80 protein-coding genes, 1 rRNA gene, 3 pseudogenes and 2 riboswitches are annotated in these 95,483 nt (G+C 73.9%); of the genes and pseudogenes, 49 read left to right on the top strand and 35 right to left on the bottom strand.

Annotation, left to right across the window (positions count from 1 at the left end; all coding sequences use genetic code 11):
• The 12 genes from rrf to ACFVYI_RS11625 form a co-directional block, all read left to right on the top strand.
• Positions 1-92: ribosomal RNA gene (gene rrf / locus ACFVYI_RS11680) — 5S ribosomal RNA — on the top strand; the annotation flags it as partial.
• Positions 93-190: 98 nt separating this feature from the next.
• Entirely contained in the window at positions 191-811 is a 621-nt protein-coding gene (locus ACFVYI_RS11675; RefSeq protein WP_360638766.1) for a CDP-alcohol phosphatidyltransferase family protein, read from the top strand.
• 124 nt (positions 812-935) lie between these two features.
• Positions 936-3,431 (top strand): sugar phosphate nucleotidyltransferase, encoded by a 2,496-nt coding sequence (locus ACFVYI_RS11670; protein WP_387883684.1) that lies wholly within the window; start codon positions 936-938, stop codon positions 3,429-3,431.
• A gap of 171 nt (positions 3,432-3,602) precedes the next feature.
• Entirely contained in the window at positions 3,603-4,712 is a 1,110-nt protein-coding gene (locus ACFVYI_RS11665; RefSeq protein WP_387883682.1) for a DUF881 domain-containing protein, read from the top strand.
• Positions 4,709-5,041: a small basic family protein gene (locus ACFVYI_RS11660; protein ID WP_030062488.1), complete on the top strand. Its 333-nt coding sequence runs from the start codon at positions 4,709-4,711 to the stop codon at positions 5,039-5,041. The genes ACFVYI_RS11665 and ACFVYI_RS11660 overlap by 4 nt, the downstream gene beginning before the upstream one ends.
• Before the next feature lie 292 nt (positions 5,042-5,333).
• Entirely contained in the window at positions 5,334-6,266 is a 933-nt protein-coding gene (locus tag ACFVYI_RS11655; protein WP_387883696.1) for a DUF881 domain-containing protein, read from the top strand.
• Positions 6,267-6,480: 214 nt separating this feature from the next.
• Entirely contained in the window at positions 6,481-7,362 is an 882-nt protein-coding gene (locus ACFVYI_RS11650) for an FHA domain-containing protein (protein ID WP_387883678.1), read from the top strand.
• A 104-nt stretch (positions 7,363-7,466) separates the two neighbouring features.
• A complete protein-coding gene (locus ACFVYI_RS11645) occupies positions 7,467-8,237 on the top strand; it encodes a MerR family transcriptional regulator (RefSeq protein ID WP_387883693.1) in 771 nt (256 codons plus the stop codon).
• Between the two features lie 74 nt (positions 8,238-8,311).
• On the top strand, positions 8,312-8,788 hold the full coding sequence (locus ACFVYI_RS11640) for a bifunctional nuclease family protein (protein ID WP_360185161.1): 477 nt from the start codon (positions 8,312-8,314) through the stop codon (positions 8,786-8,788).
• A 255-nt stretch (positions 8,789-9,043) separates the two neighbouring features.
• A complete protein-coding gene (locus tag ACFVYI_RS11635; protein ID WP_387883674.1) occupies positions 9,044-9,703 on the top strand; it encodes a MerR family transcriptional regulator in 660 nt (219 codons plus the stop codon).
• A gap of 90 nt (positions 9,704-9,793) precedes the next feature.
• Positions 9,794-10,522 carry a vancomycin high temperature exclusion protein gene (locus ACFVYI_RS11630; RefSeq protein ID WP_387883671.1) on the top strand — a complete coding sequence of 243 codons (729 nt, stop codon included), beginning with the start codon at positions 9,794-9,796 and terminating at the stop codon, positions 10,520-10,522.
• Between the two features lie 52 nt (positions 10,523-10,574).
• Positions 10,575-11,990 carry a DNA polymerase IV gene (locus ACFVYI_RS11625; protein WP_387883669.1) on the top strand — a complete coding sequence of 472 codons (1,416 nt, stop codon included), beginning with the start codon at positions 10,575-10,577 and terminating at the stop codon, positions 11,988-11,990.
• Between the two features lie 142 nt (positions 11,991-12,132).
• Here ACFVYI_RS11625 and ACFVYI_RS11620 read toward each other — a convergent pair whose 3' ends face one another.
• Entirely contained in the window at positions 12,133-13,623 is a 1,491-nt protein-coding gene (locus ACFVYI_RS11620; protein WP_387883667.1) for an MFS transporter, read from the bottom strand.
• Positions 13,624-13,765: 142 nt separating this feature from the next.
• Positions 13,766-15,055 (bottom strand): PRC and DUF2382 domain-containing protein, encoded by a 1,290-nt coding sequence (locus ACFVYI_RS11615; protein WP_387883664.1) that lies wholly within the window; start codon positions 15,053-15,055, stop codon positions 13,766-13,768.
• A 223-nt stretch (positions 15,056-15,278) separates the two neighbouring features.
• Positions 15,279-15,382, top strand: a riboswitch (glycine riboswitch).
• A 239-nt stretch (positions 15,383-15,621) separates the two neighbouring features.
• On the opposite strand from ACFVYI_RS11615, the gene gcvP reads away from it, so the two are divergent.
• Entirely contained in the window at positions 15,622-18,522 is a 2,901-nt protein-coding gene (gene gcvP / locus ACFVYI_RS11610) for an aminomethyl-transferring glycine dehydrogenase (protein WP_387883662.1), read from the top strand.
• 123 nt (positions 18,523-18,645) lie between these two features.
• Here the strand turns inward: gcvP and ACFVYI_RS11605 are convergent, their stop codons facing one another.
• Both ACFVYI_RS11605 and ACFVYI_RS11600 read right to left on the bottom strand, forming a co-directional pair.
• The gene (locus tag ACFVYI_RS11605; RefSeq protein WP_329490880.1) at positions 18,646-18,837 is read right to left on the bottom strand and encodes a DUF5999 family protein; all 192 of its coding nucleotides are present in this window, start codon (positions 18,835-18,837) and stop codon (positions 18,646-18,648) included.
• 351 nt (positions 18,838-19,188) lie between these two features.
• Positions 19,189-19,761: a hypothetical protein gene (locus tag ACFVYI_RS11600; RefSeq protein ID WP_387883659.1), complete on the bottom strand. Its 573-nt coding sequence runs from the start codon at positions 19,759-19,761 to the stop codon at positions 19,189-19,191.
• 368 nt (positions 19,762-20,129) lie between these two features.
• Between ACFVYI_RS11600 and ACFVYI_RS11595 the strand changes: the two genes are divergently transcribed.
• Both ACFVYI_RS11595 and ACFVYI_RS11590 read left to right on the top strand, forming a co-directional pair.
• Entirely contained in the window at positions 20,130-21,635 is a 1,506-nt protein-coding gene (locus ACFVYI_RS11595; RefSeq protein ID WP_387883657.1) for a glutamate--cysteine ligase, read from the top strand.
• 133 nt (positions 21,636-21,768) lie between these two features.
• On the top strand, positions 21,769-22,557 hold the full coding sequence (locus ACFVYI_RS11590) for a CPBP family intramembrane glutamic endopeptidase (protein ID WP_387883655.1): 789 nt from the start codon (positions 21,769-21,771) through the stop codon (positions 22,555-22,557).
• On the opposite strand, the gene ACFVYI_RS11585 is transcribed toward ACFVYI_RS11590, so the two are convergent.
• From ACFVYI_RS11585 to ACFVYI_RS11560, 6 genes are all read right to left on the bottom strand, one after another.
• Positions 22,535-23,068 (bottom strand): HAD domain-containing protein, encoded by a 534-nt coding sequence (locus ACFVYI_RS11585; protein ID WP_387883653.1) that lies wholly within the window; start codon positions 23,066-23,068, stop codon positions 22,535-22,537. The two genes, ACFVYI_RS11590 and ACFVYI_RS11585, sit on opposite strands and share 23 nt — an antisense overlap.
• A 100-nt stretch (positions 23,069-23,168) precedes the next feature.
• The gene (locus ACFVYI_RS11580) at positions 23,169-24,446 is read right to left on the bottom strand and encodes an MFS transporter (RefSeq protein WP_387883650.1); all 1,278 of its coding nucleotides are present in this window, start codon (positions 24,444-24,446) and stop codon (positions 23,169-23,171) included.
• A gap of 134 nt (positions 24,447-24,580) precedes the next feature.
• Positions 24,581-25,282: a dienelactone hydrolase family protein gene (locus tag ACFVYI_RS11575; RefSeq protein ID WP_387883648.1), complete on the bottom strand. Its 702-nt coding sequence runs from the start codon at positions 25,280-25,282 to the stop codon at positions 24,581-24,583.
• A 171-nt stretch (positions 25,283-25,453) separates the two neighbouring features.
• Complete coding sequence (locus ACFVYI_RS11570) at positions 25,454-26,866, bottom strand: sugar porter family MFS transporter (protein WP_387883646.1); 1,413 nt, start codon at positions 26,864-26,866, stop codon at positions 25,454-25,456.
• Between the two features lie 125 nt (positions 26,867-26,991).
• Positions 26,992-27,615: an FMN-binding negative transcriptional regulator gene (locus tag ACFVYI_RS11565; RefSeq protein WP_387883643.1), complete on the bottom strand. Its 624-nt coding sequence runs from the start codon at positions 27,613-27,615 to the stop codon at positions 26,992-26,994.
• Positions 27,616-27,627: 12 nt separating this feature from the next.
• Positions 27,628-28,290, bottom strand: a complete 663-nt coding sequence (locus ACFVYI_RS11560) for a pyridoxamine 5'-phosphate oxidase family protein (protein ID WP_387883640.1) — start codon at positions 28,288-28,290, stop codon at positions 27,628-27,630.
• A gap of 34 nt (positions 28,291-28,324) precedes the next feature.
• Between ACFVYI_RS11560 and ACFVYI_RS11555 the strand changes: the two genes are divergently transcribed.
• Together ACFVYI_RS11555 and ACFVYI_RS11550 are read left to right on the top strand one after the other, a co-directional pair.
• Positions 28,325-29,662, top strand: a complete 1,338-nt coding sequence (locus ACFVYI_RS11555) for an aminotransferase class I/II-fold pyridoxal phosphate-dependent enzyme (RefSeq protein ID WP_387883637.1) — start codon at positions 28,325-28,327, stop codon at positions 29,660-29,662.
• A 156-nt stretch (positions 29,663-29,818) separates the two neighbouring features.
• Positions 29,819-31,015, top strand: a complete 1,197-nt coding sequence (locus tag ACFVYI_RS11550) for a GDSL-type esterase/lipase family protein (RefSeq protein WP_387883636.1) — start codon at positions 29,819-29,821, stop codon at positions 31,013-31,015.
• 56 nt (positions 31,016-31,071) lie between these two features.
• On the opposite strand, the gene ACFVYI_RS11545 is transcribed toward ACFVYI_RS11550, so the two are convergent.
• Positions 31,072-32,430, bottom strand: a complete 1,359-nt coding sequence (locus tag ACFVYI_RS11545) for an NAD(P)/FAD-dependent oxidoreductase (RefSeq protein ID WP_387883634.1) — start codon at positions 32,428-32,430, stop codon at positions 31,072-31,074.
• Positions 32,431-32,600: 170 nt separating this feature from the next.
• On the opposite strand from ACFVYI_RS11545, the gene ACFVYI_RS11540 reads away from it, so the two are divergent.
• The 4 genes from ACFVYI_RS11540 (at position 32,601) to purB (ending at position 35,851) form a co-directional block, all read left to right on the top strand.
• Positions 32,601-33,356 carry a HipA family kinase gene (locus ACFVYI_RS11540; protein ID WP_387883632.1) on the top strand — a complete coding sequence of 252 codons (756 nt, stop codon included), beginning with the start codon at positions 32,601-32,603 and terminating at the stop codon, positions 33,354-33,356.
• Positions 33,353-33,760, top strand: a complete 408-nt coding sequence (locus ACFVYI_RS11535) for a DUF3037 domain-containing protein (protein WP_387883630.1) — start codon at positions 33,353-33,355, stop codon at positions 33,758-33,760. The genes ACFVYI_RS11540 and ACFVYI_RS11535 overlap by 4 nt, the downstream gene beginning before the upstream one ends.
• A 91-nt stretch (positions 33,761-33,851) precedes the next feature.
• The gene (locus ACFVYI_RS11530; RefSeq protein ID WP_387883627.1) at positions 33,852-34,307 is read left to right on the top strand and encodes a MarR family winged helix-turn-helix transcriptional regulator; all 456 of its coding nucleotides are present in this window, start codon (positions 33,852-33,854) and stop codon (positions 34,305-34,307) included.
• Between the two features lie 113 nt (positions 34,308-34,420).
• Positions 34,421-35,851, top strand: a complete 1,431-nt coding sequence (purB, locus tag ACFVYI_RS11525) for an adenylosuccinate lyase (RefSeq protein WP_387883625.1) — start codon at positions 34,421-34,423, stop codon at positions 35,849-35,851.
• A gap of 7 nt (positions 35,852-35,858) precedes the next feature.
• On the opposite strand, the gene ACFVYI_RS11520 is transcribed toward purB, so the two are convergent.
• Entirely contained in the window at positions 35,859-37,400 is a 1,542-nt protein-coding gene (locus ACFVYI_RS11520; protein ID WP_387883622.1) for an MFS transporter, read from the bottom strand.
• Positions 37,401-37,710: 310 nt separating this feature from the next.
• Positions 37,711-37,871, top strand: a riboswitch (cyclic di-AMP (ydaO/yuaA leader).
• Positions 37,872-37,875: 4 nt separating this feature from the next.
• Between ACFVYI_RS11520 and ACFVYI_RS11515 the strand changes: the two genes are divergently transcribed.
• Entirely contained in the window at positions 37,876-38,910 is a 1,035-nt protein-coding gene (locus tag ACFVYI_RS11515) for a peptidoglycan DD-metalloendopeptidase family protein (RefSeq protein ID WP_387883619.1), read from the top strand.
• Between the two features lie 462 nt (positions 38,911-39,372).
• Here ACFVYI_RS11515 and ACFVYI_RS11510 read toward each other — a convergent pair whose 3' ends face one another.
• On the bottom strand, positions 39,373-40,092 hold the full coding sequence (locus ACFVYI_RS11510; protein ID WP_387883617.1) for a DUF2470 domain-containing protein: 720 nt from the start codon (positions 40,090-40,092) through the stop codon (positions 39,373-39,375).
• A gap of 215 nt (positions 40,093-40,307) precedes the next feature.
• Between ACFVYI_RS11510 and ACFVYI_RS11505 the strand changes: the two genes are divergently transcribed.
• Complete coding sequence (locus ACFVYI_RS11505; RefSeq protein WP_387883615.1) at positions 40,308-41,522, top strand: MFS transporter; 1,215 nt, start codon at positions 40,308-40,310, stop codon at positions 41,520-41,522.
• 63 nt (positions 41,523-41,585) lie between these two features.
• Here ACFVYI_RS11505 and ACFVYI_RS11500 read toward each other — a convergent pair whose 3' ends face one another.
• The 3 genes from ACFVYI_RS11500 to ACFVYI_RS11490 form a co-directional block, all read right to left on the bottom strand.
• On the bottom strand, positions 41,586-41,993 hold the full coding sequence (locus ACFVYI_RS11500) for a RidA family protein (RefSeq protein ID WP_380578178.1): 408 nt from the start codon (positions 41,991-41,993) through the stop codon (positions 41,586-41,588).
• Positions 41,994-42,097: 104 nt separating this feature from the next.
• Positions 42,098-42,841: an IclR family transcriptional regulator gene (locus tag ACFVYI_RS11495; protein WP_387883611.1), complete on the bottom strand. Its 744-nt coding sequence runs from the start codon at positions 42,839-42,841 to the stop codon at positions 42,098-42,100.
• The gene (locus tag ACFVYI_RS11490; protein WP_387883608.1) at positions 42,838-44,052 is read right to left on the bottom strand and encodes a sugar kinase; all 1,215 of its coding nucleotides are present in this window, start codon (positions 44,050-44,052) and stop codon (positions 42,838-42,840) included. Before ACFVYI_RS11490 ends, ACFVYI_RS11495 begins: the two co-directional genes overlap by 4 nt.
• Before the next feature lie 240 nt (positions 44,053-44,292).
• Here ACFVYI_RS11490 and ACFVYI_RS11485 point away from each other — a divergent pair, with 240 nt between their 5' ends.
• The 5 genes from ACFVYI_RS11485 to ACFVYI_RS11465 all read left to right on the top strand — a co-directional run bounded on the left by ACFVYI_RS11485 (position 44,293) and on the right by ACFVYI_RS11465 (position 50,878).
• Positions 44,293-45,597, top strand: a complete 1,305-nt coding sequence (locus ACFVYI_RS11485) for an alanine racemase (protein WP_387883606.1) — start codon at positions 44,293-44,295, stop codon at positions 45,595-45,597.
• Positions 45,597-47,219, top strand: a complete 1,623-nt coding sequence (locus ACFVYI_RS11480; RefSeq protein ID WP_387883603.1) for an amidohydrolase family protein — start codon at positions 45,597-45,599, stop codon at positions 47,217-47,219. The genes ACFVYI_RS11485 and ACFVYI_RS11480 overlap by 1 nt, the downstream gene beginning before the upstream one ends.
• Positions 47,216-47,866 (top strand): bifunctional 4-hydroxy-2-oxoglutarate aldolase/2-dehydro-3-deoxy-phosphogluconate aldolase, encoded by a 651-nt coding sequence (locus tag ACFVYI_RS11475; protein ID WP_387883601.1) that lies wholly within the window; start codon positions 47,216-47,218, stop codon positions 47,864-47,866. The genes ACFVYI_RS11480 and ACFVYI_RS11475 overlap by 4 nt, the downstream gene beginning before the upstream one ends.
• 195 nt (positions 47,867-48,061) lie before the next feature.
• Positions 48,062-49,675 (top strand): alpha-amylase family glycosyl hydrolase, encoded by a 1,614-nt coding sequence (locus ACFVYI_RS11470; RefSeq protein WP_387883598.1) that lies wholly within the window; start codon positions 48,062-48,064, stop codon positions 49,673-49,675.
• A gap of 138 nt (positions 49,676-49,813) precedes the next feature.
• Positions 49,814-50,878 carry a hypothetical protein gene (locus tag ACFVYI_RS11465; RefSeq protein WP_387883596.1) on the top strand — a complete coding sequence of 355 codons (1,065 nt, stop codon included), beginning with the start codon at positions 49,814-49,816 and terminating at the stop codon, positions 50,876-50,878.
• A 109-nt stretch (positions 50,879-50,987) separates the two neighbouring features.
• Here ACFVYI_RS11465 and ACFVYI_RS11460 read toward each other — a convergent pair whose 3' ends face one another.
• Positions 50,988-51,710 carry a (2Fe-2S)-binding protein gene (locus tag ACFVYI_RS11460; RefSeq protein WP_387883595.1) on the bottom strand — a complete coding sequence of 241 codons (723 nt, stop codon included), beginning with the start codon at positions 51,708-51,710 and terminating at the stop codon, positions 50,988-50,990.
• Positions 51,711-53,098: 1,388 nt separating this feature from the next.
• Complete coding sequence (locus tag ACFVYI_RS11455; RefSeq protein ID WP_387883594.1) at positions 53,099-53,455, bottom strand: hypothetical protein; 357 nt, start codon at positions 53,453-53,455, stop codon at positions 53,099-53,101.
• Positions 53,456-53,545: 90 nt separating this feature from the next.
• Between ACFVYI_RS11455 and ACFVYI_RS11450 the strand changes: the two are divergent.
• Positions 53,546-54,336: pseudogene (locus tag ACFVYI_RS11450) on the top strand (ISAzo13 family transposase); the annotation flags it as partial.
• Here the strand turns inward: ACFVYI_RS11450 and ACFVYI_RS11445 are convergent.
• The 3 genes and pseudogenes from ACFVYI_RS11445 to polX all read right to left on the bottom strand — a co-directional run.
• Positions 54,219-54,541, bottom strand: a pseudogene (locus ACFVYI_RS11445) (transposase); the annotation flags it as partial. The pseudogenes ACFVYI_RS11450 and ACFVYI_RS11445 sit on opposite strands and share 118 nt — an antisense overlap.
• A gap of 192 nt (positions 54,542-54,733) precedes the next feature.
• On the bottom strand, positions 54,734-55,063 hold the full coding sequence (locus ACFVYI_RS11440; protein WP_387883593.1) for a hypothetical protein: 330 nt from the start codon (positions 55,061-55,063) through the stop codon (positions 54,734-54,736).
• Positions 55,064-55,802: 739 nt separating this feature from the next.
• Entirely contained in the window at positions 55,803-57,530 is a 1,728-nt protein-coding gene (gene polX, locus ACFVYI_RS11435) for a DNA polymerase/3'-5' exonuclease PolX (protein WP_387883591.1), read from the bottom strand.
• A gap of 288 nt (positions 57,531-57,818) precedes the next feature.
• On the opposite strand from polX, the gene ACFVYI_RS11430 reads away from it, so the two are divergent.
• The 7 genes from ACFVYI_RS11430 (at position 57,819) to ACFVYI_RS11400 (ending at position 64,259) form a co-directional block, all read left to right on the top strand.
• Positions 57,819-58,586, top strand: a complete 768-nt coding sequence (locus tag ACFVYI_RS11430) for a hypothetical protein (protein WP_387883589.1) — start codon at positions 57,819-57,821, stop codon at positions 58,584-58,586.
• Positions 58,587-58,738: 152 nt separating this feature from the next.
• Positions 58,739-59,449 (top strand): ArsR/SmtB family transcription factor, encoded by a 711-nt coding sequence (locus tag ACFVYI_RS11425; RefSeq protein WP_387883586.1) that lies wholly within the window; start codon positions 58,739-58,741, stop codon positions 59,447-59,449.
• Positions 59,446-60,876 carry an MFS transporter gene (locus ACFVYI_RS11420; RefSeq protein WP_387883584.1) on the top strand — a complete coding sequence of 477 codons (1,431 nt, stop codon included), beginning with the start codon at positions 59,446-59,448 and terminating at the stop codon, positions 60,874-60,876. Before ACFVYI_RS11425 ends, ACFVYI_RS11420 begins: the two co-directional genes overlap by 4 nt.
• Positions 60,863-61,411: an Imm21 family immunity protein gene (locus ACFVYI_RS11415; RefSeq protein WP_387883581.1), complete on the top strand. Its 549-nt coding sequence runs from the start codon at positions 60,863-60,865 to the stop codon at positions 61,409-61,411. Before ACFVYI_RS11420 ends, ACFVYI_RS11415 begins: the two co-directional genes overlap by 14 nt.
• A gap of 155 nt (positions 61,412-61,566) precedes the next feature.
• Entirely contained in the window at positions 61,567-62,553 is a 987-nt protein-coding gene (locus ACFVYI_RS11410; protein WP_387883579.1) for a hypothetical protein, read from the top strand.
• Between the two features lie 19 nt (positions 62,554-62,572).
• A complete protein-coding gene (locus ACFVYI_RS11405; RefSeq protein WP_387883576.1) occupies positions 62,573-63,397 on the top strand; it encodes a hypothetical protein in 825 nt (274 codons plus the stop codon).
• Positions 63,375-64,259, top strand: coding sequence for an inositol monophosphatase family protein (locus tag ACFVYI_RS11400; RefSeq protein WP_387883573.1), 885 nt, complete (start codon positions 63,375-63,377; stop codon positions 64,257-64,259). The genes ACFVYI_RS11405 and ACFVYI_RS11400 overlap by 23 nt, the downstream gene beginning before the upstream one ends.
• A 30-nt stretch (positions 64,260-64,289) precedes the next feature.
• Here ACFVYI_RS11400 and ACFVYI_RS11395 read toward each other — a convergent pair whose 3' ends face one another.
• On the bottom strand, positions 64,290-65,582 hold the full coding sequence (locus ACFVYI_RS11395) for an SLC13 family permease (RefSeq protein WP_387883571.1): 1,293 nt from the start codon (positions 65,580-65,582) through the stop codon (positions 64,290-64,292).
• Between ACFVYI_RS11395 and ACFVYI_RS11390 the strand changes: the two genes are divergently transcribed.
• Entirely contained in the window at positions 65,581-71,484 is a 5,904-nt protein-coding gene (locus ACFVYI_RS11390; RefSeq protein ID WP_387883569.1) for a TIR domain-containing protein, read from the top strand. The genes ACFVYI_RS11395 and ACFVYI_RS11390 overlap by 2 nt on opposite strands.
• A 49-nt stretch (positions 71,485-71,533) precedes the next feature.
• On the opposite strand, the pseudogene ACFVYI_RS11385 reads toward ACFVYI_RS11390, so the two are convergent.
• From ACFVYI_RS11385 to ACFVYI_RS11375, 3 genes and pseudogenes are all read right to left on the bottom strand, one after another.
• Positions 71,534-72,057, bottom strand: a pseudogene (locus ACFVYI_RS11385) (DUF6629 family protein).
• Positions 72,057-72,206: a DUF6629 family protein gene (locus ACFVYI_RS11380; RefSeq protein ID WP_387883567.1), complete on the bottom strand. Its 150-nt coding sequence runs from the start codon at positions 72,204-72,206 to the stop codon at positions 72,057-72,059. Before ACFVYI_RS11380 ends, ACFVYI_RS11385 begins: the two are co-directional and overlap by 1 nt.
• A 30-nt stretch (positions 72,207-72,236) precedes the next feature.
• On the bottom strand, positions 72,237-73,256 hold the full coding sequence (locus tag ACFVYI_RS11375; protein WP_387883564.1) for a DMT family transporter: 1,020 nt from the start codon (positions 73,254-73,256) through the stop codon (positions 72,237-72,239).
• Positions 73,257-73,628: 372 nt separating this feature from the next.
• Here ACFVYI_RS11375 and ACFVYI_RS11370 point away from each other — a divergent pair, with 372 nt between their 5' ends.
• Positions 73,629-73,892: a dsRBD fold-containing protein gene (locus ACFVYI_RS11370; protein ID WP_387883562.1), complete on the top strand. Its 264-nt coding sequence runs from the start codon at positions 73,629-73,631 to the stop codon at positions 73,890-73,892.
• A 66-nt stretch (positions 73,893-73,958) separates the two neighbouring features.
• Here ACFVYI_RS11370 and ACFVYI_RS11365 read toward each other — a convergent pair whose 3' ends face one another.
• A complete protein-coding gene (locus ACFVYI_RS11365; protein WP_387883559.1) occupies positions 73,959-74,870 on the bottom strand; it encodes an alpha/beta fold hydrolase in 912 nt (303 codons plus the stop codon).
• 119 nt (positions 74,871-74,989) lie between these two features.
• On the opposite strand from ACFVYI_RS11365, the gene ACFVYI_RS11360 reads away from it, so the two are divergent.
• Positions 74,990-75,424, top strand: a complete 435-nt coding sequence (locus tag ACFVYI_RS11360) for a MarR family winged helix-turn-helix transcriptional regulator (protein ID WP_387883691.1) — start codon at positions 74,990-74,992, stop codon at positions 75,422-75,424.
• 83 nt (positions 75,425-75,507) lie between these two features.
• Here ACFVYI_RS11360 and ACFVYI_RS11355 read toward each other — a convergent pair whose 3' ends face one another.
• Together ACFVYI_RS11355 and ACFVYI_RS11350 are read right to left on the bottom strand one after the other, a co-directional pair.
• A complete protein-coding gene (locus ACFVYI_RS11355; protein WP_387883557.1) occupies positions 75,508-75,831 on the bottom strand; it encodes a hypothetical protein in 324 nt (107 codons plus the stop codon).
• Between the two features lie 168 nt (positions 75,832-75,999).
• A complete protein-coding gene (locus tag ACFVYI_RS11350) occupies positions 76,000-76,926 on the bottom strand; it encodes an AEC family transporter (RefSeq protein WP_387883556.1) in 927 nt (308 codons plus the stop codon).
• A gap of 136 nt (positions 76,927-77,062) precedes the next feature.
• On the opposite strand from ACFVYI_RS11350, the gene ACFVYI_RS11345 reads away from it, so the two are divergent.
• Complete coding sequence (locus ACFVYI_RS11345) at positions 77,063-77,521, top strand: HD domain-containing protein (RefSeq protein ID WP_387883554.1); 459 nt, start codon at positions 77,063-77,065, stop codon at positions 77,519-77,521.
• 281 nt (positions 77,522-77,802) lie between these two features.
• On the opposite strand, the gene ACFVYI_RS11340 is transcribed toward ACFVYI_RS11345, so the two are convergent.
• Positions 77,803-78,177 carry a transglycosylase SLT domain-containing protein gene (locus tag ACFVYI_RS11340; RefSeq protein ID WP_360638928.1) on the bottom strand — a complete coding sequence of 125 codons (375 nt, stop codon included), beginning with the start codon at positions 78,175-78,177 and terminating at the stop codon, positions 77,803-77,805.
• A gap of 495 nt (positions 78,178-78,672) precedes the next feature.
• Positions 78,673-79,467: an NAD(P)H-dependent oxidoreductase gene (locus ACFVYI_RS11335; protein WP_387883552.1), complete on the bottom strand. Its 795-nt coding sequence runs from the start codon at positions 79,465-79,467 to the stop codon at positions 78,673-78,675.
• A 99-nt stretch (positions 79,468-79,566) separates the two neighbouring features.
• On the opposite strand from ACFVYI_RS11335, the gene ACFVYI_RS11330 reads away from it, so the two are divergent.
• From ACFVYI_RS11330 to ACFVYI_RS11320, 3 genes are all read left to right on the top strand, one after another.
• A complete protein-coding gene (locus tag ACFVYI_RS11330) occupies positions 79,567-80,559 on the top strand; it encodes a helix-turn-helix domain-containing protein (protein WP_387883550.1) in 993 nt (330 codons plus the stop codon).
• Between the two features lie 241 nt (positions 80,560-80,800).
• Entirely contained in the window at positions 80,801-81,334 is a 534-nt protein-coding gene (locus tag ACFVYI_RS11325) for a SigE family RNA polymerase sigma factor (RefSeq protein WP_387883547.1), read from the top strand.
• A gap of 2 nt (positions 81,335-81,336) precedes the next feature.
• Positions 81,337-82,299 (top strand): hypothetical protein, encoded by a 963-nt coding sequence (locus tag ACFVYI_RS11320; protein WP_387883545.1) that lies wholly within the window; start codon positions 81,337-81,339, stop codon positions 82,297-82,299.
• Between the two features lie 22 nt (positions 82,300-82,321).
• On the opposite strand, the gene ACFVYI_RS11315 is transcribed toward ACFVYI_RS11320, so the two are convergent.
• From ACFVYI_RS11315 to ACFVYI_RS11305, 3 genes are all read right to left on the bottom strand, one after another.
• Positions 82,322-83,884 (bottom strand): carboxyl transferase domain-containing protein, encoded by a 1,563-nt coding sequence (locus ACFVYI_RS11315; RefSeq protein ID WP_387883542.1) that lies wholly within the window; start codon positions 83,882-83,884, stop codon positions 82,322-82,324.
• 320 nt (positions 83,885-84,204) lie between these two features.
• Positions 84,205-85,047: a sirohydrochlorin chelatase gene (locus ACFVYI_RS11310; RefSeq protein WP_387883539.1), complete on the bottom strand. Its 843-nt coding sequence runs from the start codon at positions 85,045-85,047 to the stop codon at positions 84,205-84,207.
• 26 nt (positions 85,048-85,073) lie between these two features.
• Positions 85,074-86,222, bottom strand: a complete 1,149-nt coding sequence (locus tag ACFVYI_RS11305) for a uroporphyrinogen-III synthase (RefSeq protein ID WP_387883537.1) — start codon at positions 86,220-86,222, stop codon at positions 85,074-85,076.
• Positions 86,223-86,544: 322 nt separating this feature from the next.
• On the opposite strand from ACFVYI_RS11305, the gene nirB reads away from it, so the two are divergent.
• From nirB to ACFVYI_RS11290, 3 genes are read left to right on the top strand one after another with little or no spacing between them, the layout of a single operon-like run.
• The gene (gene nirB, locus ACFVYI_RS11300) at positions 86,545-89,139 is read left to right on the top strand and encodes a nitrite reductase large subunit NirB (protein WP_387883534.1); all 2,595 of its coding nucleotides are present in this window, start codon (positions 86,545-86,547) and stop codon (positions 89,137-89,139) included.
• Positions 89,136-89,564, top strand: a complete 429-nt coding sequence (nirD, locus tag ACFVYI_RS11295; RefSeq protein ID WP_387883531.1) for a nitrite reductase small subunit NirD — start codon at positions 89,136-89,138, stop codon at positions 89,562-89,564. The genes nirB and nirD overlap by 4 nt, the downstream gene beginning before the upstream one ends.
• Positions 89,561-90,919 carry a nitrate/nitrite transporter gene (locus tag ACFVYI_RS11290; protein WP_387883528.1) on the top strand — a complete coding sequence of 453 codons (1,359 nt, stop codon included), beginning with the start codon at positions 89,561-89,563 and terminating at the stop codon, positions 90,917-90,919. The genes nirD and ACFVYI_RS11290 overlap by 4 nt, the downstream gene beginning before the upstream one ends.
• Before the next feature lie 49 nt (positions 90,920-90,968).
• Here ACFVYI_RS11290 and ACFVYI_RS11285 read toward each other — a convergent pair whose 3' ends face one another.
• Positions 90,969-92,075 carry a hypothetical protein gene (locus ACFVYI_RS11285; protein WP_387883527.1) on the bottom strand — a complete coding sequence of 369 codons (1,107 nt, stop codon included), beginning with the start codon at positions 92,073-92,075 and terminating at the stop codon, positions 90,969-90,971.
• A gap of 317 nt (positions 92,076-92,392) precedes the next feature.
• Between ACFVYI_RS11285 and ACFVYI_RS11280 the strand changes: the two genes are divergently transcribed.
• From ACFVYI_RS11280 to ACFVYI_RS11270, 3 genes are all read left to right on the top strand, one after another.
• Positions 92,393-93,064 carry a TetR/AcrR family transcriptional regulator gene (locus tag ACFVYI_RS11280; protein WP_387883525.1) on the top strand — a complete coding sequence of 224 codons (672 nt, stop codon included), beginning with the start codon at positions 92,393-92,395 and terminating at the stop codon, positions 93,062-93,064.
• A gap of 197 nt (positions 93,065-93,261) precedes the next feature.
• Positions 93,262-93,861 carry a universal stress protein gene (locus ACFVYI_RS11275; RefSeq protein WP_387883522.1) on the top strand — a complete coding sequence of 200 codons (600 nt, stop codon included), beginning with the start codon at positions 93,262-93,264 and terminating at the stop codon, positions 93,859-93,861.
• Between the two features lie 4 nt (positions 93,862-93,865).
• Entirely contained in the window at positions 93,866-94,255 is a 390-nt protein-coding gene (locus ACFVYI_RS11270; RefSeq protein WP_387883519.1) for a hypothetical protein, read from the top strand.
• A gap of 36 nt (positions 94,256-94,291) precedes the next feature.
• On the opposite strand, the gene ACFVYI_RS11265 is transcribed toward ACFVYI_RS11270, so the two are convergent.
• On the bottom strand, positions 94,292-95,068 hold the full coding sequence (locus ACFVYI_RS11265) for an alpha/beta hydrolase (RefSeq protein ID WP_387883517.1): 777 nt from the start codon (positions 95,066-95,068) through the stop codon (positions 94,292-94,294).
• Between the last annotated feature and the right edge of the window lie 415 nt (positions 95,069-95,483).

Genomic DNA, 95,483 nt, shown 5'->3' with positions numbered 1-95,483 from the left:
CGCCCGGTTACATTCCGAACCCGGAAGCTAAGCCTCACAGCGCCGATGGTACTGCAGGGGGGACCCTGTGGGAGAGTAGGACGCCGCCGAACAATTCTTCTAGAGAAGCCCCCGCCGGGGAACCGGACGGGGGCTTTTCTGTTGTAGGGTCAACATGCAAAAGTCGTCACACGGTACAGGAGGCCCCCGGGTGGAGGTCCAGGAGACGCGGGTCCAGACCGATCGCGTCCTCACCATCCCCAACCTGCTGAGCATGGGCCGGCTGGTCGGCGTTCCGCTCTTCCTCTGGCTGATCCTCTGGCCGGTGTTCGACGGGCCGAACAACGACGGCTGGGCGCTGCTGATTCTGATGCTGAGTGGCATCAGCGACTATCTCGACGGAAAGCTCGCTCGCAGGTGGGGGCAGATCAGCCGGGTCGGCCAGCTGCTCGACCCGCTGGCGGACCGCCTCTATGTGCTCTCCACCCTGCTGGGTCTGACCTGGCGTGAGATCCTGCCGTGGTGGCTCACGGCGATCCTGATCGCGCGTGAGCTCTTTATCGCGGGGCTCCTTCCGATTCTGAACCGGCACGGCTACGGCCCGTTGCAGGTGAGTTTCCTGGGGAAGGCCGCGACATTCAATCTGATGTACGCGTTTCCGCTTCTGCTGCTCGGCACCGGGGACACCTGGATCGCGCGGCCGGCCGAGGTCGTCAGCTGGGCCTTCATCTGGTGGGGGACCACGCTGTACTGGTGGGCCGGCATTCTCTACGCGGTCCAGGCGCGCCAGATCATCCGGGCGGGCTCGGCCTCCTCCGCGTCCGCAGTCTGAGACGTGATCTGAGAGAAGTCCCACGCCACCACGGTGCGTCGGACGATATCTTCCGGGTAGAGAACCTCTGGAACGGTTTGATGGACCTGCAGGGTCCACCACCGCGAAGGAGGACGCACCCGTAATGAAAGCCGTTGTAATGGCAGGGGGCGAAGGCACCCGACTCCGCCCGATGACCTCCAGCATGCCGAAGCCGCTGCTTCCGGTCGCCAATAGGCCGATCATGGAGCACGTGCTTCGGCTGCTGAAGCGGCACGGCCTCTCCGACACCGTCGTGACCGTCCAGTTCCTCGCCTCACTGGTCAAGAACTACTTCGGTGACGGCGAAGAGCTGGGTATGCATCTGACCTACGCGAACGAGGAGACGCCGCTGGGCACTGCGGGGAGTGTCAAGAACGCCGAGGACGCGCTGAAGGACGACTCCTTTCTGGTGATCTCCGGTGACGCGCTGACCGACTTCAATCTCTCGGAATTGATCGAGTTCCACCGCAGCAAGAACGCTCTGGTCACCGTCTGTCTCACCCGTGTGCCGAATCCGCTGGAGTTCGGCATCACGATCACCGATGACGAGGGCCGGGTCGAGCGCTTCCTGGAGAAGCCGACCTGGGGCCAGGTCTTCTCCGACACGGTCAACACCGGCATCTACGTCATGGAGCCCGAGGTCTTCGACTACGTGGCGGCGGGTGAGTCCGTCGACTGGTCGAGCGACGTGTTCCCGCAGCTGCTGAAGGAGGGCAAGCGGGTCTACGGCTACGTGGCCGAGGGCTACTGGGAGGACGTGGGCACCCACGAGAGCTACGGCAAGGCCCAGGCGGACGTCCTGGAGGGCAAGGTCGACGTCGAACTCGACGGGTTCGAGATCTCGCCCGGTGTCTGGGTGGCCGAAGGGGCCGAGGTGGACCCGGAGGCGATCCTCCGCGGCCCGCTGTACATCGGGGACTACGCCAAGGTCGAGGCCGGCGTGGAGATCCGCGAGCACACCGTGCTCGGCAGCAACGTGGTCGTCAAACGCGGGGCCTTCCTGCACAAGGCGGTCATCCACGACAACGTCTACATCGGGCCGCAGAGCAATCTGCGGGGTTGCGTGGTCGGCAAGAACACCGATGTGATGCGGGCCGCGCGGATCGAGGACGGGGCGGTGATCGGCGACGAGTGCCTGGTCGGCGAGGAGTCGATCATCGGCGCCAACGTCCGGGTCTACCCGTTCAAGACCATCGAAGCCGGCGCGGTCGTCAACACCTCGGTGATCTGGGAGTCCCGCGGTCAGGAGCACCTCTTCGGGCTGCGCGGCGTGTCGGGCATCCTCAACGTCGAGATCACCCCGGAGCTGGCCGTCCGGCTGGCGGGGGCGTACGCGACGACGCTGAAGAAGGGGGCCACCGTCACCATCGCGCGTGACCACTCGCGTGGTGCGCGTGCGCTCAAACGGGCGATGATCTCGGGGCTGCAGACCAGCGCGATCGACGTCCGCGACCTGGAGAACGTGCCGATGCCGGTGGCGCGGCAGCACACGGCCCGCGGGAGCGCGGGCGGGATCTTCCTGCGGACCACCCCCGGTGTGCCGGACTCGCTCGACATCCTCTTCTTCGACGAACGCGGAGCCGACCTCTCCCAGGCCGGGCAGCGCAAGCTCGACCGGGTGTACGCCCGGCAGGAGTACCGGCGCGCGTTCCCGGGTGAGATCGGCGACCTGACCTTCCCGTCCAGCGTCTTCGACTCCTACGCCGGCAACCTGCTGCGGGCGGTGGACACCACGGGTGTCCGCGAGGCGGGGCTGAAGGTCGTGGTGGACACGGCGCACGGCAGTGCCGGGCTCGTTCTGCCGAGCATCCTGGGCCGGCTCGGCGTGGAGGCGCTCACCGTCTCCAGCGGGCTGGACGAGGCGCGGCCGACCGAGGACGCCGAGGAGCGGCGAGCGGGGCTGGCCAGGCTCGGCGAGTTGGTCGCCTCCTCCCGGGCGGCCTTCGGCGTCCGGTTCGACCCGGTCGGCGAGCGGGTGGCCTTCGTGGACGAGCTGGGCCGGGTGATCGACGACGACCGCGCACTGCTGGTGCTGCTCGACCTGGTCGCGGCCGAGCGCCGGAGCGGTCAGGTGGCGCTGCCCGTGACGACCACCAGGATCGCCGAGCAGGTCGCCGCGTACCACGGCACGCAGGTCGTCTGGACCACGACCACGCCGGACGACCTGGCCAAGGCGGCCGCGGCCGAGGGCACCGTGTTCGGCGGCGACGGGCGCGGCGGTTTCGTCGTGCCCGAGTTCAGCGGGGTGCTGGACGGTGCGGCGGCGTTCGTCCGCCTGGTCGGACTGGTGGCCCGGACCCAGCTCACGCTGAGCCAGATCGACGCGCGGATCCCGCAGGCGCACATCCGCCGGCGCGACATCGCGACACCGTGGGCGGCGAAGGGCATGGTCATGCGCTCGGTGGTGGAGGCGGCCGGCAACCGGCAGCTCGACACCACGGACGGCGTCCGGGTCGTCGAGGCGGACGGCCGCTGGACGCTGGTCCTGCCCGACCCCGCCGAGGCGGTCACCCACCTCTGGGCGGAGGGTCCGGACGACGAGGCGACCGAGGCGCTGCTGGACGAGTGGGCGGCGGTGGTCGACGGCGCCGGGCGGTGACCACTGGGCCGCGGTGGCGCGGTGACGCGGACCGGGCAGCGGAGCGTGCGGTACTCGCCGCATGCTCCGCTGCCCGGTTTCGCATGCTTGGTCACGATCCGTCGCCTTTGGTGACTCCGCAGGTCAGGGGGTGTGCGCCGACCCCTCCGCCGACATGGGACGATGGTCCGCATGCCAGCGACGCCGACGCCGAGTGCCAGTAACGGACGGTACAACCGTCCGGACGCCTCGATGTCCCTGCTGACCGGCGTGATGGACCACAGTCTGGACGAGGGCTACGCGGAGGCGGCCGCGGCGCGGGGCGGTGACCGCGACAGTCGGATACCCGGCACGGCCCGGGGCCTGCTCACGCTGGGCCTCGGGCTGGCCCTGGTCGGGGCGGTGGTGACGGTGGGCGCGGTGAACGCGCACAAGGCCGAGCCCACGCTCGCCAAGGAGCGCGACGCGCTGATCCACCGGATCAACGACAGCAACGGCTCGGCGGACCGACTCCAGCAGCAGGTCCAGGAGCTGCGGCGGAAGGTCGACACGACCCAGCAGCAGGCGCTGTCGCCGGGCGACGGCGACCCGGCCGCGCTGGCCGGAGCGGTGGGCCTGGCCGAGGTCAGCGGGCCGGGGGTCAAGCTGGTCCTGGAGGACGCCTCCGGCACCGGCGCCGGCGGGAACGTCGACCCGCGCGCCGGTCAGGGCTTCTCCAACAGCGGCCGGTTGCGCGACCGCGATCTGCAGCTGGTGGTGAACGGGCTCTGGGAGTCCGGGGCCGAGGCGGTCTCGATCAACGGGCAGCGGCTCACCGCGCTCTCCGCGATCCGTGCCGCGGGCGAGGCGGTGCTGGTCGACAACCGGCCGCTGGTACCCCCGTACAGCGTGCAGGCGTTGGGGGACGGGTCGAAGCTGGTCGCCACCTTCGAGAGCAACATGGCGGGTCAGTACCTCCGACTGCTGCAGGAGAAGTACGGCATCAAGTCGACGATCTCCGCGCAGAAGAAGCTGACACTGCCCGCCGCCGTCGGCATCACGCTGCGGACCGCCCAGCCGGCCACGCCGGAGCCCTCGTCGACGGCGAGCCCGTCGGCCCCCGCCCCGAACCCCCCGAGCCCCACGGCGTCCACCACGGGCTCGCCGAGTCCGTCCCCCGGAGCGTCGCGGTCGGCCACGCCGAGCACCTCGCCCGCGGGGAAGCGCACGCCGAGCGGCTCCGCCAAGACCACGACAGCCCACTCGCCCACGGCGCCCGCGACCGGGTCGCCCCCCGCAGGGACAGGAGCAGCTAGACCGTGATTGCCGTACTGGGTCTCGTGATCGGGGTGGTCGTCGGGCTCTTCGTCCAGCCCGAGGTGCCCGACGCCGTCGTGCCGTATCTGCCCATCGCGGTGGTGGCGGCCCTGGACGCGGTGTTCGGCGGTGTCCGGGCGATGCTCGACGGCATCTTCAACGACAAGGTGTTCATCGTCTCGTTCCTGTCCAACGTGGTGGTGGCGGCGCTGATCGTCTTCCTCGGGGACCAGCTCGGTGTCGGCTCCCAGCTGTCCACCGGTGTGGTCGTCGTCCTCGGCATCCGCATCTTCTCCAACGCCGCTGCGATCAGGCGCCATGTCTTCCGCGCCTGAGCCCGGCCGGGAGCCGGCGGACGAGAAGGCGGACGGACGGGCAGGAGAAGGCGTGCGCGAGGACGGGAACGGGGAGCGGGGGGCGGCCGCGGCGGCGGAGAACGCGCCGCGAGAGCCCGCCGAACAGGTGAAGTCGGCCGTGCCGGTGAAGCCGGTCGCGCCGGCGCCCGTACGACCGGCCGAGTCGAGGGAGTCGGCAGAGCCGGCGGAGTCGGTGGAGTCGGTGGAAGTCGGCGAGGAGGCGGTCGATCCGGAGCCTGAGGAGACGGCCGTACGACCGGCCGAGCCCACCGTGGAGGCCGTGGACGCCGGGGACGACGAGGTGGAGGCTGCGGCCGTGGAGCCGAGGCCGACCCCCGTGCCGCCGCGCACCTCCGAGCCGGCGGCCGAGCCGACGTCCGCACCCGAGCCCGCCGCTGTGGCCGAGGCGGCACCCGCGCCGGAGGTGCCGGCAGAGCCCGAGGCGGTAGCCACGCCCGAGCCGGCGGTCGACGATCGCGGTGCGGGCCGGCAGCGGCTCAAGGCGGCCCTCTGGCCACCGCGGCTCTCGCGCGGGCAACTGGTGGTCGCGGTGCTGCTGTTCTCGCTCGGCCTGGCCCTGGCGATCCAGGTCCGCTCCACCAACGACCACCACAGCCAGCTGCGCGGTGCGCGCCAGGAGGACCTCGTCCGGATCCTCGACGAACTGGACGGCCGCCAGCAGCGTCTCCAACAGGAGAAGGCGGAGTTGGAGCAGTCCCTGGCCAAGTTGGAGAACAGCTCCAACCAGGCCAAGGAAGCCCAGGAGCAGACCAGGAAGAAGGTGACGGAGCTCGGCGTGCTCGCCGGGACCGTCAAAGCCACTGGTCCGGGCATCGTACTGACGGTCGATGATCCCCAAGGGCAGGTGAAGGCGGATATGCTGCTGGACACCCTGCAGGAACTCCGAGCGGCGGGGGCGGAGGCGATTCAGATCAACGATGTGCGCGTGGTGGTCGACACCTACTTCACGGACGCGTCCGGCGGCGGTGTGCAGATCGACGGGAAGAAGGTCTCGCAGCCCTATCGCTTCACCGTGGTGGGGAACCCGCAGGACCTCACACCCGCGCTGAACATTCCGGGAGGCGTGGTCCGTACTCTTGAGAGTCATCAGGCCCGCGCGACCATCTCCCCGCAGCAGAAGGTGCTCGTCGACGCCCTCGTCGACCTGAAGACGCCGCAGTACGCCAAGCCGGCTCCGAAGTGACGAGGCACCTGCCGAACGGTCCGTCATCTGCGGGTGCCCCCCGGTGCGGGGTGCCGCCGTCAGGTGGGCGAGACTGGTCCGCACCAGCACAAGCCGGAACACCACACGTCGGAGTACCACTCCAGCAGGCCCGATCCGCGACCGGGCCCGCAGCCTGTCCGAGGTTCCCACCCTGCCCCGCGGGCGGGTCTGTCACACGCAAGGGGATTCGCCCGTGAGTTTCTTCTCGAAGTTGTTCGGTCGTAACAAGGGCCGTGACGCGGCTGCCGTGGAGGCACCCACCGCGCGTCACCGCCGGGCCGACGAAGAGCCCGCCGTGCCGGGCATGCGTCCCGCCCCCGAGGGCGTCGAGTACGCCGAGCGCCCGATGTTCCGGGACGGTGCCGGCGCACAGTACGCGGGCAATCCGGCGGGCTACGGCGCGTCGGTTGACCCCTCCGGCGCCCCGCGCATAGGTTTCCCGTCAGGACCCTCAACCTCTGGTGGAGGGTTTGCCCCGGACCCGTACGCCGGGCACAACCCGTCGGGTGTGCCGCGCCAGGAGGCTGTGAACATGGCTGGCCCCACTCCGTGCCCCAGGTGCGGCAACCAGAACCCGGCCGCGGCCCGCTTCTGTTCCAACTGCGGTACGGCGCTGCGCGGTGGCGCGCTGCCCGAGGGGGCGGCGGAGACCACGTCGACCATCTCGATCTCCGGCCTGGAGTCCTACGACCCCAACACCACCACCGGCACCGGTACGCCGGCCCTGTCGGCCGAGGTGCTGTCGGCGATCGACGCGCTGCCGCCGGGCTCGGCCCTGCTGATCGTCCAGCGCGGCCCGAACTCGGGCAGCCGGTTCCTGCTGGACTCGGACAGGACCACGGCCGGGCGTCACCCGCAGGGCGACATCTTCCTGGACGACGTCACCGTCTCGCGCAAGCACGTGGAGTTCCGCCGGACGCCCGGTGGCGGCTTCACCGTCGCCGACGTCGGCAGCCTGAACGGGACGTACGTCAACCGTGAGCGGATCGACGAGGTGCCGCTGAACAACGGCGACGAGGTGCAGATCGGGAAGTACCGGCTGGTGTTCTTCGCCAGCCACCACCGGGGGTACTGAAACCAACGTCGGCAGGAGCCCGAGTGAGCGCGAACACTCCTTCATCTCTCGGGGCGGTCACCCCCGCGTCGCCCGGTCCGCTGTCGGACCAGGGCGCGCGGGGAGTGGTCGCGGCCCCCAGGCAGCCGGTCCGTCCGGACCGGCCCGCCGGGGGCGGCCGACGGCGTGGCGGCGACGAGCTGCTGAGCATCGGCGCGGTGCTGACCTTCCTGCGGGACGACTTCCCCGAGGTCACCATCTCGAAGATCAGGTTCCTGGAGGCGGAGGGCTTGGTCGAGCCCCAGCGCACGCCGTCGGGGTATCGCAAGTTCAGCCCGGCCGACGTCGAGCGGCTGGCCTACGTGCTGCGGATGCAGCGTGACCACTATCTTCCGCTGCGGGTGATCCGCGAGCACCTGGACGCGATCGAGCGCGGCGAGACCCCACCCGCGCTGCCCGCCGCCGACGCGCGCCCCGGGCCGCTGGAGGAGGCGGACCGCGAGCTGGTGGCGGCCGCCGAGGCCTCGACGGGGGTCCGGCTGGGCCGGGCCGAGCTGCTGGCCGCCGCAGAGGCGGGCGAGGGCGAGCTGGTCGAGTGGGAGTCGTACGGGCTGGTCGCGGCCGGGTCCGACGGCGGCTACGACGGCGAGGCGCTCCAGGTGGCCCGTCTGGTCGCGGAGCTCGGCCGGTACGGGCTGGAGCCGCGCCACCTACGGGCCATGAAGGCCGCCGCCGACCGCGAGATCGCACTGGTGGAGCAGGTGGTGGCGCCCCTGCGCCGGCACCGCAACCCGCAGACCCGGGCGCACGCCGAGGCCACGGCTCGGGAGCTGGCCACGCTCTCCGTCCGGCTGCACGCCGCCATGGTGCAGGCCGGTCTGCGGCCCCGCTCGTGACGCGCCGACCCCGCTGACCAGCACCGTCGGCTCTGCGCTTTCATATCCGGGGCGAGGGCCATAGGGTTGCGTGTGTGAATGAGCTCGACGTCGTGGGTGTCCGGGTGGAGATGCCTTCCAACCAGCCGATCGTGCTGCTTCGGGAGGTCGGGGGCGATCGGTACCTGCCGATCTGGATCGGCCCCGGCGAGGCGACCGCGATCGCCTTCGCCCAGCAGGGCATGACGCCGGTGCGTCCGCTGACGCACGACCTCTTCAAGGACGTCCTGGAGGCGCTCGGCCAGCAGCTCACCGAGGTGCGGATCACCGACCTGCGCGAGGGCGTCTTCTACGCCGAGCTGGTCTTCGCGGGCGGGGTCGAGGTGAGCGCCCGGCCGTCCGACGCGATAGCACTGGCGCTGCGGACCGGTACGCCGATCTACGGGAGCGAGGAGGTGCTCGCCGAGGCGGGCATCGCGATCCCGGACGAGCAGGAGGACGAGGTCGAGAAGTTCCGCGAGTTCCTCGACCAGGTCTCGCCGGAGGACTTCGGCGGCGGTACGCCGCAGTAGCGCTGGCCCGGTACGGACGGCGGGTGGGGCCGGTGGCCGCCATCTTGCCGAATTCGTTCGTCCGTTTTGCCAAATAGCGTCCACTTACCCACACTAGGGGCACGAAAAACCACTCTCCTGAGTGACGCGGTTTGTCCTGCCCGGCGTGGCGATCGTTGACGGGTCATAGGGGACTGCCTACCGTCAGGAGTGGCTGCCCGGGTGCCTGTCGCCCGCAGTCTGGGTTGCCCGCAGGACGAGTGGACGGAGGTAGGCATGACCGGCACCGGCGATGAAGCGGCCGTGGGAGGCCTGTGCACCGTGCACATGCCCCGCGCCGCCCGCAGCGTGGCTGAACTGCCCCGGACGGAGCTCCCCCGGGTGGGCCGGTTCCCGGCCGTCCAGCCGGGCCAGCCGGCCATCGAGCGGCTCGCGCCCACCTCCGAGCTGATCGGCTACCGGGGCCCGACGGCCTGTGCGGCGGCCGGGATCACCTACCGCCAGCTGGACTACTGGGCGCGGACGGGGCTGCTGGAGCCCAGCGTCCGCTCGGTCTACCAGGCGAGCAGCCAGCGGCTGTACAGCTTCCGCGACATCCTCCTGCTGAAGATCGTCAAGCGGCTGCTGGACGCGGGAGTGTCCTTGCAGAACATCCGGGTGGCGGTCGCCCATCTGCAGTCCGCCGAGGGCGGCGACCTGACCGGGCTGACGCTGATGAGCGACGGCGCGACCGTGTACGAGTGCACCACGCCGCAGCAGGTGGTCGATCTGCTGAAGGGCGGTCAGGGGGTCTTCGGCATCGCCGTCGGCGCGGTCTGGCAGGAGCTGGAGCTGGCCCTCGGGCGGCTGCACGCGGAGCGGACCGACACCGGTGAGACCGTGATCGGGCACGACCCGGGGGACGAGCTGGCGCAGCGCCGCAACCGGGCGGTCTGAGTCACGGACTGACGAGGCCGCGGGCCCGGACGGGGAACCGTCCGGGCCCGCGGCCTCGTCGTGCCTGGTGGATCGATCAAGGGAGGGCACGTGCGGTTCGGCTCCGGAATACCCGGCCTGTTGCGGCGGCGGGCGCTGGGTCTCGTCGTCCGGTTGCGGCGCCGGCGCACCCAGCGCAGGATCTTCCAACTCGTCACCGTGGCCTGTTCGCTGGCGCTGGCGCCGAGCGCATGGCTGTGGATCTCGGCGGGGGACCGGGTCGGCACCGTGGAGAGTGCGCCGAAGGCGCCGGTGGCCGTGGTGTTCGGTGCCGGGCTCTTCGAGGGCAAGCCGTCGCCGTACCTGGCGCACCGGCTGGACGCGGCGGCCGACCTGTACCGGGCGCAGAAGGTCCAGGCGGTCCTGGTCACCGGCGACAACGGGCGGGACAGTTACGACGAGACCGACGCGATGCGCCAGTACCTGATCGAGCACGGGGTGCCAGCGGTGCGCGTGGTGGGCGACTACGCGGGCTTCGACACCTGGGACTCCTGCACCCGGGCGCACCGGGTGTTCGGGGTGGACCGGGCGGTGCTGGTCAGCCAGGACTTCCACGTCCGGCGGGCGCTGGCGCTCTGCGAGGCGGCCGGCATCGACGCGTACGCGGTCGGCGTGCCGGAACTGCGCGACGCGACCTGGCTGTACGGCGGGCTGCGGGAGATCCCGGGCGCGGGCAAGGCGGTGCTGAACGCCTGGCTGCGGCCGGACCCGTTCTTCCTCGGGCCCCGGGAGGACGGCATCCCGAAGGCGCTCGCCGACGCGGGTGCGGCCGCGGGCTGAGGCGGCGGCGGGGTTCGGCCACACTGTCGGACCCGTGCGGCATGATCGGCGGGTGCGGTCACTGCCGAGCATCATCCACCTCGACATGGACGCTTTCTTCGCGGCGGTGGAGCAGGCGGCCAAGCCCAGCCTGCGCGGGAAGCCGGTGATCGTCGGCGGTCTGGGCGGGCGCGGGGTGGTCTCCACCGCCTCGTACGAGGCGCGGAAGTTCGGGGTGCACTCGGCGATGCCGATGGCGCAGGCGCGTCGGCTCTGCCCGAACGCGGCCTTCCTGACCGGGCGCTTCGAGGCCTACCGGGCGGTGAGCGAGCTGGTGATGGGCCTGCTGCGCGAGCTGTCGCCGCTGGTGCAGCCGCTCAGCCTGGACGAGGCCTTCGTCGACCTGGAGGCGGGCCCGTACGGCCCGGCGCTGGCGCAGGCGGACCACGGGACGGGGGAACGGCTGGTGCTGGCCCTCGCGGAGGACCTCCGGGCGGACATCCACCGGCGCACCGGGTTGACCGCCTCGGTCGGGGCGGCCGGGTCCAAGCTGATGGCCAAGATCGCCTCGGAGCAGGCCAAGCCGGACGGGCTGGTGCTGGTCGAGCCGGGTCAGGAGCGGGCGGTGCTGGGGCCGATGCCGGTGCGGGCGCTGCCGGGCGTCGGACCGGCCACCGAGCAGGTGCTGCGCCGGGCCGGGCTGAACACGGTGGCCGATCTCGCCGAGGCGGGGGAGTCCGAGCTGGTGCAGCTGCTGGGGAAGGCGCACGGCGCCGGCGTCCACCAGATGTCGACGGGGCAGGACGACCGGCCGGTGGTGGCCGACCAGGACGCCAAGTCGGTGTCGGTGGAGGACACCTTCGAGGTGGACCTCGCGGACCGGGACCGGGTGCTGCGCGAGGTGGACGTCCTGGCCGCGCGGTGCGTGCGGCGGCTGCGTGCCGCCGGGCGGTCGGGGCGCACGGTGGTGCTGAAGGTACGGCGGTTCGACTTCTCCACGCTGACCCGCTCGGAGACCTTGCGCGGTCCGACGGACGAGGAGGCGGTGATCGTCGAGACGGCCCGCAGGCTGGCCTCCCAGGTGGACATCACCGGAGGTGTGCGGCTGCTGGGTGTCGGGGTCTCGCAACTGGCCGACTACACCCAGGAGGACCTCTTCGCGCAGGCCGTCCGGGAGGAGGCGGGGGAGCCGGAGGCGACCGAGGGCGAGGCCGAGGAGGACGAGGGTCCGGGGACCGGTGCGCCCGCGGTGCGGCACTGGATGCCCGGGCAGGACGTGCGGCACGCCGAGTTCGGACCGGGCTGGGTGCAGGGCAGCGGCGTCGGCCGGGTGACGGTGCGGTTCGAGACGCCGTGGAGCGGGCCGGGCCGGGTACGGACCTTCGCGGTGGAGGACCCGGCGCTGGAGCCGGCCCGTCCGCTGCCGCTGCGCGGGGACGGGGCCGCGGACGGGGACGGGCCCGCGGACGGCGCTTCGGCGGCGGGCTGAACGCACGAAGCGGCCCCACCCGGCAGGGGGGCCGGGTGGGGCCGCGTGCAGTGCCGGGCCTCTGGCGGTCGCGATGCCCTCGTCGACCGTTCGGGGACCGGTCCCCCGCGCCCTGTCCCTGGGCGCGGGGGCGGACGCCTCGTCAGGCGTCGGTCTTGGCCAGCTCGGGGCTGGAGCCGAGGTCCGCGGCCTCGTTGCCGTCGGTGACGGTGACGGCGGGCTTGATGCTGCGGATCAGGAACGGGACGGCGCCGGCGACGGCGCAGACCGCGGCGGCGACCCAGAACGCGTGCTTGTAGGCGTCCAGGGTGGGCAGCGCGATCGGGATCGGCAGCTTCATGGTGTCGCCGGTCAGGATCGCGGCCATCACGGCGGTGCCGATCGCGCCACCGACGGTGCGCAGCACGGCGTTCATGCCGTTGGCGATGCCGCTCTGCTCGACCGGGACGGCGCCGTTGATGTAGGCCGGCATCGCGGAGAAGGCGAGGCCGATGCCGAGACCGAAGATCGCCGAGGCGGTGTAGATGTCGGCCTCGTGGCTGTGGCGCACGGCCAGGTAGGCCATCGCGACGGCGCCGAGGACGCCACCGAGGACCAGCGGCAGGCGCGGGCCGCGGCGGGCGATCAGCAGGGCGCCGACCGGGGCGGCGACCATCGAGCCGAGCGCGGACGGCAGCAGCATGACGCCGGCGTGCAGCACGGTCGCGGTGAACCCGTAGTGGGCGAACTTCTCCGGGGTCTGGGCGAAGTTGCTGATCACCATGAACGAGCCGTACATGCCGAAGCCGATCAGCAGGCCGGCGAGGTTGGTGAAGGCGACGGCCGGGCGGGACATCATCTTCATGTCGACCAGCGGGTGCTTGACCTTGACCTCGATGACGCCCCAGATCAGGGCGACCACGGCGGCGACGGCGAACAGGCCGAGCGTCTTGGTCGAGGTCCAGCCCCAGGTGTTGCCCTGGCTGACCGCGACCAGCAGGGCGGAGAGCCAGCCGGCCAGCGTGATCGCGCCGAGCGGGTCGGCGCCGCCCTCCTTGTCGGTCACCGGGTCGCTGGGCACCCGGACGGCGACCAGTGCGACCGCGAGCAGGCCGAAGACGAGGCCCATCCAGAAGATCGACTTGTAGCTCCAGTGCTCCAGCAGCAGGCCGGTGGCGACCAGGCCGAGGCCGCTGCCGACACCCATCGAGGCGCTGATGGCGGCGACGCCGCCGGTGACCTTCTGCTTCGGCAGCTCGTCGCGGACGATGCTGATGGCCAGCGGCAGCACACCACCGCCGGCGCCCTGGAGGACGCGGGCGACGACCAGCCAGGTGAAGGAGTGGGTGCTGACGGCGAGCGCCGAGCCCGCGACGAGACCGGCCAGCGAGATCAGCAGCATCGGCTTACGGCCGCGCAGGTCGCCGAAGCGGCCCAGCAGGGGGGTGAGCACGGCGGCCGACAGCAGGTTGGCCGTCATCAGCCAGGTGATGCTGGAGCCCGAGACGCTGAGCTCCTTGGCCAGCGAAGGCAGGATCGGAACGACCGCGGTCTGCACCACGCTGAACGACAGCATCGCCAGGATGAGGGCCGGCAGGACCCGGGCGCTGCTCTGCTTCTCGGCCGCGGTGGTGGGCTGTGGTGCCTCACTCACGGTTGCTTCCTCCCGTACATAGTGAATGAACTGAAGCAACCATGCAGGGAAATACTTCAGTGTGTCAAATATCGATTGGTGAAGCTTTGGCAAAGTCGAAGGACCCCGGACCGTGGAGGTCCGGGGTCCCTGTGTTCCGCCGTCAGGCGAGCGGCCTCAGCGGGGCGGGTCGGGACGGTTCGCCGGCACCCGAATGCCCACCGGCGCCGGTATGTCCGCCGGTGCCCGAGTGCTCGTCGGCGCCCGGGCGGGAGGGGCTCCCGCCCGGGCGGGAGGGGGCCGGGGTGTGCGCGGACGAGGGGGTCGGGGTCGAGGCGGCCGCGGTGTTGTCGTGGACCTCGACGTGCTCGCGCCGCAGTTCGTCCCGGATCACCTCCTCGGCGGTGTAGCGCTCCACCACCAGGCGGACCCGCTCGATCGGGGCCAGGTACTTGCGGACGACCGGACGCTCCTCGCGCAGCGTGACCTCCTCCACCGCCTCGGCGATGTCCTTGTCGCTCAGCGAGGCCCGCTCCGCCTCGCCGACCGGCATCCGCTCCACCCGGACCCGCTCGCGGACCACCGGCACCCGGCGCTCCACCGCCTCGCTGGTCACGTACTTGCGCAGCTTCGCGGTGCCCAGCACGTGCCACTCGGTGGTGATGTCCAGCCGCTCCTCGCGGCAGGTGATCTCCACCGGCCCGCTGGGGGCCGACGAGGCCGGGCCCGTGGTGCCGGGCGTCGAGGCCTCGGGCGCCGACGCGACGGCGGCGCCGTCGTGACCGGCGACGAGCGGAGCGGCCGACGGGCGCTGCTCCGGCGCGGTGGGCGCCGAGGGGGCGGCGGGGGCGACGGGTGCGGTGGGGCTGAGGGTCCGCACGTTGGCCTCCGTGGCGGGTTCGGACGGCTTGCCGAGATCGGCGGCCGGGGCGACGGCGGGGGACGGGGGTGTGTTGTCGGCCGTGTGGAAGGCCAGCGGCTTGACCGGGGCCGCGGCGGCCGGCTGGTCCGCGGGCTTCGGTGCGGCGACGGCCGCCGCGGTGCCCGCCGCTGCCGCCGGGGCGGCGGCCGGTACGGCGCCGAAGTCCAGGTCGGCCGGTTCGGAGCCGGAGCCGTCACCGGCCGACGGCTGACCGTCGAGCCGGGTGTCCAGCCCGTAGTAGCGGTAGAGCTGGAGTTCCTGGGCGGGTGACAGGTGCTGTCCCACGCCGAAGTCCGGTGACTCCTTCACCAGTGACTTGTCGTACGGCACCCGCAGTTCGTCGCCGGAGAACTCGCTCGTGGTCAGCGGGACGAAGGCGTCCCGGCCGAAGATGCCGGTCCGGACGGCAGCCCACTCGGGCTGTCCGGTGGCGTCGTCGAGGTACACCTCGTCGACCGTGCCGATCTTGTCTCCGTTGCGGTCGACCGCCTTGTGGCCGATGAGGTCTCGGGGGTCGATATCGGTCTGCACTCTTTCCTCCAGTGCGCTGCGCCTGCGGAACGCCCGCAGGCCGGCGGCCGGCCCGCCCGTCCCATCCGCCACTTCACACCAAAAGCCATGAAGCGGACACGCGCGACCGGGGCGGGGCCGGACGGGCCCGGGGCTGCGCCGTACGGGTCACGGGCCGGTCGCCCCCGTGACCGGACGCACCCGTGATCGAAGGCCTTCCCGCTGGTACCCTGGGCGCGACCGCCGAGCCCGCTCGGGAGAGTCCCCGAGAGCGGAAACCGCTGGTCGGGGCGCCGAAGGAGCAACTCCTCCCCGGAATCTCTCAGGCATCCGTACCGTGTGGGATAGGTCACTCTGGAAAGCAGGGCAGGACTGCCGGCGAGGGAGCCGGCGGGCACCACCCTCACCGACGGTGCAAGCCGGCGGGGCGCCACAGCGCTCCGCGCGGGTGAAGCTCTCAGGTCCCGATGACAGAGGGGGAGGCCTGTCGGGTCCGTCCGCCCAGGTCTGTCCGCTGTCGTCCGCAGCGGCCGTGCCGTCCGGCGTGCGTACCCCCGCCGGTCCGTGACCAGGAGGCCTCGACCACCATGAACGCCCAGCCGAACGCGGGACGCCCCACCACCCCCGCGACCCTCACCGAGCTCGAGCAGGCCAGCCCCTTCGAGAACCGCCACATCGGCCCCGACGCCGCCGCGCAGGAGAAGATGCTGGCCCAGGTCGGCTACGCCTCGCTGGACGAGCTCGCCGCCACCGCCGTACCCGAGGCGATCCGCTCCATCACCGGCCTGGACCTGCCCGCCGGCCGCAGCGAGGCCCAGGTCCTCGCCGAGCTGCGCGAGCTCGCCGGTCGCAACACCGTCCTCCAGCCGATGATCGGCCTGGGCTACTACGGCACCTTCACCCCGCCGGTGATCCTGCGCAACGTCATGGAGAACCCGGCCTGGTACACCGCGTACACGCCGTACCAGCCGGAGATCTCGCAGGGCCGCCTGGAGGCGCTGCTCAACTTCCAGACCCTGGTCTCCGACCTGACCGGCCTGCCCACCTCCGGCTCCTCACTGCTGGACGAGGGCACGGCGGCCGCCGAGGCGATGGCCCTGGCCCGCCGCGTCACCAAGGTCAAGGGCGGCGTCTTCCTGGTCGACGTCGAGACCCTGCCGCAGACCGTCGCGGTGATCCAGACCCGCGCCGAGCCGACCGGTGTCGAGGTCGTCGTCGCCGACCTCTCGGCCGGCATCCCGGCCGAGATCGCCGAGCGCGGTGTCTTCGGCGTGCTGCTCCAGTACCCGGGCGCCACCGGTGTGGTCCGCGACCTCACCGCGGTGATCGAGCAGGCCCACGGCCTCGGCGCGATCGTCGCCGTCGCCGCCGACCTGCTGGCGCTGACCCTGCTGAAGTCCCCGGGCTCGCTCGGCGCCGACATCGCCTGCGGCACCTCGCAGCGCTTCGGTGTGCCGATGGGCTTCGGCGGCCCGCACGCCGGCTACCTGTCGGTGCGCGCCGAGTACGCCCGCTCGCTGCCCGGCCGCCTGGTCGGCGTCTCCGTCGACGCCGACGGCAACCGCGCCTACCGGCTGGCGCTGCAGACCCGCGAGCAGCACATCCGCCGTGAGAAGGCGACCAGCAACATCTGCACCGCCCAGGTGCTGCTCGCCGTGATGGCCTCGATGTACGCCGTCTACCACGGCCCGGACGGCCTGGCCGACATCGCCCGCCGCACCCACCGCTACGCCGCCGCCCTCGCCGAGGGCCTGCGCGCCGGCGGCGTCGAGCTGCTGCACGGCGAGTTCTTCGACACCGTCACCGCGGTCGTCCCCGGTCGCGCCGCCGCGATCGCCGAGGCCGCCCGCGAGCACGGCATCAACGTGTACCAGGACGGCGAGGACCGGATCTCGGTCTCCACCGACGAGACCACCACCCGCGAGCACCTGGCGGGCGTCTGGGCCGCGTTCGGCGTCGAGGGCGTCGAGACCGCCGAGAGCGCCGAGGCGCTGCCGGCCGCGCTGCTGCGCGAGGACGAGTACCTGACCCACCCGGTCTTCCACAGCCACCGCTCCGAGACCGCCATGCTGCGCTACCTGCGCCGCCTGTCGGACCGCGACTACGCGCTGGACCGCGGCATGATCCCGCTGGGCTCCTGCACCATGAAGCTCAACGCGACCACCGAGATGGAGCCGGTGACCTGGCCGGAGTTCGGCCAGCTGCACCCGTTCGCGCCGATCGAGCAGGCCCAGGGCTACCTCACCCTGATCCGCCAGCTGGAGCAGCAGCTGGTCGAGGTGACCGGCTACGACGCCGTCTCGATCCAGCCGAACGCCGGCTCGCAGGGCGAGCTGGCCGGTCTGCTGGCGGTCCGCGCCTACCACCACGCCAACGGCGACACCCAGCGCGACGTCTGCCTGATCCCGTCCTCCGCGCACGGCACCAACGCGGCCTCCGCCGTGATGGCCGGCATGCGCGTGGTCGTGGTCAAGACCCTGGTCGACGGCGACGTGGACGTGGCCGACCTCAAGGCCAAGATCGCGCAGCACCGCGACCAGCTGTCGGTGCTGATGGTCACCTACCCGTCCACCCACGGCGTGTACGAGACCGAGATCACCGACATCTGTGCGGCCGTGCACGAGGCCGGCGGCCAGGTGTACGTGGACGGCGCCAACCTGAACGCCCTGGTCGGCCTGGCCAAGCCGGGCAAGTTCGGCGCGGACGTCTCGCACCTGAACCTGCACAAGACCTTCTGCATCCCGCACGGCGGCGGCGGCCCGGGCGTCGGCCCGGTGGCGGTGCGCGCGCACCTCGCGCCGTACCTGCCGAACCACCCGCTGCAGGCGGAGGCCGGCCCGGCCACCGGCGTCGGCCCGATCTCGGCCGCGCCGTGGGGCTCGGCGGCCATCCTGCCGATCTCCTGGGCGTACGTGCGGCTGATGGGCGGCGAGGGCCTCAAGCACGCCACCCAGGTGGCCGTGCTGAGCGCCAACTACATCGCCAAGCGTCTGGCCCCGCACTTCCCGGTGCTCTACACCGGCCCCGGCGGCCTGGTCGCGCACGAGTGCATCATCGACCTGCGCCCGCTCACCAAGGAGACCGGCGTGACGGTGGACGACATCGCCAAGCGCCTGATCGACTACGGGTTCCACGCGCCGACGATGTCCTTCCCGGTGGCCGGCACCCTGATGATCGAGCCGACCGAGTCCGAGGACCTGTACGAGATCGACCGGTTCTGCGACGCGATGATCGAGATCCGCGCCGAGATCGAGAAGGTCGGCTCGGGCGCGTGGCCGGCCGAGGACAACCCGCTGCGCAACGCCCCGCACACCGCTGGCGCGCTGGCCGGCGACTGGGCGCACGGCTACTCGCGGCAGGAGGCGGTCTTCCCGGCGGGCGTGAACCCGGCGGACAAGTACTGGCCGCCGGTCAGCCGGATCGACGGCGCCTACGGTGACCGCAACCTGGTCTGCTCCTGCCCGCCGCTGGAGGAGTACGGCGTCTGAGCGAGGAGAGGTACGGCAGGGCCCCGGCGAATCACCCCCAGCCTTCGGCTGGAAGGTGCCCCCATCGCCGGGGCCCTGCCCGTTGTCCTGCGTCGCTCGGCGGCCGCCCCCGCCGGTGGCCGGTCAGGCGGCGTGCGCGACGGGGCGGCGCGGGGCGATCACCCGGCCGTCGGGCAGCAGTTCGCCGGTGTCCTCGAACACCAGGACGCCGTTGCAGAGCAGGCTCCAGCCCTGCTCCGGGTGGCAGGCCACCGGTACGGCCGCCTCGCGGTCCTCGGACTCCGCCGACGGGCACTCAGGACGGTGCTGGCACATACGCGTACCCTCGCTTCGCTTGGCGATCCTCCCCGTGGTGCGGCGCCGCCGGATGACCGGCGGGAGCCGCCGCGGTAGTCGGATCCTGTCCGGCGCCGGGCCAGGTGTGGGCCGGCGCTCAAGTGGGTAGGACAGGTGGTCCTTCCACGCTGGTTCCCAGTGTCGGCATCCGGGGGCGCTCGCGCAGCAATTTCGTGACATGCGCCACAACCACCGGGCAGAGATCACCCGTTCAGGTGGCGGCAGGCGGAAATGGCCACCGGACGGGTCATTGGCAGGCTGACTCGAATCGGCCATGCCCGATGGCCCGTCCGGGTGGGTACGGGTGCGCGGGGGTGACGGGGGGAGCGTTCAGGAGGAGCCGAGCAGCAGCGGCCTCGCGAGCGGGGCCCGGGCGAGCACGGGCAGCAGGTCGGCGGCGGGGTAGGCGCGGTGCGCCGTGACGCCGAGCGGGGCCGGGGCCAACGGGATCAGCTGGTCCGTCTCCGGGCCGGTGTCCGGGCTGTGCAGCCAGAGCGCGGTGGCGTACTGGCCCGGAAAGGTGAGCAGCCGGGGCTGCTGGCGGGCCCGTGAGGTCTGGGCGAGCTGCCAGGCCTGGCGCAGTGCCCGGACGGTGGAGTCCAGGTACGGCCCGGCGGTGAAGTGGGAGAAGGCGTGGCCCTCGTCGCCCTGGACCACCTCGGCCGCGGCGGCCACCTCGGCGCCGTCCTTGATCAGGAAGCGCCAGCCCGTCCGCCGGGCGGCGGTGAGCTCGGGGCGCGGCCCGTCCAGGACGTGGACCGCGAGCGGATGCGCGGGCAGCAGCGGGCCGGTCGGATGACGCAGCGCGGCGGCGGCGGGCTGGCGCAGCGCGGTCTCCGAGTCGAGCGCGGCGAGGACCGCGCGCAGGGCGCTGGGCGGGGGCTGGGGGGTCTGCAGAGTCATGGCGGGGTCGCCTCTCCGTGCGAGATCGGCGTGCGAGTGCGGCATACCGGCATGGCGCGGTGTGTCGTCGGTGACGGGACCTGGCCGTGTCCGGTTGTGCATGATCGCGGTGCGGGCACCGCCGCTGCCGTCGACGAGGGTGTGCGGAGCGGCAGCGGGCCGGCCTTGGGCGCAGTGCGAATTCTATCGAACAGGTGCACAGGGTGACCTGTTTATCACAGGCGGTGGCGCCGGGCAAGTCGACGGATGTGCTGAAAGACCATCAGTTCCCTTGCATTGCAAGCCGTTCGAAGCAATCGGGTATCGATCTTCGGGGTGGGCATGATGCTTGCACGGTCGGTCGGCCGGCCGCTCAGGAGGAGGGGATCATGGGCGAGAAGGTCGTGGCGACGCGGGCGGACCTGTCGGACCGGCAGCTGTACCGCCGTAAGCTCCAGTCCTGCCAGGACGCGCTGGGGCGGATGCTGCGCGAGGACCGTTTCGACCGGCCGCGGGCCGTGATGGGGCTGGAGATCGAGCTCAACCTGGCCGACGAGCACGGCCTGCCGGTGATGCGCAACGCGCAGGTGCTCAGCGCCATCGGCTCCAGCGACTTCCAGACCGAGCTGGGCCAGTTCAACATCGAGGTCAACATCGCCCCGCACCGGCTCTGCGGCCACGTCTTCGAGGAGCTGCGCGAGGAGATCGACACCGGGCTGCGCTACGCCGACCGGCGGGCCGCCGAGGCCGGTGCGCGGATCGTGATGGTCGGCATCCTGCCGACCCTGGAGCACGACCACACCGGGCTCGACGCGATGTCCCACAACCAGCGGTACAGCCTGCTCAGCGACCAGATCCTGGCCGCCCGGGGCGAGGACATCACACTGGACATCGAGGGCGTCGAACACCTCCAGCTGGAGTCGATCACCATGGTCGCCGAGGCCGCCGCGACCTCGCTGCAACTGCACCTCCAGGTGACCCCCGAGCGGTTCTCCTCGGTCTGGAACGCCGCCCAGGCGATCTGCGGAGCGCAGCTCGCGCTCGGCGCCAACTCGCCGTTCCTGTTCGGCCGGGAGCTGTGGCGGGAGACCAGGCCGGTGCTGTTCCAGCAGGCCTGCGACACCCGTTCGGCGGAGCTCAAGGCGCAGGGGGTGCGCCCGATCACCTGGTTCGGCGAGCGCTGGGTGGACTCCGCCTACGACCTGTTCGAGGAGAACCTGCGGTACTTCCCCGCGCTGCTGCCGATCTGCGACGACGAGGACCCGGCCAAGGTGCTCGCCTCCGGTGGCACCCCTAGGCTCGCCGAGATGCGGCTGCACAACGGCACCATCTACCGCTGGAACCGGCCGGTCTACGACGTCAGCGGCGGGGTGCCGCACCTGAGGGTGGAGAACCGGGCGCTGCCGGCCGGTCCGACCGTCGCGGACACCCTCGCCAACGCCGCCTTCTACTACGGGCTGGTCCGGGTGCTCGCCGAGCAGTCGAAGCCGATCTGGACCAGGCTGCCGTTCGAGCGGGCCGAGGAGAACTTCCAGCAGGCCGCCCGGTACGGGATCGACGCCGTCTTCCAGTGGCCGCGGCACGGCCGGGCCGGGCGCGGCGGCGGCCCGGCCACGATCTCCGCCGTCGACCTGGTGCTGAACGAACTGCTGCCGATGGCCTACCAGGGCCTGGACGAGTGGGGTGTCGAACCCGCCGACCGGGACCGCTACCTCGGCATCATCGAGCAGCGCTGCCTGCGCCGGGTCAACGGCGCCTCCTGGCAGAGCGCCACCTTCCACCGGTTGCGCGAGCAGTTCGGGATGGACCGCTCGGCCGCGCTGGCCGCGATGACCCGGCGCTACGTCGAGTACATGCGGGCCGGGGAGCCGGTGCACACCTGGCCGGTCGGCTGACGCCCGGGCCGGCCCTCGCGGCGGCGCCGCGGTGACGGCACCGCCCGGCCCGGCCGGGAGGCGTGCTGTGGAAGGATGACCGCTCCGGCGGTCGGCCGACGGCCGGAGCGACGCCGGACCGCTGGAGCACCCCGTGACCACCGCCCCGACCGAACCGGAGACCGCGCGGCCCACGCGCCGGCTGCTCGGCGTGGAACTGCTGATCGTCCTCGGTCTCTCGCTCGGGGCCAGCGGCATCGGCGCGCTGATCAGCTTCACCGGCTCGCTCACCGAGGCGCTCAAGCTCGGCCAGCAGGTGGCCACGCTCAACTCCTCGCGGGCGCCGGGTCGGCCCTGGCTGGACCTCGCCTGGCAGCTCTACTACATCGCGCGCGGGCTGATGCCGGTGGTGCTGGTCGGCTACCTGCTGGTGCGCGAGGGCGTGACGCTGCGGGTGCTCGGCTTCGACCTCGGGCAGAAGCTGCGCGACCTCGGCCGGGGCGCCGCCGTCGCGGCGGCGATCGGCGGCACCGGCCTGGCGCTCTACCTGGCCTCGCAGGCGGCCGGCTACAACCTGACCGTGGCGCCGTCCGGGCTGCCGGACGTCTGGTGGCGGATCCCGGTGCTGGTCGCCTCCGCCTGGCAGAACGCCATCCTGGAGGAGGTCGTCGTCCTCGGCTACCTGCTGCGCCGGCTCGGCCAGCTGGGTTGGTCGTGGCCGGCGGCGCTGGTGGCCAGCTCGGTGCTGCGGGGTTCGTACCACCTGTACCAGGGGGTGGGCGGGCTGGTCGGCAACATGGTGATGGGTGCGGTGTTCTGCCTGCTGTACCGGCGCTGGGGGCGGGTGATGCCCCTGGTGGTGGCGCACGCGCTGATCGACACGGTGGCCTTCGTCGGGTACGCGCTGCTGGCCGGTCACGTCAGCTGGCTGCCCACCGGCTGACGGGCGGCCGGACGGCGGGGGCGCGCGGCGGGCGGGCGAGCAGGCGGTCCACGTGGCGGCGCTCCAGGCCCTGGCCCGGGTCGACGGGCAGCAGGACGCGGTCGCGGCGCCAGAGCGCGTTGCGGACCAGCCGGGCCGGGATGACGTCGTCGATCCAGGCGAACGGCCGGCCGGCGGCGTACCGCAGCAGCGGGGCCCACTTGTGGGCGGAGAACAGCTCCATCAGCGGCACCCGGGGGTCGCCGGGCTGCGGGACGTAGCCGGCGAAGCGGACCACCGGCAGCCGGGGCAGCCCGATCGCCGGGGCGACGTGGGTGTTGGCCTCCTCCTCCCAGGTGGTGGCCCAGACCAGTTCGTAGGTGCCGGCCAGCTCGCGCAGCCACTCGCCGTGCCGGGCGGACAGCAGGACGCTGTAGCCGAGCAGGGTGTGCACGTCGAACCCGGCCTCGGGTCTCGGACAGACCGGGTTGAGCACTCCGTCGACATCCAGGAACAGCAGTGGCTTCGGCACCGGGCGCCCCCCAGCTAAGACGTCGTTGTCACCTGGTCGGACGAGCAGCGCCCGCCGGTGGTTGCCCACCGGAGGGCGCACGCAGGGGCGCACGGGGCGCTCAGTGGACGGCGACGGGCTCGTCGAGCTGCGGCGCGGGGGCGGCGGCGGAGCACCGGGAGAGCCGGCGGACCTGCGGCTCCAGCAGGACGACGGCACTGAGCAGCAGGCAGAGCGCCGCGCAGGCCCAGAGCGCGCCGGAGAGGCCCAGCGCACCCGCGGCCGGGCCGGCCAGCGCGGTGCCGACCGGGGCCAGCGAGAGCGAGCCGAGGTGGTCGTAGGCGGAGACCCGGGAGAACATCTCGACGGGGATCTCCTGCTGCAGGGCGACCATCCAGTTGACGCCGAAGACGGTGACCCCGGCACCGGACAGGAACATCGCCGCGACCAGCACCGGCAGCGGTGCCGCCAGCGCGAGGGCCAGCGCCGGCACACCGAAGAGGAAGACGCCCCAGTTGCCGACCAGCAGGATCCGGCGGGGCTGCCAGCGGACCATCACCAGCCCGGTCGCCACCAGGCCGATGCCGTGCGCGGCGAGCGCCAGGCCCCAGTCCCGCGCGCCGCCCAGCCGCTGCTCGGCGACGATCGGCCCGTACACGGCGTCCACGGCGGTGATGCAGGCCATCAGCACGGCGAACTGGAGCACGATCACCCAGAGCCAGCGGCGGGAGGCGAACTCCTGCCAGCCCTCGCGCAGGTCGCGCAGCATGCCGCCGCCGGCCTCGGCGGGGGCGGCGGCCTCGGCCTCCAGGAAGAAGCGCAGCGCGGCGGCGGTCAGGAAGCACGCGGCGTCCACCGCGAGCACCCAGCCCGGGCCGACGGCGGCGGTGAGGGCGCCGCCGAGGGCCATGCCGCCGATCTGGGCGGAGTTGAGCGCCAGCCGGAAGACCGAGAAGGCCCGGCCGGCGTGTTCGGCCGCCACGCTCTGCATGATCATGCCCTCGGACGCGGGGGCGTAGAAGGCGTGACCGGCGCCACCGGCCGCGGAGAGCAGCATCAGCTGCCAGAGCTGCGCCTGGCCGGCCAGGACCAGTGCCGCCAGCACGGCCTGGGAGACGGCACTGAACAGATTGGCGGCGACCATGACGTGGTGGCGCGGCAGACGGTCGGCGAGCGCGCCGCCGATCATCAGCAGCAGGACGACCGGCACCAGCCGGGCCGCGGTGACGTAGCCGACCTCGGCGGTGGAGCCGCCGCTCGCCATGACCGCGAAGGCGGTGGCGATCGGGGCGCCGGCGTTGCCGAGGCCGCTGACGACGGTGGCGGCGGTCTGGATGCGGAAGTTGCGGCCGGCCCAGGGGAAGCGGGGTCCGTGCGGGGGTGGGGGTTGGCTCTGCACCCGGCGACTATGCCGGGGGACGTGTCAGCTGTCCAGCGGCTTTTCACGCCTTACGGCGGGGGTCGGGGGCACGGCCTCGCCGAGGCGGCCCCGGGCAGCCGGGTGGCCGCGTCAGCCGAGGTGGCACGGCCCCGTCAGCCGAGGTGGCCCCAGAGGAAGCTGAGGGTGCGCCGCCAGGCCGTCCGGGCCTGGAGCCGGTCGTAGGTGCCGAGCAGGTTCTCGTCGTTCATGAAGGCGTGCCCGGCCGGGTAGAAGTGGATCTCGGGCCGGACGTCGGTGGCCTCGCCGATCCGGATCGCCGCCTCGTCGACGGCGGCCATCGGGATCGAGCGGTCGTGCTCGGCGTAGTGCCCCAGGACGTGCGCGGTCAGGCCCCGGTAGTCGAAGTCCGGGTCGGACGGCAGCCCGTAGAACGGGACCACGGCGGCCACCCGGTCGCCCTCGGCGGCCGCCAGCAGCAGTGCGAAGCCGCCGCCCATGCAGAACCCGACCACGCCGACCGCGTCACCGACCACGCCGTCCAGGCCGAGCAGGTACCCGACCGCGCCGCGCAGGTCCACCACGGCCTGCTCGACCGGGAGTTCGCGCTTCAGCCGGGCCGCCTCGGCGCTGTCGTGGGTGGTCGCGCCGCCGAAGAGGTCCGGGGCGAGGACGGTGAAGCCCTCGGTGGCGAAGCGGTCCGCCATCGCGGCCACGTGGGAGGTGAGCCCCCACCACTCCTGGACCACCACCAGACCGGGGCCGACGCCCTGCGGAGGGCGGGCCAGGTAGCCGTGGGCCTCGCGGCCGTTGCTCGGGAAGGTGACGTTCTGCCGGGAGCCGCCCTGCTCAGGCATGGCTTCCTCTCGGTGGGGACGGGCCGCGCGCGGCGCGGCGGGGCTGCGGGGAGGTGCGGTGCCGGCTGCTTCCCGGGGTCGGCCCGCCGTGGCGCCGGCCCGGCCCCGGCCCGCCGCGTCGGCCCGGTGCGGTGTGGTGTGGAGCGGTGTGGTGCGGTGTCGTGCGGGGGATCAGCCCATCTCCTCCAGCGCACGGCCCTTGGTCTCCTTGATGCAGAAGACCACGAAGGGGATCGAGAGCAGCGCGAAGCAGGCGTAGATGACGTACGTCGCCGACAGGTTCCAGTCGGCGAGGTCGGGGAAGCTGACGGTGATCGCCCAGTTGGCGAGCCACTGGGCCGAGGCGGCGACGGACAGGGCGAGCGCCCGGATCCGGTTGGGGAACATCTCGCCGAGCAGGACCCAGACCACCACGCCCCAGGAGAAGGCGAAGCAGAACACGAAGACGTGCGCGGCGACCAGTGCGACGGTGGCGTAGGTGTCGTCCAGGGTGGCGGTGTCGCCGGTGCCCTGCCGGTAGGAGAACGCCCAGGCGGCGGTGGCCAGGGCCACCGCCATGCCGGCCGAGCCGGCCAGGGCGAGCGGCTTGCGGCCGATCCGGTCGACCAGCGCCATGGCGACCACCGTGCCGACCACGTTGACGATCGAGGTGGAGAGGCTGATCAGCAGCGAGTTGGACTCGTTGATGCCGACGGACTGCCAGAGGAAGGACGAGTAGTAGAAGATCACGTTGATGCCGACGAACTGCTGGAACACCGAGGCGCCGATGCCGACCCAGACGATCGGCAGCAGCCCGAAGCGGCCGCCCAGCAGGTCCTTCGCCCGGGGCTTGTGGGCGGACTCCAGCACCGCGCGGATCTCGGCGACCCGGGCGTCGAGGTCCACCCCCTCACCCTCCACCTCCAGCAGCACCTTGCGGGCCTGCTCCTCGCGGTGGTCGGCGATCAGGTAGCGGGGCGACTCCGGGATGGCCAGGGCCATCAGCCCGTAGACGAGGGCCGGGACGGTCTCGACGCCGAGCATCCACTGCCAGGCCTGGATGCCGCCGAGGTGGCCGGTGGAGTCGCCGCCGGCGGCCTGGTTGAGCGCCCAGTTGGCGAGTTGGGAGACAGTGATGCCGAGCACGATGGCCATCTGCTGGAAGGACGCCAGCCGGCCGCGGTACGCGGTGGGCGCGACCTCGGCGATGTAGGTCGGGGCGATCACCGAGGCGATGCCGATCGCGACACCGCCCACCACGCGCCAGGTGGCCAGCACCTGGATGCTCGGCGGGAACATCGAGCCGATGCCGCTGATCGCGAAGAGCGTGGCGGCCAGCAGCATGGTGCGCACCCGGCCGAGGTGGTCGGCGAGCCGGCCGGCGGCCACCGCGCCAGCCGCCGAGCCGAGCAGGGCGATGGCCACCACGAAGGCGGTCTCGCCGTTGCCCACCGCGAAGTGCTTCTGGATGCCGGTCACCGCGCCGTTGATCACCGCGCTGTCGTAGCCGAACAGGAAGCCGCCCATCGCGGCCGCCGCCGAGATGAAGACGACGTGTCCGAGGTGCGCCTCGCCGGAGGTCGGACGGGATGTGGCTGTGGACACGCGCGCTCCCCGAGTGGACGGGCCCGTCGGCACGGCCGAGTGGGCAGGATTCGTCACACATTCGATCAGCAGCGTCCCGGCTTCGCCCGAAATCGAGCCGATCGGGTGACTTGGCGTCAGCGCGGCTACCCCGTGCGGCGCGCGTTACGCCGGAGGAGCTGGGTGCGGACGGCGGCGTCCAGGCCCTGGCCGCGCTCGGCCAGCCGGTCGGCGACGGCCTGCTGCTCCGCGACGGTCTTCTTGTCGTCGTACTTGAACTTGGCCCGCACCGTGCGGACCGTGAGCCGCAGCCCGCGCACCCCCGACAGGAGCCGGCCGAACGGCTCCTCGCCGGGGGTGACCCGGGTGGACGGGGTCTCCGGCTGGAAGTGCGCCAGTTGGCGGTTGAGGATCGCCGCCTTGCCGGCCGCGTCCTCGACGATCTCGGCCGTGCAGGCGAACTGGACGGAGGCGTAGTAGCTGGTGGGCGTACCCGGCTCGCCGCGCCAGTGGCCGGGGGCGAAGGCGTAGTCGTCGGTGACCGCGAGGGTGACCTCGGGGTCGGCCCGGACGGCGGCGAACAGCGGATTGGGCTTGGCGAGGTGCAGCAGCACCTCGCCCCGCTCGACGTCCAGCAGGAAGTGGGTGGGGACCAGGACGGGCCCCTGGCCGGGTGGGCCGTTGGCGGCGAGCAGGCCGAAGTCGCGGCCCTGCGCGAGCCAGGCGCGCCACTCGGCCTCGTCGCCCCGGTCCCAGGACCTGATCAGCATCGGCGGGCCCCGTCAGCCGGTGAAGTCGCGCAGGTGCGCGGGGAGCGGCACGGTCGTGGAGGCGTCCGGCACCGGGGCGCCGTACACCGTGGCCACCGGCACCAGGCCGGCCCAGTACGGGAGGTCGAGGTCCGCCTCGTCGTCGTCGGCGCCGTCGGCACGGGTCTTGGCGGAGACCTCGTCCAGGTCGAGCCGGACGACGGCGGTGGCGGCCAGCTCCTTGGCGTTGGCCGGGCGGACCTCGGCGGAGCGGCCGGGGACGGTCTGGTCGACCAGCGCGTCCAGCGCGACGGACAGCTCCGCGGGGTCGGTGACCTGGTGGGCCGTGCCGTGGGCGACCACCGAACGGAAGTTGATCGAGTGGTTGAACGCGGACTTGGTCAGCACCAGGGCGTCGACCAGGGTGACGGTGACGCAGACCGGCAGGCCCTGGTCGCCCTTGGCGCCGCGCAGCGGCCGGCTGCCGGTGGAGCCGTGGATGTAGAGGCGGTCGCCGACCCGGGCGAAGATGGTCGGCAGGACGACGGGGGCGCCGTCGGCGACGAAGCCGAGGTGGCAGAGGTAGGTGCTGTCGAGGATCGCGTGGATCGCGTCCTGCTCCCAGGTCGCGCGGTCCTTGTAGCGGGTCGGGGTGGTACGCGGGGTGCGGGCGTAGGACACGGCGCCGTCTGACATGACAACCTCTATGTACTAGTGCATAATCTCTTTTGTGCTAGGAGACTATCCGATCAAGGGTCGGCGCGCCAGCGAAATCGCGGCCGACGTCGAGCAGGGCGTCAGCAGCGGACAGCTCCCGCCGGGCACCGCGCTGCCCCCGCTGCGCGACCTGGCCGCCGAACTCGGCGTCAACCCCAACACCGTCGCCGCCGCCTACCGCCTGCTCCGCGACCGGGGGGTGATCGAGACCGCCGGCCGCAAGGGCAGCCGCGTCCGTCCGCGACCGGCGCTCACCCCGCGCGACGAGATCCGGGTGCCCGTCCCGCCGCAGGCCCGCGACCTCGCCAACGGCAACCCCGACCCGGCGCTGCTCCCCGACCTCACCCCGGCCCTGGCCGCCGCGGCCGAGGCCGCCCGCCGCGCCCCGGTGCTCTACGGACGCCCGTCGGCCGACCCCGGGCTGCTGGCCCTCGCCGGCGCGGGCTTCCGCGCCGACGGCCTGCCCGACGCGCCGATCGCCATCGCCTCCGGCTCGCTCGACACCATCGAGCGGATCCTCGCCACCCGGCTGCGCCCCGGTGACGCCGTCGCCGTCGAGGATCCGGGGTGGGGCAGCCTGATGGACCTGCTGCCGGCCCTCGGTCTGCGGGCCGCCCCCGTCCCGCTGGACGACGAGGGCCCGCTGCCGGACGCGCTCGCCGAGGTGCTCGCGGCCGGCGCCCGCGCGGTGGTCGTCACCAGCCGCGCGCAGAACCCGACCGGTGCGGTGGTCACCGCCGGCCGGGCGGCCGCGCTGCGCGCGGTGCTGGCCGGCCACCCCGGGGTGCTGCTGATCGAGGACGACCACGGCCACGGCATGGTCGACCAGCCGTTCCACTCGCTGGTCGGAGCCGGGTCCGACCACTGGGTGGTGGTCCGCTCGGCGGCCAAGGCGTACGGGCCGGACCTGCGGCTCTCGTTCGCGGTCGGGGATCCGGACACGATCGGGCGGGTGCAGGGGCGTCAGCGGCTCGGGGCCGGCTGGGTCAGCCACCTGCTCCAGTGCGCCGTCGCCGAGCTGTGGCGCACCGACGCGGCGCCGGTCGCGCGGGTGGCGGCGGCCTACCGGGTGCGGCGGGACGCCCTGCTCGGGGAGTTGGCCGCCCGCGGGATCGAGGCGCACGGCGCGAGCGGACTGAACGTCTGGGTGCCCGTCCCGGACGAGACGACCGTGCTCGCCGCGCTGGTGCAGCGCGGCTGGGTCGTCGCGCCGGGTGCGCGGTTCCGCCTGCAATCGGCCCCCGGCCTGCGGATCACCGTCGCCCGGCTGGACCCGGCCGACGCGCGGCGGCTGGCCGACGATCTGGCGGCCGTGCTGGGAACGGGCGGTTCCGTGTCCCGACTGATCTGAACCGATCGGTAACAGAGCGAGAAACCTGGTGCAGATACCTAGCGGTAACAAGCGCGAGCATGTCATCTTCATCGCGCCACCGGCCGGCGGCCTACCCTCACCTCCGCGTCTCCCCGCCCCCACACAGCGGGCGAGACCGACCGCAGGAGTTCCGCCGTGCCCGAAAACCGTTCGAGCATCACACGCAGAACCGCCAGCCTCACCCGGCGGTTGCTCGCCGCCGCCCTCGCCCTCCCGCTCGGTGCGGCCGGCCTGATCGCCGGCGCCTCCGCACCGGCCGCGGCCGCCGCGGCCGCCCCGGGCGGGCCGACCGCCAGCGTCACCCTGGGGGACAGCTACATCTCCGGCGAGGCCGGCCGCTGGAAGGGCAACTCCGTCGTCACCGGCGCCGGCCGGGCCGGCACCGACCGGGCCTGGACCGGCAGTGCCTACGACCCGAGCCGGATCTACGGCGCGACCTACGCGAGCGGGTGCGACCGCTCGGACGTCGCCGAGGTGCGCAGCGCCCCGACCGTGGCGCAGACCCAGATCAACCTGGCCTGCTCCGGAGCCGTCGCCGCCAACGTCTACCGTGCCGCCAACGGCGGTCAGTCGTTCAAGGGCGAGGCCCCGCAGGCCGACCAGCTCGCCACGGTGGCGAGCCAGTACAACGTCAAGCTGATCACGCTCTCGATCGGCGGCAACGACCTCGGCTTCGGCGACGTGATCAGCACCTGCGTCCAGGACTACCTCGTCTGGTACTCCTACTGCCACGACGACCAGCAGGGCGAGATCGACGCCCGGATGCCCACCGCGATGGCCGGCGTCGGCAAGGCGCTGGACGAGATCCGGGCCGTGATGTCGAGCGCCGGCTACGCGGCGGGCGACTACCGGGTCGTGCTGCAGTCCTACCCCTCGCCGATCCCGCGCGGGGCCGAGATGCGCTACCCGGAGAGCGGCTGGAGCCGGTCCGACACCGGTGGCTGTCCGTTCTGGAACGGCGACGCCGACTGGGCGCGGGACTCGCTGGTGCCGCAGATCTCGCGGGCGCTGGCGGGTGTCGCCGCCTCGAAGGGCGCGCAGTTCCTGGACCTGGCGGACATGCTGCAGGGACGCGAGGTCTGCTCCAAGGCGACCAGGCAGGCGAGTTCGACCAGCGCGCCGTCCGCCACCACCAGTGAGTGGGCGCGGTTCGTCGACGGCGGGCTCAGCGCCTCGCAGGGCACGATCCAGGAGTCGATGCACCCCAACTACTACGGCCAGCAGGCCCTCGGGCAGTGCCTGACCCTGCTGTACGCGCGGCCGAGCGGCAACTTCGGCTGCCGCAACACGGCCGGGAAGGACGCGAGCGGGATGTACCTGACCGCGCGGTAGCGCACGGCGCGGCCGGCCCCCGCTCCGTCCGGGAGCGGCGGGCCGGCCGCGGTGCGTCAGCCCTTGGCGAGCAGGGCCTGGGCGTGCGCCCGGACCTGATCCTTCGTCAGATAGGCGTCGGTGTACTCGAAGTCCCGCAGCCGGGCGGGCTGGCGGGCCAGGAAGCCGGTCCGGACGAAGTCGTCGCCGGCGGTGGCGTTCAGCAGCCAGTTGGCGCCGACCCGGAACTTGGCGGCGTTGGTGCGCATCGCCATCAGGTGGTAGCCGCGGGCGACCACCTGGGCGGGGACGCCGCGCAGCTCGACGCCGACCGGCTTGGAGACGGCGTCCTTGCCGCCGAGGTCCACCACCAGCCCCAGGTCCTTGTGGTAGTAGGGCTCCAGCGGCTGGTTGCGCAGCGCGGCGATCACGTTGTTCGCCACCACCCGGCCCTGGCGGGCGGAGTGCTGGGCGGTGGGCGGGCAGACCGCGCCGTCGCCCTTGGCGAGGTCCGGGACGGCGGCGGCGTCGCCGAGCGCGAAGACGCCCTCGAACTGGGGGACCCGCATCTCGGCGGTGACCGCGACCCGGCCGCGGACCGTCTCGGCGTCCAGGGTGCCGATCAGCGGGCTGGCCGCGACGCCGGCCGTCCAGATCAGCGTCCGGCAGGGGAGCATCCGGCCGTCGGTGAACTTGACCGACTCGGCGCCGACTTCGGCCACCGAGACGCCCAGCGAGACCTCGATGCCGCGCTCGCGCAGCACCTCCAGTGCGGCGGTGCCGAGGGCGTCGCCGAGCTCCGGCATCAGCTTCGGGGCGATGTCGATCAGGTGCCACTTGATCTGCCGGGCGTCCAGCCGCGGGTAGCGGCGGGCGGCGGCGGTGGTCAGGCGCTGCAGGCAGGCCGCGGTCTCGGTGCCGGCGTAGCCGCCGCCGACCACCACGAACTGGAGCCGGGACTCGCGCTCCCTCTGGTCCAGGGTGGCCGAGGCGAGGTCGAGTTGGGCGATGACGTGGTCGCGGACGTAGGTGGCCTCGGCGAGCGTCTTCATGCCGCGCGCGTAGTCGGTCAGGCCCGGGATGTCGAAGGTGCGGGTCACACTGCCGGGGGCGAGCACCAGGTAGTCGTACTTCTGCGCGACCACCTCGTCGGTGATCTTGCGGACCACGCAGACCTTGGAGCGCGGGTCGACGCCGATCGCGCCGCCGGGGACGATGTGGGTGCGGCGCAGGGTCCGGCGGAGCGAGACCGCGACCGACTGCGGGGTCAGCACCCCGGCCGCCACGTGCGGGAGCAGCGGCAGATAGAGCTGATAGCTGAACGGCGTGACCAGCGAGATCTCCGCCTCCGAGGGCGCGAGCTTGCGTTCGAGGCGGCGAGCGCACTCCAGTCCGGCGAAGCCACCGCCCACGATCAGGATCCGAGGTCGTTCCATCGTTCATCCCTTACAGTGCAGTTCGTACCGTCAAGGTCCCCACTACTGTCCGCCACACTCGCACGGAGCAGCGGGCGCTGCCACCGGGACGGCGCGGATGGCGCAGACGCGGGCGACGGGCGACGACGCGCGGCGCCCGGTCCGTGCATATGCCCGATAGGCTGTCCGGCGTGCTCCCCGAGGTGACGGCGGTCCGTTATGTGACGCCACTGCGAGAAGGCGGCTCGATGCCGGGCCTGGTCGAGGCCGACGACCGGCGGCTGTACGCGCTGAAATGGGTCGGCGCGGCGCAGGGCCGCAAGGCGCTGGTGGCGGAGGTGCTGGCCGGTGAGCTGGGCCGCCGGCTCGGGCTGCCGGTGCCCGAGTTGGTCACCGTGGACCTGGACCCGGTGCTGGCCCGCAGCGAGCCGGACCCGCAGATCCAGGACCAGATGCGGGCCAGTGGCGGCCTCAACCTCGGCATGGCCTTCGTCAGCGGCGCGCTCAACTTCGACCCGCTCTGCTTCGAGGTGGACGCCGGGCTGGCCGGGCAGGTGCTCTGGTTCGACGCCCTGATCGGCAACGTCGACCGCTCCTGGCGCAACCCCAACCTGCTGGTGGCCACCGGCGGACTGCGGCTGATCGACCACGGCGCCAGCCTGATCTTCCATCACCACTGGGCGGGTGCGGCCGGCTGGGTCCGCCGACCGTACGACGCCTCGGACCACGCGCTGCTGCGGGCCGAACCGGACCTGGTGGCCGCGGACAAGGCGCTCGCCCCGCTCGCCGTCGCGGCGGTGGAGGAGGCGGTGGCGCAGATCCCCGACGTCTGGCTGGTGGACGAGCCGGGCTTCGACTCGCCCGAGGCGGTGCGCGCCGCGTACCGCGCCCAGCTGACCGAGCGACTGGCCGGTCCGCGCGACTGGCTGCCGGAGGTGTCCGCATGACCGGGTCCGTGTCGCCGGCCGCCGCCGAACTGCACGACTACGAGTACGCCGTGATCCGGGCGGTGCCCAGGGTCGAGCGCGGCGAGTGCGTCAACGTCGGAGTGCTGCTGTACTGCCGGCAGAGTGCGCACCTGGGGGCGCGGACCCACCTGGACCAGGCCCGGCTGCTGGCGCTGGACCCGGTGGCGGACGTCGCCGGGGTGCGGCGGGCGCTGCAGGGGATCGAGGCGGTCTGCGCGGGTGGTCCGGCCGCCGGTCCGGCGGCGGCCGACAGCCCCGGGCAGCGGTTCCGCTGGCTGACGGCGCCGCGCAGCGCGATCGTCCAGCCGGGGCCGGTGCACACCGGGCTGACCGGCGACCCGGAGGCCGAGCTGCGGCGGCTCTTCGACCAACTGGTGCTCTGAGCGACCCCTTCGGGCGCCGAGCGATTGGCCTGCGGACTTTTGCCCCGGTCAAAGCTTGAGTTGGTGAAGCACTCGGTCGTACTCTGGCCGTATGGGTTCGACAGCGACGACGACCGTACCGACCAACGCCGAGTTGATGGAGGCGTTGGCCGCCGTCGGCGCCGCCTACTTCCAGGACTTCGCCGGGGCGGCGGCCCGGCACGGCCTCTCCTCCTCGCAGGCGAAGGCGCTCGGCGCGGTGCAGGAGCCGGTGCCGATGCGCGCGCTGGCCGGCCGGCTGGGCTGCGACGCCTCCAACGTGACCGGGATCGTCGACCGGCTGGAGTCGCTCGGCCTGGCCAACCGCGAGGCGGCGGCCGGTGACCGGCGGGTCAAGATCGTGGTGATCACGGAGCAGGGCCGCGAGATCCTCGGGCTGATCCGCGGCGAGATGAGCCGCACCCACCAGGCCTTCGAGGCGATGACCGACGAGCAGCGGGTGTCGCTGCACTCGATCTGCGCGCAGGTGCTGCCGGTGCTCGCGGGCCGGTCCTCCGGCGTGGTGTAGGCGTGGTGCAGGCGCCGGCCGGGTGGTCGGCAGGAGCGCTGCCGGGTCGGTCGGGGCGGTGGCGCCCGGTCCGCCGCCGTTCCCGCTGACCTCGGCTGTTAGGCTTGCGAAGCGTGAGCGCGAAGCCCCAGATCCCCAATGTCCTGGCCTCCCGGTACGCCTCGGCGACCCTGGCCCAGCTGTGGTCCCCCGAGCACAAGGTGGTTCTCGAGCGCCATCTGTGGCTCGCCGTCCTGAAGGCCCAGCAGGACCTCGGCGTCGAGGTGCCGGCCGGCGCCGTCGCCGACTACGAGCGGGTGATCGACCAGGTCGACCTCGGCTCGATCGCCGCCCGCGAGCGGGTCACCCGGCACGACGTGAAGGCGCGGATCGAGGAGTTCAGCGACCTCGCCGGCCATGAGCAGATCCACAAGGGCATGACCTCCCGGGATCTGACCGAGAACGTCGAGCAGCTGCAGATCCGCCAGTCGCTGGAGCACGTCCGCGACCGCACGGTCGCCGTGCTGGTCCGCCTGGGCCGGCTCGCCGCCCAGCACTCCGAGCTGGTCATGGCCGGCCGGTCGCACAACGTCGCCGCGCAGGCCACCACCCTGGGCAAGCGCTTCGCGACCGTCGCCGACGAGCTGCTGGTCGCCTTCCGCCGACTGGAGGAGCTGATCGCCCGCTACCCGCTGCGCGGGATCAAGGGCCCGGTCGGCACCGCCCAGGACATGCTGGACCTGCTCGGTGGGGACACCGAGAAGCTCGCCGAGCTGGAGCGCCGGGTGGCCGGCCACCTCGGCTTCGACAACGTGCTGACCAGCGTCGGCCAGGTCTACCCGCGCTCGCTGGACTTCGAGGTGCTCACCGCACTCGTCCAGCTCTCGGCCGCGCCGTCCAGCCTGGCCAAGACGATCCGCCTGATGGCCGGCCACGAGCTGGTCACCGAGGGGTTCAAGGAGGGCCAGGTCGGCTCCTCCGCGATGCCGCACAAGATGAACACCCGCTCCTGCGAGCGCGTCAACGGCCTGGCCGTCATCCTGCGCGGCTACGCCTCGATGACCGCCGAGCTGGGCGGCGACCAGTGGAACGAGGGCGACGTCTCCTGCTCGGTGGTGCGCCGGGTCGCGCTGCCGGACGCCTTCTTCGCCTTCGACGGCCTGCTGGAGACCTTCCTGACCGTCCTCGACGAGTTCGGCGCCTTCCCCGCCGTGATCGAGGCCGAGCTGGACCGCTACCTGCCGTTCCTGGCCACCACCAAGGTGCTGATGGGCGCGGTGCGCGCGGGCGTCGGCCGGGAGACCGGGCACGAGGTCATCAAGGAGCACGCCGTCGCCTCGGCGCTGGCGATGCGGGCCGGCGCGCGGGAGAACGAGCTGCTGGACCGGCTGGCCGCCGACGAGCGGATCCCGCTGGACCGGGCCGCGCTGGACGCGCTGCTGGCCGACCGGCTCTCCTTCACCGGTGCGGCCGGCGCCCAGGTCGCCGAGCTGGTCCGCCTGATCGAGGTCGTCGCGACCGCCTACCCGGAGGCCGCCAAGTACGCTCCGGGCGACATTCTCTGACGCCTCGTCAGCCCCCCGTGGGCCCCGCCGCCGATCCGGTGGCGGGGCCTTCGCCGTGCCGGGCGCCGACATGGCCCGGGTCCAGCGGAGGGGCGTTGGTGCCGCAGGCGTAGCGGCAGTCCGGCTCGGCGACCGGGTGGTCCTCGGGGGCCAGGACGTTGCCCCGGACGGTGGTGAACGCGGTCACGCCGCCGGCGGCCAGCAGCCCGGCGCAGATCAGCATCGCGATGCGGAAGGCGGAGTCCACCGAGGCGGGCACCTGGTAGGCCTCGCCGCTGAGCCCGGCCAGCGCGGGCAGGGCGGCCACCGCGAGCAGACCGGCCGCGCGGGCGGCGGCGTTGTTGACGCCGCTGGCGATCCCGGCGTGGCGGACCTCCACCGCCGCGAGCACCGTCGCGGTCAGCGGCGCGACCAGCAGGACCATCCCGCAGCCCATCACGGTGACGGCCGGCAGGACGTCCGTCCAGTAGGAGGCGTCCGGGCCGATCCGCAGCATCAGCAGCACTCCCGTCGCGCAGACCAGCGGCCCCACGGTGAGCGGGATCCGCGGACCGATCCGCTTGCCGAGCCGGCCGGCCCGGGCGGACAGCGCCAGCATCAGCACGGTGATCGGCACCAGGGCGAGCCCGGAGACCAGCGGCGAGAAGCCGGAGACGATCTGCAACTGCACGACCAGCAGGAAGAACACTCCGCTGAACGCCGCGTAGACGCAGAGGGTGACCAGGTTCACCGCGGTGAACAGGCGGGAGGAGAAGAGGCCGAGCGGCAGCATCGGCTCCTCGACGCGGCGCTCGACCACGACGAACGCCGCGCCCAGCAGCAGACCGGCCGCACCGGCCACCCAGACCTCGGGGGAGAGCCCGGCTCCGGCGGCCGTCAGCGCGTAGGTGACCGAGCCCAGGGCCAGCGCGGCCAGCGCCGCGCCGAGGATGTCGAACCGGCCGGTCGCGCTCTCGTCCCGGCTCTCCGGGACGTGCCGGGAAGCCACCGCGATCACCAGGACGGCGAGCGGGACGTTCAACAGGAAGATCCACCGCCAGCCGGGGCCGTCCACCAGCCAGCCGCCGAGGAACGGGCCGATCGCGGCCGACACCCCGCCGAGGCCGGACCAGAGGCCGACCGCCGCCGAGCGGTCGTCCGGGTGGAACACGGCCTGGAGCATCGCGAGCGAGCCCGGGGTGAGCAGCGCCCCGCCGATGCCCTGCACCGCGCGGGCGGCGACCAGCACCTCGATGGTGGGCGCCGCCGCGCACGCCGCCGAGGCGGCGGCGAACCAGAGCACGCCGATCAGGAAGACGCGGCGCCGGCCGTAGCGGTCGCCGAGCGCGCCGCCGAGCAGGATGAGGCCGGCCAGGGTGAGCAGATAGGCGTTCAGTGTCCATTGCAGGGCGGCGAGCGGGGCGCCGAGATCGGTGCCGATCCGCGGCAGGGCGACGTTGACGACGGTGCCGTCGAGCATCGCCATGCTGGAGCCGAGCACCGTCGCCAGTAGTACCCAGCGGCCCTGCGCGGTGCCCAGGCGCAGGGTGCCGGCCTCGGAGGTGGCCACCGCCCGATCGTGCGCCCCGGGAGCCGACGTGACAAGGCTCACCGGGGGTGTGTCGGCAGATGGCTTTCCGTAGCCGATCGCATGCGGAAGGACACCGAAATCGGCGGAGCGTCGCGGATCAGTGGCGCGCGGTTAATCGATTGTGCACATACCGTGCAGTCGATCATTCGGAGTGTCACGACCTTCCCGGCATTGGTTGTCGATTCAAGAGATCGACATTGCTTCACCCGGACGGATGGGTTTTAGTTCAGCGACCGCCCGGCATTGGCCCGGGTGGCCACCGGGTGGAACGCCTAGTCCTGCCGCTGCCCGGTGGTACGAACCGAACTCTGTACGGCAGGAGCGGGGGACCCAAAGGTAAGTCGCCGGACCGGAATTCGCGGTCCGGCTTGGGGTGAAGCCGCGCTATGCGGCCGGGCAACTCCAGCCCGAACCCGACAGCTCACCTCGCAGGCGTCGGAGAGGACAGTTCCCCATGCCCGCACAGGCCCGTCGTATCGCCCTGCCCCGCGCCGCCCGCATCGGCATCGCCACCGCCGTGACCGGCGCCGCCTTCGCCCTTCCGCTGGTGACCACCATCAGCGCCCAGGCCCACACCGCCCCGGCCGCGAAGCCCGCGCAGACCAGCACCTGGACCGGTGCCACCAGCGTCGACGCCGCTCCGGCCGCCGCCGCTCCGGCCGCCGCCGAGGCCGCCAAGCCCGCCGCCGCTCCGGCCGAGGAGAGCTACAAGGTCGTCGGAGGGGACACCCTGTCGAAGATCGCCGACGCCAAGCAGGTCGAGGGCGGCTGGCAGGCGCTGTACGACCACAACCGCTCGGTCGTCGGTGCCAACCCGAACCTCATCTTCCCGGGTCAGCAGCTCTCGCTCGCCGCCAAGGCCGCCGCCGCTCCGGCCGCCGCCGAGGCCGCCAAGCCGGCCGCCCCCGCGGCCAAGCCGCAGGTCTCGCAGGACTCGGTGAAGCCGGCCGCCAAGCCCGCCACCCCGAAGCCGGTCCAGGCCGCCAAGCCCGCGCAGGCCCCGGCCACCAAGCCGGCCGCCCCCGCCGCCAAGCCGGCCGCGCCGGCCGCCACCCAGGCCCCGGCCGCCGTGGCCGCCACCTCCGGCTACGTCGCCCCCGTCGCCAACCCGAAGCTCGGCACCGCCTACGGCGTGGCCGGCTCGATGTGGTCCTCCGGTCACCACACCGGTGCCGACTTCGTCGCCTCCACCGGCACCCCGCTGCGCGCCATCGCGGCCGGCACCGTGGTCAAGGCCGGCAACGGCGGCGCCTACGGCAACGAGGTCGAGATCAAGCTCGCCGACGGCAAGTACGCCCAGTACGCGCACCTGTCCTCGATCGGTGTGAAGGTCGGTCAGGCCGTCACCGCCGGCCAGCAGATCGGCCTCTCCGGTGCGACCGGCAACGTGACCGGCCCGCACCTGCACTTCGAGATCCGCACCGGCTCGGAGTACGGCTCGGACATCGACCCGATCGCCTACCTGCGGGCGCACGGCGTCTCCATCTGACCTGAGGTCGGACCACCGCTGGGTGCGGGGCGAACGACCTCCCGGGATGGTCATGTCGGGTGACCGCTCGACCGGGTGATCGCCGCACCACCAGTGGATCATGGGCGCGGGACACGCCCAGGCCGGCCCGGCTCACGAATATCCTTCGTGAGCCGGGCCGGCCGCTTTCGTTTTCCGTCCCCGTATTTGCAGTGCAGTTCATCCCCCCTGTTCGAGGCGAATGTGATGGTTGACCCGCTCTCACGTCCGGTTGCTCGCTCCGGTATTTCGGTTTCGGTTGTCCGGACCGTTTCCGAGTGGCTCCGTCCCCGAATTCGGCCGGCCCGTCCGGAGTCGGACGGGCCGTCAATTCCGCTCGGCAATTCCTGCGGCGGGGGCGCGGGGTGCAGGGTGCGGGGTGGCGTTCGGGGGGCGCCTGGTTCGGGCGGGTGTCGAGTTCGGGGGGCGTCGTCCGATGCCCGGTCAGGACCGGTGGGCGGGCAGGTCGCTGTTCGCGGCGGTCAGCAGCTGGTGCACGCGGTGCCCGAACTCGTCCGCGTCGCGCGCCGGCTCGGGGAAGACCAGACGGACGTCGCGGTGGCCGTACGGGTGGTCCAGGCGGAGCACCAGGCCGTACCGGTCGAGGGCGAGCGGGCGGATGTCGGGGTGTCCGGCGAGCAGCTCCCGGTCCAGCAGCCGGGCGAGCAGGGCGAGGGCGTCCGGGTGGTCGTCGGCGAGGTGGGTGAGCATCGCGGCCTCGAAACGGGCGAGCGGGTCGGGCGCGGCGAGGGAGAGGTCGGCGCCGGTGAGGGCGGTGGTGCCGTACGGGGTGGAGAGGACGGCGTGCGCGACGTCGAGTCGCAGGTGGACGCTGAGGCCGTCGTCGGCGAGGTGGGCCAGGTGGAGCCGGCCGGCCAGGGTGAGGCGGCCGCGGACGCGGTCGCGGACGGCGACCGGGGCGATGTCGGTGAGGTCCAGGACGACGGCGAGGCCGTCCTGTTCGCGGGTGACGGCGAGCGTGAGCGGCGCGTCGAGCGGGGCGCGCAGGCGCAGCCGGGAGCCGTGCACCGACACCGGGGTGTCCAGGTCGTGGTGCTCGCCGCAGGCGCGGATGACCACCGAGGAGGTGGCGCTGAGCAGGCTGCAGACCCGTTCGGCGGCGGTGGGTTCGGGCGCCTCGACGTCGACGGGGCTGGGGCTCATGGCGACCTCCGGTAGTTAGGTGAGCCTAACCTAATCATTTCGTCGAGGGAGGGCAAGGTGTGCGGGGCGGTTCGGGTGCCGGAGGTCGGGGTGCGGTGCCGGTGGGATTGCGGGTGGAGATAGCAGGCGCTTGCAAGTATCCGGCGTGCGGTCGTATTGTCGACGCTGGTAGTTGCACACGCAATCGTCTGTACGCTCTGGAAAGCGGTCCCCTCATGCCCCTCGCGCTCCTGGCGCTGGCGATCAGCGCCTTCGGCATCGGCACCACCGAGTTCGTGATCATGGGCCTGCTGCCCGAGGTCGCCGGCGACTTCTCGGTGTCCATCCCCACCGCCGGCCTGCTCATCTCCGGCTACGCACTCGGCGTCGTGATCGGCGGCCCGCTGCTCACCGTCCTCGGCACCCGGATCCCCCGCAAGGGGATGCTGCTGATGCTGATGGGCCTGTTCATCGCCGGCAACCTGGTCTCCGCCGTCGCGCCCGCCTTCGGGCTGCTGCTGGTCGGCCGGGTGCTCGCGGCCTTCGCGCACGGCGCCTTCTTCGGCATCGGCTCGGTGGTCGCCGCCGACCTCGTCGCCCCGCACAAGCGGGCCGGCGCCATCGCCCTGATGTTCACCGGGCTCACCGCCGCCAACGTGCTCGGTGTCCCGATGGGCACCCTGCTCGGCCAGCACTTCGGCTGGCGCTCCACCTTCTACGTGGTCGCGGCGCTCGGGGCGATCGGCTTCGCCGGCATCGCGGCGCTGGTGCCCGTCCAGCCGCGCGCCGAGGACACCCGGCTCGGCCCGGAGCTGGCGGTCTTCCGCAAGCCGCAGATCTGGCTCGCGCTGAGCATGACGGTGCTCGGCTGGGGCGGCATCTTCGCGATGTTCACCTACATCACGCCGATGATGACCGAGATGGCGGGCTTCGCCCCCTCCAGCGTGACCTGGCTGCTCTTCCTCTTCGGCGTCGGCCTGTTCGTCGGCAACCTGCTCGGCGGCTGGTTCGCCGACCGCGCGCTGATGCGCAGCCTCTACGTGATCCTGGCGGTGCTGGCGGTGCTGCTCTTCGCCTTCACCCTCGCCTCGCACAGCAGGGTCGGCTCGATCGTCGCCATCCCGCTGATCGGGGTGTTCGGCTTCGCGACCGTCGCTCCGCTGCAGAAGCGGGTGATGGACCAGGCCGCCGGCGCGCCCACGCTGGCCTCGGCCGCCAACATCGCGGCCTTCAACCTGGGCAACGCGCTCGCCGCCTGGCTCGGCGGGCTGGTCATCTCCTCCGGGCTCGGCTACGACGCGCCGAACTGGGTGGGCGGGCTGATGGCCGCCCTCGCCCTCGGTGTCGCGCTGCTCTCCGGCGCGCTGGAGCGGCGGGCCGGCGGCGCCGGCGGCACGGTCGTGGCGCGCGGCGGTGCGGCCGTCGAGCAGGCGGTCACCGCCGGGCGGTGACCACGTGGTGCGCGAAGGGGCCCGGACTCCGGTCCGGGCCCCTTCGCGTCGTCGGGCGGCCGTTCAGCCGATCACGGCCTGCGCGTCGATCTCGACCAGCATCGGCTCCTGCGGCAGCTCGACGAAGATCGTGGTGCGGCAGGGCTTCACCCCGCCCGGCTTGACGTTCTCCTCGATGAAGGCGGCGTAGACCTCGTTCATCAGCGGGAAGTCGGCCCGCTTGGTCAGGTAGACGCGGAACATCACCACGTCCTCGATGGTGGCGCCGCCGGCCTCCACGATCGCCTTGACGTTCTCCAGCGTCCGCCGGGTCTGTGCCTTCACGTCGCCGTGGTACAGGTACTCGCCGGTGGCCGGGTCCTGCGGGCCCTGGCCGGAGACCTGCAGGATGGGGCCCTTGCGGACGCCCTGGGAGAACATCCAGGCCGGGGCGGGGGCGCCGTCGGTGCGGATCTCGGTCTTGTCGCTCATGGGCTTCCTCGGTTGGTGGGGCGGGTCGGTCGGTCCGGTGGGTCGGCCGGTCGGGTCGGCCGGTTGGTTGGGTCGGGGTGGCCGGTCCGGGGTGGGGCGGCCGCTCAGGGGGTCTGCCCGCAGTCGGCGGAGACGGCGCGGGTGGTCGCGAGCAACTGGGGCAGGAGCTCCAGCACCTGCTCGTAGGGGAGGACGACGTCGGGCACGGAGATCGAGGCGGCGGCGACGACGCGTCCGCTGGCGTCCCGGATCGGCGCGGCCACGCAGTTGATGAAGGCCTCGTGCTCGGCGTGGTCCTGGGCCCAGCCCTGGGCCGCCACCTTCTCCAGCTCGGCGAGCAGCGCCTCGGGAGTGGTCAGGGTGCGGGCGGTGTGCGGGGTGAAGTCGATGCCGGCCACCACCCGGCGCCGCTCGGGCACCGGCAGGTCGGCGAGCAGCACCTTGGAGACGGCGGCGCTGTGCAGGGCCGCCCGCAGGCCGATCCGCGAGTACATCCTGACCGGGTGGCGCGAGTCGTACTTGTCGATGTAGACCACCTCGCCGCCCTCGTACGCGGCCAGGTGGACGGTCTGGCCGGTGGCGGCGTTCAGCTCGGCCAGGTGCGGCGCGGCGATCCGGCGGACGCCGCGCTGCTCCAGGGCGAGGCCGGAGAGCGCGAAGAGGCCGGCGCCGAGGTGGTAGCGGTAGGCCGGGTCGCGGTAGACGAATCGTTCCTCTTCGAGGCTCTGGAGCAGCCGCAGCACCGTGGTCTTGTGCACGCCGAGCAGTTCGGCGAGCTGGTCCAGGGAGCGCTCGCCCTCGCCGAGCTCGGCGAGGATGCGCAGGGCGCGGGTGACGGTCTGGCTCATCGTGCTCCAAGGGCCGGGGAGGTGGCCGGTCGAGGGTCGGAGGCCCCGCCCCCGGTCGCCGGCCCCGCCGTCGCGGACAGGGCCGGCCCGGGCGGCACCGCCGCGGGCAGTACGGGGGACACGATGCCACCCGCGGAGAACCGGGTGGCGGCCCAGTCCCGGGGAGAGGCGTTCAGGAGTGCGGCGACCACCGCTTCGGACGGCAGCTCGGCCTGGTCCCCGTGGGCGGTGAGCGCGCAGGCGGCGCTGAGGTGGCCGAGCCGCAGTCGGCGGCGCTGGTCCAGGCCGCGTACGGTGCCCGCGAGGTAGCCGGCCGCGAAGGCGTCGCCCGCGCCGGTGGCCTCGACCACCTCGACGGCGAGGGCCGGCTCGGTGACGGACGTGCCGTCCCGCTCCAGCGCGGTGACCGTCCGGGCGGCGTCCTTGACGACCACGGTGGCGGGCGAGGGGAAGCGGCGGCGCAGCGCCTGCGGGTCGCCGGTGCCGAGGGCGGCCTCGCCCTCGTCGGAGCCGAGCAGCAGCAGGTCGGCCGCGTCCAGCAGCGGGGGCAGCACGGCCGGGTCGCGGTCGAGCCAGAGCGTGGGGCGCCAGTTCAGGTCGAAGCTGGTCAGCCGGCCGGGGCGGCGCTCGGCGAGCAGGACGCGCAGCAGGGCCAGGCAGTCGTCGGACAGGGCGGCGGTGATGCCGGAGAGGTGCAGCAGGCGGGCGCCGGCCAGCAGGCGGACGGCGGCCGGGTCGTCCAGCAGGGCGGGGGAGAGCGCGGCGGCGGCCGAGCCGCGCCGGTGGTAGTGCAGCCGGCTGCGCCCGGGCCCGAGGTCGTACCGGGCGCCGGTGGAGCCGCCGACCTCCTTGAGGTAGAGGCCGGTCGGGCGGTGCGGGTCGACGGCGACCGCCGAGACGTCCACCCCGCGGGCGGCGACCTCGCCGACCAGGCGGCGGCCGAAGCCGTCGTCGCCCACCCGGCTGATCCAGGCGCTCGACACGCCGAGCGCCGCCAGTGCGCCCGCCACGTTGGACTCGGCGCCGCCGACCGAGAGCCGGAAGTTCTCCACCTGCTCCAGCGGGCCCGGCCGGTCCGGCAGCAGCACCGCCATCGACTCGCCCAGGCAGACCGCGGTCGGGGCCGCCGTCGACGGACCCGCGGGCGCGGCCCGGTCCGACGACGCGGCCTGGGTCGACGCGCCCTGCTCCGCCGATGCGCCCTGTTCCACGGATGCGGCCTGGGCCGACGCGCCCTGTCCCGATGTGCCCCGCGCCGCCGGGCTGTCCGCCGTCGGGCTGTGGAGCGGCGGAGTGCCCGAGCTCACGGCGGCGTCCTGTCGGGGCATCTGGTGGGCTCCTCGTGTGCTGCGGCTGACCGTTTCCGTTGACCTTCGTCCGGCGCCGATGCTAGAACCGTGATGCCAGCATGTGCAACCCTCGTTGCACATGTTGCAACACGTAAGGAGAAGATGGTGGACCAGACCTTCGCAAGCAGTGGCACCGGGCCGGGCATCGACGCCGGCGCGGTGGCGGCCCTCGCCGACGAGGTGCTCGACTGGCGGTTCAAGGCGCTGCCGCCCGCCGCCTGGGGGTCGACCGTGCGCGACTACCTCGCCACCGGGCCCACCCTCGCCGGGTTCGGCACCCCGCTGCTCACCCTGGACGCCGCCGCGCTCGACCACAACGTGCGGACGATGGCCGACTGGTGCGCCGAGGCGGGTGTCGCACTCGCCCCGCACGGCAAGACGACGATGGCGCCCGCGCTCTGGCAGGCGCAGCTGGACGCCGGCAGCCACGGCATCACCCTGGCCAACCTGCCGCAGGTCCAGGTGGCGCGGGCGTTCGGCGTCCGGCGGATCCTGCTGGCCAACACCCTGCTCGACCCGGCCGGGCTCGGCTGGCTCGCCGCCGAGCTGGCCGCCGACCCGTCGTTCGCCTTCGTCTCCTGGGTGGACTCCACCGAGAGCGTCCGGTTGATGGACGAGGCCCTGCGCGCGGCCGGCGCCGAACGGCCGGTCGAGGTGCTGGTCGAACTCGGCGGCCCCGGCGGGCGCACCGGCGCGCGCGGCGTCGACGCCGCCGTGGAGGTCGCCGCCGCGGTGCTGCGCGCCCCGACGCTGCGGCTGGCGGGGATCGGCGGCTACGAGGGCGCGCTGGCCCACGACGCGACCGCCGACGGCCTGGCCACCGTCCGCGGCTACCTGCGGGCACTCGCCGAGCTGCACGGCCGGCTCGCCGGCGCCTACGCCGACGGGGCCCCGCCGGTGGTCACGGCCGGCGGGAGCGCCTACTTCGACCTGGTGGTCGAGGAGCTGGCCGCGCTGCCGGAGGCCGCCGTGGTCCTGCGCTCGGGCGCCTACATCGCCCACGACGACGGCTTCTACCGGGGGATCTCGCCGCTGGTCCGGGGTGCGGGCCCGGCGCCCTTCCGCAGCGCCCTGCACGGTTGGGCGCGGGTGGTCTCCCGGCCGGAGCCGCAGCTGGCCCTGCTGGACGCCGGCAAGCGCGACCTGCCCTTCGACGAGGGCCTGCCGGAGCCGCAACTCGTCCGGGGTGGAGCGGTGCTGACCGGGACGGCGGCCCGGATCACCGCGCTCAACGACCAGCACGCCTTCCTGCGCGACGCGGGTGACCTCGCGCCGGTCGGCGCGGTGCTGCGGCTCGGGGTCTCCCACCCGTGCACCGCCTTCGACAAGTGGACGCTGCTCCCGGTGCTGGACGACGCCTCCGCCGCGAACCCGAAGGTCACCGGCCTGGTCAGGACGTACTTCTGATGAACGATCAGCCCCCGGGCGGCGACCTCGTCTTCAAGGGGGCCACCGTCGTCGACGGCACCGGCGCCGACCGGTACCGGGCCGACGTCCGGATCGGGAAGGGGCGGATCACCGAGCTCGGGCACGGCCTCGGCGCCGCCCGCGAGGTGGACGCCGACGGTCTCGTCCTGGCCCCCGGCTTCATCGACATGCACGCCCACTCCGACCTCGCCCTGCTGCTCGAACCCGACCACCCCGCCAAGGTCACCCAGGGCGTCACCTGCGAAGTCCTCGGCCAGGACGGGCTCTCGTACGCACCGGTGGACGACACCACGCTGCCGGCGCTGCGCCGCCAGATCGCTGGCTGGAACGGCGACCCGGAGGGCTTCGACTGGGACTGGCGCACCGTCGGCGGCTACCTGGACCGGCTGGACCGGACCGGCCCCGCCGTCAACGCCTGCTACCTCGTCCCGCACGGTTCGCTGCGGATGCTCGCGATGGGCTGGGAGAACCGGGCGCCGAGCGCCGCCGAACTGGACCGGATGCGCGAACTGCTGGCCCAGGGCCTCGCCGAGGGCGCCGTCGGTCTCTCCAGCGGCCTGACCTACACGCCCGGGATGTACGCCGACACCGCCGAACTGGTCGCACTCTGCCGCGTGGTCGCCGAGTACGGCGGCTTCCACGCGCCGCACCAACGCTCCTACGGCGCGGGTGCGTTGGAGGGCTACGCCGAGATGGTGGAGATCGCCCGCCGGGCCGGCTGCCCGCTGCACCTGACCCACGCCACCATGAACTTCGGCGTCAATCAGGGGCGGGCCGGCGAACTGCTCGACCTCGTCGACCGGGCGCTCGCCGACGGCATCGACCTCACCCTGGACAGCTACCCCTACCTGCCCGGCTCCACCACACTGGCCGCCCTGCTGCCCGGCTGGGCCACCGAGGGCGGTCCGCCGGCCACCCTGGCCCGGCTCGGCGACGCGGCCGCGCGCGAGCGGATCCGGTACGAGGTGGAGGAGAAGGGCAGCGACGGCTGCCACGGGGTGGTCACCGACTGGGCGACCATCCAGCTCTCCGGCGTCAGGAACCCGGAACTGGCGGGGACGGTCGGCCGGACCGTCGCCGAACTCGCCGCCGAGCAGGGCCGCAGCGGCACGGAGGTCTTCCTCGACCTGCTGCGCCGTGACGAGTTGGCCACCACCATCCTCCAGCACGTCGGCCACGAGGAGAACGTCCGGGCGATCATGCGCCACCGTGTGCACACCGTCGGCAGCGACGGTCTGCTGGTCGGCGCCCGGCCGCATCCGCGCGCCTGGGGAACGTTCCCCCGCTATCTCGCGCACTACGGACGGGAGTTGGGCGTACTCACCTTGGAGCAGGCGATCGCCCGGATGACCGGCCGCCCCGCCGCCCGGCTGCGGCTGGACCGGCGCGGCCGGATCGCTCCCGGATTCCACGCCGACCTGGTGCTCTTCGACCCCGAACGCGTCCAGGACGCCGCCACCTTCGAGCAGCCCCGGCGGCCCGCCACCGGAATCGAGCACGTCTACGTCAACGGCACCGCCGTCGTCCAGCAGGGCCGCACCACGGGCGCCCGGCCCGGGCGCGCCCTGCGCCGAACCGATCGAGGAACCCGAGCCCTATGAACCCCACGCCCTCCGTGCTCACCCGCCTTCAGGCGGTGCTGGTCGCCTCGCCCGTCATCGCCGTCGTCCGCGCTCCCCGGATACCGGATGCCGTCGCACTGTGCGCCGCGCTCGCCGAGGGCGGCATCAACCTGACCGAATTCACCTACACCACACCGGAGGTGACGACCCATCTGCGCCGTGCGGCACGCGAGGGCTGGCGCGTCGGGGTCGGTACCGTGCTGACCGCCGAGCAGGCCGAGGAGGCGATCGCCGTCGGTGCCTCGTTCCTGGTCACCCCCGGGCTCCGGCCGGAGGTGGCACGCGCCGCGCACGCCGCCCGGGTGCCGGTCGTGCTGGGCGCGCTCACGCCCACCGAGGTCGCCCAGGCCGTCGACCTCGGCGCCGCAGCCGTGAAGATCTTCCCGGCGCGGGCGTTCGGGCCCGGCTACTTCAAGGACCTGCGCGGCCCCTATCCCGACGTCCCGCTGGTCGCCTCCGGCGGCGTCAACGCGGGCAACGCCGCGGAGTTCCTCGCGCAGGGCGCGCTCGCGGTCTGCGCGGGGACGGACGTGGTGGCGCCGGACGTCGTCGCCGCCGGGGACTGGGCCGAGATCACCCGCCGGGCCAAGGCGTTCACCCGGGCCTGCGCGGTGGGCGGCCGGTAGCCGGCGGGGCTGCGGGCGGGGGAGGGGGCGGCGGCGGGGCTCGGGAGAGGTCCGAGGAGGGCTCGGGAGGGCTCCGGGGTGGGCTCGGGAGGGTTCCGGGGTGGGGGAAGTGCCGGACGGGGACTGTCGGGACGGCCGGGATTGGACGAGAATCGGTGGACCCGGACCCCGGCACCCGGCAGGAGGATCCACCCCATGACCTCGACCCGCCCCGGCCCCGACTGGCTGGCCGACGCCGTCCTCTACCAGATCTATCCGCAGACCTTCGCCGACTCCGACGGCGACGGCGTCGGCGACTTCGCGGGCATCGCCGAGCGCCTCGACCACCTGGCCTGGCTCGGCGTCGACACGGTCTGGCTGAACCCCTGCTTCGCCTCGCCGTTCCGCGACGCCGGGTACGACGTCAGCGACTACCTCGCGCCCGCGCCCCGGTACGGCACCACCGAGGACCTGGCCGCGCTGGTCGAGGCGGCGCGGGGCCGGGGCATCCGGATCCTGCTCGACCTGGTCGCCGGCCACACCTCCGACCGGCACCCCTGGTTCCTCGCCGCCGTCGAGGACCCGGGTGACCACCGGTACATCTGGTCGGACCGCCCGGTCGACGGATTCGTCGCCTCGCCCGGAGGTCGCCCCGGCTGGTACCGGCCGAACTTCTTCGACTGCCAGCCCGCGCTCAACTTCGGCTACGCGCAAAGCCGTTCCGACCAGCCCTGGCGCCAGCCGGTGGACGCCGACGGCCCGCGCGCCAACCGCGCCGCTTTGCGCGGGATCATGGCGCACTGGCTCGGCCTCGGCCTGGCGGGCTTCCGCGTCGACATGGCCTCCTCGCTGGTCAAGGACGACCCCGGGTTCGTCGAGACCGCCAAGCTCTGGACCGAGCTGCGCGACTGGCTCGACCGTGCCCACCCGCAGGCCGCGCTGCTCGCGGAGTGGGGCGACCCGGCCACCGCGGTCGCGGCCGGGTTCCACGCCGACTTCTTCCTGCAGTTCGGCGGCGCCGACCACGGCCTGCCGCTGCGCTCGCTCTGGAACAACGGCGCCGGAACGGTCGAGGAGCACTGGAAGCAGGGCCCCTGCTACTTCGAGGCCGAGGGCCGCGGCACGCCGCGGACCTTCCTCGACGCCTGGCGCGGCGCCGCCGAACTCACCGAAGGCGCCGGGTACATCGCGCTGCCCACCGCGAACCACGACTTCTCCCGGCTCGCCACCGGCCCGCGCACCGCCGAACAGCTCGCCCCGGCCTTCGCCTTCCAGCTCACCTGGCCCACCCTGCCGGCGGTCTACTACGGCGACGAGATCGGCATGCGGTACCTGCCCGGGCTGCCCGACGTGGAGGGCAGCGTGCTCGGTCCGCAGTACAACCGGGCCGGCTCGCGCACGCCGATGCAGTGGGAGCCCGGGGCGAACGCGGGCTTCTCCACCGCTCCCGCCGAGCGGCTCTACCTGCCCGTCGACCCCGATCCGCACCGCCCGGACGTCGCCACGCAGCGGGCCGACCCGACGTCGTTGCTGCACACCGTCCGGCGGCTGATCGCGCTTCGACGGGCTCATCCGGGGCTGGGTGCGGGCGGCACGGTCGAGGTCCGCAGCGCCGGGTACCCGCTGGTGTACACCCGGGCGGGGCGGTACCTGGTCGTGGTCAATCCGCGGCGGGAGCCGGGCGCGGTGCCGCTCGGGCCGGCGCTGCCGGGTGCTTCCGGGGCGGTCGGCCCGGCCCGGGTGCGGCCGCTGGACGTGCAGGGGGTGCGGGTGGTCGACGGCGAGCTGCGGGCGGACGGGTTCTCGTACGGGGTGTTCGAGCTGGGCTGAGCAGGGCGGGGTTTCCGGGGCCGGGGTTCGTGCCGGGGTCGGGGCTTTCGCCCGCCCCGACAATGGTTGTACACTGCATCTAGATGGTTGCATTTACCATCTGTTCTGGATGCAACACCGGAGGATGAAACGAACGCCATGAGCTCACCCCAGACCACCGCGGCAGCGCCCACCCTGGGGCACTCGCTCAAGCACCTCGCCGTCCACCTGATCACCCCGCTGCTGATGTGCCTGGGCATGGCGCTCGCCTACCAGGGCGCCTTCCACCAGCCCGAGCCGCACCACCTGAAGGTCGCCGTCGTCGGTACCTCCGCACAGGCGCAGGGCCTCGCGGACGCCGTCCGGGCCAAGGCCGGCCCGGCCCTCGACGTCAGCACCCTGCCCACCCGGGAGGCCGCCGAGCAGCAGTTGCGCGACCGCGAGCTGGTCGGCGCGTTCCTGCCGGACACCCGGAGCCCCGAACTGATCGTCGCCAAGGGCGGGTCCGACACCTCCGCGATGGCGGCGGAAGCGGTGTTCCAGAACGTCACCGACAAGCAGGGCGTGCCGCTGGCCGTCACCGACCTGACCACGCCCAGCAAGGGCGATCCGACCGGTCAGGGCCTGTTCTTCCTGCTGGTCGCGCTCAGCATCGGCTCCTACGCGAGCGTCGCGGTGATCGGCGCGGCCGGCGCCGCGCTCGGCATGCGGATCCGGGCCCTGGTCGGCCTCGCCGTCTCGCTGGCGGTGAGCGTGATCGGCATCGTCACCGCGGGACCGGTCTTCCACGTCGTGGACCACGACCTGGCGGCCGTCTGGGCGCTCGGCTGGCTGTACTCGGCGGGTGTCATCGCGATCGGCATCGGCCTGCACAGCTTCCTGAAGCGCTGGACCACGCTGACGATGATGGTGCTGTTCGTGATGCTGAACTTCACCACCTCCGGCGGCATCTACCGACCCGAGCTGCAGAACGGCTTCTTCGGTGGCCTGCACGCGTTCTGGACCGGCGCCGGATTCATGGAGGGCGCCCGCAGCATCCTCTACTTCGACGGTGGCGCCGGGCTCGGCGGGCACGTGCTGACGCTGGCGCTCTGGCTGCTGCTGGGCGGCGCGGTGATGGTCGGCGCGGCCCGGTACGAGAAGCGCGGTCCGGCCCTCGTCGGCGGGCGGACCGACGCGGCGGCCGAGGCCGAGGAGGAGATGGAGGAGGCGGTCGCGGTCTGACCGCGTCCGCCGGAAGGCTCCACCCGCCGCCACGGGCATCGGCGCCGGGTGGGGATCGGCGGCCCGCGCCCGGTCCCGGACAGGCCGGGCGCGGGCCGCGGCGCCGGGATCAGGTACGGCGGGGCGGGCTGGTGAAGCAGCAGTCGCCGCAGACGCCCGAGCCCGGGCCGACCCGGTAGTAGAGGCAACAACTGTTCCGCCGGAAGCCGGTGGTGCGCAGCGCCCCGGTGCCGGCCAGCGGCGGCCGGCGCAGCAGCTCCGCGACGAGGGCGCGGGCCCGACCGGGGGCCGCATGGGCGTCCACCATGCGCAGCGCCCCCGCCAACGCGGAGGCGGCATTGCCGTCGAGCAGCTTGCCGGAGAGCGGTACGGCCGCTCGGACGGCGGCCGCGAGCAGCGTCAACTGGCCCTGGAGGAGCACGCGGTGGAGCCGCTCGGCGAGCTGCTCGTCGTCCGCCCGGTGCGGCTGCGCCGGCTCGTACGGCGTCCACAGGTCGATCGGGCCCTGCTCGGGCACGCGCACATGGGCGCGGTCGGGGTCCAGTGCGGGCACGGTGCCCAGCAGGACGGCGGCGCCGAGGGTCACCGAGCAGAACCGGGCGGCCAGTCCGAGGTGCAGGATCGAGGCCGCCACCCGGGGTTCGGCGGTGCCGAGCCGGCGGGCCACCACGCGCGTCCGCTCGGCCAGCGGCGCGTCGGGCCCCTGCGCGTACAGCTCGCGCAGCGGCCGGAACCCGGTCGGCGGGGCCTCGGCGGGCGAGGCGGCGGCATCCAGGGCGAAGTACGGTCCGACGGCGGCGAGTCGACGGTAGTCGGGCGCGGTGTCGGTCATCGGCCGCACGCCCGGTCGGCCGGCGGGCCCGGGGTCGAGGCGGCGGAGGCGCGGCCTGCGGACGGGCGGTCGTCGGTCATCGGGTGGTCCTCCGTGGCGGGCCGGCGGGGGCGTCGGCCGGTGAACTTGCCGGTGATTGGTGGCGATGAACGGTACCGCGCCCCGGCGGTTCGGCAGGGGCGACCGAAGGCGTCCCGGAACCGGCCGGGGCGGGCGGTGCGGTAGTCGTCTTGGTCGGTGCGCGGGTTTTGATGCCCGGGGATGCGTGCAGTGGCTTCGGCGGGCGGCATCGACCGTGCGGTGCCTGCAGACGGGGTGGGCCTGGTTGTACTCCTGGTGCCGCTCCGGGTTCATCCTGAGGGTGCCCGAGGTCGGTTGGACCGGTTGGCTGGTTGCCGTCGTACTCTCGATTCTCCCGGCCGCCGGTGTCGTCGAGGTGGTCTCTATCTGCGCGCCCTGGACGCGCGGCACGAGCGTGCGGTGATCGGCGCCCGCCACGAGTGGAATCTCCACGCGTTGTCCGAACTCGCCCTGCGCACTGGACTCCGGAAGGGGTGCACCCCTCGGCCTGCGCTGGGAAGACCTCGATCTGGCCGGTGCAACCGTCAGCATTCGCTGCACCCTCAACGCACCAACGAACAGCGCCGCGATCAGCAGCACCAGGAGCGCGAGGCAGCGGGCACTGCCTGGAAGGGCGGCGGATTCTCTCTCATCCGTCCCGATGACAGCCCCATCGAGGGAACCGCCCTTACCCGGCACTTCAACACTCTGCTCCGCCGGATCCGTTTCCACGACCTCCGGCAATCGCCAGCGACTTTCCTCCTTGAACAGGGCGTGGGACTTGTGCTGATCGAGAAGCTGTTGGGCCATATCCACATCGGGTGACCGCGACGGTGTATGCCCTCGTTCGGCTCCACCTCCCAACGAGACTCATCTGCCTCCTGTGCAACGCTCGCCGCGAACCCAACCCAGCCCGCTACCTGACCCGACGACGCACCATCTTGTACAGCACCCGTCTACTGACGTTGCTGTCAGCCACCGCCGTCAGACGCCCATGAGGCCCCATCCGAATTGAGCCAGATCTACGGAGGGGCTTCCCTCGCAAGAGAGTCAGCGGCGGTAGGCGACGATACTTCTGAACCCGTGAATCCGGTACGGCGCCGCGCGCCGCGCAGCTCGCGGGCCATGCCGATCAACCACCCACAGATACGCGGGTGCCCAACGAGACGCTCGTCGGGCACCCGCGTCTGACTGCGTTGGCGTCAGGTTGCCGTCAAGCAGGACTGGAGGCCTCGCAGAGGCCACAGCCTGAACGTACGGTTCGAAACACCGACGGCCACGGCCAACCAGACAATCAAGGTAGGTGGGAGACCTTCAGTTGGCTGAGCCTAAATGGCGTCTCCACCGGGTGCCGGGGCTTCTCCGCGGCTTACGTAGGAGCGGCGGGCATTATTCAGCCAATTCTCTACATCCGAGGCCATCGAAGGAAATTTCACCTTCAGGGAGTCGGCCAGTTCGACCAATTCATCCCAGGAGTCGGCCATGAACGCTTCATCCAGGCCGAGTGCGACAGATGCACGGAACTCGTCACCTGAATTCAACCAGCCCTTGCCGATCTCAAAGATTCGACCACCTTCGCCATCGAGAATCCACGAGAGCGACAAGAGCTGCTCGGAAAGGTAGGCCGGGGGTAGGTTGGGTGCCCTGTGCTCCACCAGGTAGTTCATGAGGTCTTCGATGTTCACTTCATTACAACCTTCGATATATTCTGGTTTCGAATCGTGCCCCTGACGGGATTTCTCCACCATCTACTCGCCTCATCACACCAAACGCATGGCCGACCGCTGACCAGCTATCAAGTCGTCATCGAGACCATCGCTGCGACGACCACCCGCACCGGACTGACCATCGGGGCCGAGCTGGACACTGGCAGCTACCTCCTTGGCACGAGCGTCAACCTCGCCGAGTTCAAGGCTCTGCCGATCACGCCCGACGCGTTCCACGGCGACTGGAACTACACCCTGGCCCCCGTCCCGCCTCGAACGCCAGAGGCACCGGCGACCGGCCGGCGGATCGATCCCGTCCTGACCGCGATGCTCAGTGATCCGGCCCTGACCGGCATCCCGCGGTCCGACTTCGAACGCCTGGTGGCAGTCTCGGAGCCGTAATGGGACGCCATGGCCGAGGCTGCCTTCCAACGACGCTTCCACCGTCCGCGCAGTTACCTCCACCCGCAAACCAGCAGCCTGGACCACTACCACCGTCTCCTGGCGGCGCTGTTGCGCCGCCGCAGGGCGATCACCAGCACCCTTCTGGCGGAGCTGCTGGGCGTCACCCGCACGAATCTCTCCAACCAGTTCCAGGACGGACACCGACTCCTGGACCTGCACCGCGTCGTCGTCACACCGTTGCCCGGATCGCCGGCTCGCACCCTGGAACAGCTCCGAGCCCACCTACCCGACGAAGTCCACGAAACAGGTCAACCCTGACAGTTATTCAGATACAAGCCCCGGCGGTGCCGGTGTACTGCCGCTGCACGCCCGCCGACGCGGCGCCCTTCTTGAGGAATCCGGTCTCGTCGACGATCAGCACGCCGTCGTCGGCGCCGAGGTGGTCGAAGACGTAGCCGCGGACCTCGTCGCGGACCTCGTCCGCGCCCCGGCGGGCGCTTCGCAGGAGCCGCTGCATCGGCCCGGGGCGGACGTGGCCGGCGCTTGCTCGGCCAGCCGCCAGCAGTTCTTCCGCTCGATCCCGGACAACAGGCCGAGCACGAAGGCACGGGCGGTCGCGCGCGGCTCCACCCGCCGGAATCGGCCCGCGACCCTGGCCATGGCCTGGTCGAACATCGCCCGCCAGCGGGCTGCGTCTAGGCTGTGGCCCACGGCCACCGCACGATCTTCAGGAGTCCACACAACCCCCGATGATCACGCGGTGGCCGTTCCAGCTCTCACGCGGGCTCGGTGTGACTGAGCTCCCGGTTTGGCGAGGTCCGAGCGCCGTAGCCGGCGGTCGCCCCGGGGGCATCAGGGACGCAGGTCGTGCTGGTCGTTCATCGGCGGCCGGTCCAGTACCTCGATGTACATGATCCGGTCGTCCACGACGTCCAGGACAAGCATGCCCTTCGAGGGCAGGAGCGGCACGCATCGATGGCCCTCACCGTACGGCTGTCCCTTCGGGTGGACGGCTGTTCGGATGCTCTGGCAGAAGTCATCGCCACAGTCGCATCGGGCGACGAGCCGAACATCCCGGACACGAACGGCCAACTCATGCTCCTCTTCGTCCTCCAAGAGGGTGATCAGCTCAGCGATGAGGTCGGGGAACGCGTCGCGAACGAGGGGGTAGTCCTGCTCCATGCTGGGAGGTTAGCCGGAACGGCTCCCTGAGCGCCTCGCACGCCAAGTCGACCACTCATCCGCCGCGCCGCCCAGTCACACTCAGTGCAAGATCACACAAAGTCACACTGGAGTACTAGGCGCTGGGTTCGCCACCAAGGTCCGGCTTACGAGGGAGATGGTCCGCCGCGCGACCCACGACGAGATCCCGTTCCGCTGGGTGGCCGCGGACGCCGGCTACGGCTACCGCTGGGGCCGGCGCCCCTCTACTGCTCAGTCTCGGTGAGGCGACGCTTGCGGCTCTGGCTACAAGCTCGGTGTCCGGAACCGGGTGGGCATCGCCGTGCACCCCTGGGAGACCGGGGACGCCGTGCCGACGGCGTAGCCCAGTGCGGTCCGCGCCGCGGGCCGGTCCGCCCGCCCCTCGGCCGGGGCGTGTCGGCGCACCGGCCCTCGGGGTACCACGCGGGCCTCGGCGTGCCCGAGACGGCCGACCTGCCTTCGGCCGGTGCCGGGCAGGCGGAACCTGCGAGGAGGGGGTGGCCTCCGGACATCGCGTCCTCCGGCCGTACGGTTCGATCGTCGACCGAGGTACCAGCGGCAGACCCTGATCCGTCTCGATCTGTCGCCACTGCCTCCTGCGGTCGAACTTCCACAGCTACCTCGCAGGTCCACCTCCATCATGCGCCTCCGGTGCCCCCTGCACCAGGGATTCTCGCTCCGAATCAGGGCAATTCGGCCAGGCTGGAGGAACCGGGTGCTACCGCAGCGCGTCCTTGCGCAGGAACCGCTTCAGACGCTGCCACGGCCAGGTGTTGATCACGTCCTCGGTGGTCAGCCACGCCCGTTGCGCGGTGCCGACGCCGTACCTCGGGTAGGCCAGTTGCAGGGTGGAGTGGGCGTCGCTGTCGATCGAGAAGCGGACCCCGTGCCGCTTGGCCCGCAGCACGTCCTCGTCGCGCAGGTCGAGCCGCTGCGGCGAGCTGTTGATCTCGATCGCCGTCCCGGTCCGGGCGGCGGCCCGGAAGACGGCGTCGAGGTCGACGTCGATCGGCCCGCGCCGGCCGATCCGCCGGGTGGTGAGATGGCCGATGACGTGCACGTGCGGGTTCTCGCAGGCGCGGATCAGCCGGCGGGTCTGGGTGGCGCGGTCGGCCCCGAAGTGCGAGTGGACGGAGGCGACGCAGACGTCGAAGCCGGCCAGGAACTCGGCGGGCCAGTCCACGGCGCCGTCCGGTCCGATGTTCAGCTCGGTGCCGTGCAGCAGGCGCAGTCGGCGGTGGCGGCCGGCCAGTTCGCGCAGCCGCTCGCGCTGGGCGAGCATCTTCTCGTCCGTCATGCGCTGCATCACCAGGTCGGGCGCGTGGTCGGTGACGGCGTAGTACGCGTAGCCGCGGGCGGCCGCCGTGTCGATCATCTCCTCCAACGGGGCCAGCCCGTCGGTGAGATCGGTGTGGCTGTGCAGGTCGCCGCGCAGGTCCGCCTCGGTGACCAGCTCCGGGAGTTCGCCGCGCTGGGCCGCCTCGATCTCGCCCCGGTCCTCGCGCAGCGGCGGTGCGATCCAGGGCAGGCCGAGCGCCGTGTAGACCTCCTCCTCGGTGGCCGAGACGATCTTCTCGCCGCTCTCGGCGTCGAACAGGCCGTACTCGGAGAGCTTGAGTCCGGCCCGGACGGCGATCGTGCGGAGCCGGATGTTGTGCGCCTTGGAGCCGGTGAAGTAGACCAGCGCCGCTCCCCAGTCCTCCTCCGGCACCACCCGCAGGTCCACCTGGAGGCCCTTGGCGGTGCGCACCGAGGTCTTGGTCGGCCCGCGCACGATGACCTCGGCCACGGTGGGGAGTCCGGCGAGCGCGGCCATCAGCGGTGCGGAGTCCTCGGCGGTGGCGAGCACGTCGATGTCTCCGACGGTCTCGCGCATCCGGCGCAGCGAACCCGCGTACGCGCAGCGGGTGCAGCCCGGGACGGCCGCGATCGCGGCGACGATCCGCTCGGCCTGTTCGGTGGCGGCGTCGAGCAGGGTCCGCCCGCCGGACTGCCGCACCAGCTCGATGCCGCGCAGGATCTGCTCGCCGCTGCGTTCGCCGAAGCCGGCCACGGCGCTCAGCCGGTCCGCGCGGATCGCCTCCGCGAGCTGGTCGACGGAGGCGATGTCGAGGTCGCGGTAGAGGGCGAGGGCGCGCTTGGGCCCGACGCCGGGGATGGCCGTCATCTCGCGGACCCCGGCCGGGATGGCCGCGCGCAGCGTCTCCAGGGCCTCCATCCGGCCGGTGGCGAGGTACTGGGCGATCTTCTCTGCGGTGGACTTCCCGACGCCGGGGATCTGCTGGAGGCCCTTGGCGTCCAGTCCGGCGATGTCCTCCGGGTGACCGCCCACCGCGCGGGCGGCCTTCTCGTAGGCGCGGGCCCGGAAGGCGTCCCCGCCGGTGATCGAGATCAGGTCGGCGTACTCCTGGAGCAGCTCCTGGACCTGGTCGTTGAGCCGGGTCATGGGGCCAGTCTAGGTTCGGCGGGACCATCGGGCCGGGCGGGCGAGAGCGGGCGCCGGACCCCGTGGACCCGGCTCAGGCCGGTCCGGTGCCGGTGGCGGGGACCCCCGTCGGTCGGCGGGTTCGTTTCCGGTCGGTCGGCGGGGTACTGTGCCCGGTTCGTGCCCAGGAGCCGGATTGTCACCCGTGCGGCCGGGGCGCAGGCTTGGCGGAAGGGGCCCGGATCGCGGCCCACTCCGGTCCGCCGCGCGGCTGGCGGCGGTGATCGGTGAGGTACGAGGGGCAGGGCGATGGCACGCGGGAAGCTCTGGGGCTACGTCGCGTCGGGCGCCCGGGCGCTCGGCGGGTTCGGTGCGTTCGGCGGTACGGGCGGGAGTGGCCGGGGTGGGGGTCCCGGCGGGGGTGTGAACGGTACGGACGAGGTGGCGGGGTTCGGCCCCGCCGGCGGGCCCGGGCGCCCGCGACCCGGTGTGATGGCCGGACCGCGCGAACTCACCCGCCCGGAACTGGAGCGGGTGCACTGGACGGACCGGGCGGAGGGCTGCGGTCCGCGGGCGCCGCACGTCCAGGTGGCCGACGTGGTTCAGCGGGTGCTGCGCGGCGGCGGCCGGGCGGGACAGGTGGCGGTCCGAATACCGGTCGGTCTGCCGGTGGTGGTCGCGGACGCCCGGCGGCTGGAGTCGGCACTGGCCGGGCTGATCGATCATGCGATCCGGCGCAGCCCGTGGGGAGCCAGGGTGCTGGTGCGCGCGGACGTGACGGATGCCCCGCAGGGGCCGGCGGGTGCGGCGGGGTCGGGTGCGGCGGGGTCGGGTGCGAGGGGTTCGAGTGCGGGGCCGGGCGGGATCCGGGCCCGGGTGGAGCTCCGGGTGGTGGACCGCGGGCAGAGCGAGCTGCCGGAGGCGCGCCAGTGGCTGTTGTCCGGCCTGCGCCCCGCCGGTGCGGCCGGCCCGGCGGTGGACGGCCTGGTCCGCGCGGCCGGCGGGCGCCTGGCGGTGGAGCAGACCCCGGGTGGTGGGCTCACCGTGGTCCTGGTCCTGGCGGTCGCCCGCGAGTGAGACCGGGGGTGCGGGTGAGACCGGGGGCTGTGCGCACGAGGCCGGGGCGGCGGACCCGTCGGACCGGGCGGACCGGGCGGCCCGGGTGAACCGCAAAGACTTCTTCGCAAAAACCCTTTGCGAAGAAGTCTTTGCGGTTCTAGTCTGCTGCCATGACCGAAGAAGAGCGGTGGCCGCACAGTCCCGACCCGCAGCGTGACGTCGTGCTCGACGCCAAGGGCCTGCGGGCCCTGGCCCACCCCGTCCGCGTGCAACTGATCGGGCTGCTGCGCCGGGGCGGGCCCTCCACCGCGACGCGGCTGGCCGAGCAGATGGGGCTGACGTCGGGCGCGACCAGCTACCACCTGCGCCAGTTGGCGGCCGCCGGGTTCGTCGCGGAGGACACCGAGCGCGGCAACGCCCGCGAGCGGTGGTGGCGGGCGGTCCACCAGCTCACCGTGTGGTCGGACATGGAGCTGGCGGACGAACAGCCGGAGGCGGCCCTCGGTTACCTGCGGTCCATCGTCGCCGCGCACACGCTGCTCGCCCAGCGTGCGCTGAACGGGTACGAGACCATGCCGCGAGCCTGGCGCCACGCCCTCGACCTCAGCGACATGGCGGTCCTGCTCACCCCCGAGGAGGCCCGCAGCATGACGGAGGAGCTGGCCGCCGTCGTCGGCCGCTACCGGCAGTTCGACGCGGAGGGTGCCCCGGCCGGTGCCGAGCGGGTGGCGGTGGTCGTCCAGGTGCTCCCCGAGCCCGCCGCGACCGCCGACCAGGACGACGCCGCGCAGGACGACGCCGCGCCGGGGGGCGCTGCTCCGGACGGCGCGGAGCAGGCCGGGGCGGCGGACGGGCCCGGGGGGCCGGGGGTGCGGTCATGACGGCGCCGACCGCCGCCGAGGCGGCCCCCGCCCCGCGCAGCCTCCGGCCACTGGTCGGTGTGCTGTCGGCGATGGCCGTCTCGCTCACCGGCACCCGGGTCTCGGCCATCGCCCTGCCCTGGTTCGTCCTCGCCACCACCGGCAGCGCCACCATGACGGGCGTGGTCGCCTTCGTCGAGATGGCGCCGTACGTGCTGGTCAAGGCGCTCACGGGGCCGGTCGTCGACCGGCTGGGCCCGCGCGTCGTCTCCTGGACGACGGACACGGTGAGCGCCGTCGCGGCGGGCCTGGTACCGCTGCTGCACGGTGTGGGCCTGCTGCCGTTCTGGCTGCTGCTGGTGTTGGTCGCGACGGTCGGCGCGGTGCGCGGCCCGGGGGACTTGGCCAAGGAGGTGATGGTCCCCGAGGCGGCCGACCACGCCCGGGTACCGCTGGAGCGCGCCACCGGGCTCTCGGGTGTCACCGAGCGACTGGCCTCGACGGTCGGCCCGTCGGTGGGCGGCGGGCTGATCGCGCTGCTGGGCCCGATGGCCGGCCTGACGGTGAACGCGGTCGCCTTCGGGCTGGGCGCGCTGGTCGTGCTGTTCGCGCTGCCCCGGGGCATGGGCCGAGGCGTGCTGTCGCGGCACTCCGAGCAGTCCGTACGGTCCGTGAAGGGCGCCGAGCGGGAGGAGCCGGCCGGCTACTGGCAGATGTTCCGGGAGGGCTTCACCTTCCTGCGCGGCGAGCCGTTGCTGCTCACCGTGATCGTCATGATCGCGGTGACCAACCTGCTGGATGCGGGCTTCCTGACGGTCCTGGTGCCGCTCTGGGCACAGGAGTCCGGCGGTGGCCCGGCCGCCATCGGGCTGACCGGCAGTGCCTGGGGGATCGCGGCGGTGGCGGGGAGCCTGATCGCGGCGGCCGTCGCCCACCGGCTCCCGCGCCGGGCGGTCTTCTTCGCGGGCTTCCTGCTCTGCGGGGCGCCGAGGTTCCTGGTCCTCGCCCTGGACGCGCCGATCGGTGTGGTGCTCGCGGTCTTCGCGGTGGGCGGCTTCGGATCCGGCTTCCTCAACCCGATCCTCGGGGCGGTGACCTTCGAGCGGGTGCCCCGCCACCTGCTGGGCCGCGTCGGTGCCCTCGGTGACTCCATGGCCTGGGCGGGCATCCCCCTCGGGGGTCTCCTCGCCGGTGCGGCGGTGGCCCTCTCCGGCCTGATACCCGTGCTCCTGGTGGGCGGCGGCCTGTACTTCGCCACCACCTCGCTGGCGGCCCTGCGTCCGGAGTGGCGCGAGATGGACCGCCTGCGCGGTCGCGGTCCGGCGGCCGACCCTCGTGAGCCCGTACGGTCGTCGGAGTCGGCGCAGGCGCCATCGAGTGTCGAGGAGCCGAGTGCCGGGGTGGACCGTCACCCCCTGTCGGTAGGGTCCGCGCATGGTGGTGGATGAGGCTTCCGGAGCGGTCAGGTGGGTGGAGTCCCAGGGCGGCCCGCTGGTCGTCGTCCCCGAGGCGGTGCTCGCGGCCTGGTCGGGATCGGCGGGCGGCGACGAGTCCGTGGCTGACTACGACAGGGCCTGTGCCGTCGAGGGCTTGACCGGAGTCCTTCCGGTCGGGCCGAGCGAGGCGCTGGTCCTGGCGGACGAGCCGGCGTCCACGGCCTGGCTCCGGGAGCAGGGCGTGTTCGTGCGCTGGTCGGCGGCGGAGTCCGAGGAGGCCCTGCTCGGCAGTGCCGATGCGGCGCTGCTCGCCGCCGCCTGGGAGCCGGAGGTGATCTGGCAGGTGCCGGGGTCGGTGGTGCTGTTCGACGCGTCGTGGACGGGAGAAGAGTGCCGCCAGGAGGAGCATCTGCGGATCGACCTGGTGGCCGGGCGGTACGCGGTCCGGGCGGCCTATGTGGAGCCCGATGCGCGGACCTGGCTCACCCTGGTCCGGCTGCGCCGCCTCCCCGTCCATGCCGGGGCCGACGGTGACGCCCAGTCGTGACTCGCGGTCGTGACGCCGGGGAAGTGGTGGTTCGCGCCGTTCGGGCGGGGTCAACGTCTCGGGCGTGCGCCCTCCGTGCTCGAAGGGCGCCCTCCGTGCGCCGTTCGGACGTCTAACTGCCTGGTCGTCAACTGTGCTGCGGACCTACCATGTTGGTGGTCGAAGGACGGGGGTACGGGGTGGCGAACGGGGGCTCGGGGCCCGGGCGGCGACTGGAGGGCGCGATCGCCTGGGCGTTCAGGAACTCGGACGGCGTCGTCGCGTTCTGCGGGGCGCTGACCGTCGGATTGCTCGACCTGTTCGGGGGAGGGCTCGGGGAGAACGTCGTCTCCGGTGCCACGCTGCTGGTGCTGGCCGCGGTGGTGTACGGGTCGCTGGCCGAGCGCAAGCGCCGGATCGCCGACATCCGGGAGGCCACGGCCGGTGCGAGGCAGGCGCTGGACAGTCTGGCCTCGGTGCGCGAGCTGGCCGGTGTGGATCTCGAACGGGCCCTGGAAGGGGCCCGGCAGGACACCGACCGGTGGGTGTTCAAGGGCGGTACCGGTACCTACCTGCGGGCCGTGACCCTGCCCGAGTGCGTACGCGAGGCGCGGCGTCGGCGCCGTTCGCTCACCGTCAAGATCGATATCGTGCACCCGGGTGACGAACGGGCCTGTGCCGCCTACTCACGGTTCCGCGAGACCTTCGGAAGCCGGCAGGACACCGTCGCGCAGGACGCCTGGAGTGTCGAGCGCACCCGCAAGGAGTCGTACGCCACCGTGCTGGCCGCCTCGTGGTACCGGCAGCGGCTCGACACCCTGGAGATCGACGTCCACCTGTCGTCCGTCGTCCCGACGCTGCGCTTCGACCTCTCCGCGTCGTGCCTGATCATCACCCAGGACGACCCCCGGCGGGTCAGCCTCTACATCGAGCGCGGGCGCCCGCTCTACGACTACTACGTCACCGAGCTGCACCACTACCGGGAGCAGGCGCTCAAGCTCGACCTGCGGGACACGGAGCCGCTCGGCGAGGACCCCACCGTCGACGAGGCGAGGCGGCTCTTCGAGCAGCTCCGCATCCCCTTGCCCGCGGCCTTCTCGGACCGCGACGTCGGCGACATCATCGACAGGGCGCTGCACGCGGAGAACCCCTACCGCAGGTAGCCGCCGGAGGAGGGAGACGATGGACCTCTTCACGAGACTCGACCGGGCCACCGGGTGGGCCGCGGCCTCGCCCGCACCGGATGAGCCGAACAGGCCGGATGAGCCGAGTAGGCCGGATGAGCCGAGTAGGCCGGGCGGGCCGAACAGGCAGGGCGGGCCGGAAGAACCCGGTCGGCCGGAGGAACGCGTCGGCCCGGAGGAACCGGTCGGTCCGGAGGAGCCGGCCGGGCTCGACGGGCTGGTCGTCGGGATCCTGGCGGAGATCGCCTCGGGCACGAGGCCCCTGCGCGCGGTGGCCCACCCGCTCGGCTTCTACTGCCTGCCCGTCCTGCGCGAGGGCGAGTGCGGGGTCTGCGTGCACGTGTTCGGGCCGGTCGCGCAGGATCCTCGCCGGTCGGCGAACCCGCCGGAGATCCACTGCCACAGCTGGGAGTTGAAGAGCCGTGTGCTGTACGGGCGGGTCGGCAACCTGAAGGCCCGGGTGCTCGACCAGCCGCGGCGGCCGACGCACCGCGCGTTCGAGGTGCACAGCCGCGCGGGCACGGACGAGATCCGGCCGACCTCGCGGTTGGTGCGCTGGGAGCCGGTCGGCGAACAGCGCAGCGCGCGCGGCGAGACGTACACCCTGGCGGCCGGGGAGTTCCACGCGACGCTCCTCGCCGGAGCCGCGCCGGCGGCCACCGTGGTGCTGGGGCGGTCCGTACCCGGGTCGGTGGATGTCGTACTGGGGCCCGTCGACGGGCCCGCCCGCCGGGTGGTGCGCCGGTTGTGCGATGCCGCCCAGACGGCTCGGATCGCCGGAGAGGCAGCGAGGAGGATCAGTGGACCCGATCAGGCCGCGTGACGGCGCCCCCGCGTTCGCGTTCGAGTGCCGCGTCGCGGTGAAGGCCGCCGAGGAGGCGGGGGCGCTGCTGCGGTCCCGCTTCCAGGACGCCTTCGGGGTCTGCCCGAAGGGTGAGGACGGTGACGTGGTCACCGAACTCGACCTGCTGGCCGAGGCCCTGGTGACCAGACGGCTCGCGGAGTGCTTCCCCGGCGACCGGATCGTCGCCGAGGAGGGCGGCGTGACGGACGGGCGGTCGGGCGGCCCGGCGTCGGGCCGCACCTGGCTGGTGGATCCGCTCGACGGCAGCAACAACGTGGTGATCGGGCTGCCGGCCTACGTGGTGGGCATCGCGCTCTGCGTGGACGACGAGCCGGTCGTGGGAGTCGTGCACGACCCGGTGCTCGGCCGGACGTGGTGGGCGATCGCCGGCGCCGGTGCCTTCGGTCCGCAGGGGCGGTTGTGCGACACGGCCGGTGCGGCCCGCTCGGCGGGTGCGGTCGCCGGGGCCGGCCCGGTGCTCGCGTGGACCCAGGGGCACGGCGTCGCGGCCGGTGACCGGGTGCTCCGGGCGCTGAAGGCGGAGCTGGAGTCCGGATCCCGACGGCTGTTGCAGCTGTGGGCGCCGCTCCTCGCCTGGTCGATGCTGGCCAGGGGGGACATCGACGGCTTCGTCGGTTACCTGCCGGAGGAGATCGACCTGCCGGCCGGGTGCCTGCTCGCGGCGGAGGCGGGCGTGGTGATCCGCCGGTTGGACGGCGGCCGGTTCAGCCGGCGGATCGGGCAACCCGACACCGCGCGGAGCTTCGTCGCGGGGCGGCCGGGGGTGATGCCGTACCTGCTGGACCTGGTGGCCAGGGCCTCGTCAGCGGCGAGCGGCTGACGAGGGGGCGCGAGGTCCGCCACCTTGCCGTCACGCCGTCAAGACGAGCGCCGCGGTGGCCAGCGCGACGCCGCCGACGGCCAGCACGGCGCTGGTCGCGGCGACGCTGCGCAGCGGCACCCGAAGGCCGGCCGACCGGCACCGCTCGTACCAGAGCAGGGTGGCCAGCGAGGCCCAGGGCGTCACGAGGGGGCCGATGTTGGTGCCGATCAGCAGGGCGAGCAGCTGCTGGTGGTTGGCGGCCGGCACGGCGGCCTCACCGGCCAGGTAGACGGGCAGGTTGTTGAGCAGGTTCGACAGGCCCCCGCCCACCGCCGAGGCCCGGAACATCCCGAGCACCCCGCCGTCCGTCCCGATCGCCGCGGCGAGCACCCGGTGCAGCCCGTGGGCGTCGACGGTCTGCACCACCAGGAACATCCCCGGCACCATCACCAGCAACCGCCACGGCACCAGCGAGGTCCGCAGCGCCTCGGGCCGCCGTACGGCGAACGCCACCACCGCCACCAGGGCAGCCGCTCCCGAGGCGACCCAGAGCGGGAGGTCGGCCAGCAGGCTCGCGAGCAGGAACCCGGCGCAGGTCAGCGCGCAGATCCTGAACAGCACCCGGTCCGCCGGGCGGTGGGCCGGCGGCGGCCGGTAGTCGACCGCGCCGCGCCGGCCGCGCCGCCAGTAGAACCCCCAGAGGCAGGCCATGGTGACCAGGCCGGCGGCCAGCTGGGGCGCCCACATGACCCGGGCCAGTCCGGCCGGGGAGAGGGCGACCCGCTCGGCGGCCAGCAGGTTGGTCAGGTTCGACACCGGCAGCAGCAGGCTCGCGGTGTTGGCCAGCCAGACTGTGGTCATGGCCAGCGGGAGGGGGGCGATGCCCACCCGCGAGGCGAGGGCCAGCATCACCGGGGTGAGCAGCACGGCGGTGGTGTCCAGGTTGAGGGTGATCGTGGTGACGGAGGCCAGCGCCACGCAGAGCAGGAACAGCGCCGGGTAGCTGCCCCGGGCGGTCCGGGCCACACCTGCCGCCAGGACGTCGAACACCTCGGCTGCGCTGGTGAGCTCGGCGAGCACGATGACCGTGCCGAGGAAGGCGAGCAGGGGTGCGATCCGGGAGACCGCGGCCTCGGCGGAGGCTGTCGGGAGCAGTCCGGTGGCGAGGAAGAGCAACCCGCACGCGAGTAGCAGCGCAGCCACCCAGTCCAGTGGATGCAGCCGCTTGACGGTGGGCCAGTAGGCAAGCACGGTGGTCAGGGTCGCATACGAGCGGTGGTTGGTCGAGTGTCCGACCGAACCGGGGTCGGACACCGCCGATCGGCCATAAGCTTGCTCCATGGGGGCATTTGACGTGAACCCGGGCGGCCCCGGGCCGATCGACTTCTTCATCAGCTACTCGCCGGCCGACGAACGGTGGGCGGCCTGGATCGCCTGGACCTTGGAGGACGCGGGCTACCGGGCCTTCCTGCAGGCGTGGGACTTCGTCCCGGGGACCAACTTCGTCGACTTCATGGACCGGGGCGTCACCGAGTCCGCCGCCGTCATCGCGCTGCTCTCGAGCAACTACGAGCGCTCGCGGTACGGGCGGATGGAGTGGCAGGCGGCCCTGCGCGCCGATCCGGACGCTCCGGACCGCCGGCTGCTGACCGTCCGGATCGAGGACATCCCGGTGGACGGCCTGCTCGCCACCCTGACCTACATCGACCTGGTGGGCGTCACCGAGCCCGCGCGGGCCCGGCAGCTGCTGCTCACCAGGGTCGGCCAGGCGATGGACGGCCGGGCCCGGCCGGAGCTGCGGCCGGGTTATCCGGGCGGCGTCGCGGCCGGTCCGTCCGCCGTCCGGGCGCGGGACGACCAAGCCCCGGCGCAGGAACACGCGCAGGCACAGGCGCAGGCACAGCTGCTGGGGCCGGTCGGCGGGACGGGGCGGTCCGGCCGGCGCAGGCCCTCCGTGCAGCCCGACTACCCGCCGGCGGCCGGCCGCGCGGGCGGGCGCGAGTCGGTCACGGTGCTGCACCTGGCGGGCCCGTCCTTCGGCCGTGGCAACGATCCCGTGGACCTCCAGGCCGCCGTCTGGGGGGACTTGGTCGAGCTCGCCGACGCCGGCGCCCCGGCGCCCGAACTGGTCGTCGTCACCGGGGACCTGACCGCCTCCGGCAGCCCCCGCGAGTGCGAGCAGGCACTCGCCTTCCTGACCGGCATGCGCGCCCTGCTCGGACTGGAACCGCACCGGGTGGCGATCGTCCCCGGCGGCCGGGACGTCAGCCAGGCGGCCTCCCGCGCCTACTTCGCCACCTGCGAGGCGGACGAACTGCGGCCCACCCCGCCGTACTGGCCCAAGTGGCGGCACTACGCCCGGCTGTTCCAGGAGTTCTACCAGGGGCTGGACGTGGTCTTCGACAGCGACCAGCCCTGGACGCTCTTCCCCGTCCCCGAGCTCGGGACGGTCGTCGCCGGCCTGAACTCCTCGATGGCCCACAGCCATCGGGCCGACGACCGGTACGGCTGGCTCGGCCCCGAGCAGGCCGCCTGGTTCGCCCAGGCGCTGCGCCCGTACGAGAACGACGGTTGGCTGCGGATCGGGGGAGTCCGGCACCCGGTCACCGCCCGGCCGGCGGGCGCCCGGTCGGCCCGGGCGGGCCAGGACGCCGAGCCGCTCCGGGACGTCGACCGCTTCGCCCGGCTGACCGCACCCCGGCTGCATCTGCTGATGCACGGCCCGGCCGACAGCCGCACGCCGCTCCAGGCCCTGCCCACCTCCGCCGGCGAGCTGAGCGTCGTCGGCGCCGCCGCGCCCGGCGCGCACCAGCTGTTGCAGCTCACCCGTGAGGGCCTCACCCACTGGGCCGGACCGGGCACCGGGCCCCGGCGGACGGCGGCCGCCTGGCGGCGGGCCCACCGGGCCTTCCCGCCGCCGCCCGAGGCGGCCGCCGACCCCGCGCTCCCGTCGTCGGCGGACACCGCCCCGCCGCCCGCCGCGGCCGAGCGGGAGACCCGGGAGCTGCCGTCCCCGCTCGACACCCTGCTGGCCAGGGTCGCCGAGGTCTGCCGGACGCGGCACCAGGGCGCCCAGATCCGTTCCGTCGCCGGATCGCCGCCCCAGCTCTTCGTCACCTGGAGCGAGTCGGGGTTCGTCCGGCAGTTGCGGGTAGCGGCCTGTGCGCACACGCCCACCGCCGAGGACGTCGACCGCTTCGTCGACGAGGTGCACGCCACCGGTACCGCCCCGGACGCCGAACTCGTCCACGACGGCCCGCCGCCACCGCGCGAGTTGCGGGACCGGGCCCGGCGGCGCGGCGTCCGGCTGCGCAGCTTCATCGAGTTCCAGGGCCTGCTGGACCTCCGCGACCACGTCACGGCGCAGACCGCGCGGCTGGCCGCCGACGGCCAGTACCAGCCGGGCCTCTACCTGCCGCAGCGCTACCGGGACGCCGAGCGCCCCGGTGGGGAGGAACGCGAGGGCCTGGTCGACGAGATGCTCCGGCTGCTGGACTCCGACCACGGCCGGTTCCTGCTGCTGCTGGGCGACTTCGGGCACGGGAAGACCTTCGCCCTGCGCGAGCTGGCCCGCCGCATCCCCGCCGAACTCCCGCACCTGACGCCGCTGTTCATCGATCTCAGTGCACTGGACAAGGCGCACTCCTTCGACGGTCTGGTGGCGGCGCACCTGACGGCCCACGGTGTCGACACCCTCGACCTCCGGGCCTTCCGCTACATGCTCCGGCAGGGGCGCGTGGTCCTCCTGTTCGACGGCTTCGACGAGTTGCTGAACCGCGTCAGCTACGAGCGCGCCGCCGACCACCTCCAGGTGCTGCTGGACGCCGCCGTGGACAGCGCCAAGATCGTGGTGAGCAGCCGCACCCAGCACTTCAGCTCCCAGGAGCAGGTGCTCACCGCGCTCGGCGAGCGGGTCGGCCTGCTCCCGCAGCGGCGGCTGATCGCCGTCCAGGACTTCACCACCGGCCAGATCCGCGGCTACCTGGCCAACCGCTACGGCGACGAGGCCGCGGCCGAGCGCCGGATGCGGCTGCTGGAGGCCATCCCCGATCTGCTCGCGCTCTGCCGCAACCCCCGGTTGCTGAGCTTCGTCGCCGACCTCGACCACGACCGGTTGCGGGCCGTCGCCGGAGCCGGCCGGGCGCTCAGTGCCGCCGGTCTCTACCAGGAGGTCTTCACCGCCTGGCTGGAGTTCGAGGAGCGGCGCGGTCAGGGCGGCCCGGGCGCCGCGCCGGGCCTCGGCCTGGACCAGCTCTGGGAGGCCGTCACCGCGCTCGCGGTGCGGCTGTGGGAGAGCAGCCGCACCGCCGTCGCGTACGACGAGCTGCTGGACCTCTCCGGTGTGCTGACCGGCCTGGCCGGGAGCCGCCTGCCCGCGCCGCAGGTCGCGCACGCGGTGGGATCGGGCAGTCTGCTCGTCCGGTCCGACGAGGGCGTGTTCCAGTTCATCCACGGCTCCGTGGTCGAATGGCTGGTCGCCCGGGCGGCGGCGGCCTCGCTCGGGCGGGGGGATGCGGAGCTGCTCTCCCGGCGCCCGCTCAGCCGGCTGGCGGTCGAGTTCCTCTGCGACCTCGCCGACCACCAGGCCTGCCAGGAGTGGGCCCAGGGCGTCCTGGACGGGGCCGCCGACGCGGACGCGACCGCGCGGATCAACGCCGTCAAGGTACTGGCCCGGCTGCGGGTGCCCGCCCACACCGACCTGCGCGGCGCCGTGCTGGCCGGCGAGGACCTCTCCCACCGGGACCTCTCCGGTGTCGACCTCGGCCAGGCCGACCTCACCGACGCCCGGCTGCTAGGTGCCAACCTGGCCGGCGCCTCGCTGCGCGGCGCCCGGCTCGCCGGTGCCCGTCTCGACGCGGCGGACCTCTCCGGCGCCGACCTCTCCGGAGCGGACCTGCGGGGCGCCCGGCTGGTCGGGACGGATCTGCGCGGCGCCCGGCTGCGGGGCAGCCGCTGGCAGCGGGCCGCCCTGATCTCCGCCGTCACCGACGACGAGGTGCTGGCCGCCCCCGAACTGCGCGCGGCGGCGATCGCCCCCGGCCTGCCCGTCGAGGCCGGCTTCCGGCCCTCGGAGGTCGGCGTGCCGTACGGCTTCGACGTGCGGACGACCCGGCTGCCCGAGCCGGTCGCCTTCAGCGCCGACGGCCAGCTGCTCGCGGTGGGCAGCGCCGACGGCAGCGTGCTGGTCTGCGACGCGGTCACCGGGGTCGCCCTGCGCACCCTCAAGGACCACATCGGCCGGGTCTACGCGGTGAAGTTCGCCGGGACGGTGCTGGCCACCGGCAGCGCCGACGGCACGGTCCGGCTCTGGGACCAGGTCTCCGGGGAGTGCCTGCACCGGCTCGACGTCCACCCGGGCGGTGTCTGGCCGGTGTCGCTGGGGCCGGCGGGCGCGCTGCTCGCCACCGGCGACGCCGAGGGGACGGTCACCCTCTGGGACACCGCCACGGGCGAGCCGCTGCGCCGGCTGACCGGGCACGCCGCACCCGTCTACACGACCGGGTTCAGCCCGGACGGCGCTCTGCTGGTCACCGGTGACCGGGCCGGTGGCGTGCGCCTGTGGGACACCGCGACCGGGCGCCGGGTCGCCGAACTCCCGGGGCACCGGGGGTCCGTGTTCCGGGCCCGGTTCAGCCCGGACGGGACGCTGCTGGCCACCGGCGACGCGGGCGCGGACGCCGCGGGGGGTGCCGGCCCGGACGCCCCGGGCGGGGCCGTCCGGCTCTGGGACGTCGCGGCGCGACGGCTGCTCCACACCTTCGACGGGCACGGCGGCCGGGTCTACACGCTCGCCTTCCACCCCGACGGGGACCTGCTCGCCAGTGGCGACACGGCGGGCCAGATCCGGCTCTGGAACCCGCTCGACGGCACGGCGGCCGGCCGGCTGGAGGGCTGCACCGGCGCGGTGTACCAGGTCGCCTTCGACGCCGACGGCGGCCGGCTCGCCGCCGGGGACAGCGACGGCGTGGTCCGGGTCTGGCGGGTCGGGTCGGCCGCCCGCGGCGGGCGCGAGGTGACGGCCCTGCGCCGCCAGCCCCCCGAGCACCGGGGCTCGGTCTGGGCCTGCCGGTTCCGCCCCGGCACCGGACCGGCCGGGGCGGAGGCGGACCCGCTGCTGGTGACCGGCGGCAACGACGGCGCCGTCCGGCTCTGGGACCCTGCCTCCGGGCGCAGCCGCCAACTGCTGCGCGGCCACGGGCGCCGGATCGGCTCGCTCTCCTTCAGCGGGGACGCCACCGTGCTGGCGGCCGGCGGCAACGACGGCGTGGTCCGGCTCTGGGAGCCCGCCACGGGCCGGCGGATCAGGGAGCTCTCGGGCCGCAGCAGCCGGCTGGTCTCGGCGGAGTTCAGCCCGCAGGGGCCGGTCCTGGCCACCGCCAGCAACGACGGCGACCTCTACCTGTGGAACGCGCTGACCGGTGAGTACCTGCGGGAGATGGACGTCGAGACGGAGCACGTCTGGGCGGAGGCGTTCAGCGCGGACGGCGTCTTCGTGGCCACCGCCAACGATGACGACACCGTCCGCATCTGGTACCGCAGCACCGGCGCGCACGTCGCCACCCTGCGGGAGCACCGGGGCCGGGTCCGCTCGATAGCGTTCAGCGCGGACGGGCGCCGGCTGGCCACCGGCTGCGACGACAGCACGGTCCGGATCTGGGACATCGGCACCGGCCGGATCGAGGCCCGCCTCGACGGGCACCGCGACCGGGTGTACAGCGTCTCGTTCGCCCCCGACGGCTCCTGGCTGGCCAGCGCCTCCTGGGACGGCGACGCCGTGGTCTGGGCCGACGGTGGCATCGAGCACCGGCTGACCGGCCATGCCGGCCGGCTCTGGACGGCGGCCGTGCACCCCCGGCGGGCGCTGTTCGCCACGGCGGGGGACGACCGGGTGGTCCGGCTCTGGGACCCTCGCACCGGCCAGGACCTCGGCCGGCTGCGCGGGCACACCGGCCGGATCCTGGCGGTGACCTTCAGCCCGGACGGCTCGCTGCTGGCCGGCGGCGGCGAGGACGGCACGGTGCGGCTGTGGGACGTCCCCGCCACCGGTGCGCCCACGGCCCGCGCGACCCTGCTCGGGGCGCCCGACGGCTGGGCGGCGCTGCTGCCGTCCGGCGCCTACAAGTACGAGGGCGACGTCGTGGGCGAGTTCTGGCACGCGGTCGGGATGTGCCGCTTCGAGCCCGGCGAGCTCGACAACCGGCTCCCGGGCGTCCACCGGATGCCGCCGGAGGCGCTGCTGTGAGCCCGGGGCAGGTTGGGGCGGGGCGCGGCGGCGCGGTCGGGCCGGCGGGTCAGAGCGCTGCCGGTGGCCCCGGCGCGCGGCCGCCGGCCGGTGCCCCGTCCCGGGGCGGACGGGCGGTCCAATGCAGCAGGAGCAGGCTGGCCAGGGCGGCCAGGGCACACCAGGTCGAGACGAAGGCCAGCCGCCAGAGCAGCGCGCAGAGCAGCGCGCCCGCCCCGGTGAGCAGGCCGAGCCGGCGCAGCAGGCGGTCACCGCTGAGGAGCAGCGAGCCGACGGTCGCCACGAGGTAGCCGGTCAATAGGAGGGCCGGGTGGGGGATGCCGACGGCGTAGCCGAGGGTGTGGCCGTGCGCGGTGGCGGTCACCGGGCGGGTCGCGACGGCCACGGCGAGCGGGACGGCGACGAGCAGGCCGAGCAGGACGAAGGCCAGGAGCAGGCGCCGGCGGCCCGGACACCCACCGGGACCAGTACGGGCAGCAGCGGCAGCGCGATCACGGCCCAGGCGGTGCGGGCCCACCCGGCCGGCCCGGCGGGGAGGTCGCCCTCGGTGCCGAGCCAGACGGCGGCCTCGATCAGCTGGTGCGCGCCCAGGACGAGGGGCAGGGCCGCGAGCGGCAGCCGCTCTCGGGCCGTCCGGCGCGGTGGGTCCGGACCAGGCAGAGGACGCCGATGCCCGACACCACCCCGCCGGCGACGAGGTCCGCCTGCGCGCTCCAGCACATGGGCCGCCCGCCGTTCCGTCGTCGCGCCGGCTACCGGGAGCCGGCGCTGTCGGGGCCGCCGTCGGGGCCGTCGGGGTCGCCGGCCGGGTCGTCGCAGTCCGGGCCGCCGGAGTCGGAGTCGTCAGAGCCGTCCGCAGCGGGCCCGCCGGCCGCGCCGACCCGGTCGTCGGGGAGCCCGTCGGCGCTCGCCGCGACCTCACGGCCGCTGCCGGGCATGGCGGGATGACGCCCGATCACCACCACTCCGACGACGACGGCCACCAGCCCCGCCGCCTCCCAGGCCAGGGCGCCGGGGGTGACCCGCAGGCGGTCGCCGAGGAAGCCCACCGCGCAGACGATCCCGGTGATCGGCTGGGCCGCCGTCAGCGCGGGCAGGGACATCCGCAGCGGGGCCGCCTCGAACGCGCTCTGCACCAGCAGCAGTCCGACCACGCCCGCGGCCACCACGGCGTACGGCTGCCAGCTGCGCAGGACGGCGTCCAGCCCGTCGTGGTCGAGGCGCTGGGTCGTCGTGCGGGTGAGTGCGTCCTGGAGGCCGTAGAGCAGGCCCGCGGCCAGGGCGAGCAGGGTGGCCTCCTCGAACAGCGGCAGCCGGCGGGCCATGGAGACCAGCAGCAGCGTCAGCCCGACCACCGTGCCGACCACCAGCCAGTGCCGCAGCTCCCCGGCCGGTGCGCCGCCCCCGGTGGGGCGGCCGGCCACGATGAAGGCCGTCACGCCGAGCCCGAGCAGCAGGACTCCGGCCCAGCCGGACCGGCCGAGGCTCTGCCGGGTCAGCACCCGGGAGAGCGCCATCGCGAACAGCAGGTTGGTGGCGAGCAGCGGTTCGACCAGCGAGACCTCGCCCTGGTTGAGGGCGAGCGCGGAGAGGATCAGGCCGCCGACCATGAAGCCGGTGCCGAGCAGCCACTCGGGCATCCGCAGCAGGTCCAGCAGCAGCCGCCAGCGCAGCAGATCGGCACGCGGCGCACGCTGTGCCGCGTGCTGCTGGAGGACGAATCCGAGGCCCAGGCAGCAGGCGGCGCTCAGTGCGAGAAGGAAGACCACCACGAAGGGACCACCCGGACGTCGCTGCCCGCGCCGGACCGGCGGTCCGTGGTTCGACGGCGGTCGCGGCGCGCTCTCGCCAGCGTACCGCCGGGGCGTTGCCCCGACCGCCGGGGACGCGGGCCGCCCCGGGCCTTTCCAGTCCCGCGCCGTCGCGGTGCGGCCCGCGCCCGTTGCGCTGCGGCCCCGCGCCTGCCGCCGTCCGGCCCGCGCCCGTCGCGCTGCGGCCCCGGGCCTGCCGCCGTCCGGCCCCGCACCGGCCGCGCTTGCCGCCGTGGGCGCCGGGGGCGCACGCTGGTGTGAGCAAGCCGCCACGGGGTCCGCATCCGTGCCGGCCTGAGCAAGGGCGACGGGGGCAGCGCCAGGAGGTGTGGCATGCACAACCAGTGGGATGTGGAGCTGAGCTTCGAGGAAGACGGCGTGCACACGGGATGCGACGCGAGGCTGACCGGCGCCAGGGCGCCGGGCCTGAGCGCCCACGGCGAGGCGCTCAAGAGCGCGGAGGACCGTCCGCTCGCCCGGATCGGCGAGGAGGTCGCGGCCTCGCGCGCGCTGGAGGCGCTGTCCCGCAAGCTGCGGGCCCAGGCGACCGGAGAGATCGAGGACGAGGGCCACCGGCCGGGCTACCTGATCTACTGAGCCACCGTCCACCGTCCACCGTCCAGCGGCAACGGCCCGGCGGGGCCCGACCCGGCGCCGTGGAGGTCACGCCCCGCCGGAGAGGAAGGCCGTGAGGGGGCCGGTGAGTTCGGCGGGCCGGGCCGTGAGCAGGTTGTGGTGGGAGAGCCCGGGCAGGACGGCGACGGTGGCGTCGGGCAGGGCGCTGCGGGCCGCCGAGGCCACCCGCCCGGCGTCGTGGGCGCGGCTGCGCTCGGCCAGCAGGACCAGCGTCGGCGCACCGAGAGTGCGCAGCCGCAGTCGCGTCGGGCGCGGTCCGGTGACCACCCGGGAGGCCGGGAAGCCGGCGTGGCCGAGGGCGTGGACCTCGCGCCAGCCGGCGTCGAGGCCGCTGCCGCGGCTCTCCCAGTCCAGGTAGGAGCGGGCCCGGCCGGCCGTGCGGGGCGGCAGGAAGAGCGGCAGGGCGCGCAGCAGGTAGCCGGGCCGGAAGCCGGCGAAGCACTGGGTCGGATCGAGCAGGGCGAGCCGGCCGACCCGGGCCGGGGCGTGCAGGGCGTACTCCAGGGCGATCCACCCGCCGTACGAGTGGCCGCAGAAGTCGGCCTCGGGCACGTCGAGCCGGTCGAGCACCGCGTCCAGCCAGCCCAGCAGGCCGGGCACGCCGCCGAGCGGGTCGCCGTCGTGGCGGCTGCGCCCCGGGTCGCCGATCAGGTCGACGGCGAGGACGCGGTGCCCGGCCGCGGTGAGCGCCTCGACGGTGTCCAGCCAGCCCGTGGAGGTGGCGCCGCCGCCGTGGAGCAGGACCAGCGGCCGCCCGTCGCGGGGACCGCAGGCGTTGACCCGGGTGGTGCCGTGCGGCGTCCGGACGGTGAGCGGCTCGACGGGGACGGGCCAGCGGGCCAGCACGGCGTCGTAGGCGGCGAGGAACGCCCCGAGGGCGGCCCCGGCCGCGTCGGCGGTCGGAGTGCCCTGCGGGGAGCGTGAGCTGTGTGCCGACATCGTGCTGCCCTCCGACGGGTGGCAAAATGGCTCGCTGAACAATAATCTCGCTGAGCGAGAGAATAGTCCCACGAGACCCGGAGAGGAAGGACGACAGGGTGGACGAACCGGAGGAGCCGATGCGGCTGATCCATCTACTGCGCGGGCTGACCGTCGAACTCGACCTGTTCGGTTCGGAGTTCGCCGGCCGCCACGGCCTGCACCCGACCGACCTGCGGGCGCTGATCCACCTGCTGGACGCCGCCCGCGCCGGGGCGGTGGTCACACCGGGCCGCCTCGGTGAGGCGCTGCGGCTGAACTCGGCGGGCACCACCGGCCTGGTCGACCGCCTGGAGCGGCTCGGCCTGATCCGCCGTGAGCGCGACCCCGGGGACCGCCGCAAGGTCCGGCTGGTGGTCGAGGAGCGGGCGATGGACCTCGGGCAGGCCTTCTTCGGCGGGCTGATCGCCGATCTGGTGGCCGCCATGGGCCGGTTCGACGCGGCGGAGCTGGCGACGGCCCGGCGGTTCCTGCTGGCCATGACCGAGGTGGTGGCCACCGCCCGGGAGGAGTGACCGGGGTGCGGAGGCGAGTCGGTCGTCGTCCGGGGGGCCGGCGCGGGGCGACCGGGGGGAGCGCTTCGGGGGCTTCGGGGGGCTCAGAACCAGCTCTCTCCGTAGTGGTCCCCCGGGTGGCCCTCGCGGAGCAGGCAGATGTCGGGCTCCCTGATGTGGTCCGGCCCCTTCAGTCCGGCCTCGGCGGGGCAGCGCGGGGCCAACTCGACCGTGTACACGGGCCAGGAGGCCCAGTGCAGGTCGTTGCCGACGCCCTGGACCAGGGCGGAGTGGGTGCTCGCGTGCCCGGCGACGAGCTCGCACCGCAGGTGCTGCTCCATCATGAAGGCGGCGTGCGGGAGGTTGTTGAAGTGCTCCACATCTGTCTGCGGGAGCGTGACGACGGCGGGACACTGACGCTTGACCATGGGTGGACGGTTGGCGTGAGTCATGCTCGCCAGCATTGCACCGCGCCGTTCGGGTGGCGATGTTTTCCGCCCGGTCGCACGCGTCTCGTACAGGTCGGGAGGGTTTGTGTCGGATCTGCACCCGGCCGGGCCGCCCGGACCGGGCCCGCGCCGGTCGGGCGGGCCGGCTCAGGCGGGGCCCAGTGTCCAGGTGACGAGGGACAGCGTCGCCATCGAGACCAGGGTGGAGCAGAGCATCGAGTCCCGCGCGAGCGCGGTGCCGTGCCCGTACTGGCCGGCGTAGACGAACACGTTCTGGGCGGTCGGGAGGGCGGAGAACAGCACGACGGTGAGCAGTTGATGGGGTGGCAGGTGGAGCAGGCCGGCCCCGACGGCGAACGCCGCCAGCGGCTGTATCAGCGTCTTGAGCACGACCGTCACCCCGACCTCCGCGTACCGGGCGGTGCCGGTGGCGGCCGGGCGGCCGTGCAGCGACATGCCGAGCGCCACCAGGGCGGTCGGCACGCCCGCGCCGCCGAGCAGTTCGCAGGACCTGGCCAGTTCGGCGGGCGGGTGCCAGCCGGTGGCGGAGACCACGGCGCCGAGCGCGACCGCCAGCAGGATGGGGTTGCGCACCGGCAGGGTGAGCGCGGCCCGGCGGCCCGCGTCACCGGTGTCCAGCACGGTCAGCACGATCGGTGTGACCAGCAGGGTCTGGAACAGCACCACCGGCCCGACGAAGGAGGCGTCGCCGAGCACCTGCAGGGCCACCGGGATGCCGAGGTTGGCGGAGTTGACGTACCCGGAGGCCATGCCGCCGATCGTTCCCTCGGCGAGCCCCCGGCCGAAGATCCGGTGGGCGGCCAGCAGGCCGAGGCCGGCGGCGAGCGCCGTCCCGGCGGCGAAGGCCAGCATCGACGGGTTGGCGAACCGGTTCAGCGGAGTCCGGGCGATCATCAGGAACAGCGCTGCGGGCATGGCCAGGTGGAAGCTGAACCGGCTCAGGACCGACCCGGCCTGCGGCCCGAGCAGTCCGCTGCGGCCGACGAGGTACCCGGCCCCGATGAGGGCCCAGATCGGGGCGAATCCGGAGAGCAGCGGGTGCAGGCTGGGCATGGGTCCTCGGGGTGGTCCGGGGTGTCCGGTGGGCGGGCCGCGCCGGGGGTCTCCCGGCACCGCCGCAGTCAACCAGACGCCCGCCCGGCCGGGTCGGGCGGGCGTCCCGCGCGGGCCCGCGGCCTACCATGGCCCGGTGGAGAACCTGAGCCTGGCCGAGGTGGAGCAGATCGCGCGGCGCGCCCACGAGGGGCAGGTCGACAAGAACGGCCACCCCTACAGCGAGCACCTCGCCGCGGTGGCGCACGGTGCGGCGGAGCGCGGCGGCGGCGAGGAGCAGATCGCGGCGGGCTGGCTGCACGACGCGATCGAGGACGACGTGCTGACCCGCGAGTGGCTCGCGGCCGCCGCGCTGTCCGACCGCACCAAGGCGATCGTCGACGCCCTCACCAAGCGCCCGGGCGAGCCCCCGGAGGAGTACGCGGCCCGCATCCTGGCGACCCCCGGTGCCCTCCTGGTCAAGCGGGCCGACCTCGCCCACAACTCCAGTCCGGCCCGGCTGGCCACCCTGGACGCCCCGACGGCCGAGCGGCTGGCCGCCAAGTACCGCCGGATGCGCGCGCTGCTCGGCCTGGAGGGACCGGACGGCGCCTGACGCCCGGGCGGCGCCTGATGCCCGGGTGGTCGGGCGCCGGGTGGTGGCCGGAGTTCCGGACACGTCCGAGGGCCCGCGGTCCGGGTCGGCCCGGAAACGGGCGAGAGGGCCCGTGCACGCGGATCGCGCGTGCACGGGCCCTCTCGGTCACCCCGGTGATCCCTGTCCGATCCCCGGGGTGAGGGGGGACAGTGGTCTGGCTGCGGCAGCCGGAGCCCCGGCGGCGCACCGGCCGGTCGGCCCGGTGGCGCGGCGCGTCAGGAGTCCGGTGAACTCGCGGCTTAGTACCAGTGGTGGGTCTGCCAGAACGACCAGGCGGCGTTCGGGCTGCCGTAGCGGGTGTTCATGTAGTCCAGCGCCCACTTGATCTGGGTCTTCGGGTTGGTCTTCCAGTCCGCACCGGCGGAGGCCATCTTCGAGCCCGGCAGGGCCTGGGCCAGGCCGTACGCGCCCGAGCTGGGGTTGGTCGCGGTCACGTTCCAGCTGGACTCGTGGCTGATGATCTGGTTGAACGAGGCGAGCTGGCCGGCCGGCACGATCTGGGCGGCGATGGCCTGCGGGGAGACGGTCGCGGCCGAGGCGGTGGCGGGCACCAGGCCGGCGCCCAGGGCGGTCAGACCGGCGGCGCCGGCAAGAAGAGCAGCAGAAGTGCGCATACGGAGCTTGAAAGCGGGCATGAAGGAGAAGACCTCAATCGGGTTGGGCCGGTGTCACGCCCCGCCTCGACCGTTGGCCGGACAGGGGCCGAAGCGGTCGCGGGGCGTGACTCGGCAGTAAGCCGCGTCCGGCGGGACAGGTGCCGGTGCGGCTGACGACTGAGCCATTGTTGCCAGACCGGATCGGCCGTCGCCAAGACCCCCTGACTACGATCCATCGTCGTAGCAGGGGGCTGTGCCGTGGATTCGAAGGGGCTGCCGCGGCTGCCTCCGGTGTGCCCGCCGACCTCGGCAAATGCCTGCCGCAGGCGGCGTGCCGGGTCGGTCTCCCGGGGACCACTACCGCCCGTCGTGGCGGTCGTTCGTGTGTGAGCGCACTCACCGGCGGCCCGTCCGGGCCCGTCACGGACCGGTCGGCGGGCGCCACTACGCGTACAGACGATCTGAGAGCGGCGCCACACCGCACGGGTCGGACCGGGCCGGCGGCCCGCGTGCTCAGCCGCGCGGACGGACGTGGAGGTCCGGCCCGGCCGTCCCCGGGGCCTCCACGCCCGGCAGCAGCCGCATGTCGCGGCCGTAGTCGCCCCCGACGAGCGACCGGAACGGGACGGGCTCGTCCGTGAAGAGCCCGTCGAGCCGCCGGCCGTACTCCCGCTTCGCCGCCGCGAACGGCTCCTCGGGCAGGTCGTTCGCGCCGAACACCGCGAACGGCTCCAGCGGTGCCATGCCGGTGAACCAGAACAGGCCGTGCTGCACCGGGTGGAGGACGTCCGCCAGCCGCCCGTGGATGCCGCGGTCCAGGAGCGAGGTCTCCCGGGCACCCGCCGTCACCGACAGCAGGGCGCGCCGGCCCGCCAGGACGCTGCCCTCGCCGTAGGGGGGAGGGACGGCCGGGCCGTAGCCGAACCCGGCGGTGAAGACCCGGTCGATCCAGCCCTTCAGGATCGCGGGCACCGAGAACCACCAGAGCGGGAACTGCAGGATCACGGCGTCCGACCAGAGCACCTTCTCCTGCTCCGCCGCGATGTCCGGCGACAGCCGCCCCGCCAGCGTGGCCCGCTCCGAGGCGCCCATCACGTGCAGCCGCTCGTCCGGACCGTGCTCCGGGAAGTCGTCGGCGTCGAGCGCGGCCTTCCACTTCATCGCGTAGAGGTCGGACTGCCGGACCTCGTGCCCCGCGCCGCGCAGGCGCTCGACCGCGAAGGTGGTGAGGGCGGCATTGAGGGAGCGGGCCTCGGGGTGGGCGCTGACGACGAGGATCTTCTTGGACTGCGGCGTGGCTTCGGTCATGTCGTACACGTTCTCCCGGGCGCGGCCGGGCAGCCAGAACCCTGGTCGACCGGAGGACCGGTGGTCCTGGTACTGGCAGGGCCACCCATACTGAGACGCATGAACGGGGTGGAACGAGTGCGGCGTACGGACCGGGCGAACGGCGGAGGGGCGGACGGGCCGGGCCCCGCCGACGGGGCGGGCGGGGGCGGCGGGGACGGGGTGATCGACGGGGTCGGCGACACCCGGCGGGCGCTCGGCGGATTCCTGCGGGCCCGCCGCGGTCGCGTCGCGCCCGAGGACGTCGGCCTCGCCGGCGGCCGCCACCGGAGGGTCCGCGGGCTGCGCCGCGAGGAGCTGGCCCAGCTCGCCGGGATCAGCGTCGACTACTACGTCCGCCTCGAACAGGGCCGGGCCACCCAGCCGTCCACCGAGGTGCTCGACGCCCTCGCCCGGGCCCTCGGCCTCGACGCCGCCGAGCGCCGGCACCTCGCCACCCTGGCCGGAGCCCGGGGCGGCACCGCTCCCGCGGCGCGGGTCAGTCCGCAACTGCGGCGGCTCCTGGACGCCGTCGTCCACTTCCCCGCCTTTGCGACGACCCCCCACCTCGACGTGGTGGCCTGGAACGCCCTGGGAGCCGAACTGATGGGCGGGCTCGGCGATCCCGGCCGGCGGGACGGCAACAACGCCAGGTTCCTGTTCTGCGACCCCGCCTCCCGGGATGTCCACCCCGAGTGGGAGGACCGGGCCCGCGAGGCCGTCGGCCAGTTGCGGGTCTCCGCCGGGAGCTACCCCGACGACACGGAGCTGGCCGCGCTGATCACCGAACTGTCGGCGCGCAGTGCGGACTTCCGGCGGATCTGGGCCACCGGCGAGATCGTGGTGTGCGGCGCGGGCCGCAAACGGCTGCGGCACCCGGCGGCGGGGCTGCTCACCCTGGACTACGAGACGCTGCACGTGCCGGCCGCGCCGGGCGAGACGGGCCTGGTCGTGCACGTGTTCAGCGCGGAGGAGGGCAGCCCGGAGGCCGCCGCCCTGGCCGGGCTGGCCGGGCTCGTGGCGGCGCCGTCGCAGGCGGGAGCGGCCCGGCCGGTGCAGTACTCCGACGCCTGAGGCGTTTCGCGGAAGGGCACGGGCGGGGCGGCCGGTAGGGGCCGGCCGGTAGGCGGGGCGCCGCCTACCCCGAGCGTTGCCAACCCGGGCATCCCCGCCGGCGCGGAACCACGGCCCGACGCCCCCTCACCTCCTCCGTACCGCACCGCGCGGCGCCGCGCGCGGGGGCGAACCGCACCGGGTCGGCCGCGGAGGAAGCGGTTTCGGCCCGGTCTGGGCTCAGGAGGGTGAGGAGGTGCTCATGGGAGAAACGAAGACCGACCGGGACGACGAGTTCCAGGCGTTCATCGTCGGGGCCTGGCCACGGCTGCTGCGTACGGCGTACCTGCTGGCCGGGGAGCAGTACGCGGCCGAGGACCTGGTGCAGTCCGCGGCGGAGAAGGCCTGCGCGGCCTGGGGGAAGGTACGGCGGGCGGAGGATCCGTACGCCTACGTGCGGCGGATCCTGGTGAACCAGCACGCCCGCCGCTTCCGGCGCCGTCTGCCGGAACTGCTGGTCAACGCCGTGCCGGAGACGGCGGGCGAGGAGGACGGCTACGCGCGCTCCGACCAGCGCTCGGCCTTGCTGGCCGCGCTCGCCACCCTGCCGCCGCGCCAGCGCGAGGCCGTGGTGCTGCGTCACTGGGAGGACCTGAGCGACAGCCAGGCCGCCGCGGCGATGGGCTGCTCGGTGGGTGCGGTGCGCAGCCAGGCGGCGAAGGGGATAGCGAGGCTCCGCGAGGTCTCGGTGCTGAAGGAACTCAAGGGCATGACACACGTCGGAGGTGCGGTATGAGCATGCGCGGCAACGACCGGACGGGCGCCACGGGCGCGGCGGACGACGGTGACACGGCGGTGTGGGTCGGGCTCGGGCTGGCGGAGGCCGCGGCCGGGGCGCAGGTCGGGGCGGCGCCACTGCCGGAGATCATGGCGGGCGGCCGCCGGTTGCGGCGTCGGCGCCGGACCCTGGTGGGGGCGGTCGCGCTGGGATCGGTGGTGATCCTGGCCGGTGGCACGATGGCGGGTCTGCACGGGGCCTCCGCGGGCAGCGGCCCGGTGGGGACGATCGCCCCGGCCGGCTCGGGGACCGGGGGCGGCACCGGGGGAGGGCCGGCACCCGACACGTCCGCCGCTCCCACGGCCACGCCGTCCGCGGCGGCGGTCCGCGACCCCTTCGCCCCGAGCCGGACGGTGGTCGCCGAGGGGCGCACCGCCGACGGCAAGGAGTGGAAGCTGTGGATCGCGCTGTGGCCGCTCGCCCGGCAGGACCAGGCGTACCAGCAGGCCCAGGCCGTCTGGCAGGAGCGGCACGCCGCGGACCCGGAGCTCACAGCCCCGACGGAGGCGTTCGTCCAGCAGTACTGGCAGCCCCAGGAGGACGTCACCAACACGTACTTCACGGTGGACGGGGTGCGCCTCGGCCATGACTCCCAGGGCAGCGTCCGGGCGCCGTCCGCGCCCGCGGAGCCCGTCGACACGGTGGGCTCGCTCAGCGGGGGCCTGGTCGGTCACCGGGGCAAGGACGACACCGTGGCCCCGCTCGACGTGGTGATGGCCCGTCTCGATCCCAACATGGGCCGGGTGACGGTGACCTGGACGGACGGTACGACCTACGAGCCGCCGCAGGTCACCGTGGGGGACTCCCCGATCCGCTGGATCGCGGTGGCCCGGCCGGAGGGCAAGACGGCGAAGTCGTGGCAGGTCTTCGACCGCAACGGCGTGAAGATGAAGGGCGGTGACTACGTCGGCTTCCTGAAGTGAGGGCCGGCCTGCGGCGTATGTCCTAGGCGGAGGCACCCGGAGCGGTGAGCGCGTCCCCGAGGCGGCGGTGGCGCCGGGCGCGGGCGGTGAGCCGTTCGGCCTCCGGCACCCCGGCGAGTGCGCCGAGTGCCGCGCCGACCGCCCGCCCGAGCCGGTCGCAGAACGCGGCCGGCTCGTCGGCGGCGTCCGGCAGCTCCGGTACCACGGCGTCGACCAGGCCGACGGCCGCCAGGTCGTCGGCGCCGATGCCCTGCGAGCGGGCGAGTTCGGCGGCGTGCGCGCCGTCCCGGTGGACGATCGCGGAGGCGCCCTCGGGCGGCAGCGGCGCCAGCCAGGCATGGCCGGCGGCGAGTACCCGGTCGGCGGGCAGCAGGGCGAGTGCGCCGCCGCCCGAGCCCTGACCGAGCAGCACCGCCAGCACCGGCGTGCGCAGGGCGAGCAGGGTGGTCAGGCAGTGCGCGATCTCGACGGCGATGCCGTCCAGTTCGGCCGCCGCGGACAGCTCGGCGCCGGCCGTGTCGACCACGGTGACCAGCGGCAGGCCGAGTTGCTCGGCCAGCCGGGCGCTGCGGCGCACGGCACGCAGGTCGGCGGCGGTGAACGGCCGCTCGTGGTCCGGCCCCTGCCGCTGCTGGCCGACGACGAGTGCGGGCTGCCCGTGCAGCACCGCGAGGGCCCGTACCAGTGCGCCGTCCCGGCCGCCGGGCGCGTCCAGCAGTACCAGCTCCTCGGCGGTCCGGCGCAGCAACTCGCGGGTTCCCGGCCGGTCGGGGCGGCGGGTGCGCCGCACCGAGTCCCAGGCGTCCGGCCGTTCGGCGGGCGCGGAACCCGGCCCGGTCCCGGTCCCGGCCACGTACGCGTACGCGGATTCGGCCGCGGACCCGGTCGGGGCGCCGGGCGCTCCGGTCGGGGCCAGCACGGCCAGCGACCGTCGCAGCACCTCCCGCAGCTCCTCCGGCGCCACCACGGCGTCCACCAGGCCGCGCCCGGCCAGGGTCTCGGCGAGCTGCACGTCCGCGGGCAGCTCCACGCCCCGCAACTCCTGGTACACCCGCGGCCCGAGGAAGCCGAGCCGGGCCCGCGGCTCGGCGAACACCAGCTGCCCCAGCGTCCCCCAGGACGCGAACACCCCGCCCATGGTGGGGTTGCGCAGATAGCAGAGGTACGGGAGACCGGCCGCGCGGTGCGCCTGGACGGCGGCGGTGATGCGCAGCATGCAGAGGAAGGCCGCCGAGCCCTCCTGCATCCGCGTCCCGCCCGAGACGGGCAGGGCGACCAGCGGCAGGTGCTCGGCCGTCGCCCGTTCCACGGCCCGGGTGATCCGTTCGGCCGTGGCCACGCCGATCGACCCGCCGAGGAAGCCGAACTCGGACGCGACCAGGGCCACCTCCCGTCCGGCGAGCAGCCCGACCCCGGTGACCACCGCCTCGTCCACCCCGGTGCGTTCGCGCGCCCGGATCAGCGCGGCCCGGTAGCCGGCGTCGTCCGGCTGCGGCCCGAGCGGCTCGTCCCAGCTCCGGAAGGTGCCCGGATCCACCAGCAGACCGATGAGTTGACGTGCCGTCAGCGCACTTCCGGTACCCAAGACCCACCCCTGTCGCCCGACCCGCCCACATCGACAAGATCCACCCTACGCAGCGGCCGCTCGCCCGTCCCGGACCGACGTGCGGGTGTGATCGGGTCGACAGTTCCGGGGCCGGCACGCCGTCGCGGTCCGGGTGGGCCTTGGGCATGACGGCCGCCGTGGAGACCGAAACGCTCGTCGACACCTGGCGCCGGCTCATCACCCACCCGGCCGAGTCCCGGGTGCTGTTCGAACACGGGACCTGTGTCGGTGCCGGTCGGTCCGGACGGCACCGACCGTCTCGCCGACCGGCCTGAGCGGGACCGCTGCCGGCGGCTGCTTCAGCGGGCGGCGGCCTCCTCCCGCCGGCGCGGAGCCGGGGGGTCCGCACGGTCGGTGCCGCCGACACGGGCCAGGTCGTAGCGCTCGGCGACCAGGCGGGCCAGTGCGTCGTGCGCGCCGAGCGGGGCGCCGGTCCAGCGGGCGCCGGTGTCGGCGGCCCGGTCGGCGAAGAACCCGGGACCGAGCAGGTACGTGGCGACCGCGACCCGGCGGTGGCCGGCCGCGTGCAGGGCCTCGACCGCCTCGCGCGGGGTCGGCCGGGCCGCCGAGAGGTAGGCGGGGACGACCGGCCGTCCGTCCCCGAGCCGCCGGTGCAGCAGCCGGGCGGCGCGAACGGTGTCCGCCACGGCCGCCGGGTCGGAGGAGCCGGCCGCGGCGAGGACCACCGGGCCCGCGCCGGCCGGCCGGCCGCTCTCGGCGAGCCGGTCCGCGAGGGCGGTGGCCAGCAGCCGGCTCGGGCCGAGGGCGGGGGCGAGTCGCAGGTGCGGCAGCCCGGCGGCGGCGAGGGCGCCGGGGATGTCCACCCGCAGGTGGTAGCCGGTGCCGAGCAGCAGCGGCACGAGAACGGCCGGCTCGCCTGCGGACAAGGTGTCCAGTGCCGCGGGGAGGGCGGGCGCGGCGAGGTCCAGGAAGCAGCAGCGGACGTCGAGTTCGGGCCGCAGTGCGCGGACGCGCGCCAGCAGCGCCCTGGTCGCGGCGGCCCCGGCCGGGTTCCGGCTGCCGTGCGCGACGGCCAGCAGCACCGGGCGGCCGCCGGGCTGCGCCGGCCACGCGGCGGGCCCGCGCCGCCGGCCGGCCGCCGTCCACCGGTCCCGCGAGCCCGCGCCGCTCGGCTGCGCCACTGCGCCCCTCGGGGCCTCCCGGGGCATCAGCCCGCCGCCAGGCGGTAGCCGCGCTTCGGGACCGTCCGGATCAGCCCGCCGTGCGGCCCGAGCGCGGCCCGCAGCCGGCCGATCGCCGCCTCGACCGCGTGCTCGTCCGCCACCGCGTCCACCCAGACGGTGCGCAGCAGTTCGGCGCGGCTGAGCACCCGGCCCGGCCGCTCGGCGAGCGCCCGCAGGACGGCGGCGCCGCGCGGGCTCAGCCAGTGGCTCTCTCCGTCGACCAGTACGGCGTTGCCCTGGAGGGTCACCAGCCTTCCGGCGAGGGAGAGTTCGCGCCGACCGCGGCCGGGCAGCGTCTCCCCGAGGAAGCGGACCAGGGCGCCCAGCCGGCCGCGTTCGGGGAACAGGACGGGCAGGTCGAGCTCGGCGAACGGCCGGGCGCAGAGCGCGCCGACGCAGACCGGCAGCACGTCGCCGCGCAGGGCGTCCAGCAGCGGCTCCCGCAGGCCTTCGGCGGTGGCCGTCTCCACGAAGGCGGTGACCGCCGGGGCGCTGGTGAAGGTGAGCGCGTGGACCTGGCGCCGGACGGTCAGCTCGACCAGCCGCCGCACCGGGGCCGGGTCGTCCGGTGCCTCCCAGCGGTAGACCGGGACGGAGATCACCTCGGCGCCGCGCTCGCGCAGTGCGGCCGCGAAGGCGTCCAGCCGGACGCCGTGCTCCTGGACGGCGATCCGTCGGCCGGCCAACGGGCGTGCGAGCAGCCAGGTGAGCAACTCGTCGGTGGCCTCGGAGCCGGGGGAGAAGCCCTCGTCGAGACCGCTCGCCCGGACGGCGCCGGTCGCCTTGGGGCCGCGGCTGAGCACCACGGCGTCCCGGCAGGCGTCGGCCAGGGCGGTGCCCCGCCCCCACCCCTCGGCGGCGCTCATCCAGCCGCGCCAGCCGACGCCGGTGGTGGCGACCACGTAGTCCAGCGGGGCGGCGAGGCAGCGCTCGGTGGCCCGGCGCAGGGCCAGGTCGTCGGGCAGCGGCGTGATCCGCAGCACGGGGGCCTCGACCACCTGGGCGCCGCGTCGGCTGAGCAGGGCGACCAGTTCGTCGCGGCGGCGGGCCGCGGTCACCCCGATCGTGAAGCCGGTCAGTGGGCCGGGGGGCGCGCCGGGACGCGGGCCGGTGGGGGTGGGGGTGGTTGCCATGGGCGCAAGGGTGCGTTCTCCGCGTTACGGCGGGGTTGCCCGCCCGTCACCCGGGCGTTAGCGAAACCGACCCGCCGGTTACGGCTGATGTCCTGCCGCGCACCCCGCACCCGGAGCGGTGTGAGCGAGGCGTACCGCGCGTGCAACACGGGGGACCCGGTGGCGAAACGACCACCGGTCAGATTCGTGGCCAGGACGACGGCTCGCGACGGCCCGCCCACCGGACCCCCGCCGCACCGGCACGCCTGAGCCTCCCCCGCCGCGGAGACGCGTCCCGCGGCAACCCGCATCCGCACCCCCGTACGACCCGAGGAGTACCGCGATGACGTCGCACCCGCCCGACCCACCACGGGACCTCGTCCTGGTCGGCCACGGCATGGTCGGCCAGCGCTTCCTGGAGGCCTTCACCGAGCAGCCCGGCGCCGGGCGCTGGAGGGTCACCGTCCTGGCCGAGGAGCCGCGCCCCGCCTACGACCGCGTCCACCTCAGCTCGCTGTTCGACGGCCGCACACCCGAGGACCTCGCGCTCTGCCCGCCCGGCTTCCTCGCCGAGCACGGCATCGACCTGCGTCTCGGCGACCCGGTCACCGCCGTCGACCGCGCCGCCCGCACGGTCACCACCCGGGCCGGGCGGCAGGTGCGCTACGACGCCCTGGTGCTGGCCACCGGCTCCGCCCCCTTCGTGCCGCCCGTCCCCGGCCACGACGCCGCCGGCTGCCACGTCTACCGGACCATCGAGGACCTGGACGCGATCCGCGCCGACGCCGCCCCGGCGACGACCGGCGTGGTGGTCGGCGGCGGCCTGCTCGGCCTGGAGGCCGCCGGCGCGCTGCGCGCGACGGGCCTGAGCACCCACGTGGTCGAGTTCGCGCCCCGACTGATGGCCGTCCAGGTCGACGAGGGCGGCGGGGCCGTGCTCCGCCGCAAGATCGAGGACCTCGGCGTGACCGTGCACACCAGCGCCGCCGCCGACGCCGTGGAGACCGGGCCCACGGGCCGGGTCAGGGCGCTGACCCTCTCCGACGGCCGCGAACTCGCCGCCGACCTGGTGGTGTTCTCCGCCGGCATCCGCCCGCGCGACGCGCTCGCCCGCGACTGCGGCCTGCCGGTCGGGGTCCGTGGTGGCATCGTGGTCGACGAGCGCTGCCGCACCGCCGACCCGGCCGTCCTGGCCATCGGCGAGTGCGCCCAGGCGGCCGACGGCCGGGTCTACGGCCTGGTCGCCCCCGGGTACCAGATGGCCGAGACCGCCGCCCGCGAACTGGCCGGCCGCCCCGGCGACGGCTTCGCCGGCGCCGACACCTCCACCAAGCTCAAGCTGCTCGGCGTGGACGTGGCCAGCTTCGGCGATCCGCACGGCGCCGCGGAGGGCGCCCTCGACGTGCTGTACAGCGACAGCCGGCTCGGCGTCTACCGCAAGCTGGTGATCGGCGCCGACGGCGCACTGCTGGGCGGCGTCCTGGTCGGCGACACCGGCGCCTACGGCGCGCTGCGCCCGCTCGCCGCGGCCGGCCGGCCGCTGACCGTCCCGCCCGAACAGCTGGTGCTGCCCGCCGGGTCGGGCGCCGCCGGCCCGGTCGCGCTGCCCGACGAGGCGGTGCTCTGCTCCTGCCACAACGTCACCCAGGGCACCGTCCGCGCCGCCGTCCACGAGCAGGGCTGCGACAGCGTCGGCGCCGTCAAGAAGTGCACCCGGGCCGGCACCGGCTGCGGCAGCTGCCTCAAGCAGCTCGCCACCGTCGTGACCGAGGAGCTGGCGGCGACCGGCGTGGCCACCCGGACCGGCCTGTGCGAGCACTTCCCGCAGACCCGAGCGGAGTTGTACGAGATCGTCCGGGTCACCGGCATCACCGGCTTCTCCGAACTCCTGGACCGGTACGGGCGCGGCGAGGGCTGCGAGGTGTGCAAGCCGACCGTCGCCTCCGTGCTGGCCAGTCTCGGCGGCGGCCACATCCTGGACGGCGAGCAGGCCGCGCTGCAGGACTCCAACGACCACTTCCTCGCCAACCTCCAGCGCAACGGCTCCTATTCGGTGGTGCCGCGGGTGCCCGGTGGTGAGATCACCCCCGAGGGGCTGATCACGATCGGCGAGATCGCCCGCGACTACGGCCTCTACACCAAGATCACCGGCGGTCAGCGGATCGACCTCCTCGGCGCCACCGTGGATCAACTCCCCGGCATCTGGGCCCGATTGGTGGACGCCGGCTTCGAGTCCGGACACGCCTACGGCAAGGCGCTGCGCACCGTGAAGTCCTGTGTCGGCGAGACCTGGTGCCGCTACGGCGTGCAGGACTCCGTCGCCCTCGCGATCGAGCTCGAACTGCGTTACCGGGGCCTGCGCTCCCCGCACAAGCTCAAGTCGGCGGTCTCCGGCTGTGCGCGCGAGTGTGCCGAGGCGCAGAGCAAGGACTTCGGCGTGATCGCCACCTCGGCCGGCTGGAACCTCTACGTCGGCGGCAACGGCGGCATGACGCCCCGTCACGCCGACCTGTTGGCGGCCGATCTGGACCGCGAGACGCTGATCCGCACCATCGACCGCTATCTGATGTTCTACATCCGCACCGCCGACCGCCTGGAGCGCACCTCGGTCTGGCTGGACCGTCTGGAGGGCGGCCTGGACCACCTGCGCGCGGTGGTGGTCGAGGACGCGCTCGGCATCGCCGCCGAACTCGACGAATTGATGATCCGTCACATCGACGGCTACCAGGACGAATGGGCGGCCACCCTGGCCGATCCCGAACGGCTGCGGCGGTTCTCCTCCTTCGTCAACGCCCCCGGCACGCCCGACCCGGCGATCACCTTCGTCCCCGAACGCGGCCAGATCCGGCCCGCCCGCCCCGGCGAGGACGGGCGCGTCCTCACCACCCCCGCCCCGGTCCTGGTGGCCGGGCCCCGACTGGAGGTGCTCACCCCGTGACCGTGGAAATCCACGACGGCACCCGCTGGCGACCCGTCTGCACCCTCGACGACCTGCAGCCCGGGCGCGGAGTGGCCGTGCTGCTCGACGGCGAGCAGGTGGCCGTCTTCCGGGACCGCGCCGGCGCCCTGCACGCCGTCGACAACCGGGACCCGTTCAGCGGCGCCCAGGTGCTCTCCCGCGGCCTGCTCGGCAGCCGCGGCGACCGGCCCACCCTGGCGTCGCCGATGTACAAGCAGGTCTTCGACCTGACCGACGGCCGTTGCCTCGACGAGGAGACCGCCCCCGACGGCAGCCCCGCCGTCCTCAGGCTCTGGCCGGTCCGCGGCGCGGCGAAGCCGACTCCCGTCGCGGCCCGCGCCACCGCCACCCGTGCCCCCGCCCGCGTCACCGCCGGCGCCACCGTGAAGGAGGACACGGCATGAGCGCCGTCGTCGAGACCGGACCCCCCGGTGGCAGAACCGCGCCGGCCGCGCTCACCGGATGGGACCCGGAGGACACCGCGTTCTGGGACCGGACCGGCGCCCGGATCGCCCGGCGCAACCTGGTCTTCTCGGTGCTCTCCGAGCACATCGGCTTCTCGGTCTGGAGCCTCTGGTCGGTGCTCGTGCTCTTCCTCGGGCCCGAGTACCACATCGACACGGCCGGCAAGTTCACCCTGACCGCCCTGCCGACCGCGCTCGGCGCGGTGCTGCGCCTGCCGTACACCTTCGCGGTGGCGCGGTTCGGCGGCCGGAACTGGACGGTGGCCAGCGCGTTGCTGCTGCTCGTCCCCACCGCGCTCGCGGCGCTGGTGCTGACCCCGGGCGTCCCCTACGGCACGCTGCTGGCGGTCGCGTGCGTCGCCGGCGTCGGCGGCGGCAACTTCGCCTCCTCGATGGCCAACATCAACGCCTTCTACCCGCACCGCCTCAAGGGCTGGGCGCTGGGCATCAACGCCGGCGGCGGCAACCTGGGCGTCCCGGCGGTGCAACTGCTCGGCCTGCTGGTGCTCGCGACGGCGGGCGCGACCCACCCCCGGCTGCTGCCGCTGCTCTACCTGCCGCTGATCGTGCTGGCGGCGGCCGGGGCCTGGTGGCGGATGGACAACCTGGCCGCCCCGCCGCGCGGCGAGGGCCGGGCGCTGCGCGAGGTCGCCCGCGACCCGTACGGCTGGGCGGTCTCCACCCTGTACATCGGTACCTTCGGGTCGTTCATCGGCTTCGGCTTCGCCTTCGGACAGGTGCTCCAGGTGCAGTTCCACGACCGCTTCGACACCCCGGTCAAGGCCGCCGCGCTGACCTTCCTCGGGCCGCTGCTGGGCTCGCTGCTGCGGCCGGTGGGCGGCCGGCTGGCCGACCGCTGGGGCGGCGCGCGGGTCACGCTGGCGACCTTCGTGGCGATGGGCGCCGGTACGGCCGTCGTGCTGGCCGCCTCCCGGGCCGGCTCGCTGCCGCTCTTCCTGGCCGGCTTCATCGCGCTCTTCGTGCTGAGCGGCCTCGGCAACGGCTCGACGTACAAGATGATCCCGGCGCACTATCAGGCCCGGGCCCGGGCGGAGGTCGCGGCGGGGGCCGAACCGCGGACGGCCGAGGCCGACTCGCGCCGCCGGGCGGCCGCGCTGATCGGACTCGCCGGAGCGGTGGGGGCGTTCGGCGGGGTGCTGGTCAACCTGGCCTTCCGGCAGTCCTTCCTCGCCACCCACAACGGCGACGCGGCGTACCTGGGCTTCCTCGCGGCCTACCTGTGCTGCTCGGCGCTGACCTGGGCGGTCTGGCTGCGCCGGCCGCGTGCGCGCTGACCGGCAACCGGCCCCCGGGTGCGCACGGCGCCCGGGGGCCGGGCGGGGGTCAGCTGTGGACGGTCTGCCCGCAGGCGGCGCCGGGCATCGGAAGGAAGCCGTGGCTGCGGATGTCGGCCGCGCCGGCGCGGCAGATCCAGCCGTTGGGCCCGAAGACGGCGCGCAGCGCGACGCCGTGGGCGTCGGTGGCGCTCCACTCGGCCTGGCGCACGGCGGTGAACAGGGCGCGTGCGTAGTTCGACGCGCCGAACGACGCGCTGATCCGGTGGTTGAGCTGGTCCACCGGCTGCGTCCCGTCGATCGCGCGCGGGACGAGCGGGCCCGGATCGTCGCCGGGGCGGCCGTGCCCGCCGTACGTCTGGCCGAGGTAGCGGCCGACCGAGTAGGGGACGAGCGCGTTGGGGTCGTGCAGGACGGCGTCCGTGCCCTGGTTCTCGCGCTCGACGACGCTGACGCACGGACCGGCGACCAGGGCGTCCGTCGTCCCCGGCGAGCTCACCTGGGTGAGGAGGGTGGAGCTGGTGTCCGCCATCGGTCCGCTCACGCCGAACGGACTCACCGTCAGACGGCCGGCCAGGACCGGCCGGATCGTGGCGTCCGGCAGCGCGGGGTCGAGCTGACGCCAGTTGGTGACGGTGCAGCGGTAGATGGCGCGCAGCTGGGCGGTGCTGAGCCCCGCCGGGGCGTTGCCGCCGGCCGGCGCGGCCCAGGTCACGGCGTCCTTCGCCAGGAGGACGAACAGGGTGTCGGCGGGGTCACCGACTCCGGGGGGCCGGGTGCTGCGGGAGAAGTCCAGGGTGGCGGCGGAGTTGGCGTTCAGCGCGACGATGCCGGTGTCGCTGTTGAACGGACGGGCGATCGCGGTGGCCCCGGACTTGGTGGTGATCGGCGTCGTCCCGGTGGAGTCCCAGCTGTACAGCCGGGGCGAGGTGGTGTCGCCGGCGGCGGCCAACGAGGCGTTGTAGTCGGTGGAGAACTGGTTGAACAGCGACTCCGTGCCCTGCGCGCCGACGCCGACGAGGTCGGTCGCGGCGGGGGCGGGCGGGTCGGCGAGCGCGGGGGTGGTGCCGGCGAGGCCGAGTGCGGCGGCCAGCGCGAGGGCCGGGACGGCTCTGGCGGTCGGTCGGGGGGTCGGGCGAGTGGCGAGGCGGGGCATGGCGCGGTCTCCCGGTCGGTGGGCGGGCGGGGCACGGTGATCGTCGGGTCACCCGGCCGTCCACCGGAAGATCCCAGGCAGCTGGGAGGTCCGGGCGCACGCAGGTGGCGGGGGGTGCCGCCGGGCGGAGTCGCCCGATGTTCTTCCAGCGGCCGTGGTCCGCTGGGCCCGCGGACACCGGTTCGCCGCCCCGCGGGCCCGGTCGCCCGTCGACGCCGCCGGCCCCCGGCGTCCCGGCAGATCACGCCCCGCCGGAGCCCTTGCAGAGCGGTCCGAACAGGGCCGGCCGGGGCGCCCCCGGTTGCTAGGGTCCTCCCATGGCATCGAGCAGCGCGAGCACCCCCGGCCGGCTGCGGCGCGACGCGCAGCGCAACCGTGACCTGCTGCTGTCCGCCGCCCGCGACATGTTCTCCCGGCACGGCCTGGACGTCCCGCTGGACCAGATCGCCAAGGAGGCCGGGGTCGGCAACGCGACGCTGTACCGGCACTTCCCGACCCGTGAGGCGCTGATCGGCGAGGTCTTCGCCGACGCCGCCGCGCTGATCGCCGACGCGGGGGAGGAGGCGCTGGCCGCCGAGGACGCCTGGGGCGCGATCGAGCGCTACTTCGGGCGGATCTTCGAACTGGTCGCCGCCGACCGGGGCATCAACGACCTGGTCACCCAGGCCATCCCCGCCACCCCCGCGATGATCGGGATCAGCCGGCGGAACGCGGCGACGGTCGGCGTGCTGGTCGCCCGGGCGCAGGAGCAGGGCACCATGCGCCCCGATGTCGTCACCATGGACCTGCTCTTCATGCTCGGCCCGCTCTGCCGGGCCCTGCCCGCCACCACCGAGCTGCGCGCCGACCTCTGGCGCCGCTACCTGGCCCTGCTGCTCGACGGCTTCCGCACCCGGGCCACCCACCCGCTGCCGGTCCCACCGGCCGGCGAGGAGCACCTGGACAAGATGTTCGCCGACCTCTGGGAGACGGACGGCCCGGGCGCCTGACCCGGGTACCCGACCCGGGCCGCCACGGCCGCGTTCTCCCCGCTCCGGCCACCGGGCCGCCGGGAGCACCGTCAGGACGGCGTACGGATCCGCCCCCCGCGCGTCAGGGCCCCGTCAACGAACGGCCCCTTCCCCCGCCGCCCCGCTTTGCTGAATCCGACAGTGCATCAGCACGAGCCGGAAGGACGGGCAGGGCCATGGCGGACAACGGCGCCGGTATCCACGCGGAGGAACCGACGGACGAACCGGGCGACGGACGCACGGCCGACCCGCTCGGCGGACCGGACGGCCGGGGCCGCGTCGTGGTCGGGGTCAGCGGCTCGCTCGGCAGCCTCGCCGCCCTGCACCGGGCCGTCGCCGAGGCCCGCCGCACCGACGCCGAAGTCCTCGCGGTGCTCTGCTGGACGCCGGCCGGCGGCGAGTTCGGCTACCGCCGCTCCCCCTGCCCGCCCCTGTTCACCGCCTGCCGGGACGCGGCCACCGCCCGGTTGCGGCAGGCCCTGGACGACGCCTTCGGCGGCGGCCCGGCCGGTGTGCGGCTGCGCTGCCAGGCCGTCCGCGGCGAGACCGGCCAGGCGCTGGTCCGATCCGCCGACCGCGCCGACGACCTGCTCGTCCTCGGGGCCGGCGGCCGTGGCGCCCTCGCCCGCGCCCTGCGCCCGTCCGTGACGGGGTACTGCATCCGGCACGCCACCTGTCCCGTCCTGGCGGTGCCCAGGCCGCCGCTCCAGCGCGAACTCGAAGCGCTCGAACGCCACCACCACGTCCGCGTGCGGCCGCTCACCGTCGGGAGGTGACCGGATGACGCCGACCCGCCCCGGCCGCCTGTCGCCGGCCATGTCCGGAGCGGTCGCCCTGCTCGCCTGCGGCGCGCTGCTCCCCGTCCTCGCCGTCCTCGGCGAACTGCGCCCCACCTGGCTCGCCCTGGCCGCCTTCGCCACCGTCTGCGCCGCCCTCGGGCGGTACTCCCGGCCGGCGGCCGCTCCGCTGATCGCCCTGTCCGGCCGGCTCTTCCACAACGGTTTCGTCGAGCACCGCCACGGCGTCCTCGGCTGGTCCGGCTTCGGCGCCGAGGCCGCCCACTTCCTGCTCCTCGCCCTCGCCGCCCTGCTGTTCTCCCTCCCCGGCAGCCTCCCGCGCCACGTCCTGCCGACCTCGCGCGCCCGCGCCCGCCGGCACCGGGCGGCCTGAGGAGGCGGCAACCGGCGCCGCCGGTCCGGGGCGCCGCTACGGAGCGGGCGCCGGCCGGCGCGCCGGCGTTGCGGCGCGATCGTCCGGGCTCGCCGCGGCCGCCTCGGCCAGCACCCGTGCCGTCGCCCGGCCGGCGCGCACCGCGTGCTCGGCCCGGGCGGGGCGGCAGCGCTCGACGGCGGGGTCGTACTCGGTCAGCACCACACCGGCGTGGTCGGTCTCCGGCTCCAGGAGGCGTACCGGTGAGCCCTGCTCCACCAGCGCGGTGTGCAACTCCCGGGTCGCCGACGCCGGCACCAGGTCGTCGACGGTGCCGTGCACCAGCCAGACCGGGACGGGGGAGGGCCGCTCGGCGAGGTGCGTCAGCGGGGTGTCGCCCGTGGTCACGGCGGGCCGGCCGTAGGCGGAGGCGATCCCGACGGTCGCCGTCGGGCGGACCTCCTCGGGGGTGTCCGGGTGGGTGGCCAGCGCGACGGCCTCCCGGCCGCCCAGCGACCAGCCCGCCAGCACGAACCGGGTCGGATCGCCGCCGAACGCGGGTGCCTTCCGGCGGGCGTACTCGAAGGACGCCAGCAGACGGGCGCGACCGCCGTCCTCCTGGTCCGACCGCCAGTCGGGGACGAGCACCAGCAGTCCCAGCTCCGCCGCCTCCTGCGCGAGCGGCACCAGCACGTCCCGTTCGTCGGAGCCCCGCCCGTGCCAGAGCAGGACGACGGGCGCCGGCCCGTCGGCGCCCACCGGGCGGTGGACGTCCATCAGGTGGCCGGGGGTGTACTCGACCGCCTCGGGCGGGGCGGGGCGCGGACCGGTCATCCGGGGTTCTCCTCGGGTTCGGGCAGGTGTCTCCGAGCTGGTACTGTACTTCCTGTCGCGAGGGAGATGATCTCTCGTCAGGCGTCAGTGGTGCTACCGGAGCACGTCCTACTTTCAGTAGGGAGAGTCCGTTCGACCCGGGCCTGGCGCTCCAATGCGGTCGAGGTCCGGTGCCTTTCCAGGCACCGGGCCTCTTCTGCTTTCCCGGTCTGTCCGCCTTCCCGGCCCCGCCGTTTCTCCGGGGTGTCGGGTGGGTGGAGCCGGTTCGGAGCAGGGCTTCTGACCTGCTAGTCTTTCTCCTGTCGCGAGGGAGATGATTCCTCGTCAGGCGTCAGTGGTGCTACCGGAGCACGTCCTACTTTCAGTAGGGAGAGTCCGTTCGACCCGGGCCTGGCGCTCCAATGCGGTCGAGGTC

Origin of the sequence: Kitasatospora sp. NPDC058218 (assembly GCF_042882445.1) — a bacterium.
GTDB lineage: Bacteria > Actinomycetota > Actinomycetes > Streptomycetales > Streptomycetaceae > Kitasatospora.
This window is presented reverse-complemented; position numbering and strand designations above follow the sequence as displayed.

Coding starts and splice junctions, on each gene's coding strand:
- ACFVYI_RS11670 (WP_387883684.1), top strand. CDS start 936: ATGAAAGCCGTTGTAATGGCAGGGGGCGAAGGCACCCGACTCCGCCCG.
- ACFVYI_RS11665 (WP_387883682.1), top strand. CDS start 3,603: ATGCCAGCGACGCCGACGCCGAGTGCCAGTAACGGACGGTACAACCGT.
- ACFVYI_RS11635 (WP_387883674.1), top strand. CDS start 9,044: ATGACCGGCACCGGCGATGAAGCGGCCGTGGGAGGCCTGTGCACCGTG.
- gcvP (WP_387883662.1), top strand. CDS start 15,622: ATGAACGCCCAGCCGAACGCGGGACGCCCCACCACCCCCGCGACCCTC.
- ACFVYI_RS11605 (WP_329490880.1), bottom strand. CDS start 18,837: ATGTGCCAGCACCGTCCTGAGTGCCCGTCGGCGGAGTCCGAGGACCGC.
- ACFVYI_RS11600 (WP_387883659.1), bottom strand. CDS start 19,761: ATGACTCTGCAGACCCCCCAGCCCCCGCCCAGCGCCCTGCGCGCGGTC.
- ACFVYI_RS11595 (WP_387883657.1), top strand. CDS start 20,130: ATGGGCGAGAAGGTCGTGGCGACGCGGGCGGACCTGTCGGACCGGCAG.
- ACFVYI_RS11575 (WP_387883648.1), bottom strand. CDS start 25,282: ATGCCTGAGCAGGGCGGCTCCCGGCAGAACGTCACCTTCCCGAGCAAC.
- ACFVYI_RS11565 (WP_387883643.1), bottom strand. CDS start 27,615: ATGCTGATCAGGTCCTGGGACCGGGGCGACGAGGCCGAGTGGCGCGCC.
- ACFVYI_RS11560 (WP_387883640.1), bottom strand. CDS start 28,290: ATGTCAGACGGCGCCGTGTCCTACGCCCGCACCCCGCGTACCACCCCG.
- ACFVYI_RS11545 (WP_387883634.1), bottom strand. CDS start 32,430: ATGGAACGACCTCGGATCCTGATCGTGGGCGGTGGCTTCGCCGGACTG.
- ACFVYI_RS11535 (WP_387883630.1), top strand. CDS start 33,353: ATGACCGGGTCCGTGTCGCCGGCCGCCGCCGAACTGCACGACTACGAG.
- ACFVYI_RS11530 (WP_387883627.1), top strand. CDS start 33,852: ATGGGTTCGACAGCGACGACGACCGTACCGACCAACGCCGAGTTGATG.
- ACFVYI_RS11515 (WP_387883619.1), top strand. CDS start 37,876: ATGCCCGCACAGGCCCGTCGTATCGCCCTGCCCCGCGCCGCCCGCATC.
- ACFVYI_RS11510 (WP_387883617.1), bottom strand. CDS start 40,092: ATGAGCCCCAGCCCCGTCGACGTCGAGGCGCCCGAACCCACCGCCGCC.
- ACFVYI_RS11505 (WP_387883615.1), top strand. CDS start 40,308: ATGCCCCTCGCGCTCCTGGCGCTGGCGATCAGCGCCTTCGGCATCGGC.
- ACFVYI_RS11500 (WP_380578178.1), bottom strand. CDS start 41,993: ATGAGCGACAAGACCGAGATCCGCACCGACGGCGCCCCCGCCCCGGCC.
- ACFVYI_RS11495 (WP_387883611.1), bottom strand. CDS start 42,841: ATGAGCCAGACCGTCACCCGCGCCCTGCGCATCCTCGCCGAGCTCGGC.
- ACFVYI_RS11485 (WP_387883606.1), top strand. CDS start 44,293: ATGGTGGACCAGACCTTCGCAAGCAGTGGCACCGGGCCGGGCATCGAC.
- ACFVYI_RS11480 (WP_387883603.1), top strand. CDS start 45,597: ATGAACGATCAGCCCCCGGGCGGCGACCTCGTCTTCAAGGGGGCCACC.
- ACFVYI_RS11475 (WP_387883601.1), top strand. CDS start 47,216: ATGAACCCCACGCCCTCCGTGCTCACCCGCCTTCAGGCGGTGCTGGTC.
- ACFVYI_RS11470 (WP_387883598.1), top strand. CDS start 48,062: ATGACCTCGACCCGCCCCGGCCCCGACTGGCTGGCCGACGCCGTCCTC.
- ACFVYI_RS11465 (WP_387883596.1), top strand. CDS start 49,814: ATGAGCTCACCCCAGACCACCGCGGCAGCGCCCACCCTGGGGCACTCG.
- ACFVYI_RS11460 (WP_387883595.1), bottom strand. CDS start 51,710: ATGACCGACACCGCGCCCGACTACCGTCGACTCGCCGCCGTCGGACCG.
- ACFVYI_RS11440 (WP_387883593.1), bottom strand. CDS start 55,063: ATGGAGCAGGACTACCCCCTCGTTCGCGACGCGTTCCCCGACCTCATC.
- polX (WP_387883591.1), bottom strand. CDS start 57,530: ATGACCCGGCTCAACGACCAGGTCCAGGAGCTGCTCCAGGAGTACGCC.
- ACFVYI_RS11430 (WP_387883589.1), top strand. CDS start 57,819: ATGGCACGCGGGAAGCTCTGGGGCTACGTCGCGTCGGGCGCCCGGGCG.
- ACFVYI_RS11425 (WP_387883586.1), top strand. CDS start 58,739: ATGACCGAAGAAGAGCGGTGGCCGCACAGTCCCGACCCGCAGCGTGAC.
- ACFVYI_RS11420 (WP_387883584.1), top strand. CDS start 59,446: ATGACGGCGCCGACCGCCGCCGAGGCGGCCCCCGCCCCGCGCAGCCTC.
- ACFVYI_RS11415 (WP_387883581.1), top strand. CDS start 60,863: ATGGTGGTGGATGAGGCTTCCGGAGCGGTCAGGTGGGTGGAGTCCCAG.
- ACFVYI_RS11405 (WP_387883576.1), top strand. CDS start 62,573: ATGGACCTCTTCACGAGACTCGACCGGGCCACCGGGTGGGCCGCGGCC.
- ACFVYI_RS11390 (WP_387883569.1), top strand. CDS start 65,581: ATGGGGGCATTTGACGTGAACCCGGGCGGCCCCGGGCCGATCGACTTC.
- ACFVYI_RS11395 (WP_387883571.1), bottom strand. CDS start 65,582: ATGGAGCAAGCTTATGGCCGATCGGCGGTGTCCGACCCCGGTTCGGTC.
- ACFVYI_RS11380 (WP_387883567.1), bottom strand. CDS start 72,206: ATGTGCTGGAGCGCGCAGGCGGACCTCGTCGCCGGCGGGGTGGTGTCG.
- ACFVYI_RS11370 (WP_387883562.1), top strand. CDS start 73,629: ATGCACAACCAGTGGGATGTGGAGCTGAGCTTCGAGGAAGACGGCGTG.
- ACFVYI_RS11365 (WP_387883559.1), bottom strand. CDS start 74,870: ATGTCGGCACACAGCTCACGCTCCCCGCAGGGCACTCCGACCGCCGAC.
- ACFVYI_RS11360 (WP_387883691.1), top strand. CDS start 74,990: ATGCGGCTGATCCATCTACTGCGCGGGCTGACCGTCGAACTCGACCTG.
- ACFVYI_RS11355 (WP_387883557.1), bottom strand. CDS start 75,831: ATGGTCAAGCGTCAGTGTCCCGCCGTCGTCACGCTCCCGCAGACAGAT.
- ACFVYI_RS11350 (WP_387883556.1), bottom strand. CDS start 76,926: ATGCCCAGCCTGCACCCGCTGCTCTCCGGATTCGCCCCGATCTGGGCC.
- ACFVYI_RS11340 (WP_360638928.1), bottom strand. CDS start 78,177: ATGCGCACTTCTGCTGCTCTTCTTGCCGGCGCCGCCGGTCTGACCGCC.
- ACFVYI_RS11335 (WP_387883552.1), bottom strand. CDS start 79,467: ATGACCGAAGCCACGCCGCAGTCCAAGAAGATCCTCGTCGTCAGCGCC.
- ACFVYI_RS11330 (WP_387883550.1), top strand. CDS start 79,567: ATGAACGGGGTGGAACGAGTGCGGCGTACGGACCGGGCGAACGGCGGA.
- ACFVYI_RS11325 (WP_387883547.1), top strand. CDS start 80,801: ATGGGAGAAACGAAGACCGACCGGGACGACGAGTTCCAGGCGTTCATC.
- ACFVYI_RS11320 (WP_387883545.1), top strand. CDS start 81,337: ATGCGCGGCAACGACCGGACGGGCGCCACGGGCGCGGCGGACGACGGT.
- ACFVYI_RS11305 (WP_387883537.1), bottom strand. CDS start 86,222: ATGGCAACCACCCCCACCCCCACCGGCCCGCGTCCCGGCGCGCCCCCC.
- nirB (WP_387883534.1), top strand. CDS start 86,545: ATGACGTCGCACCCGCCCGACCCACCACGGGACCTCGTCCTGGTCGGC.
- ACFVYI_RS11290 (WP_387883528.1), top strand. CDS start 89,561: ATGAGCGCCGTCGTCGAGACCGGACCCCCCGGTGGCAGAACCGCGCCG.
- ACFVYI_RS11285 (WP_387883527.1), bottom strand. CDS start 92,075: ATGCCCCGCCTCGCCACTCGCCCGACCCCCCGACCGACCGCCAGAGCC.
- ACFVYI_RS11280 (WP_387883525.1), top strand. CDS start 92,393: ATGGCATCGAGCAGCGCGAGCACCCCCGGCCGGCTGCGGCGCGACGCG.
- ACFVYI_RS11275 (WP_387883522.1), top strand. CDS start 93,262: ATGGCGGACAACGGCGCCGGTATCCACGCGGAGGAACCGACGGACGAA.
- ACFVYI_RS11270 (WP_387883519.1), top strand. CDS start 93,866: ATGACGCCGACCCGCCCCGGCCGCCTGTCGCCGGCCATGTCCGGAGCG.
- ACFVYI_RS11265 (WP_387883517.1), bottom strand. CDS start 95,068: ATGACCGGTCCGCGCCCCGCCCCGCCCGAGGCGGTCGAGTACACCCCC.